A 115,343-nucleotide genomic window follows, 5' to 3' on the forward strand; every position below is an offset into this window, starting at 1 on the left:
GTCGGGGTGGCAGGTGCTCTTCTCTCCGGCGGCCTGGCAGTGGTCCGCCATCACGGTGGGCACGACGACCATCCTTGGAATGGTATTCCTGCCCCGGGTCATTCGCCGGATTCCCGCGGCGATACTCGGACTCGCGTGTGGCGTCGCCACGTACTTCGTCCTCGCGCTTGGCCATGCCGCCTTGCTCCGGACGGTCGGCAATCCGCTCGTGCTGGGTGACGTGGCGCCCGGTGACATCGTGGGCGCACAGGGAGCGGAGGCCATGTTGCGCGCCTTGCGGCAGGTCGGATGGGACGACATTGCCTCCCTCCTCGCCCCCGCGGTGGCGCTCTCGATCCTGCTGTCGGTGGATTCGCTGAAGACCTGCGTGATCGTCGATGCGCTCACCTTCGGCCGGCACGGCTCCAATCGCACGCTCCTGGGCCAGGGTGCGGGGAACTGCATGGCTGCGCTGCTCGGCGGGATGCCGGGCTCGGGCACGATGGGCGCCACGCTGGTCAACATTGAAAGCGGCGGCCGCACGCGCGCCTCGGGTGCGCTGGAGGGGGCGTTTGTCCTGCTCGCCGTGCTCGTGTTCGGCCGCTGGATCGCATGGGTGCCGCTGGCGAGCCTCGCCGGGATCCTGATCGTGGTCGCCTGCCGGATGGTTGACGTGCAGAGCCTGCGACTCGTGCGCCAGCGTTCCACCGTGCTTGATTTCCTGGTAGTCGCGACGGTGATCGCCGTGGCCGTGACCACGAACCTGATGGCTGCAGCCGGCGCCGGCGTGGCGCTCGCCATGCTGCTTTTCATCCGCGATCAGATTCGCGGGAGCGTGCTGCGGCGGAAGACGCATGGCGGGCAGACCTCCTCGAAGCAGCATCGACTGCCAACCGAACAGGCGATCCTCGATCGGTTCGGCACCGAGACCACGATCTGCGAACTGCAGGGCAGCCTGTTTTTCGGCACAACGGATCAGTTGTATCGCGAGCTCGAGACCGACCTGAAGACGAGTCGCTTCCTGATCCTCGACCTGCGGCGGGTGCAGTCGCTCGACTACACGGCGCGACATCTGTTTGCGCAGTTCGACGCGCTCCTGCGCCAGCATGGCGGGAGTCTCCTCTTCAGTCGCGTGCCGGCCCGGCCCGAGTTGCGCGATTACCTGAGCACCACCCCCTCCGCGGAAGACGGGCCGGGGCCGCGCACGTTTGCCACGCTCGACGACGCTTTGCAGTGGGCCGAGGACCGCATCCTGGCGGAGCATCTTCCCGAGCGGATAGACACCGCGGCACCGCTCGCGCTACGCGAGTTTGAACTGTTTCGCGGGGTGACGGACATCGCCGCGCTGTCTGCGTTGGCGGCGAGCGTCACCGAGCGCCACCTGGGCGCCGGCGAAGTGGTGTTCCAGGCCGGTGATTCGTCGGACGCCTTGTACCTGGTCCGGCGTGGCATCGTGCGCGTGATGTTGCCACTCAAGGGCAGTGGCTATCACACCCTCGCGACTTTCGGGCGCGGCACGTTCTTCGGTGAGATGGCCTTCCTGGTCCATGGCACCCGGTCGGCCAACGCCGTGGCCACCACCGAGGCCGACGTCTACCTGGTCACCCGCGCGCGCTTCGACGCGGTCGTGCGGGCTCACCCGACCGTGGGCGAGCAGGTATTCGAGCAACTCGCCTACACGCTCGCCGTGCGGCTGCGGCACGCCGACTCCGAGCTTCGTGCATTTTACGAGACGTGAGGGATCGGCCGACCGCAATGCGCACGATTTCCCCCGTCAAAAAACAGTGAGATGTATATACTCGGAACAAAAGCCGTCGCTTGAGTTTCGTGTTCCGCCCTCAAGAGAATCGTTGAAGTCCTCGATAGTGTCCCGTGTAAGCTCGAATGTCCTTTCCAATATGATGCTCAAACAGCCCCTACCACTCGTGTTCCGGAAAACGACCGCGCTGGCCGCGTTTTGCGCCACCGCGCTCCTTTCCGTCGCGGCGCCTTCGGCGCAAAGCGTGAGCGCGCCGCTCACGATTACGACTTTTGCCGGCGCCGCCGGCCAACCTGAGTCAACCAGCGGGGTCGGCACTGCGGCCCGGTTCTACCATCCCGCGGCGTTGGCGTTGGACTCGGCGGGCAATCTCTACGTTGCCGACGCCTCCAATAACATCGTCCGCAAGATCACGCCCGGCGGCGCGGTGACCGTATTCGCCAGCACGCCCGTTGATCCGCTCAACAATCTTCCCATCAACATCGGCTCCGCTGACGGCACCGGCACGGCCGCCCGGTTCTACATGGGCAGCCCGGAGATCTCCGGCCGTCCGATCACGCTCGGGATCGACAGCGCCGGTTCTCTTTATCTCGCCGACACCCTCAACAGCACGCTCCGCAAGATCACAGCCGGAGCCGTGGTGACCACACCCGCGGGCAGCGCGGGCAACATGGGCACCGATGATGGTACCGGCGCCGCCGCCCGGTTCTACGTGCCGACTGGCGCCGCCGCGGACGCCTCGGGCAATGTTTACGTGGCCGACAGCGCCAAGAACACGATTCGAAAGGTCACTCCCGCGGGCGTGGTCACCACCTTTGCCGGCTCTGCCTCCAGTTTCGGCAAGGTCGACGGCACCGGCACCGACGCACGTTTCAACGGCCCCCGAGGCATTGCCATCGATTCTGCGGGCAACCTCTACGTCACCGACACCGGCAACCACACGATCCGCAAGATCACCGCAGCTGGTGTGGTCACGACGATCGCCGGCTCCGGTGGCGTGAGCGGCACCGCCGACGGTGTCGGCACTGCGGCCCGCTTCAATGCCCCGACGGGGATTGCGGTCGACGGTTCGGGCAACCTCTACGTCGCAGACAAGAACAATCACGCGATTCGCAAGATCACCTCCGATGGCACCGTGAGCACGATCGCCGGGACGAAGGGAACCTCCGGTACAACTGACGGCACCGGCACCAACGCGCTCTTCCTGGAGCCTTCCGGTATCGCCGTCGATGCGGCCGGCTCGGTGGTCTACATCGCTGACACCGGCAATCACACGATCCGCAAGGGCGTCGTCGACAGCTCCGCGGGTTCGCTTGAAGTCACTGCGGTTCCGCCGGCCCTCGTGCAGGTGCGTTCCGGCACCAATGTCACGCTGAAGATTACTGCCACTGGTTCACCCTCGCCAACGTACCAGTGGTATCGTGATACGACCGCGATCGCCGGCGCTACCAATGCCTCTTACACGATCGGCTCCGCGACTCAGGCCGACATGGCCAACTATTCCGTCACGGTCACGAGCAATCTCGTCACGTACACCTCCTCGCCCACCAACGTGCAGGTCTTCGAGTCGCACGTGACGGTCCCGGGCATCACGCTCGTCAGCGTTCCGATTGGCCGCACCGTTGCCGCCGGCCAGGGCGTCACGTTCGCCGTCGAAGCTGCGTCCGCCTCGCCGATGACGTATCAGTGGACCCTCAATGGCACGCCGATCGTCGGTGCCACTGGCGCCTCCTACACCGTCAGCTCCGCCACGCTGGACAGCGCCGGGGCCTACGCCGTCATCATTTCCAACGGGACTGAATCCGTAACGACCACGAGTGTGACGCTCACGGTCACCGGCGTGACGGCTGTCGCCCCGCAAATCACCGCCCAGCCCGAATCCGTTTCGGTGGCCACCGGCGGGACGGCGACCTTCCGGGTCACCGCCACCGGCACGCCCACTCCGGTCTACCGCTGGAGCAAGGACGGCGTCGCCCTCAGCGACAGCGCCACCGTGTCTGGCTCCGCCACCGCCACGCTGACGATCAGCCAGGCGGCGGCCGCCGATGCCGGCGCCTATCGGGTGGCGGTTTCGAACTCCGCCGGCTCCATGACCAGCAATGCGGCCACACTGACGGTCACCACCGCGACGATCCCGCCCGCCCGCATCGTCAATATGTCGGTTCTCACGTCCATCGCCGCCGGCGAGGACTTCTATTTCGGCTACTATGTCGGCGGGAAGAACACCTCCGGCAACTCGCCGATCCTCATGCGCGCGCTCGGACCGACCCTCAGTGATCCGCGTCTCGGCGTTTCGAATCCGCTGCCCGATCCCTACGCCGAGGCCTATGACGGCGGAGACAAGGTGGCGCAGAACGACAACTGGGGCGGTTCCTCCACGATCGTCGACGTCGGCGCCAGCGTCTGGGCCTTCCCGCTGATCGCGACCAACTCCAAGGACGCTGCCATCTATCAGCCAGTCGTCTCTCCCGCGACGGGGCACTCACTTCGGGTCTCGGGTGCGGCGGGCAACACGGGCATGGTCTTGGCCGAACTCTACGAGACGACGCCCGACAGCAGCTACGTCGCCGGCAAGACCAAGCTGGTGAACGTTTCCGTGCGCAAGAGCATCGGCGGTCAGACGACCCTTGGCTTTACGATCGGCGGACCAGCCAGCAAGACCGTGAAAGTGCTGATCCGCGCGGTCGGCCCCCGGTTGGCTGAGCCGCCATTCAGCCTCCAGGGCACCATCGTCGATCCGATGTTGATCGTGTACCGGACGAGTGATCAGGCCGAGATCGCCCGGAACGACAACTGGACCGCCAGCGCGGAGATGACCGCGGCCCTCACCGCCACGTATGCCTTTGGCCTGGACACCGGCTCCAAGGACGCGGCGATCATCCTGACGCTGCCTCCCGGCGGTTACACCGCCACCGTGTCCCCGGTCTCGGGCACCGCGACCGGCCTCGGGCTCATTGAGCTTTACGAGATCGAGCCGTAATCGGGTCTGCCACTTCTGAATACCAAGGGCGCGCTCGGGTTCGAGCGCGCCCTTGTTGTGTCCGGGTTCTTTCGCAGGCTGCGGGTCCGGGCCGAGGCCGCGTTGCCCGGAGTTCGCTTATTCCTCGGATTTCAGCGCCGAGACGACCGAGAAGTCCTCCAGGGTCGACGTGTCGCCCCGCACCTCGCCGCCGGCGGCGATCTCCTTCAGGATGCGGCGCATGATCTTCCCGCTGCGCGTCTTGGGGAGCCCGGCGGCAAATCGGACCATGTCGGGGCGCGCCAGCGATCCGATCTCCTTGGCGACGTGCTCGCGCAACTCCTCCTTCAGCGAATCGGAGGCCTGGATACCGGCCTTGAGCGTGACGAACACCACGAGCGCCTGCCCCTTCAACTCGTCCGGCCGGCCCACCGCCGCCGCCTCGGCGACGCGCGGATGCGACACCAGCGCGCTTTCCACCTCGGCCGTGCCGATCCGGTGTCCGGATACGTTGAGGACGTCATCGATCCGGCCGACGATCCAGAAGTAGCCGTCGGCGTCCTGGCGCGCGCCATCGCCCGTGAAGTAGTACTCCGGGTGCTCGGGGAACTCGCTGAAGTATTGCCGTTTGAAACGGTCGTCGTCGCCCCAGAGCGTGCGCAGCATCGAAGGCCATGGCTTGGTGATCACGAGCTTGCCGCCGCTGTTGCGGGGCACCTCCACGCCGTGATCGTTCACCACCTTCGGCACGACGCCGAAGAACGGGCGCGTGGCGGAGCCGGGCTTCAAGGGCGTAAGGCCGGGCAGTGGCGCGATCATGATGCTGCCAGTCTCGGTCTGCCACCAGGTGTCCACGATCGGACACCGCCGTTTGCCGACCATTGTGTAGTACCACATCCACGCCTCGGGATTGATGGGCTCGCCAACCGAGCCGAGGAGGCGCAGCGAGTCGAGGCGATGGCGCAGGACGTAGTTGTCGCCCCAGCGCATGAAGGCGCGGATCGCGGTTGGCGCGGTGTAGAGGATCGTGAGTCCGTGGCGGTCGATCATCTGCCAGAAGCGGTCGGGCTCGGGATGATTCGGGGCGCCCTCGTACAGGAAGATCGTGGCGCCATTCGAGAGGAGCCCGTATACGACGTAGCTGTGCCCGGTGATCCAGCCGATGTCGGCTGAGCAGAAATAGCGGTCGTTTTCCTTCAGGTCGAAAACGTAGTGCGAGCTGAGCTTGCACCCGAGTAGGTAGCCGGCGCTCGTGTGCAGCACTCCCTTGGGTTTTCCGGTGGAGCCCGAGGTATAAAGGATGAACAGCGGGTGCTCGGCATCGAAGGCTTTTGCCGTGTGATAATTCGGCGCGCCTTCCCAGGCCTCGCGCCACCACGTATCGCGGCCCTCGACCATGTTCACCGGATTGCCGCAGCGTTTGACGACGATCACGCTCTGCACGCTGGGCGTGTGCTCGATCGCGCGGTCGACGTTGGCCTTCAGCTCGATGACCTTGCCGCGGCGCCAGCCCCCGTCGGCCGTGATGACGAGTTTGGCGCGGCAGTCGTTGATGCGATCCTTCAGCGCCTCCGGACTGAACCCGCCGAACACGACGGTGTGGATGGCGCCGACCCGCGCGCACGCGAGCATTGCAATCACCGCCTCGGGGATCATCGGCATGTAGATGGCCACGCGATCGCCCTCGCCCACGCCCATGTTCTCAAAGATGTGCGCCCAACGGCAGACGTGGAAGTGAAGCTGCTTGTAAGTGATTGTGCGCACGTCACCTGGCTCGCCCTCGAAAATCAGCGCCGCCTTGTTCTCGCGCGGCGTGCCGAGGTGACGATCGAGGCAGTTTTCGGAGACATTGAGCTTTCCGCCGACGAACCATTTCGCGCGCGGGGGATTCCACTCGAGCACGCGCTTGTAGGGTTTGCGCCACACAAGATGCTCTTTGGCCTGTGTATCCCAGAACTTGTCTGGGGAGTTGACAGATTCCGCGTAGAGCCTTTTGTAGGCCACATCACTCCCAAGGTTTGCTTGGGCTTTGAACTCGGCCGAAGGCCTGAATTTCCGGTGTTCCCGGGATACTGAGGTAATCGTCTGATCTGGCACGTGGGTGTCGGTTGTGGGGTTAACGACGCGAATCGCGGCACTAATCCCGCTGGAAGTTTTAAGCGTCAAGCGGCGGGACGTGTTTCTGCCCTCATACTGTCATGGAAAAGAAAAGTGAGTCCGCCCCGTCGGCCCCAGCTGCCGCATTGCCTATTGGCAACGCGCCCGTCGCCCCCGCGGACAACGCCAACTCCGCTCCCGCCGCTCCGGTCGATAACACGATCCGCGTCGAGGGCGTTCTCGAGATCGACACCCAGCGCGGCGGCAACGGCCAGCTGATTGATGTCGTCAAGGGCGGCAAGCGCCGCCCCACCGATCCCTTTGTCCCGAAGGAGCTCATTCGTCGTTTCAAGCTGAAGACCGGCATGCGCGTCGGCGGCACGGCGTTTCCGCCCGACGGCCGCTTCCCGAACCCGAAGATGAAGTTCATCGAATCGGTCGACGGGAAATCCATCGAGGAGCGCCGCGCGAAGCCGGAGTTCACGACGCTCACGACCATCTCGCCAAATCAGCATCTGAAGATGGAGATGAAGGATGGCCGCATGACCACGCGCGCCGTCGACCTTTTCTGCCCCATCGGCAAGGGCACCCGTGGCCTCATCGTCGCTCCGCCCCGCACCGGCAAGACCACGCTCCTGCGCGACATGGCGCTCGGCGTCCTCGAGAACAACCCCGAGTGCCAGGTCATGATCCTCCTCGTCGACGAGCGTCCCGAGGAAGTCACCGATTTCAAACGCAGCGTCCCCGGCGCGGAGATCTGGGCCTCGTCCAACGACGAGCAGATCGAGAACCACATCCGCATTGCCGACCTCTGCATCGAGCGCGCCAAGCGCCTCGTCGAGACCGGCGGCGACGTCGTCCTCTTCGTCGACTCGATCACGCGCCTTTCCCGCGCCCACAACACCGCTCGCAACTCGGGCCGTACCGGCTCCGGCGGCCTCGACGTCCGCGCCCTTGAGAAGCCGCGGCAGATGTTCGCCACCGCCCGCAAGACCGAGGAAGGCGGTTCCCTCACCATCATCGCCTCCGTGCTCGTCGAGACCGGCAGCCGCATGGATGACGTGATTTTCCAGGAGTTCAAAGGCACCGGCAACATGGAGCTCGTCCTCGACCGCAAGTGCGCCGAGATGCGCCTGTGGCCCGCGATCAACATCGCTTCCAGCGGCACTCGCAAGGAGGAGCTTCTCATCGACGCGAAGTCGCTTGAGGGGATCCACTTCTTCCGCCGCGCCCTCGTGCAGCAGAAGATCGAGGAGGCCTGCGAGACCATGATCGCCCGCCTGTCGAAAACCAAAACGAATGCCGAGTTCCTAAAACTCATTGCCCGTTAGTCGCCCTCCGGCCGGTCCCCTCGGGGCCGGCTTTTTTACAGCCGTACTTTCCCGCCGAGCTTTCCTCTTGCTCCCCTCTCAAAACTCTTGAGAGTCACCCCTTTCTCAGCGCCCGCCGCACGTCCGCAGTTCAGATACCAGCAAACCAAGCATGCATAGTTTTTCCGAGCAATGTCTCGACATGGCCCGCTCGATGTTGGGCCACAACCTAGAGTCCGTTCAACCTGACGGCACTGTCCTCCCCGCCAAAGGCGAACAATCCCGGCCTGATGAGCCAGGCCACGTCGCCTTCGCCCTCGGCGAATTCTACCGCGCCACCGGAGAAACCACCCTCAAGGGCTACGATCTCGTTGACCTGGCGGCGCGCTGCATCACCGCCCAGATGTTCACCGAGCCGGCCGCCGAAAACGGGCTCGCCTACTCGGCCCTCGGCCTCCTCGCCTACGGCCCCTCCAAGGAGCGCAACCCCGTCTGGGAACGCCTCGTCGAGGAGACCCAGCAGCGCATCGACAAGGCCCTCCTGCACCGCAGCGACTACGATAACCACTGGCAGGCATTCAACATCGCCAAGGCCGTCGCCCGCTTCAGCCTCGGCCTCTCCAAGAAGGACGAAACCTCCCGGCTCATCGAGCGCATGGTCGACCGCATCAACCAGACCAGTTCGGCGGGCTTCTTCGACGACGCCACCGAGGGCCTGGGCGGCAACTTCAATCTCTACGGCGTGATGACGTTCGTCTTCACGCGCTCCGCCCTCCAGCTCCACGCCAACAGCGGCGTCCGCGACCGGAAGCTCCCGACCCTTCGCACCTACGCCGAGAAGTACATCAAGATGATGCCCGACTTGGTCCGCGCGGACGGCCTCGGCTGGGCGTTCGGCCGCGCCGCGGGCGCGTACGGCCAGATGCACTGCATCAGCCTCATCTTGCAGGGGCTCCGCGATGGGTGGATCCCGGACGACCAGAAGCCGAAGTACTTCGATATCCTGCGCCGGCTGTTCATGTTCTTCTACGAAACCTACCTTGACCAGGAGCAGGGTTTCCTCGATCTGCGCGACGATGAGCGCACCGCGTACAACCACCACACCACACGCATGGCGAACTTCGATGCCGCGCGCTACCTGTGCCAGTGGTCCCGCCTCGCCAAGACCGTGCAGATGCCGTCCGGCGTGCCGAAGATTGAGCCCTCCCGCACCACCGGCCGCTTCGTCATCTTCGACAAGTCGAACCGCAAGGAACAGGGCCTCTTCGTCTACCGCGACGGCGAGTCTGGCCTGCACCTGCAGATTCCGCTCATCAGCTCGGGCACCACGCTCACGAGCGACTCCCTCGCCTTCCCGCATTCGCCGGGCATCTTCGACTGGGCCAACAACGTTTACGTCCCGGTCATGCTCCCCGAGCTCACCTTCGGCGAGCACGTCACCCTGCCTTCGTTCTACGGCAAGAACTGCGTCACCGGTCTCGGCCTGCGCAACAGCTTCTACTTCCGTTACGAGCAGCCCGAACTGATCAACCTCAAGGAGGAGATCGTGAAGGGCCTCGGCAGCGTGAAGGTCCAGTGGAACTTCTCGGGCAACAAGATCGGCTGCGAGTTCGCTTACACCGTCAAGCAGCAGGTCACCCTCGACAAGCTCCGGTACTGCCTCGTCATCGCCGCGCCGCACTCAAAGTACCGCGTCACCGGCGGGCTTACCCTCGGGGCCCAGGGCCATCGCTGCACCGTCGCGAAGGATGACTTCCAGGCCACCTGGCTCGAGACCGAAGTCGTCAGCGCCGACCCGACCTACCGCACGAATTACGGCAAGATCCATTACCTGCAGTATCTCGTGCGTGATCACCCGCTGATCATGCGTCCGGGCCACGTGTACCGCCTCGCCGTCAACTTCGAGCCCGAGGTCGCCCCGATCGACGCCTGAGCCTCCTGCTCAGCGCCAGTCACACTCCAGTGAATTGACGGCCGGTACACCCGGCCGTCGTTTGCTTGCGTCCACCCCGCCTCCCCGGCCCTTCTGCTCGCATGCTCTCCCGCCGCATCATTCCGTGCCTGGACGTCAACGCCGGTCGCGTCGTCAAGGGCGTTAAGTTCCAGGAACTCCGCGACGCCGGCGATCCCGTCCAGTGCGCCAAGGCCTACGACGCCCAGGGCGCCGACGAGCTCGTGTTCCTCGACATCACCGCGTCGAGCGACAACCGCGGGATCATGCACCACGTTGTCGCCGCCACCGCGGAGCAGTGCTTCATGCCGCTCACCGTGGGCGGCGGCCTCCGCTCCGTGGGCGACATCGAGGCGATGCTGAAATCGGGCGCCGACAAGGTTTCGCTCAACACCGCCGCGATCAAGGACCCCGCGCTCATCCAGGCGTCCTCCGATCGCTTTGGCGCGCAGTGCATCGTCGTCGCGATCGACGCCAAGCGCGAACCTGACGGCCGCTCCTGGCGCGTTTACACGCACGGCGGTCGCAACCGCACCGAACTCGATGCGATCGCCTGGGCCGAACGCGCCGCCAGCCTCGGCGCCGGCGAGATTCTCCTCACCAGCATGGACGCCGACGGGACCCTCGCCGGCTACGACCTCGGGCTGACCCGTGCGGTCAGCGACGCCGTCGGCATCCCTGTCATTGCCAGTGGCGGCGCCGGCAAACTGGATCACTTCGCCGAGGTGCTCGACGCCGGCCACGCCAGCGCCGTCCTCGCCGCCAGCCTGTTCCACTTTGGCACGTTCACGATTCCTCAGGTAAAGGACTACCTCGCCGACCAAGGCGTGCCGGTTCGCCGCTGATCGCTGGAAGCTCAGGAGTTCGCGGCAAGGAGGACCCGGGCACGAGGGGTGCAATTATAACGCATTATCTCTCGGACGGTTGCGGGATAATGTCCAGATACTCGGCCATTCTGTCCAGATACTCGGCGAATAATGTCCGGATACTCCCGGTGCCTCCCGGGCCATGCGTCCGGGACAAACCGTGCTCTTGCGCCTCTTCGCTGACGCGGCGTTGCGAGTTCGAGTCCTCCAAGGCCCGGCGAGCGACCGGCTCCGCCTGCCTCCTCCGCGGTCTGTGGCGGCATGCAGCAAGCCAACATTTGGGTCGGCACGAGCGGCTGGGTTTACAAGGAGTGGGCCGGCGCCTTCTACCCGCGGGGCTGGCCGAAGCAGCGCGAGTTCGAGTACTACCTGCGCCACTTTCCGACGGTGGAGATCAACGCCACGTTCTACCGCCTGCCGACCCGCAGCATGGTCCGCGGCTGGCATGACCGCGCTCCCGAGGGCTTCGTCTACGCCGTGAAAGGCAGCCGCTACCTGACTCACCTCAAGCGGCTCAAGGACACTTCGCACGGCCTGCAAAAGTACCTCCGCCGCATCGCCCCCCTCGCCGAGCACACCGGCCCGGTCCTTTGGCAACTGCCGCCGACGTTTCCCAAAAGCGACAAAACATTCGCGCGCCTGGAGCGCTTTCTCTCCCGGCTCCCGCGCCGCGGGCTTCGGCACGCCATCGAGTTCCGCCACCCGAGCTGGCTCGACGAGCAGACGTATGCGCTCCTGCGGCGGCGCGGCACGGCCAGCGTCTGGGTGAGTTCGCTGCAGATGCCGGTCGACCACACTGTCACCGCCGATTTCGTGTACCTGCGCTTTCACGGCCTCGAGGGCGGCGCCTACCACGACTACACCGACGCCGAACTCGCACCGTGGTGCCGTGCTCTCACCCGCGTCTCCCGTCGGGGCATCCCCGCGTACGTCTATTTCAACAACGACCTCAACACGCGGGCGCCCCAGAACGCCGAGCGCCTGATGGAGATGCTCGGCGAACGCGCCCTCCCTCCGATCCCGCAATCCCCGTCCGCGCCAGCCATCACTCCTGCGGCCGCCATCGAGCCGTCGCGACCGTCTCGCCGTCGCGCCCCCAGGGCCACCGCCACCCAACGCCGTCCGGCGCGGTCACGGCGCTCCCCCACGCCGTCCCACGCGGCGGTCCTACGCTCCCGCACGCCGCACGGCCGGCCTGTTTTTGCCCAGCCTTCCGTGCGTATCCCCTCTCCGGCGACACGCCGCGCCCGCGTGCCCGCGGCCTCGCCCCGCCTGCACCCCGCCTGAGCTCTGCCGACGCACGCCAACGCTCCGCCAGCTCACCGACTGCGCGGTCATGCCCCCTCCGCGTACTCCACGTGGCACCGCGATCCCGCCATCGCCGGCGTGTGAGCGATTGCCTCGACCGGGCCGCAGTCCCAGCGTGGCGCAGTGTCCGGCTCCAGCGTCACACCTGCCTCCCGTGCCCCATCGCGATCCCGCCTGCTCTGGCCGCTCCTCGGCGGGCTCGGGTTTGTCCTCGTTCTCGCCGTCGTCTACCAGGCGGTGTGGTCCGCCGGTTTCATCTGGGATGACGAGTCCCACCTGACGGAGAACCCGTGCATCATTGGTCCACTCGGGCTGCGCGAGGTCTGGACCAGCGCCTCGGCGAACTACTTCCCGCTGGTCCTGACCCATCTCTGGGTGCAGCACGCGATCTGGGGGCTCCAGCCGCTTCCGTATCACCTCGCCAGTCTCCTGCTTCACGCCCTCAGCGCTTTCCTGCTCGCTCGCGTCCTGCTGCGCCTGCGGGTGCCGGGCGCCTGGCTTGGCGCCGCCTTGTGGGCGTTCCACCCGATCGCCGTCGAATCGGTGGCGTGGATCTCGGAGCTGAAGAACACCCAGTCCGCGGTATTTTACCTGCTGGCAGCCCTCGCCTACCTGCGCTGGCTCGACGCCACCGAGCCCGGCGCCCGCCGTCGCGCCTACGCGCTCACCGTCCTAAGCTTCGCCGCCGCCCTGCTCAGCAAGCCGTCCACGGTCATGTTGCCCGCCGCGCTTCTGCTCTGCGCGTACGCCCGCGACCGCCGCACATCCTGGCGCAACGTCGCCTGGCTCCTGCCGCTCTTCGCCCTGGCGGCACTGGCTTCGGGCTGGACCGTCTGGGAGCAAAAGTACCACTCCTTCGCCGCCGGCCCCGAGTGGGCGCTCACGCCGCTTCAGCGTGCGGCGATTGCGGGCAAGGCCGTCTGGTTCTACCTCGGCAAACTCGCCTGGCCCGAGCCGCTGATGTTCGTCTATCCGCGGTGGCAGCCCGCCGCCGACCCGCTTGCGCTCCTGCCTTTGCTCGGCGCCATCGCACTGCCGCTGGCGCTGGCCGCGCTCCGTCATCCCGTCGCCCGCGCCGCCATCTGGGCCTACGGCTACTTTGTCCTGCTGCTGTTTCCCGTCCTCGGCTTCTTCGACGTTTACTACTTCCGCTATTCCTTCGTCGCGGATCATTTTCAGTACCTCGCCAGCATGGGGCCACTCGCCCTGGCCGGCGCCGGCATCGTCACGGTTGGCCGGCATGTTGCCGGCTTCGGTCGCGCCGCCGTCGTCGTCGCGACGGCACTGGTCCTTATCATGCTCGCCACGCTGACGTGGCGGCATGCGTGGACGTTCTCCACCCCGACGACCCTCTGGCGCGCCACGCAGGAGCGAAACCCAAACTGCTGGATCGCTGAGTCGATCCTCGGCAATGACGCGCGCGATGCCGGGCGGCTCGACGACGCACTGCAGATGCACCGCCACGCGCTGGCCCTCGATCCGTACGCCCATGAGGCGTACTACAATCTCGGGCTCACCTTGGTGAAACTCGGCCGCACCGAGGAGGCGATCGCCCAATACCAACGCGCGCTCGCGATCAAACCCAACTTCCACGAGGCGGAACATAACTTGGGCGTCGCCCTCGCCACTGCCGGTCGCCCAGCCGAGGCAATTCCCCACTATCGTCAGGCGTTGCGCTTCAAGCCACTGGCGGAGTCGCACTACATGCTTGCTCTCTCGCTGACGCTCACCGGTGCCGGCGACGAAGCGATCGCGCACTACCAGCAGGCACTGCAACTGCGCCCAAATTACCGTTCTGTGCATTATGCGCTCGGCCGCACTTATGAGTTGCTGGAGCGCCACCGCGAGGCGGCCGCGGAATTCCGTGCCGAGCTGGGGTTGGATGCCACTTCGTTCCCGGCGCGCGTCCATCTCGCCGCCGCCCAATACCGGCTCGGCGACGCCCGTGCTGCCGGTCGCGAATACGAAACCGCGCTCCGACTGGAGCCGGATCACGCCGACGCCCAGTGCGATTATGCCGCCGTGCTCGCCGCCACCGGCGACATCGCGCGCGCAGTCGAACACTACCAGGCGGCAGTGCGCCTCGAGCCAGATCTCGCCGCCGCGCACCACAATCTTGCGGTGCATCTGCAGGCGCTGGGCCGCTCCGCGGAAAGCGCCGCGCACGCGGCGATCGCTCGCCGGCTACAGCCGAATCTGCCGGCTTTGCCGTCGCGTTAAGGTTCGTCCCTCCGGCGGCGCCAAACCCACGGCGCCCCGGGGTTAGCTCGTCCGCGGCTGCGCCTCTGGCTTCGATTCCGTCTCGGACTTTGGCTCCGTCTCCGGCTTCGGCACTGATTCTGGCTCGGGTTTGCCGGCGTCCTGCGGCTTGTTCGCGGCTTCCGGCTGGACAGCCGCATCCGCCGCGGGTTTGGCGTCCGCTTTCGGCTTCGGCGCGCCCACGAGCACGGTCAACTGCTCCTGCACGGCCACGAAAAACTCCGGCGTCAGCTCGCCGATCGGCACCTCAAACATCTGCTTCGTCTTGGCGTGTTCGTAGCGGTTGCGCAGGCCGTCGCTCGACTTGCCGCGCGGCCGCAGCGTCTTCTTGCGCTCCAGCATCAGCGCCAGGAACTGCAGCAGGCGTGTGTTCTCCGGCGTCGGCTCCGTGGTCGGATCCGCCAGGGTCGCAAACAGATTTTCCGCCGTCAGCTTCAGCGCCCGGTCGTTGTTCTCGCCCGCCTTGCGCGGCTTGTACGCCTGCACCCAGCGGCACGCGATAAACCCCTCCGGCGCAAAGTTCGCGGTATGCTGCTCGAGCACATCGTAGCGCACGATGTCCAGGTTCGCCGCGCGCACCAGAAAGCTCGCGACCCGCCCGCCTTCAACAAACGGCTCGCCCGAGACGAAGCACGTTTTCGCCAGCGGCTGCAGATTCATTTCCATAGGCTTTCTTGTTTACTGGGCGAGATGCCGGACGCTAGCTCTTTCCCGCCGCATGAATGGGAGACTCATCGCCATCGGTGACATCCACGGCTGTCACCTCGAATTTGCCGATCTTCTCTCGCGCCTCGCCCTGAGCCGCGGCGACCGCCTCGTGCTGCTTGGCGACCTCATCAACCGCGGCCCCGACAGCCGCAAGGTCATCGATCTCGCCCGCGAGGCCGGCGCGCTCGCACTGATGGGCAATCACGAACTGCGGCTCCTCAAGTATCGTCGCACCGGTGACAAGCGGTACGTGAAGGACACCGACCTCGAGACGTTCAAGCTGCTGCGCCCGGCCGACTGGGAGTTTCTCGCCGGCATGGCGCTGACGTACCACGAGCCCGATCTCAACACCGTGTTCGTCCACGGCGGTTTCCTGCCCGACCAACCATGGGAGAAGCAGCCGGCTGAGGTGGTGACGCGGGTGCAAGTCATTGACCAGGACGGCCGCCCCGCCAAACGCGCCGAGCGACCCGATGCCCCCATGTGGGCCGACCTGTGGAGCGGCCCGCCGTTCGTCATCTACGGCCACACGCCGCGCGAAGAGGTCTACAAACTCAAGTGGTCGCTTGGCCTGGACACCGGCTGCGTCGTCGGCGGCCACCTCACGGCGTACATCCTCCCAGAAAAACGTTTCGTTCAGGTGAAAGCCCGCCAACGGTACTGGCCATGACGACGCCCTCCTCGGACTCCCCGAATTCCGCCGCCGCAACCACCGATGCCGCGCTCGCCGACACGCTGCTCATGTGCGTGGATATGCAGCCGGTTTTCGTTCGCGCCGTGGCCGAGGGAACCAGCATCCAGAAGCGCTGCGCATTCGCCCTCGCCGCCGCCCGCGGTCTCGGCATGCCGATCATATTCACCGAGCAGGTGCCCGACAAACTCGGCGCCACCGATCCCGCCTTGCGCGCGCTTGCGCCCGACGCGCCGGTGTATCCGAAACGCACCTTCTCCGTCCTCGCCGACGCCGCCACCCGCGACGCCATCCTCGCCGACGGCAAGGTCCAGCATCTACTGCTCTGCGGCATCGAGACCTCGGTGTGCGTCTACCAGACCGCGCTCGCCGCCCGCGAACACGGCCTGGAGGTTACGATTCTCAGCGACGCCGTGAGCGCGCGTCGACCCGACGACGCTCGTGCCTGCCTCGAGGCGCTTGCCCGCGCCGGGGTGCACGTACTGCCGTCGGAAACGATCTTCTACGCTGTGCTCCACGACGTGAAGCACCCCTTCTTCAAGGCGTACACCCAGCTGGTGAAGGCGGCCTCCTGAGCCTCTGGCCGGGATTACGGTTGCCGCCGCCGGGGCGCGTAGGCTTGGCTTCGGCCCGAATCATGGCCGACGACGTCTCCCTCCTGCTCGTCCGCGAGTTGAAGGCATTCGATGCCTCCTCGCACGGGCGCCCGTTCTCCAGTCTCCTCGTCCTCAAGCGGCTCGCCGCGAAGACCGCATCCAACGGCAATCCGTTCTGCAGCCTCGAGCTCGGCGACCGCACCGGCTCATTCACGTGCACCGTGTTCGGCGACAGCCCCGTTTTCGAGATACTGCGCAACGCCGGCGAGGGCGCGGTGGTCCGCGTCGAGGGCAAGGTTGAGTTCTACCAGGGCCGCTTCTCACCGCGGCTGGCGAAGGTCGTCGCCCTCGCCGAGACCGAGCTCGGCGCGCCCGGCCTGCTCGAAAATCTGGTCGAGGTCGCGCCCGAGGACCACGAGGGCATGTGGACTGAGATCCAGGCGTTCATCGACGGCATCAAGCACGACGCCCTGCGGATGACCGTGCGCACCGTGTTCGAAGAGGTCGGCGAGGCATTCCGCTGGACGCCCGCCGCCGTCAGCATGCACCACGCGTACCGGCACGGCCTGCTGGAGCACACCACCCACATGGCGCGTGCCTGCCACGCCTTGCTTCCGCTTTATCCGCAGGTCGACCCCGATCTCGCGATGGCCGGCATCCTCCTGCACGACACCGGCAAGACCATCGAGTACGAGGGCACTCTCGCCACTCGCCGCAGCCGCCGCGGCATCCTGCAGGGCCACGTCGTTCTGGGCTACCAACTCGCCCGCAAGGCCGGCATCAAGGCCCACCTCGACCCCGAGCGTCTCGAGCGGCTCGAGCACATCATTCTCTCGCACCAGGGTGAGCCCGAATGGGGCGCGGCCGTCTACGCCGCCACGCCCGAGGCCGTCTTCGTGTCGATGATCGACAACCTCGACGCCAAGATGGGCATGGTCCAGCGCGCCCTCCGCCAGGCCGGCGAAGCCGACGAGTTCTCCGAACGCCTGCCAGGCCTCAGCACCACCCTCCTCACGCGCAAGATCCCGGCCGCAGCTTCCATTCCCCCACCCGCGCCCGCTTCCGAGCCGCCGTCTGCCTAGGCGGTCCCCGCAGTCCTTTTCCCACTCTGCCGCCGCCATTCTTGAGGGGCCAGGGGCCTGTTCTCGTCGTCGCGTGAGGCACTCGGCGCCAAGCGACGGCGATTGAATTCACACGGGCCAAATTGCCGTTCGCGCCAACGCCAGCATACTACGGGTCCACCCGCGCTTGATCCTATCCCCGTGGCCCCACCGATCTCCACCTTCCCGCCGCCTGCGGATCCTCTCACCAACTCGATTCTTCAGGAACTGGAGCAAGCTCGGCTCGAGGGCCTTCGGGTCTGCCACCGCCTCCGCGAGCAAGCAGCGGTCAATCCCTCGGTCGGCGAGGACGCCCGCCAGGTGGAGGCGTTGCTGACGCGCGTGACGCATATCGCGGCACAGGTTCGCGAAGGAGTCTTCCCAGCCGTTCCACCCAAAGACCAGGACCCGCAGTTCCGCCATATTTTCGACGCCGTGCCCGGCATGATTTGTGTGCTTAACGCCAAGGGGGAGGTGGAGCTGCTCAATGCGCGCGTCCTGGAGTATTTCGGCCGCTCCCTCGAGGAGCTGAAGAACTGGGCGCTGCTTGACGCCGTCCACCCGGACGACGTGAGCGGTGTGATCGAGGCGTGGCGGCACTCCGTCGCCACGGGCGAGCCATTCGATCGCGAGCAGCGGCAGCGCCGCGCAGACGGCGTCTACCGCTGGCAGCATTCTCGCGCCGAGCCGGTCCGGGATGAACTCGGGCGGGTTGCCGCCTGGTACATGCTGATCACCGATATCGACGATCTGCGGCAAACCGCCGATGCCCTGCGTCGGTCGGAGCAGTCGGCCCGCAGCCAGAGCAGCGCCTTGCGGCGCATTCTCGACGCGCTCGCGCACGAATCATCGGTGGACCGGATCGTCGAACACATGCTGGCGACGATCACCGAGCAGCTGCATGCCCACAGCTGCAGCGTATGGTCCCGGGATACCGATACCGGACTGCTCCACTTCGCGTTCTCCTCCGGCACGCAGGGCTTCCGGACGCGGGCCGACGTCAGGTGCACCAAGACATTTTCGTCGGAACGCGGCACGGAACTCTGGCCGGGCGTCGATCTCTTCCAGGCCGGCTCGCCTCAGGTGGTCGAAGACATCCGAAACATGCCGGATTTTCCATGGCGCTCCGACCTCCTCGCCCAGGGTATCGTCACGGTGCTGGTGATTCCGATGGTCATCGCGAGCGAGGTGCGAGGGATCCTGGGCATCCGATTCGACCAGAAGCGGTCGCTCCGGCCCGAGGAAATCCAGCTCGCCCAACTCCTTGCCAATCAGGCGATGCTCGCCATGCAGCTCAGCCGGATTTCCGCCGAGAATCGGCAGACTGCAGTCCTGGCGGAGCGGAATCGGATGGCCCGTGACATGCATGACACGCTCGCGCAGGGATTCACCGGCATCATCGTGCAACTGGAGGCGGCCGCCGATGCCACTTCGCGCGGGTTGTCTGCCGCGGCCGCCGACCATGTCGCCCGCGCCGGCGGTCTTGCTCGCGATAGTCTCAAGGACGCCCGGCGGTCCGTGCAGGCCCTGCGCCCCCAGGCGCTCGAGCAGCAGGATTTCAGCGCGGCCCTGCGCGAAATGGTCCAAAAGCTGACTGCGCGCACCACCCTGCAGCCGCGGATCGAGGTCTCCGGTACTCCGCGGACGCTGGCCGTCACGCACGAAGACAATCTACTCCGAATCAGCCAGGAGGTCCTCACCAACGCTCTTCGCCATGCGCAAGCGACCGATTTCTCCGTCCGCCTGGCATTCACCGACCAGGAGCTGTCTCTTGAGCTACGCGACAATGGCCGCGGTTTCGATCTGGCCCAGCGCAGCGAGGGCCTTGGGCTGCTCGGCATCAGGGAGCGAACGGAGCAAATCGGCGGGACGTTGACCATCACGACCGCTGTCGGCCAAGGCACCATCACGCGAATCGTTCTGCCGCTCGCGCCGTCGCTCGCTCGAGCCACCCCATGAATCGCCCCGCTGCCATGCATCCGGTCGCCACGTCCACCGCGCCATCGATCCGCGTCCTCGTGGCCGACGATCACGTCACCGTCCGGGAGGGGCTGGTCGCGATTATCGGACGCCAGCCCGACATGACGGTGGTCGCCGAGGCTGCGAATGGCCGCGAAGCCGTGACGCTGTGGGCGCGGCACCGCCCCGATCTCACCTTGCTCGACCTCCAGATGCCCCTCCTCGATGGGGTGCGCGCACTCGAGGAAATCCGCCAGCTGGATGCCAACGCCCGAGCGGTCATGCTCACCACGTTCGACACCGACGCTGACATTGCCCGCGCGATCAAAGCCGGGGCCCGCGGTTACCTGCTGAAAGACGCGCCGCGCGAAGAACTGCTCGCCGGAATTCGAAAGGTGCACGCGGGGGAGACGTCAATTGGACCGGCTATCGTCGCGAAGCTCGTCGCGGGCATCAGCCATGAGGCGCTCACCCGACGCGAACAGGAGGTCCTCGCCCTGCTTGCCCGCGGCAAGAGCAACAAGGAGATTGGGACGGACCTCTTCATCAGCGAAACCACGGTGAAGTCGCACCTCCGCGGCATCTTCACCAAGCTGAACGTCCTGAGTCGCACCGAAGCCATCGCCGCCGCCAGCCGGCGGGGCCTCGTGCAAATCTGAATGCGCATCGCTCTCGGGATCCGCGTCGCCGCCACCAGCGGCACCACTGGCCGATAACCCCGGAGCGCCGCGTTCTCCTGCGAAAGGAGGACCCGGGATTCCCTCTTTGGGACCGCCGAGAATTCCTCCGCACGGCCAATGGTGCCGGTTCGGGACCGTCGGTATAGTCGCCGTCCTTCCCCGTCGCGACGCCACTCTCACCCTATGGACGCCATCGAATCCGTTCCCACTACCCCAGAGACCTACGATCTGCTCGTCCTGGGCAGCGGCGAAGCAGGCAAATATCTCGCCTGGACGATGGCCAGAAAGGGACTCAAGACCGCCGTCGTGGAACGCCGCTACATCGGCGGTTCCTGCCCCAACATCGCGTGCCTCCCGACCAAGAATCTGATCCACAGCGCGAAGATCGCCTCGCTGTTCACGCGTCGGCACGAGTTCGGCCTCTCGACCGACCACGCAAAAATCAACATGCCCGCAGTGCGGGAGCGGATCCGGCGCATGGTGTTGGAACTCGTCGAGCTCCACCGCGCCAATTTCGAGGCCAGCGGTACGGAGCTCATCATGGGCACCGGCCGCTTCGTCGGCGAACGGACGCTCGCCGTCGCCTTGTCGGGCGGTGGCGAACGAAGGTTACAGGCCAGCAACGTCGTCATCAGCACCGGCAGTCGCGCCACGATCGCTGCCATTCCCGGGCTTCCGGAGGCTCAGCCATTGACGCACATCGAGGCGCTCGAACTCGATGTCGTGCCGCCGCATCTCGTGATCCTCGGCGGCGGTTATGCGGGACTCGAGTTTGCCCAAGCCATGCGGCGCCTCGGCAGCAAGGTCACGGTCGTCGAGCGGAATGACCGCCTCGCCCACCGGGAGGATGGCGACGTCTCCGATGCGTTCCATGCGCTCTTCCGTGATGACGGGATCGAGGTGCTCACGGGCGCGACGGTCGTTCGCGTCGAGGGAATATCCGGACGAGGTGTGACCCTCCACATCGTCCGGGCGGACGCGGAGATGAGAGTAACCGGCTCCCATCTTTTGGTTGCCGCGGGCCGGACGCCCAACACCAGCGACCTCGGTCTGGCCCGCGCCGGCGTCGAAATCACCCCACACGGTTTTGTGAAGGTCAACGAGCGGCTCGAGACGACCGCGTCGGGCGTGTGGGCCGTCGGAGACTGCGCCGGCAGCCCCCATTTCACCCATGTGGCTTTCGACGATTTCCGGGTCGTGCGCGACAACCTCTCGGGCGGCGCTCGGGTGACGACCGCGCGGCTGGTGCCATCCTGCGTGTTCACGGATCCTCAGTTCGCGCGCATTGGCCTCAACGAAACCGAGGCCCACGCCCGCGGCATCGCTTATCGCGTGGCCAAACTGCCCATGGCGGCGGTCCTTCGTACCCGCACCCTGTCCGCATCGCGGGGCTTTCTCAAAGCCCTACTCGAGCCGGTAACGGATCGCATCCTGGGCTTTGCCGCGTTCGGTGTGGACGCAGGTGAAATGCTGGCCGCCGTGCAGGTGGCCATGATGGCGGACCTTCCATTCACCCGGCTGCGGGACTCCATCTTCGCCCATCCCACGCTCAGCGAAGGCCTCGTCATGTTGTTCGCCGCGGTGCCCGCCGCGACAGAGCCCGCGCCGAGAAAGGACGGTACCGCGTCCTCGGCGGCGCGGTAAACGGCGACGTGAGCGGAGGGTCGTTACCGAAATCCGGCCTCCGGAATTTTCCCCGCGACCCGACGCATCGTCACAACCGGCCGACCTTCATTCCCAATATGCACCAATCCAAAGTCTGGCTCGTAACAGGAAGCGCCAGCGGCCTCGGCCGCTTTATCGCGGAGGCTGTCCTCCAGTCCGGTGATCGCCTGGTGGCGACCGCACGTGAGCCGCTTCGTTTACACGACCTCGCCGAACAGTACGGCCCCCAGATTCGCGTTGCGCCACTCGACGTGGTCGATGGTGCGGCGGCGAACGCCGCCGTGCAGTTGGCCCGTTCGGCCTTTGGCCGGCTTGACGTCGTTGTGAATAACGCGGGCTACGGCGATACCTCGCCGTTTGAACAGATGAGCGCGCCGCGATTTGCGGCCGTGATCGACACCAACCTCTTCGGGGTCGTCAACGTGACGCGCGCCGCATTGCCGATCATGCGACAGCAACGGAGCGGCTGCATCCTGCAGATTTCATCGGTCGGAGGCCGGCTCAGCAGCCCAGGCAACGCCGCCTACCATGCCGCCAAATGGGCCGTGGGCGGATTCACCGAGGCTCTCGCCCAGGAGGTGGCGCCCTTCGGTGTCCGCGTGTGTGCGCTCGAACCTGGCGGCATGCGCACCAGCTGGGGTCTCCGCGCCAACCGCGAAATTCCTTCCCTGTTGCCGGAGTACGAGCCCTCGGTCGGTGCTTTCATCAAGGCCGTCGCACCCGTCTGGGGTAACGAAAACAGCGATCCCGCCAAAGTCGCCCAGGTCATTTTGCGCCTGGCGGACATGGACCGTCTTCCCGCGCACCTCTTGCTCGGCAGCGACGCTGTTCAATTTGCTGCCCAAGCCGAGGCCAGCCGTTCGGCGGACGCCAGCCGCTGGCGCGAACTAAGTGTATCCACCGACGCTGCGGGGGCACCTGCCCTGCCAAACGTCCGATTCTGAACCCGCGACGCGCACGTCGCCTGCCTGACCACGCGTCCGCCCGGCGCCCGTCTCCCCCACGCCTTTACCTCGCCCACACCTGCCATGAAGATCGTCAGCTTCCGCCAGTCGCTTCCCATCACCGATCCCAATAGCTTCCTCGACCTTGCCGGGGACCCGCCTCGGCCGGGCCCTCGTGACCTGCTGGTTGAGGTGCACGCCATTTCCGTCAATCCCGTCGATGCCAAGATCCGGGCAGGCGGCGGCCCAGGACGTCCCGACGGGGAGCTGCAAATTCTCGGTTGGGACGCCGCGGGCGTGGTGAAGGCAGTTGGGGCGGAGGTGACGCTCTTCCGGCCGGGGGACGAAGTGTATTACGCCGGCTCGCTCGATCGCCCGGGTTCCTACGCGGAGTTACAATGCGTTGATGAACGGATCGTCGGGCGTCGACCCAGGAGCTTGGATTTCGCGGCGGCCGCCGCCCTTCCCCTCACGACGATCACCGCGTGGGAGTTGTTGTTTGACCGGCTCCGGATCCTCCCCGCCACCCCGGGCGCGTTACTGATTGTGGGCGGTGCGGGCGGCGTGGGCTCGATGGCGATCCAACTCGCCCGGCAACTCACCGGGTTGACGGTGATCGCCACGGCGTCCCGCCCGGAAACACGGCTTTGGTGCGAGCATATGGGCGCGCACCACGTCATTGACCATGGCCAGCCTCTAGCCGCACAGGTCCGCCGCGTGGCTCCAGACGGGGTGAACTACACCCTCGCGCTCACTCGGACCGAAGATCACTTCGAGCAGATCATCGCCGCGATGGCGCCGCAGGGAGCGATCGGCGTCATTGAAAACCCCTCTCGTCCCCTGGAGCTGACCTGGCTCAAACCCAAGAGCCTCGCGCTGCACTGGGAATTCATGTTCACACGGTCCCGGTATCAAACGCCGGACATGGCCGAGCAGGGCCGGCTCTTGAACGAGGTGGCGGCGTTGGTCGATGCGGGGCGGATCCAGACCACGATGCAGGCTAACTTCGGGCCCATCACCGCCGCCAATCTCCGCCAAGCGCATGCTCTCGTCGAGACAGGCCGAACCATCGGAAAAATCGTGCTCGCCGGCTTCCCTCACGCCACGCCGCCGGAGACGTAAGTGCGTCCCCGAAAGCCCAACCGGCGTCCAGTTCGTCAATACCGAGAACCGCCGCATCCTCGATGGGGCGAGGAAGGCGACGCTTTTCGTCTCGCCCACCGTCACCCTCTGCCCGCTATTTTCGGCGCATGTCTGACGCGAAGCTGACGCCGATGATGCAGCAGTACTTTGAGGTGCGCCGGGGACTCTCCCGGGACACGCTCCTGCTGTTTCGCCTGGGCGATTTCTTCGAGATGTTCTTCGAGGATGCGGTCACCGCCTCGAAGCTGCTGGGGCTCACCCTCACCAAGCGCCAGGACCACCCGATGGCGGGCATCCCGGCGCAGGCGCTCGATACCTACGTCACGAAGCTCCTCGCCGCCGGCAAGAAGGTCGCGGTCTGCGACCAGGCGGAGCCCGCCAAGGCCGGCAAACTCGTCCGCCGCCAGCTCACACGCATCCTTTCGCCCGGTACGACTCTCGCCGCCAACCAGCTGGATGCGGTGCGCAACCATTACCTGGCGGCCCTCGCGGTGGACAAACACGGGCTGCACGCCGCCTGGCTCGATCTCTCCACCGGCGAGTTCAAGGTCGCGACCGATGAGCGCGTCGCGAATCTCCTGCCCGTCCTCACCGCCCTCGACCCCGCCGAGATCCTGATCACCGAGGGCGAGCGCGAGCGTTGGGCCGCCGCCCCGCACGAGCAGACCGAGCTCCACGCCCTCCACGCGTTTTGCAACAACCGGCTCGCATCCGAACTGCCCGGCTACCATTTCGACGCCACCACGGGCGCCAAGACGGTGATGGACACGCTCGGGGTCCTCAACCTCGAGGGCTTCGGCCTCGCGCACACGCACGCCGCCCTCGGCGCCGCCGGCGCGCTCGTGTACTACGCCACGGAAAATCTCTGCGCGAAGCCCGAGAACCTTCGTGGGCTCCAGGAATACCGCAGCACGCGCACCCTCCTCCTCGATCCGGCCACGCTGCGCAATCTCGAGATCTTCAACTCCGTCCGTGGCGGTCGCGATGGCTCGCTGCTCAACGCGATCAACCGCACAGCCACCCCCGCCGGCGCGCGGCTGCTCGAGCGCTGGCTCGCCGCCCCCGTCCTCGACCTCGCCGAAACCAATCGCCGCCAGCAAATCGTGGGCGAGCTTCGGGCGGAGCCGATGCGCCTCGCCGAGTTGCACGAGCTCCTCGGCCAAGTGCGCGACATCCCCCGAATCCTGGGCCGGCTGCAGAATCGCCTGCGCAATCCGCGCGAGCTCGGCGGCGTCCGCGACACGCTCGCCCAAGTGCCCCCGCTGCGCGCCGCCCTCGGCGCGTTTGCCGACGCGCAGCAGTTACCGGCCATCGCGACGCAACTGCAGGAGCTCCCCGCGTTGCGCGACCTGCTCGGCCGCGCCCTCGCCACCGAACTCCCCAACGATCTCACCGACGGCAACTACATTGCCGCCGGCTACGACCCGGAACTCGACCGGCTCAAATCGCTCACGACCGACAACAAGACCTGGCTCTCCGATCTCGAGCGCGCCGAGCAGGAGCGCACCGGCATCCGCAGCCTGAAGGTCAGGTTCACGAACAATTTCGGGTACTACATCGAGGTCACCAAGGCCAACCTCCACCTCGTTCCCGCGGACTACATCCGCCGCCAGACCACGGTCGGCGGCGAACGCTACGTCACCGAGGCGCTCAAGCAGAAGGAAAAGGAGATCTTTCACGCCGAGGAGAACGCTCTCGCCCGCGAGCTGGAGCTGTTCAACCAGCTCGTCACCGCGATCCTTGATGAATCGATCGCCCTCGCGCACACCGCCGACGCCCTCGCCGAGCTCGACGTGCTCGTGGGCTGGGCGCTCCTCGCCCGCGAGTGGGATTACTGCCAGCCCGCCCTCGACGAGGGTAGCGTGCTCGAAATCGTCGATGGCCGTCACCCCGTGGTGGAGCAGATGCTGCGCGCCAACGACATTGCCCCGGCGCGCGGCAGCTCCGCCGGTTTCGTGCCCAACGACACGCTCCTCGCCGCCGACGACGCCCAGATCGCGCTGATCACCGGCCCCAACATGGCCGGCAAATCGACGTATATTCGCCAGGTCGCGCTCATCACCCTCATGGCTCAGATCGGCTGCTGGGTGCCGGCGAAGTCCTGCCGCGTCGGCTTGGTCGACCGCATCTTCTCCCGCGTTGGCGCCAGCGACGACCTCGCGCGCGGCAACTCCACGTTCATGGTCGAGATGAACGAGACCGCGAACATCCTGAACAACGCCACGCCTCGCTCCCTCATCATCCTCGACGAGATTGGACGTGGCACGTCGACGTACGACGGTCTCTCCATCGCGTGGGCGGTCGTCGAACACCTGCATCGTGATCCCGAGCGCGGCCCGCGCACCTTGTTTGCCACGCATTACCAGGAACTGACCCAGCTCGAGAAACACCTCCCGCGTCTGCGCAACCTCTCGGTCGCCGTAAAGGAATGGAACGACGAGATCGTCTTCGTGCGCCGCGTCGTGCCCGGCGCCGCTGACCGCAGCTACGGCATCCAGGTGGCCCGCCTCGCCGGCCTCCCGCTCACCGTCATCGACCGTGCCAAGACCATCCTCGCCAAGCTCGAGAGCGACGACACCACCGTCTCGCTGCCCGCGCCGCAGGCCCGGCCGAAGAAGAAGATCACCGTCTCCGAAGCGGACGACTCGCAGCTCAAGCTGCTGTGATGCATCTTTTCCACCGCGAACTTGGCGGCGCCGGCAACCCGCCGCTCATCCTCCTCCACGGGATGCTCGGCTCGTCCCGCAATTGGCAGACCACGGGCGCGGATCTCGCGCAGCGATATCACGTCTTTGCGCTCGACCTGCGCAACCACGGCAAGTCCCCCCACGGCGACGAGATGACCTACGAGGCCATGGTGGCTGACGTGCTTGCCTGGATGGACGAGCACCTCGTGCCGGCGGCGTCGCTCCTTGGCCACAGCATGGGCGGCAAGGTCGCGATGCTCCTCGCCTGCCGCCACCCGGCTCGCGTCACTCGCCTGCTCGTCGTCGACATCGCCCCCAAGGACTACACGTGGGTCGGCCACCGCGCGGAGTTTGCCGCGATGAACGAGCTGAACCTCGGCGACCTGCGCTCGCGCGCCGAGGCCGAGTTGCGGTTCGAAGCGCGCGTGCCGAGCTGGCCGATGCGGAAGTTTCTCGCGACCAACCTCGACCGTGACGCCGAGGGGCGCTGGCGCTGGCAGATCAACCTGCCTGTTCTCACCACCAGCCTGCCGACGCTCGAGTCCAACGTGCTCACCCCGGCTGACCGCTTCGAGGGCCCCACCCGCTTCCTCCTTGGCGGAGCCTCCCGCTACGTCGAGCCCGCGGACCACGCCGCCATCCGCCAACACTTTCCGGGTGCCGAGATCGTCACTCTCCCCGGCGCTGGCCATAATCCGCATATGGACGCTCGCACCGAGTTCGTCCGGGCCGCGCTCGCCTGATCCGGGTGACAAGCGGCGCCCCGGCCGGCGGCGTTCAGGCGGTCCAATAGCAGTGACGCCAGCCGGCAGCGGCCAGGCCAACTCCGGCGCGAGAAGACTCCCGGGGGGGCGTTGCGGGACCACCTTGGGCCCGGCTTTCACTCTGGAGTGGCGGTCATCGCCAACAAATTGCCGGTCGGGTGCTTACGTAGCGCGGTGCGTATAAGCCGTAGGCCTGGACGCGAGTTCCGCCGCTAACTGCGGGGCACTCGCGGGCCGATGCTCGTGGTAATCGTGCCTGAGCGCCCCACCGCTCCTCCTCGTTTCCGTCTCGCCTGGGCTCTCCTGGTGGGCGGCCTCGCATTGACCGCCTTTGCCGCCGTTCTCACGTCGAACGCGATCGAGCGAAACTTGCGCCGGCAGTTTGACGACATCATCGACGAGATACGCCTTAACGTCAGCGGCCGGCTCCTCGCCAATACCCAAATCCTCAACGGTGCCGCGGCACTGCTGGACGCTTCTGACGAGGTCACCCGGCACGAGTGGCGCATGTTTGCGGACCGACTCGAACTAGATCGGCAGCTGCCCGGTACCCAGGGCGTCGGTTACGCGCTGCTCATTCCCGCCGCCGACCTCGCCTCGCACGTGGCGCGCATCCGGACCGAGGGCTTCACTGACTACAGCGTCTTTCCGATGGGAGCCCGGGAAGCGTATTGCCCCATCATCTTCATCGAGCCGTTCGAAGGTCGAAACCTCCGGGCCTTCGGCTTTGATCCATTTTCCAACCCGGCTCGACGCGCGGCCATGGAACAGGCGCGCGACGAGAACCGCGCGATCCTCACTGCGCCGGTCAAGTTGGTGATCGAGCACGAGGGCGATATCCAGATCGGCACCGTTCTCTACGTCCCAGTGTACCGCAAGGGAGCTCCGATCAAGACGGTGGAACAACGGCGTGCCGCGATCATCGGCTGGGTCTTCAGTCCATTTCGGATGAACGATTTCGTCCGCGGCGCGCTCGGTGCCTGGATCTTGCAGCATCCGTCGATCGATTTTCGCCTCCGTGTCTTTGATGGCTCGCACCCGAGGGCCGAGCAAAACCTGTTCGACAGCGATCCCTCCAGCCCGCCGCGAGCGGAGCCGCGTGGACACTCGCCTCACGTCCAGGTGGCGGCGATCGGTGGGCGCGAGTGGCTGTTTGAGCTTTCGCACCGGCGGGGCCCCAGCGTGACGTTTGGACACCTGCAAGCCTGGGCCGTGGCCGGCTGTGGGAGCGCGATCAGCGTCCTGCTCTTTGCCCTTGCGCGCTCCCTAATCGGCACCCGGGTGAAGGCCGTGGGCATCGCAGACCGACTTACAGCCCGGCTGAAGCATCAGACCAGCCTCCTGAACTCGCTCCTCGATTCGATCCCCGACGTCATTTTCTACAAGGACACAAAAGGCGTGTACCTGGGCTGCAACCCGGCGTTCGCCGAGTTCGTCGGCCAGCCGCGCGAGGCCATCATCGGCCGCACTGACTATGAACTATTTCCCAAGGAGATCGCCGACACGTTCCGTGCTTTCGACCAGGAGATGCTCGCGACGCGCGAGCCGCATCACAACGAGGAGTGGATCACGTACCGCCACAAGCACACGGTGCTCGTGGACACGCTCAAGACTCCGTACTGGGGCGCCGACGGCAGCCTGATTGGCGTGCTCGGTGTGAGTCGCGACATCACGCGGCACCACCAGGCGGAAGAGGTCTTGCGCGAGAGCGAGGCCAATTTCCGCGCGTTCTTCGAGACGATCGACGACATCATCTTCGTGGCCACGCCCGAAGGTAGAATCACCTTCGCCAATCGCACGGCACGCGAGAGACTCGGGTATTCCGCCGAGGAGTTCGCGCAAATGCGCGTCCATGATCTCCATCCTTTGGCGCAACGTCCGGACGCCGAGCCGACGTGGGCATCGATCCTGCGCGAGGAGCATGTCACCAGCACGATCCCGCTGGTGACCCGCGCGGGCGTAGACCTCCCCGTCGAGACGCGCGCGTGGCTCGGCCGCTCCAACGGACGCGACTGCGTGTTCCACCTGAGCAAGGACCTTTCCGCGGAGCAGGAGGCGCAGGTCCGCTTTGAGAAGTTCTTCCGCAATGCCCCGGCCCTGATGAGCCTGAGCCGGCTGCCGGAACGGAAGCTAGTAGACGTCAACGATGCGTTCCTGACGCACCTGGGCTACACGAGTGACGAGGTGATTGGACGCTCGCCGAACGAACTCGGGCTGTACGCGAATCCAGAGTCCGAGCGCGACATGGTGGACGCCCTCATGACCAAAGGGCGCTGCCGCGACCTTGAAATGCAGCTCCGGGGCAAGGACGGAAGCATCCGCGACGGCCTGCTCTCCGGCGAAATCATCACGACCCAGGGCGAACGCTACTTCCTCGCCGTGATGGTCGACATCACGGAGCGAAAGCGTGCACTGGCGGCCCTGCGCGAGGAACGGCTCCGACTGTCCAGCATCATCCAGGGCACCAATGTTGGCACGTGGGAGTGGAATGTGCAGACCGGTCAACTCGTCATCAACGAGCGCTGGGCGCAGATTGTCGGCCACACGCTCGCCGAGCTGGAGCCTGTTTCCATCGAGACCTGGGGCCGCTTCGTGCACCCCGACGACCACAAGGTCAGCGAAGCGCTGCTCCGCCGGCACTTCAACGGCCAGCTCGACTATTATGAGTGCGAGTGTCGCATGCGGCATCGGGACGGCCACTGGGTCTGGGTGCTCGACCGCGGCTGCATTGCCACGCGCACACCTGACGGCGCCCCGCTCCTCATGAGCGGCACGCACCAGGACATCTCCGCGCGAAAGCGCATCGAGCAGGAGTTGCTGGCCCGCAACGAAGACCTGGCCGCCGCAACCGTGCGGGCGGAACAGGCGAACCTCGCGAAGAGTGAGTTCCTGGCGAACATGAGCCATGAAATCCGCACCCCGATGAATGGCGTCATCGGGATGATCGGACTGCTCCTCGACACCCGCCTCGACGACCTGCAGCGACGGTACGCCGAGACCGTGCGCTCCAGTGGCGAGACGCTCCTGCAGCTCATCAACGACATTCTCGACCTCTCGAAGATCGAGGCCGGCAAGATGGAACTCGAAACGCTGGACTTCGACCTGCGCGCGATGCTCGACGATCTCAGCGGCATCATGGCCGTGCGGGCCGGGGAAAAGGGCGTCGAGTTCCTGTGCGGCGCCGCACCCGACCTGCCGCATCTGCTGCGCGGCGACCCTGGCCGCCTGCGCCAGGTGATCACCAATCTCGTCGGCAACGCTCTCAAGTTCACCGAAAAGGGCGAAGTGGCGGTTCGCGTCACCCTGGAGTCTCGCGAGGAACGAACCGTCGCCCTGCGCTTCAGTGTGCGGGACACCGGGATTGGCATTCCGGCGAACAAGCTCAAGCAGCTCTTCGCGAAGTTCAGCCAGGTCGATGCTTCGACGACGCGCAAATACGGCGGCACCGGGCTCGGGCTCGCGATCTCCAAGCAACTGGCCGAGCTCATGGGCGGGCAGATCGGTGTCTTCAGCGAACCGGGCCGCGGCTCGGAGTTCTGGTTCACCGCGCGCTTTGGCGTGCAACCCGCCCCACTGGTTCCGCTGCCCCCCGCGGAACCGCTGGCCGGCACGCGCGTGCTGATCGTCGACGACAATGCCACCAATCGTGAGATTCTGCGCCATCAGCTCACGGCTTGGGGCATGCGCGCCGAGGAGGCCGCGGATGGCCCGATTGCCTTGCGCGAACTCCACACCGCCGTCGCCGACAAGGCCCCCTATCGTGTGGCAATCGTCGACCTGCAGATGCCGGGCATGGACGGCTGCGCGGTGGGCCACGTCATCCGCTCAAGTCCCGACTTGCGTGACACTCTGCTCATACTGATGCCGTCGCTGCTCGCACCCGCCGACGCCTCGCGCATTGCGGAAGTGAAGTTCAATGCGTCCCTGACCAAGCCTGTGCGCGTCACCGAGCTCCACGACGCCTTGGGCGCTTGCCTCGCCGGCCGGGCCATTGTCCGCCCGACCGCGGCATCGCCCCGAGCGCCGGTGTTCCCCCTGTTCAGCCGGCACGCCCGGATCCTGCTGGCAGACGATAACATCACCAACCAGCTCGTCGGTACTGGCATCCTCAAGAAGATGGGGCTCACCGCCGACTCCGTCGCCAATGGCGCCGAGGCCGTCGATATCCTGGCGACCGTACCGTACGACCTGGTGTTGATGGACGTACAGATGCCCGTGATGGACGGGCTCACTGCCACGCGCTGTATCCGAGCGTCGGAGTCGCGCGTTCTCAATCACGCCATCCCGGTCATCGCCATGACCGCGCACGCGATGGGCCGCGACCGCGAGGAGTGCCTCGCCGCCGGGATGAATGATTTCGTCACGAAGCCAGTGACACCCCAGGCCCTCGCCCAGGTGCTGTCGCGCTGGCTGCCGAGCCCGCGAATCGAGGCGGCGCCCCCAATTCACCCCGAGGTCGTCGCGACGGTCCCGGCACCCCGCATGCCGGCGCCGGCGATGCCCGCACCGCGGATCCCGCTCGAAGCGCCGGCGGCCGCCCGCATTCGGCCGCTCCCGGGCGCACCAGGCCGCGGCGCGAGTGCGGCGGCGATCTTCGATCGCGCCGCATTTCTGGCCCGCATGCTCAACGATCGAGCGATGATGGAATCGATCCAGGTGACCTTCCTTGAGGACACGCCATCGGAGGTCGCGCAACTGACGATGGCAGTCGCGGTGGGTGACGCGAAAAAGGTGGCAGCGATGGCGCACCGGATTGCCGGTGCCGCCAGCAACGTAAGCGGTGAGGCCCTGCGCGCCCAGGCGCTCGCTCTGGAAAGGGCGGCAAATCAGGGCGAGAGCAACAAGCTCGCGGCCATGGCGGCGGGGGTCCAGGAACAGTTCAAGTTGCTCAAAGCCGCGATGGAAAGCTGAGCGCCGCTCGCCCGGCGACACCTCTTGCCGCAGCAGACCCACTGGTCGTTGGCGCGTCAGCGACGTTTCCATGCGCGCACCGGCGGGAAGCTCGCGGCGGCTAGGCCAACCGGATTGACCGCTTGGCGTTGCGCGTGGGACCGCTAGGCTGCGGCACCGAGATGGATACCTCTCCAGAGTCATTGGCCACGATTCTCGCGAAGACCGGTGTGCCCCAGGCGCAGCGCCATGCCTTCCTCTGCCTGGGTCCGAATTGCTGTCATCGTGAAGAAAGCCAGCAGGTTTGGGATACGCTGAAACGCCTGATCAAGGAATTGAACGTCCCGGCGCTCCGCACCAAGGCGGAGTGCCTGCGCGTGTGCCGGGGCGGCCCCATTCTCGTCGTTTATCCCGAAGGCACCTGGTACGCCGGCGTGACGCCGAACCGTTGCGAACGGATCGTGCGCGAGCACCTGCTCGGCGGACAGCCGGTCGAGGAATGGCTCATCGCCCGCCACCCGCTCGAGCCCGCGGACAGCGCCTGAAGGCAGTCCTCCCCATCACGCCTCCTCCGCTTTGGCAACCTGAGTTCAGGGGATTACGGCTCGGCGCTGCCAATGTGCGACGCCCACTGGCATTTCTGGGCGGCGGTGGGACCGAATGAGGTGCCCCGATCTTCAGTGGCTAAACGAGTGGAGGCGCCCCCCCCCGCCCTCCTGGCGCGCGTCGGCGTTCGTCGTTCCTGCTGCCGGTTGCCATTCCGGCGTGCGCCATGTCCCCTCAGCGGAAACGAATCTCTGCCAGCAACGGAAGGTGATCCGACGCGACGGGAGCCGCGACAACTTGCGCAGAAACGGCCCCAAGCGTCGGCGCGGTGATCCAGATGGAGTCGATCCGCCGGACCGGCTTCGAGGTTGGGAAGGTGTACCCGGGCCCGGTCCCTACTTGCGGCCAGACGTCGCTGAGAAAGGTGCTTAGCGCCCCGTGAGTACGACTGGCTGGGACGTCATTGAAATCGCCACCCAAGACGACAGGGAGCCCTGGCTCCGCCGTGACGATGCGGCGCAACTCCGCAACCGCTCGGACGCGCTCGGCATCATTGTCTGCCACGTCAAGGTGCGTGGAAAGAAACAGGACTCTCCGACCCTGCACCTCGAGTTCCACCTGCAGAACGCCCCGGGGCTCGCCGGCACTGGCATGCGCAAAACGCGTGTTCCGCTGGGCGCGAATCGGAAAGCGGCTGAGCACCGCGTTGCCGTAGTCGCCCCCCTGGAACGCAAGGTTGGGACCGAAGGCGACCTTCATCCCGGTCAACGCCGCCAGCTCTGCCGACAAGTCGCGACCGGCGGTGCGCCGCACGCCCCGGTCTACCTCCTGAAGCGCGACTACGTCCGCGCCGGTGGTCCGGATGATCTCGGCGATACGGGGCAGATCGACGGCATGGTCGAGTCCTTCACCGTGATGGATGTTGTAGGTGAGCACGCGGATCGTCGCCGGCGCGGCGAAGGCCCGCGCCGAGCCCAGTGCAGCCAGGCAAAGCAGAACAAGGTAGAAGGAACGCATAGAGGGTCAGGGTGTTTTTGGGTGCAGGACGGTGGCCAGTGGCCGCTGCTCGCGGCCCGGCGTGAACATTGCGGCGGACCGCTGGGTGCGCGACAACCGTGTGACAGCCGGCGACGCCCCTTGACCACGCTGGCGGGACGCGAAAGATTCGCCGCCCCGATGGCAACCAAGCGTGAGCTGATGCAACTCATCACCGCCGCGGCGGAGGCGCTGGAGATTCCGCGCAACTACTACCATGGGCGCCGTCGTTGGCCGAGCGAGTTGCCGGACAATGTTCTGGTCTTTCTGCGGAGCGCCGCCGGCAATCTCTCGCCTCACACCGACGCAGACTTCCATCATCGATGGGTTCTGCTGGTCGCGCTCGCGGGCCGCGGGACCGTGCGGATTGACCGCCAGATATGCGAACTCCGCCCCGGCCAAGCCCTGCTGATCCCGCCGCTGCATCTGCACGACTATCCCAAGCTGGCGGCGCCGGCGATTCGCTGGCTCTTCGTGACATTTGAATGGCCGGCGCACACCGCCCAGTCGACTTGCTGGCGCCGCGTGCGAACGCTGGAGCACGACGCTCTGGCTTCGCTCGAGGGCCTCATGGCGCTCTGGCGTCGAGGGCCGAGCCACGGAGGCACCCTCCTCGCCGCGCACCTCATGGACCTCCTGATGAGCATCTATAGCACCGAGTCTGCGGTGCCCGCGGCGGCTCCAGCCCCTCCCGCTGCCGTCCGACTGCTGGATGCCGTGCAACGGCAGTTGCGGCAGTCGGCGCCCGGACCGTTGCGGGTCGTGGAGTTGGCGCGCCGGCTCGGCACCTGCGAGAGTCACCTGCGGGCGCGCTTTCGGGCCGAGGCCGGGATCAGCCTCGGGCGTTATCTGCGGCAGAGCCGCGTGCGCGCCGCCGCCCTGATTCTGCGGGAAGAGCGCATTCCGGTGAAGGCGGTCGCTGAGCGACTTGGCTTTAACGATATTTACGCATTCAGCCGCGCCTTCAAACATGTGATCGGCTTGCCTCCGTCCCAGTTTCGCAAGGCGGACTCCCGGTGATCCCTGGACGTCGGAAAGCGCACGCGCGTGCGCCCCACCCTCGCCGCCCACGAAGTGACGCATGGTCGTCACGCGGCCCCGCTCGAACGGTCCTGCAGGCGCCGAGTGCAAAGTACAACCACGGCGCCCGTCGCGATCGCACCGAGCAGACAGAGGCTGGCGACGACCTGGTGGCCGAAGATCAGTTTTCCCACGCCGAAGAGCATGAGGTAGATCATCGCCGTGCTAGCCATCCACGCCACCAAGCGTGCTCGAAAATCGCTCTCCTTCGGGCCGATTCCCAACTTGTCCGCGATCGGCTTCCACAGCAGGTAACCCGGACGCGTCTTGGCATAGAAGGCGAGCAACGTCTTCTCCTGCGATGGCTTGGTTAGGAACGTCACGGCGATCCACGTCACGGTGGCAATGCCGACGCTCACCACGAGGCTCCGACCGAATCCCCAATCAGTGGTGTACCGGATCACGACCGAGGCGGTGATCGAAGCCAGCATGCAGCTGATCTCGCTCCAGGGGTTTACCCGCCACCAGTACCACTTCGCGATAAACAGCAGCCCGATTCCTCCCTCCAGCGCGATCAGGAATCTCCATACCCCAGAGATTTCCTGCATCAGCAGGCTCGCGAGCGACCCCGTGAGCATGAGGAACACAGTGAATGCCCGCGCCATGCAGACATAATGCGGCATCGGCGCATCCCGCCGAATGAAGCGGCGGTACAGATCGTTGACCAGATATGAAGATCCCCAGTTGAGGTGCGTGGTCAGCGTCGACATGAAGGCAGCCAGGAAACTCGTCACCAGCAGCCCACGGAACCCCGCCGGCAGGGTGTCGAAAATCAGCCGCGGATAGCCGCTCTCCGCATCCGCGAGATGCGGGTAAACCACCATCGAGGCCAGGGCGACCAGGATCCAGGGCCAGCTGCGCAGCGTGTAATGCGCCACGGTGTAAAGAAGCGTCGCGTAGATGGATTCCTTCTCGTTTTTGCAGGACGCCATGCGCTGGGCCAAATACCCCGATCCTACCACGCTGCCGGAGGCCCACCACTGCACGCCGACATGCACGAGGAACAGGGAGAGCGGCATCCACGCGGAATCGGAGTCAGGAATGAAGTCGAGCAGCTGTTTGTCCGCCCCATAGATGCGGTCGAGCTGCACTGTGAGCGCGTCGATTCCACCGACCGCATCCACCGCGTAGATGGCCAGGATGATTGAACCCGCCATTGCCAGGATGAACTGGAAAAAGTCGGTCGCCACCACGCCAAGGTAGCCCGACATCATCGTGTAGATGAGGGTCACGCCGCAGCACACGAAGAGGGAGGTAACGTGCGGCCAACCGAACGTCGCGGCGAAGATCTTGGCCATCGCGAGAATCACCCACCCCATGGTCACGCTGTTGGCAATCACGCCGGAGTACACGGCGCGAAAGCCGCGCAGCACCCGGCCTTCAGGTCCCGAAAAGCGCAGCTCGTTCAGCTCGATATCCGTGAGCACTTCCGCGCGTCGCCACAAGGGGGCGAAGAAATAGGTGGAGAGCGTGCCGGCCGGCACGAGGCACCACCACAACCAGTTGCCCGCAATGCCATGCTTCGCCACGAGGCCGGTGACCGCCAGGGGCGTGTCGGCGGAGAACGTGGTCGCCACCATGGACGTGCCGATCAACCACCACGCCATGCTGCGGCCGCCGACAAAGAACTCGTCGGTGTTGCGGGACGCGCGCCGCGTGTAGTACAGGCCGACGACAAAGCAGGCCGCAAAGTAGACGCCGAGGATGATCCAATCGAGGGTGACGAGGGAGTGACTCATGCGCGCAAAGCGGCCAGCGGCTCAGGTTCGCCACGCCAACTCCAGCTGCCGATTATGCTCGGCGTGGGCCGGGTTGAGGCAATGCAGGTGCAGCCGCAGCCCCTCGTCGCTGAGCTGCGCCGACACCCACCCTGTGGCCGCGGCGGGGTCGAAGACGTACGCCGTAGTCGGAAGGTTGATCAGGTGCAGCCCGCTTTCATCCTGCCCCACGCCCCAGCGGTGAGTATGGCCGAAGATGAAGGCTTTCACGTGCCGTCGCGGTCGCATCACCGCGAAGAATGCCTCGGAGTCGAGCAGCGAACTCTTCAGCGTGCCCAGCGCAGGGTTGTGATGGGCAACGACGATCGCGGGGCGATCGGCGTTCGCGTCGAGCGCCTGGGCGAACCACGCGAGCTGTTCCGGCCCGAACCGTCCCGGCGTCGACATCGTCCGGTCGAGCGTATCGAGCACGAACCAGTTCGCCCGGGGCGCGCGGATCACGGCGACCTGCCGGGTCTCCTGGACGGTCTCGCCGCTCTTGGCCTCCCGCATCGCCGCCCAAAACCGCTCCCGGTGATCGTGGTTGCCGAGCGCGAGGTGCACCGGCAGTCCCGTCGCACGTAGCGGCTCGATCAGGCGCGCAAAGGTGCCGTAGTCCCCCGTTTCTCCGGTATTGAATGCCAGATCACCATTGACGATGACCCCCGCCGCTGCCGTGGAACGCCCGAGCGCCTCACGTACCGCCGTGGCGAGACGCTCGGCCATGTTGATGCCGCGGGCCGTGTGGCCTGGGTCGTGGGCAATATGCGGGTCCGAGAACAAGACCCAGGCGTCCAGATCGGTCGCCAGGCGTTCTCCCAAGCAGCGCCCGGCTCCGAGGAGCACCCCGCCGCCAGCGAGCATCGATCGGACCAAAAATTGGCGGCGAGAAAGACCGCCGAGATGGAGGGGCATGAGCGGATGGGGTTGGGTGCCGTGCGGGCCACGGCCGGCCCGCACGAACAGAAGTTCAGAACTTCCCTTGGATGCCAAACTGGTACGTCACGCCGTATTCACCCTCGGTGGCAAACCGCACGTATTCCGGGTTACCCGGACCATAGGACTCGGTCTGATCACGGTCGTTGAAGATGTTTCGACCGCTGACGTAGAGGGAGAAGTGGCGGGAAACCTGATACTCGAGCGATGCGTCCATCCGGAACCGCTCCAGTTGATAGTTCCAGCCTTCGACGCCGCGGGCGGTCGCCGTGGTGGGGGCGAGGCGCTTCTGGCCCACCAGATACCATTTTGCCACGAATGTGATGGGCCGGCGGTTGAAGGTGAACCCCCAGTTGATGTTCTTCGGCGAGAAGCCCCGCAGGTCCGCCATATCCGGCCCCTTGGTGCGCAACAGGGTCGCATTCGCAAAACCACGAAAATAGCGTGCCGCGTCGAATGGCAGGAACGCGGAGAACGGCTGGTTCACATTGAACTCCCAGCCCGTGACATGCACCGGATCTGTGAGATTCAGGGGCGCCGTCACTTCGTAGCCGATGTAATCGGTGCTCAGGCTGATCGACTCCAGATAGTCTGCCGTCGCCAGGAACTTCTGGTTCGCGAAGAAATTTGTGAGCTGTTTTCGGAAGAAGCCGACCGACACCTGGCCGCCCCCCTTCGTGTAATGTTCCAATTGCAGGTCCAGGCTGTCCGCCGTCCACGGCTTCAGGCCGGGATTTTTCGCCGTGATGGTGCCGAGCGTCGAACCGGTGGATCCACTCTCGGGATCGAAGTCCAGCTGCGTTACGTTCGCGGCGCCCACCAGGTTGGTATAGTCGGGCCGGCCGAGGGTACGAGCGACGCCCAGGCGAGCCACGGTATCAGGAGTAACGTAGTAGGAGGCATTGAGACTTGGATACGCGGCGCCGTAGGTCTTGTGCATACGTGCCGCCAGGCGCTGGTACACGAGCCGGGTCTGCTCGAGGGTGTCGGTCGTGATCAGGATGGGCCGCTTTTGTGCGTCCAACACCAGGTTCCCCGCCGGGTCTCGCTGGTACTTGGCGTTGTTGTCCTGCAACACGCCGCGCCCGTTGTCCGTGGTGCGCTCATAGCGCACACCGCCCACCACGCGCAGCCGGTTCTGGAGCAGCGAGACGTCCCCCATGAGGTAGACGGCGTCGATCCGCTCGGTGACCTCGAACGGGCTGGTCAGCGCGAGCTGAATATCGGACCGCTCGTTTGCGACCGGGTACGCATAGACGCCCGGATGCTGCTCGTACATCTCCCAAGCGCGCCGCGTGCTGGCGAATGGGGTCAGTTGCATCCCGCGTGGCGCATCGAAGCCGATCATGGCTTCGTTCTGCAGGTTGATCGGAGCGCGCGCGACGCCCTCGTCGCCGGAGTTGGCCCGCCCGTCGGGCCCCACGTACTGCAGGTAAAGCTGACTCTGCCGGTAGTCCGCGTACTCTTTTTTCACCGCCGCGCCGAACTTGAGCGAAAGTTTGTAGGTCTCGCCAAAGAACTTCCGTGTGGCGTCGGCCCGCGCGCTCTTCATCGTGGCGCTGGCATCGCGGGTCTGGGCACCGGGGCTGTTCACGAAGAACGTGTAGTTGCTGAAATCGTACGGATCGATCACCGCGCCGGCGGCATTCCGCACGGTGATTCGGCCCGGGAGATACCTGTCGTAGCCGTCGAAATCGACGGTCACGTTCGCAAGCTCGGTCGAGGCCGTCTCCATCTGCCCATGCGATATCGCGCGGAAGATCTTGGTGGAAAATCCGTAGCCGAGGCCGGCACCGAAGTCCCAGGTCGCACCGAGATGGCTGTAGTTCAGGCGGAGCACATTGTTGCGCACCCAGTAGTGGCGCGCGAGGTTGGCGGCCGTCACCCGGCCCGAGCCGGTGCGGCCATGCGTGAAATCGGCGCCCCACCCCACCGGATTCGTGCCGGTCGTCACGGTGTAGGTGAAAGCCTCGATGTCCTGCATGAAGTAGCTGCCTGAATGCACGAGCGAGAGCTTGTCGATGGGCGAGAGACGCCAGTCGAACCGCATGCCGAGGTTGTAACGCCGTTCCGCGATCGGGAACGTGACATAGCTGCCGGTGAGCAGGTATGGATTGGCGGGGCCCGCCTTGAGCGGGTTGCTGGCGGACGTCGTGGTGCTGAACGTGCGCGTGATCCGCTGCGCGACGTTAAACTGCTCGAACTTCACCGCGTTGATCGAGAAACCGAAGTTCTTCGAAAGCGGGAGAGTGTAGGTAAAATCGAAACCCAGCGGCGAATGGTAGACCTTTTTTTGATCGTCGCCCCGTCCGCCGGCCGGCGACTTCCCAAAGGATCCGTAGTGAGAATTCTTGTTCACGAAGACCTTGAAGCGCAGTTCCGGCCGACTGGCTTCAAAGGCGGTCCGACTCACGAGATTCAAGGAGCCGCCCAGACTGGACGCCGGCATGTCCGGGGTGGGCACCTTGGTGATCTCGATGCGGCTCGCATTCACGAGGGAGATCGTCTGCAGCGACGTCGCCCGGTTGGGCCCGGCGCTGCCGGCGACGTTCATCGTTTCGCCATCAATCGATATGCCGCTGTAGGCCTGTGGCATGCCGCGCAGGCTGATGCCAATGGCGTTCATCTGGTCATTCACCACGTCCACGCCTGGCAGAAACTTCACGAACTCGCCGATGTTGTTTTCTCCCACGATCCCGAGGGCATCAGTGGAGATCACCGCCTTCGAGTTCGGGGCGAACCGCTGCTCGTTGATGGCAATGGAGTCGGCGTTGGTGTCGCGGGCGGAGGCGACGATCATCTGCTCGATCTGCACGATCGTCTCCCCCGCGGTCGGCAGCGCATCCAGCCGCGCCAGCGTGAAGTCACACGCGGTGGACGCGCCGGCGGTAACCTGCACGGTCTTCGTCTGCGCCACGTGCCCGGTGTAGAACGCCTGCAGCGTGGCAGTTCCGGCCGGAACCGCGGTGAGCCGATACTCACCGAAGGCATCGGTGAAAACCTCCTGATTTGTCCCCACCACGGTGATGCGGGCCCGTTCCAGCGAAAGCCGGGCGGAGGCCTGCTCGACTCGCCCGGAAACAATGCCGGTAGCAGGAGTCTGGCAGTGGGCGTGGGCGGTGAATATGACGCAGGCGAGCACCGCGAGGGTGACGCAGAGGGATGAGGGCAACAGCTGGATGGTCTTCATGGGCGCGGTCGGATGGATTGTCCGGTGGTAAAGCCTAGGCTGACGAAGAGGCCGAGGTGAGCTAGGCGGGTGGAACTGCGGGTAATGCGCGGGCGACGGCAGACCAGTACGGGGCGACGTCCACTACTGCGCCGGTGTCGAGCGCCGCGTCGACGGCGAGTGCGGCCGCCACGGCGCGGATCCCCTCGGTGAAACCGACGCTCGGGCGGCGTTCACCCCGCATAATTTGGACCAGTTCCAAAGTCATCGGCCGGTCACCGCCGGCATGAGAGTCACCGGGGGCCGGGGAAAAATCTCGCACGGGCTCGTTCCAGCCCAGGCGGCGCAACTCGATCCGCCCGCTGTACGCATCGAGCCGCATCGTGCCCTCTGAACCCTGGAGGTAGAAACGGCGCTCCGGCAGCGCCGAGACGCACTGGGTATGGAAGGTCGCCCGCACGCCGCGTGTGAACTCGAGGATGGCGACCTGGTGGTCGACGATCGTTTTGTCGGAGTTGAAGGGATTGATACCCTGCGCGTCGGGAATGGTTCGGAACGCGGTCTGGCCCGTCGGGGATGGGCCGATCCGGTCGATCTCGCCGGCAAACTCGGGGCGGAAGAAGGAGCAGCCGCCGAAGCTCGCCACGCGGGCGGGGAGATCGTTGGTCAGCCACAGCGCGAGATCGAGGTCGTGACAGCACTTCTCCATGAGGTGCGTCCCGGCGAACCGCCGATGCCGACGCCAGTTTCCGTGGATGTACCCGCCGTGGTTGAAGACTAGCGTCTCATTGAACTCGAACGACAACAGTTTCCCGATGTGACCCTCGGCGAGCAGGGTGTGCGCCTTCTGGTATAGGGGCGAGTGGCGGAGGACCAGGCCGTACACGAACTGGCGGCCACTGGCCTGCCATGTGTCGTACATCGCGAGCGCTTCGTCGATCGAGAGCGCGAGTGGCTTCTCACAAAAGACATGTTTGCCGGCCTTGAACGCGGCGCATGTATGCTCGGCATGCTGGCAGTTCCAGGAACTCACGAACACCCAGTCGACGTCCTCGCGAGCACACAGCTCGTCCACGGTGCCGCAGGTCACCGCAACCGGCGCGACGGCCTGGCGAAATGCGTCCAACGCGTCCGGGAACGGATCGCACAGCGCGGTGATCGTGATCTCCGGCGCCAACTCCCGCAGAATCCGCAAGACGATGGTGGCCCGGCCGCCGGTCCCGATCACGCCCACGCGTGGGGCCAAGACCGGATGCTCGTGAGGTTGAGGGGGCTGCATGGCGCGACCTTAGCGAAATTTCCCCGGCCCAGCCATGGACGGACCGCTGCAACGTTTGCCAAAACCGATGAAGCTATTGCATCGGTTTCCGTAACGCGAATGTCACAATATCGGTGATGGGGATTGGTTACGGCCAGAATGGCGCCCCGGAACCACTCGGTCCGTACGGCTCGAGGGTCGCTCTGGCCTACCACTCCATTCGCATCCGGAGAATTTCGTCGGATTTCGCCTCGGCCGACGATAACGAGGTGAAGAGCCGATGAATTCCGCCGCCACCGACCATGAGCTGCTCCAAGCCTACCTGCGTGTGCATTCCCAGGGCGCGTTTGCCGAACTGGTGCGGCGCCATGTCGACCTCGTGTACTCAGCCGCCCGGCGTCAGGTGGGAGCGGAACACGCGGCGCGGGAGGTTGCCCAACTGGTGTTCCTGGACCTGGCGCGCCACGCCGCACGCATTCGCCCCGGCCAGCCGCTCGCGCCGTGGCTGCACGTCGTTACCCGCCGGCGCGCAATCGACCATATCCGGCAGGAGGCGCGCCGGGTCGTCCGCGAACAGCGGGCGGCCGGTATTCTTGCCATGAACGAGCCGGGGACCGACTGGTCGCACGTGGCACCCCTGCTCGACGCGGCCATCGCGAGCCTCGGGGAAAAGGACCGCACCGCGGTCGTGTTGCGCTATTTTCAGAATCGCGGCCTGCGCGAGGTCGGGAACGCCATGGGACTCTCCGACGATGCCGCGCAGAAGCGGGTCGGCCGGGCCCTCGAAAAGCTCCGCGGCTACTTCCTGGCGCGCGGCGTCACCATCACCGCGGCGGGCATCGCGGCCGAAATGTCCGCCCGGGCCGTGCAGACCGCTCCCGTGGGCCTGGCCGCGGCGATCGGCGCCGCCACTCCGCCCGTTGTCGGGGCTTCGATCTCGGGCTGGCTGGCGGGCGCCCTGGGCCGGAAGCTCGCGGTGGGGGCGCTCAGCGCCGCCATCATCGGCGGAACGGTCGTCGAACTTCACCGTCACGGCCAACACGCCGCCCAGATCGACGCCCTGAGGCGGGAGGAGTGCGCCCTCGGACAACACCTCCAGGAACTCGGCCGCCAGGCCAAGAGCGCGGAGCAGCGAACCGCCGATATCGAGGCCCGGCTGGAACAGCGGCGTCGGGAGGATCCGGCGAACGAACTGGATACCGAGGTCGCTGCCTGGTTTGCGCGGGTCACCCAGCTCAAGCGACTCGCGGCGGAGTCGCCGCAATGGTCGGTCCCGGAATTTCGGCTCCTCACGGAGCGCGACTGGTTCGAACTGGCCCGCGATGCGAAATTCGACACCGACCAGGAACGGCGGACTCTGCTGGGCACGGTGAGAAACACCGCCCGCCAGATTGCCGGGAGGCGATTGCAGGGCGCCCTCGTAGCCTATCTCGATGAGCACGACGGCCTGCTGCCCGCGGCGATTTCCTCCCTTTCGTCCTACCTGCAGCCCACCCTCGACCCGGACATTCTGGCGCGGTACGTGATGGGGGCGCAGGGCAACGTGCACCAATTCGACCCGGACGAGCGGCTGATCCTCGAGCATACCGTCGTCGATGAAGCGTATGGCACCCAGCTCGGGATTGGCCGCCTCGGATTTGAGATGCTGGAGGCGACGGACGTGCCGAAGGCGGATTTCCGTCGGGCCGTGGAAGCGTTCGCCGCGGCACATGCCGACCGGCTGCCCCAGTCGCCGGCGGATTTGCTGCCATTCTTCACCCAACCGCTCTCGCCGCGCGCCCAGGAGGCGTTCTTGAAGAAGCCCGCCAGCGACTTCGCTGCTGAGACTCTCGGCAAGCTGCTCACCAACCACTGATCGCCATGATTCGTCGTCGTTGGATTGGTTTGCTGCTGGCGTCCGCCCTGGTCGGAGCGGTGATCGACTGGCGCGTGACCGCGATGCAGTCACGGGAGATCGCCCGAACGGAGGCGCGGGTGGCGACGTTGCGGCGCGCGGTGGCGGTCGCGACGACGCGCGTCGCCGGGCAGCAGGCGGCGGAACGTGCAGCCGAAGACAGATGGGACGTCGTCGCGGCACAGATGGCCATCGACGAGCGCTATGGCCCCGCGCCAGCGAAGATCTGGCGCGCGCGGATCAAGGGCCTGCAGGACGCAATGGCGCGGACTCCGGGAATGCAGGTGCCGGAGCTCGCGCACCTCCAGCTCAAAGACTGGGTCGAGGCGGCGGTCCGCGCGGCCGAAACCTCGCCTGCCGACATGGGCCGGGTGCTCGCCGCGCTGCGCTACCTCGCGCGGCTGCGCGTTGCCGAGAAGATCCAGGATGCGTTGGCACGCTACGTTGCGACTCCCGGCAATACGTGGCCGACCGACATGCGGGAGCTGATCCCACTGCTGCCTGGCAATGTCACGGCGGAGATGCTGGCTTCGTACCGGCTGACGAACGCCGCCCAGGAGGGCGCCGTGCCGCACCAAGCCATCGAGGGAACCTTCGGCGCCATTTCCATCAGGCTCACGCCGGGTGGCTGGAGTGCGAACGCGAAACTGCGGCCCGACACTTCGGATGATGCCTATGCGCTCTTCGGTGGGCTGGGAACTGACCGGTTGCACGGCCTGCTTGAAGCTCAGCAGCAGCAGGTCCTTGGCTCCGCCCAGCGACTCATGCCGATGCTGGAGGGACTGTTCTCGGAGAAGCAGTTCGAGGAAATTGGCCCGCAGGTCCGAGCCGCAGTTCAGCAATACATCGCAGCCAACGCCGGCCGGGCGCCGCGATCGATGGCCGACATCCGGGCACTCCTCCCGGCCTCAAGCACGATCGCCGATGCCCTCCGGCCCGTGCTGGCGCAACTGGAGTACGCGATGGAGCATGGCGGCGAGGCTCCGGCCGATCCGCGGCGGTTGAAGCGCTACGTTGAGGCACTCGACGACGCCCGCGTCTTGCGTCGGCTGCGGCTGACGCCGGAGCCGGACGGCGGTGTCACGATGAACTTCGATTTCGGTTCCTGACCAGTCCGGTCGCCAGGCTACTTCGGATCGATGACCACGTAAACCTGGGCGCCGATCGTGTAGGTTTCGGCAGAACGGCGGACTCCGGCAGTGTCCCCGGCCAGCGCGAGCATCGTGGGCTGCACGAGTTTGCCGGAGACCGGCGAAACCTGGTCCCGCGTCGCCGTGCCAGAGCTGTAATTGAACGCATAGACGACGTTCGGCACGAATTTGCCGGCATCGAACACGCCCTGTTCAAAGCGATACTGTGTGGGCGAGAGGTCGGTGTAGCGGGCGCAGAGCAGCGGATCGCGCCGGGCGCAGCCGGCGGCGAGGAGGAGTGTGAGGGTAAGAACGAAGGCAGTGAGACGTTTCATGGGGAATAGAAGAGGTTGCGGTCGAGGCTGCGGTACTGGATCGCCTCCAGGAGGTGTGGCGCATCGATGCGCTCGGCGCCGGCGAGGTCGGCGATCGTCCGGGCGACCTTGAGAATCCGGTCGTACGCGCGCGCGGAGAGCCGCAGTTGCTCCATCGCATGCTGCAGCAGATCGCCGAGCCGGGCATCGATCGCGCAGTGTTTGCGGATCTGGGCCTGGGACATGCGCGCGTTCGCCGTGATGCGCGACCCGCCGAAACGTTCGTGCTGGCGGCGGCGCGCGCTGTGCACGCGTTCGCGCATTGCCGCCGAGGGCTCGCCGAGTTCCGTGCTGCGGAGTTCGGTGAGCGAGAGAGCGGGCGCCTCGACGTGGATGTCGATCCGGTCCAGCAGCGGCCCACTGATCCGGTTGCGGTACTTTTGGATCTGCCCCGGCGAACACCGGCACTCGTGCTGCTGGCTCCCGAGGTGGCCGCAGGGGCACGGATTCATCGCCGCCACGAGCATGAAAGCACAGGGCAGCGTCACCTTGCCGGCGCTGCGGGATATCGTCACGTCCCCGTCTTCCAGGGGCTGACGCAGAACCTCCAGGGCCGAGCGCTTGAACTCGGGCAACTCGTCAAGGAAGAGCACGCCGTTGTGCGCGAGCGAGATCTCGCCGGGCCCCGGGATGGTGCCGCCTCCCAGCAGCGCGACATCGGAGACCGTATGGTGCGGCGAACGGAATGGCCTGACGTCCGGGGCTAGTTCTCCCGTCAGCGTGCGGCCGGCAGCCGAGTGGATGCTCAGGATCTCGAGATATTCGTCGAGCGTCGGCGCGGGCATCACCGTCGGAATGCGCTTGGCGATCATCGATTTTCCAGACCCGGGCGGCCCGATCATGAGGATATTGTGCGAACCCGCGACGGCCACCTCGATGGCCCGGCGCACCGCGCGCTGGCCCTTGATCTCGGAGAAGTCGACGCTGCTCCGCGCCACGTCGGCCGCAGAGCGCGCGACGCGGCGGGTCGGCGCGAGGGGCTCGAGCGGCCGCTCGCCGCTAAGAAAACGCACCGCGCCGTCGAGTGACTCGACGCGGTACACGGCGATTCCATCCACCAGCGCGGCCTCCTCGGCGGACAATCCAGGCAGGACCAGGCCGCGTTTGCCCAGAGACCGGGCCAGACGCGCGATCGCCAGGGCGCCGCGCACGGGGCGAACGGCGCCGGAGAGACTGAGTTCGCCCGCGATCAGAAAGTCGCCGACGTGCGGCGCCTGCAGCTGGCCGGTCGCGCACAGGAAAGCCAGCGCGATGGGCAGATCGTAGAACGGCCCTTCTTTCCGCACGTGCGCCGGCGCCAGGTTGATCGTCGTGCGCAGCCCCGGCAGCCGGAAGCCGCTGTTCACCAGCGCCGAAAATACCCGGTCGCCCGATTCCTTCACCGCGGTGTCGGGCAGGCCGACCACGATGGTGCGGGGTTCTCCGGACTCCGCGGCGTTCAGTTCCACGTCGACGGGCTCGGCATCGATGCCCTGCAGGGCGGCCGAGGCGATGGTGGCGAGCATGCGCGGCATCTCGACGCGCGCGCCCGGCGAAGTCAAAGCCAAAGGTAAATCCGAATTGGCGAGGACTAATTATCCGGTCTTAGCGATCGCTGGCGAATCACCGCCAGATTTCGCTCGATGGCGATGAGGTAGCGATTGGGGCCGTCTGGGTAGGGTTGCGCCAAGAAGCGGTACACGGCATCGAACTCGCTCTCGAGTTTGGGGCGCACCACGTCCCGCCAGAACGTCGGCGTTTTCTCCGCGAGATCCGCCGCGGACTGAAAGACGCGCCGCTCCGGGGGCACACGCACGAAGTTATCCGACTCCTCAAACTCGTGAAACAGGATCTCCAATTCGTCGGGATAGTCCGGTGCCGCCATCTGCCCGAGGTAATCGCCGGTGGCGACCGCGCAGCCGATGAATCGTTCGAGCGGATTGGCAAAGCACAAGCGGCTCACCTGCCCCGCGGGGCCGGTGCAGTTGATCGCGTTGAGCACGCCTTCGAGCTCCAGGTCATCCACGCCGAGCGTGGGCAGGTACGAAGCCGCGAACGCCGCGCTGCGGAGCACATGGCAGTAGGTGTATTTTGCTCCGGTGCCGGCCGCGTCCGAACGCTGCTTCACGTAGCCGGCGTCGTGCAGAAGCACCGCCACCACCGCCAGCTCGAATTGCCGCGCGCTGATCGGGGGCTGAACGGCCGCCCTATGGCGGCCGGCCAGGATATCGACTACGCAGAGCGTCGCCTGCAGCGTGTGTTCGAGGTCGTGGTAGCGAAGATCAATGGCGCGGAAATCGGGGTGGCCCCCCGCAAAGAGGCGTTCGACCTCTCGGAACACCGCGGGCACCAGCGTCAAACCCGCCCCGGAGTACATTTTCGCGAAGGCTGCCTCCACGGCGCGGCTCACAGCGGAGGCGTTCTTGGTATCAACCGAAGTGGGCATGGCCGGCGCTGGAGGAATCGCTCCTCGAGCCAGAATCGGCTCGCGGAACTGATGCTGATTAAGAATTTGCGGAATCCACCGGCAAGCCCAAAGCTGCCCTCTTCAACCAATGGCACGATGATCGCGGGTATCACCGGCGGAATGGGATGTGGTAAATCCACTGTAGCTCGGCTGCTCGAGCAGCGCGGGTTTCGACGGCTCGATTCGGACGAGCTGGTTCGCAACCACGTGCTGCGCGATCCGGCTGTGATTGCCGCGTTGCGCGCGCGCTTTGGAGATCAAGTACTTACGCCTAGTGGAGAGGTCGACCGTCTCGCGCTCGCGCGGTGCGTCTTCGAGCGTGAGGCCGAGCTGCGCTGGTTGGAGGAACTTACTCACCCTGCGGTATTTGCGTTGTGGCGTGCCGCTTTTGCCGAGGCCCCCGACGCCCGCTGGATCGTAGAGGTGCCGCTGCTCTTCGAAAAGCGCCTGGAGAATTGGTTTGATTTCACCGTGTGCGTGGCCTGTTCTCCAGCCCAGCAACTTGTCCGACTGGAGCAACGCGGGGTTCCGCGGGCGCTCGCCGGGCAGAGAATTTCCAAGCAACTGCCACTGGCGCAAAAGATCGAGTATTCCGATATCGTCTTGTGGAACGAGGGCTCGACCGAGTTCCTCCAAGCCGAGATCGATCGCTTGGCCCTCGCACTCGCGGCCGCTTGAAACTTCGGCACTGGCTTTCCACTGACGCCTTGGTGCCTGCGTTTCCTCCCCTCCCGACATCCCGACATGGCCCTTCCTCCGAAATCTGAAGATTCAAAATCGTCCCGCTCTGACGCTGAGCCCAAGAAGACGCGCCGTCCGCGCACGGTGCGAGCGCGCAAGCCTCGCGCAGAGAAGACCGAAAAGGTCCGGAAGAGCAGCAGCCGCGCGCCCGAACAGTCGGAACTCCCGATGAGCGAGGCGCAGCCGGCCCTGGCCCCCGAGCCACGTGCCCACGCCGAGCAAGCCCAACGCCCAGAGCCGCGCGAACGCCCCACCGAATCCGCTCCCGCCGCCCCTTCCTCTCCCTCCCCGGCCCCAAGCTTCACGCCCGAACCGCGCGCCGAGGCCCCTGCCCCGTCGGCTGCCCCGGCGCCGGCCTCCTTTGATCGTCCCTCGGAGCCGACAATCGCTGCTCCCAGCGAGCAGCGCCCGGCCCAGCCCGCGGCGCCTTCGCCGGAGAACCGGCCCCAGCCTTCCGGCCACGGCGGTGGACATCACCATCACGATCGAGGCTTTCGCGGCGACCAGCAGGGCCAACAAGGGCAACAGGGCCAACAGGGCGACCGCGGCTTCTGGAAGCACGGCAAGCGCAAGCGTGGCCGGCATGGCGGCCAGTGGCAGCCCGGTGGCGGTGGTGGCGGCAATCGCGAGCAGTTCCCGCCGCAGCTCCCTCCGCCCAGCGCCGCCCCCGTTATCGGCGATCTGCCCAATCCCGCCCGTTTCAACGATCTGGCCGCGCTGGATACCCTCGCCGCCGAGGTTTCCTCCGGCGCCGGCGAGCCACTCTGGCTGAATCAGATCTACGCCAAGAACCTCGCCGACCTCACCGCGTTTGCCCGCGAGACCGGCGTCAAGTTCGAGGGCGTGCCCAATCGCCGCCAACTGCTCAACGACGTCTTTAAGTTCGTCGCCGAGCAGAAACGTCCGCTGCGCGACCTCGGCTACATCGACCAGAACGACCGCGGCTCCTTCCTGGTCCACGACCACGTCAATTACCGGCTGTATCCCGAGGACGCGTACCTGCCCGACAGCCTCGTCCGCCGCTACGGCCTCAAGCGCGGTCATCGCGTCGAGGTCACGCTGCAGGCCCCCGGTGAGGGCGAACGCTGCCCGTCGGTCGTCCGCATCGACAGCGTCATGGGCGGCAAGCCCGACGACATCTCCAAGGTCGCGCCTTTCGAGGAACTGGTCCCCTACTACCCGCTCAAGCGCATCCTCCTCGAGGAGCCGACGGTGCACCCCAAGGACATGTCCATGCGTGCGGTCGACATCCTAACGCCCATCGGCTTCGGCCAGCGCGGGCTCATCGTCGCCCCACCGCGCACGGGCAAGACCATCCTCCTGCAGAACATCGCCAACTCGATCTCGGCCAACAGCCCCGAGGTTAAGCTGATCCTCCTCCTGATCGACGAGCGCCCCGAGGAGGTCACCGATTTCCGGCGCCACACCAAGGGCGAGGTTGTCTCCTCCACCTTCGACGAGACGCCCGAGAGCCACGTGCACTGCGCCGAGATGGTCATCGAGATTGCGCGCCGGCGCATCGAGCAGGGCGAGCACGTCGTCATCCTCCTCGACTCCATCACCCGCCTTGCCCGCGCCTACAACGCCCTCGCCGGCAACCAGGGCAAGACGATGTCCGGCGGCCTCGAGTCCAACGCCCTGCAGAAGCCCAAGCGCTTCTTCGGTTCCGCCCGCAACATCGAGGGCGGCGGCAGCCTCACGATCATCGCCAGCGCGCTGATCGACACCGGCAGCCGCATGGACGAGATCATCTTCGAGGAATTCAAGGGCACGGGTAACAGCGAGCTCCACCTCGACCGCGGCCTCGTCGAGCGCCGGATCTTCCCCGCGATCAACATCGATCGCTCCGGCACCCGCAAAGAGGAGCTCATTTACCACCCCGACGAGCTCCAGCGCATTTACGCTCTGCGCCGCGCCATGCAGGGCCTCGGCCCGATCGAGTCGATGGAAATGCTCATCACGCGGCTTAAGAAAACGAAGTCCAACGCCGAATTCCTTCTCAGCCTCGCGCCGAAGTAATCCGGAAGGAGTCCCGCCCCATGAGCTATGAAATGAATGACCTGCTCGACCTCATGGTCGACCAGGGCGGTTCCGACCTGCACCTCCAGGTCGGCCAGCCGCCAACCCTTCGTATCAGCGGTAGCATGATGCCGATCGACGGTCCGGCGCTCAGCCCGACCGACACCGAGAAGCTGATGTTGTCCATCACCCCTGACGGCCACGTCTCGCAGGTGAAGCTCAACGGTGGCGCCGACTTCGGCTTCGCCTTCGGCGACAAGGCCCGCTTCCGCGTCTCCGTGCTGAAGTCGAAGGGCAACTACGGCATGGTCCTGCGCCAGATTCCGTTCAAGATGTTCGGCCTGCGCGATATCGGCCTGCCGGATAAGATCCGCGAGCTGCTGTACCGTCCGCGCGGCCTCATCCTCGTCACCGGCCCGACCGGTTCCGGCAAATCCACGACGCTCGCGTCGATGGTAAACTACATCAACGAGAACCGCGACGGGCACATCATCACGATCGAGGACCCGATCGAGTACTACCATAACCACAAGCGCTGCGTGGTCACCCAACGCGAGGTCCACGTCGACGTCCCCAGCTTTTCCGAAGCCATCCGCCGCGCGCTTCGTCAGGATCCCGACGTGATCCTCGTCGGTGAAATGCGCGACCTCGAGACGATTGAGGCCGCCATCAGCGCGGCCGAGACCGGTCACCTCGTGTTCGGCACGCTGCACACCAACAGCGCGGCCAAGACCGTCGACCGCATCGTCGATGCGTTCCCGGCGAACATGAAGGACATGATCCGCACGCAGCTGGCGTCCTCGCTCGTCGCCGTCATCTCCCAGGTCCTCTGCAAGAAGGTCGGCGGCGGCCGCATCGCTGGCTACGAGATCATGGTGAACACGACGTCGATCGGTTCACTGATCCGCGAAAACAAGACCTTCCGCATCTCGTCCGACATTCAGACGGGCGCGAACCTCGGCATGATCACGATGGATACGCACCTGATGAGCCTCGTGAACCGCGAACTCGTCACGCCCGACGAGGCGCTCGAGAAGGCGCAGGACCCAAATGTCATGCGCGAGAAGTTTCTCCAGATGGGCGTCAAGCTGCGGGAGCTGTGATCCCGCGCCACGGCCGAGGCAGGTGCCCCCTGCCCCGGCCGACGAACTGACTCCGCGGCGGCCTCAGGCCACCGCCGTGTCGTGCCGCAGCGCCCAGATCTGTCGCGCGCGGGTGATCGTGTCGGCCAGGACCGCCGGAGTGATCGACTGCTTCGGATCATCGCCGATGCCTTCGCTCGGGCTGACGTGCGTCTCGATGCAGAGACCATCCGCGCCATACGCCACCGCCGCCATCGCGCAGGCCGGCACGTACGAGGCCTTGCCCACCGAGTGCGAGGGATCGACAACCACCGGCGCCCAGGTCTTTTCCTTCAACAGCGGCGTGATGCTTTCGTCGGGATGATTGCGGTAGCCGTCGAGCGTTGGCGTCGTGCCGCGCGGGCAGAGCAGAATGTTGGGATTGCCGAAGGACGCGATGTACTCGGCGGCCGAGATGAACTCGTTGAGCGGGCCCATGTGAATGCTGCGCTTCAACAACACCACGACGTCCCGCCGCTCCGCAATTTCACGTCCGATCGCACGCAGCAGCGAATAGTTGAGCGCGTTGCGCGCGCCGACCTGCAGGCAGGTCACCCCCGCATCAAGCGCGACCTTGATCTGCGCCTCTTCCATCACCTCGGTGTCGGCCGGGAGCCCGGTGCGCCGCGAGGCCTCCATCAGGATGTCCATCGAGCGCGCATCACCCTGGAACGCATAGGGGTTCGTGCGCGGCTTCCAGACTCCGCCCCGCAGCATATTAGCTCCCGCCTCTTTCACCGCCGCCGCCGTCTCGTAGAAGAGGTTCGGGTTCTTCGGGTCGATCGTGCACGCGCCGGCGATCACGAACAACTCGTCGCCCAGCGTGGCGCCACCGATCGTGATCCGGTGGGTGGAAAGGTCGGAGCGCCGGTCCATCAGCTTGAACGGCGATTGGATCCGGTCGATCCGCTCCACGTAGGGCAGGCCTTCCAACCGATTGATCATCAACTCGTCACGTTCGTCGCCGAGGATAGCGTAAATGGTCCGCATCGCGCCGACGATCGGGTGGATGCTGCATCCGAACTCCGTCACGATCTTCGTGACTTCGGCCATCTGGTTCGGAGTGAGCTGATGCGACTTGGGAATGATCATGGCGAACCGGTCATTGAACCGAATCAACCGGCGGCGAAAAGCAGGAAAACGGCGATGACAGGGAGCGTGGCCACGCCTGCCCACCTGCGCCGGCGGTTGGCCAGGCGCGTCAGAGCCGCTGCAGGAACTCCGACGGCAACGGCGCGTGGGCCGAAAAGCTGTAGCGGCGTCCCCGCCACTCGTAATCAAACGCCGTTTCGAGTGAGTGCAGAAAAAGCCGCTTCGTGCCCACGAGCTTCGCGAACTCCCGGTTCCGGGCGAAGTCTCCGTAGGTCTGGTCGCCGATGATCGGCAGCCCGCGCTTGGCGCACTGGACGCGCAGCTGATGACTGCGCCCGGTTCGTGGCTCCAGTTTCAGCAACGCCACCCGCGGTTCCCCGCGGCCGATTCGCACCAGCGTCATGCGGCACTCCGCAGGGATGTTTCCCGCGCCCGCCGCCGAACGAATCATCCCTCCGTGTTTCGCGACCGCGAGTCGGTCGCGCCACAACTCCAGCGGCTGTCGGGGGTGGCCGAACACCAGCGCCTGGTAAACCTTGCGCACCTGCTTGCGCTTGAATCCCGCGCGGATCTCCGTCGCCAGCTCGGCGCTTGTCGCTGCCAGGATCACGCCCGAAGTCGCCGAATCGAGCCGGTTGAGCAGCCACAACCGCTGCGGGCCGACCGCGGTTTGCCCGGGCTCGACGCCGGTCGCGGGCGTCCACTCGAAGAACTCGCCGTCCATGGCATACCGCGCGTTCAGCAGCGAGCGCGGCTGGTCCGCGGGCTCGTTGGGATGCGACAGCACCCCGGCGGGTTTCTCGAGCGCCACCAAGCCGTTTTCGTCACGCGTGAGAATCGTCACGCCACGGCCGAATGGCAGTCCGGCCCAGAAGCGTTCGCCCGGGTTCACTGGTAATAGAAGGTGAACACGAGCTCGGACTCCTCGCCCAGCACGGCGATCATGTCCTCGGTCCATTCACCGTATGGCGCGCGATTCGTGATCGCGCTGACACACGCGCGGCTGCCGAGATCGCTCGAGTGATTGTCCACCTCGACAATCCGCGAGATGCCACCCTTCGAGTTCAGGGCAAAACGCACCACCACATACGTGCCAGGGGGCGGATAGGTCTTCCCGGCCGAGAGCAGATCATCCCACGAGATCTGCACCGCCTCGACGAGCCGCTGCAAATATGCGCCATAGTTGGAGAACTTCGCGTTGATCGCCGTGATGCCGACGTTGGCCGTGCCGATCTTGTTTTCGGCGAGAATCGCCGGCCGTACCTGCTGCTGCGTGACGATCGTGGGACGCGGACGCGGGCGCCGGGGGTCGATCGCCGGCCGCATGCCCATGGCGCCATCGACGATCGGCGCGTCCTTCTCGCCCTCGACGCGCTCGGGCACGTCACGCGGGCGGTCAGCATCCGGCGCCTTGGTCGTTCCGTACGCATCCGGGGCATTGCCCAGGAGCTTTTCAAACCCAGGCAACGGGTTCTGTTCCGCGCGCGGCTGCGCTGCGCTGGCGGGCACCGGCGGCACTTCGGGCATCGGCAGTGGCTGCGCCTGCTCGGTCGGCTTCCGGAGTTGGCCGCTCACGATCTGCGTGGAGTCGAAGTCCTTCTTGCCCTCCATGGCCGGCCGCTCGCTCTTGCCGTTCGGCGTCGGCTTCTCCTGGGCCACCTGCTGGTTCTGTGCGCCGAAATTGTTGGTCTGGTCCGGAATGTTCTCCGGCGCATCCGGGTTCGTTTCGACGAACTGCTGCGGGAGGCTCTTCTGCTGGGCCTTCGGCGCCTCGAAGGTTTCGGGCTCCATCTCGATGTTGAATTGCCGCTCCACGGGCCGGTGATGCAGCACCCCACCGACATGTTCGAACCGCAGGAGGCGCGGCCCCACCCAGAACAGGAACAGGTGCACGAGGATCGCTCCGACCACGCCGATAGTCGTCGAACGCGCCTCCGGATCCCAAACGCGCGCGCAGAACCGCCGCAGGTAATTCGGGAGGAACGTGTTGGCGGTGGCTTCGCTCATGCGCGACGGGACGTAACCGGCTGAGTCATGCCGAGCAGACCGCACTGCGTCAAAATTTGTTTCGTTGTTTCCAGCGGCAGGCCGACGATGTTCGTCCAAGATCCTGAGTGACTTGCGACAATCAGCTCGCCGTATTCTTGGATCGCGTATGCGCCCGCCTTGTCCAGCACGTGCACCCGCGCCAGATACGCCTCAATCGCGGCGTCATCGAGCACCTTGAACGTCACTTCGCTCGCCACACCCTCGTCGATGCGCAGTCCAGTTGCCGAATGACGGATGGCCAGGCCGGTGAACACCGTATGCGTCCGGCCGCTCAGCCGCCGCAGCATCGTTCGCGCCTCGTCCAAGTCGCGGGGTTTGTTCAGCGCCGCCCCGTCGATGTAAACCGTCGTGTCGGCCCCGAGCACGATCGCGTCAGGCCGGCGCATCGCCACCCAGTCCGCCTTGAGCGCGGCGTTGTGCGCCACCATCACACGCGGATCGGTCGAGGACTCCTCGTGTTCGGTCACCTGCGCCACGACGACCTCAAAGGGCACGCCCAGCTCGCCGAGCAGCTCACGCCGTCGCGGCGATGCCGACGCCAGGATCAGCGGCGGACGCGCTTCCGGACGTTGGGCCCCGGCGGGCGACGAATGATTTTGGCTACGTGTATTCAAGTTGCAGGAGGCGGCGCGTCACAGAACCTCCCTTACCCGGACGCGCAAAACGGCGGAAAGGTACATGATTCGGGCGGCGCCCAGTGAGCGCAAGCCCCACGTCCATTCCGCCACTCCGGGCCGCCGGGCTTGCGAGTTGTCAGATTCCGCAAACGTGTCCACCTTCGCACCTCCCATGCGTCTCGGCCTCGCCCAGATCAACACCATCGTTGGTGACCTTCCCGGCAATCGCCGCCGGATTCTCGACGCCTACACGGCACTCGTGAACCAGGGCGCCGAACTCGTGGTATTTCCGGAACTTGTGGTTTGCGGTTACCCGCCGCGCGACCTGCTGTTCAAACGCCGCTTCGTGGCCGATGTGGCAGAGTCGTTGAGCCAGATCGCCGCCCAGGTCGGGGCCGTCCCGGCGCTCCTCGGCACGGTTGAGCCCAACCCCACCGGCAAGGGCCGCCCTTTTCTCAACTCCGCTGCTTTCTGCCACCTTGGCCGCGTCGTCGCGGTCACGCACAAGTGCCTCCTCCCCACGTACGACGTGTTCGACGAGGACCGCTACTTCGAACCCGCCCCGGAGCCCCAGGTCATCGAGTTCCAGGGCAAGCGCCTCGGCATCACCATCTGCGAGGATATCTGGACCCATCCAACCATCAGCACGCGCCGGCTCTACAACGGCATGATGCCGCTCGAGCACCTCGCGGCAAAGCGCTGCGATCTCATGATCAACCTTTCGGCCTCCCCTTGGTACGCCACCAAGGAGGACGTCCGGCACACGCTCGTGGCCGATGCCGCCCGCGTGCTGGGGTGCCCTGTCGCTTATGTGAATGCCATTGGCGGCAACGATGAGCTCGTCTTCGACGGCCGCAGCCTCGCCTGCGACGCCGAGGGCCGCCTCCTCGCCGGCCTCCACGCGTTCCGGGAGGACCTGCGCGTTGTCGACGTCGGCGGTGCTGCCGCCGCTGCTCCGGCCGTGACGTCGGCGAGCTACGCCCAGGATGAGCAGGCCGACATCTTCGACGCCTTGGTGCTCGGCGTGCGTGACTATGCCCACAAGAGCGGCTTCAAACGCGCCTTGATCGCCCTCTCTGGGGGCATCGATTCCGCCCTGGTCGCCGCCATCGCCACCGAGGCGCTGGGCAAGGAGAACGTGATTGGCGTGTCGCTCCCGTCCTCGATTTCATCCCAGCACTCGCGCGACGATGCCCGCATCCTCGCCGCCAATCTCGGCATCCGCTTCGAAACGATGCACATCGCCGGCCCGGTCGCCGAATGCGAGAAGTCGCTTTTTTCGCTCTTCAAGACGCTCCCGCGCGACGTCACTGAGGAGAACATCCAGGCCCGCATCCGTGGCGTCCTGATGATGGCCCTTTCCAACAAGTTCGGCGCCCTGCTTCTCACCACGGGCAACAAGAGCGAGATGGCCGTGGGTTACTGCACGCTGTACGGTGACATGGCCGGTGGTCTCGCCGTGATCAGTGATGTCTTCAAGACCCAGGTGTATGCCCTCTCCCGGTGGCTGAATCGCGAGCGCGAAATCATCCCGCAGAACACCATCGCCAAGCCGCCCAGTGCCGAGCTGCGGCCGGGCCAGATCGACCAGGATTCCCTTCCGCCGTACGACGTCCTTGACGCCATTCTCAAAGGTTACGTTGAACAGGGGCTCTCCCGCCGCGACCTGGTCGAACAGGGTTTTGCCGAAGCCGTCGTCAACGACGTCGTCCGCAAGGTCGACCTCAACGAGTACAAGCGGAAGCAGGCCGCCCCCGGCCTGAAGATCACCCCGCTCGCGTTCGGTGTCGGCCGCCGGATCCCGATCGTGCAGAAGTACGTCAGCTGAGGCCGCGGCGTCCGCCGGTTCAGCCGGAAATGTCCTGCACCGGGTCTCCTGCGAGCATTGGCGGCGGTCCGCGACGACTCCGCCACCAAGTCCAGGTGTAGGCCAGCAGCAGTCCCAGCATGGCGCCGCCGGTGTCGATCATCACGTCGTAGGGGGACGCCCCGCGCGAGCCCACGAAATACTGGTGTAGCTCGTCGGTCATCGCATAGCCCGCGGCGCCGGCTAGCGCCCAGCCCGCCATGGGCCACGACCAGCGCTCCCGCGGGACCGCCCAGGTAATGCGCAGGGCGCGAATCAAGAGCAGCGCCATCACCGCATACTCGAACGTGTGCGCCGTTTTGCGCACCAGCAGGTGGGCCAGCTCAATCCCGCCGGCCGAGATCGAAGGATGCAGCCACCGCAGCACGGGCGTGAGAATCCGGCTCGTGTGCGTCGCCGATCCGAGGTCGGTCGACAGGGTGAAAACGACGCCCATCCAGAGGGCCACAGGCCAGAGCGCGCGGACGAGGCGGTGCATAGGAAAGCGCGCAGTCTGACGTCGTCCTCCGGCACGTCAAATCCCCCGCCGCATTTTGCCCCGCGGGGGGAAATGCGGTTCCTGCCCACCGGAAACTCCGACCGTCCGCCCGTTGACTGTTCCCGGAACCCCGCACCCGGCACCCGGATACGCGAATCTACTGGCGAAAATGCGCCAGGATTTTGTTCCGCCCCGGCCTCCACTGCGGGTTTTCCTTTCTCCGCGGCATGCCTATGCTCCGGGCGTCATGCCGCACCGTACCCTCTCCATCGAGGAACTGACGGACTACCTTCACCTGAGTCCGGGTGACGTGGAACGTCTCATGCGCGAAGCGGACCTGCCGCACGCGAACCGCGGTGGCCGCACCGTTTTTCTCCGCAGCGACGTCGACGCCTGGGCCTCCAAGCGGATCCTCGGTTTCTCCGACAAACGCCTCGATATCTACCACGCCAAGTCGGTCCGCGGTACGCGCAGCATCTTTCCGCACCTGTCACTCATCCCCGATCTCCTCCAGGCCACCCACATCGACCTGGCGCTGTCCGCCAAGACCCGCGCGTCCATCCTCCGCGACATGGTCGCCCTCGCCGACAAGACCGGCCTCGTGTACGACGCACGCGAGCTGCTCGCGAGCGTCGAGGAACGCGAGGGGCTCTGCTCGACCGCGTTGCCCGGCGGACTCGCCCTCCTGCACTCCCGACACCACGCGCCGTATCGTTTCGAGGCTTCGTTCATCGTGCTCGGTCGCACGATCCAGCCGATCCCGTTCGGCGCCCCGGATGGTCGGCCGACCCAGCTCTTCTTCCTGATCGGCTGCGAGGATGACCGCATTCACCTGCACACGCTCGCCCGGCTCTGTCTGATGGTGCAGAAGACCAATATCATTTCGCAGCTGCTTGAGGCGCCCGACGCCACGGCGGCCTACGATGCCCTGGTTGCCGCGGAAGTCATCGTCCTGCCTTCGCCCGACGAGGCCACCAGCGGCCGTATCTCCGTCTGATCCCTGGCGGCGCGTGGACGCCGTCCCCGGGCGCCTATCCTAGTACGCGCTCTGCGGTGGCCGCAGAATTTGGAGCAGGGTCCGGACCGTGATCTGCAGGTCGAGCCACACCGACCAGTGGTTGATGTAGTGCAGGTCCCAGTACACGCGGCGGACCAGCATCTCCCGCTCCAGCACTTCACCGCGGTAACCGAGGCTCTGCGCCAGGCCCGTGATGCCCGGCTTCACAAAGTAGCGGGTGCGATAGCCGCGCGTGTGCTGCCGGAACTCTTCATCAAGTCGCGGCATGTACGGACGCGGTCCGACGATGCTCATGTCGCCGCGCAACACGTTCCAGAACTGCGGAAACTCATCCAGGCTCCGTCGCCGGAGGAATCGGCCGAAGGGGAAAATCCGGTCGTCCTCCCGCGTGGCCTGCCGCGCTTCCGCCACGGCGTCGTCCGGTGCCACGCGCATGGACCGGAATTTCAGCATGCGAAACGACTCACCCTGCCAGCCGCGCCGCTCCCGGACATGAAAGAGCGGCCCCGGCGCCTGACGCCGCTGCATCCACCACACCCAGGCGCACAGCGGCGGGAGCACGAGGCAGACCATCGGCAGCGCAATGGCCAGGTCGAAGGCCCGCTTGGTGAGCCGGTTCAACGGATCCTCCAGCGGCTCCTCCTGCAGGGTGTAAAAGTGATGGCCATCCTCGAGGATCGGCACCAGCGGATGCGTGTACCGCTCGCCCAAGTTGTCGCGAATCAGCAACCGGCAGCCGTGCTCGCGACAGATCTCGATCAGCGTGCGTGCTTCCGCGTCCGTGGGCGGCAGCTCCAGGAGCATGACCTGTCCGACCGGCCGCTCCGTGAGGATGCGCGCCAGATCGGCGACTCCCCCCAACCGCGGCACGGGCATCGTTCCCTCCGGCGGCGGCAGGTCGTCGGACAGGATTCCGATCGGCACAAAGCCCAGTGCTTCCTTGCTCGCGAGCCAGGCATTGAGCGTGCCTAGGGCGGCCACGCGGCCGACCAGAACGGTCGGCAACCGATGCCCGCGCTGGAAAACCAGCCGCGAGAGCGCCCCCGGGAGCCAGACGTTGAGCAGGGCAACGATCAGCCACGTCCACACCAGGAACGTGCCAAGAAACAACCGGCTGATGCTCCGGTCCTGCGTTGCGAACATCATCGTGAAGGTGAGTGCCGCCATCAGCCCGACCGTCTTCGCCGCCACGCGTGTTGCCTCGCCCAGCAGCGTCCAATGCGATCGACCGACGAGCCGCGCCACGTCGCGCGCCGCCAGCACCATGCCGCCTATGACACACAAGAAATACGGCAGCAGGTTCACCTCCCGGCTGAGCCGGACCACCGGCACGTAGCGCATGATCAGCTCCGCATAGACCCAGAAAAACACCCCGACCACGAGGGTGGTCGTGACGGCGTGGAGATTGGCAAGTCCGCGCGCCCGGGTGGTGATCATCGCCTCGTTTATGGAGATTCAGTCCGACCGTCGCAAGTGCGCGTCCGGCAGCCACTCACACTTCGCCGGAACCCGTCGAGATCGGGTCAGTCAATCCCCTCGACTCACCTCATTCCCAGCCTACCCTGCCGCTCTGTGTTCATGATCTCCCGCCACCCTCTCATCCCGTGCGTTCTCCTCCTGACCAGCGTCGCTGTCGCCAGCGAGGAAACAGCCACACCCAGCGCGCACGAGATGCTCAAGGCGCGGCTCGCGGAGGAGGCCCGCAAGCCTGCGACTCCGGCACGCACATCCGCGACCGTCCCGCCGCCGGCTCCAGCCACCGCTCAGGCTGCTCCTGCTCCCGTGCCGGCGACGCCTGCTGCCGCACCGACTCCCACCACTGCCACCGCCAACGGTAATCCGATCGTGGCCACCGGCCCGGGCGAGATTCCGGAACCGGCCTCCAAGTCCGACGCCAAGGACGCCACGCTGCTGCCCAAGATGGAGGTCAAGAAGGAGCGCATCACCGTTCTCGATCAGCAGCTCGCTCTCCAAAACCAGCAGATCGCGCGCGAGCAGAAGCTCACCAAGCCCACCGAGCTCGACAAGGCACTGAACGACTCCCGTATCACCAAGCCGCTCGCCATCTTCGGCGGCGAATCCGCCGACGTGCGCAAGAACGTGGCCAGCGAACGCGTCAGCCTGATGGAGGACGAGAAGGATCTCATCGAGGCGATCGCCCATGCGAAGACCAAGGCCGAGAAGGCGGAGCTCCAGCGCCAGCTCGACCTCCTTCGCCTCCAACGGCGCGAGCTCGAGAAGGCGATGCGTTAACCGCCGGCGGAACTCCGCCCTCCGGCCGCCTGCCCAAGTGACTGCGCGAGGTTTGGCCTCAAGCAGCTACGGCGGGGATTCTCCGGACCGCAGGCGCGGCCATGCCTCCGGTCGCGCCGCCGGCTCAGGCACGCGACCGCGTGAAGAACGTCACCAACTGCGGCACCACGTCCTCGCGCGCGTCCTCGAGCACATAATGGCCTGCGTCCGCGAGCCGCGTGATGTCCGCCGCGGGGAAAATTTGCCGCCACTGCGCCAGGAACAGGTCGTTGAAACAGAAGTCGCGCCCGCCCCACACAATCGTGATCGGCCGGTCTCGAAACTGCTCCAGGCCCCGCTGCGTTTCGACCAGCGTCGCCCAGCTCGGATGCTGCGGGTGCATCGGGATGTCGCGCACGAACGCGCTTACCGCCACGCGATGCTCCCACGTGTCGTAGGGGAACAGGTACGCCCGTTTCTCCTGTCGCGTCAGTCGCCGGCGGTGCATGGCCATCCACGTCGCCGGCCCGGCAAACCCATTCAACCCGCGGACCAGCAGCGGACCCACGCCGGGCGCCTTGCAGACCGCGATGCGCGCCGGAATCCGGTCCAGCGGGAACGCCGCCGTATTCAGGATGCCAATGCGGCCGACGCGCGCGGGCATGCGCCCCGCGAGGCCGAAGCCGATCGCGCCACCCCAGTCGTGCACGAGCAGGTCGACCTGCTGGATCCCCAGCGATTCGAGCAGCGCCTCCACGTCCGCGATCCGGGTCGCCAACGTGTACGCATAGTCCTGCGGCTTCTCCGAAAGGCCCATGCCGATGTGGTCGGGCACGACGCAACGGCACTGCCCCGCCAGCGCCTGCACCAGGTGCCGGTAGTAGAAGGACCAGGTGGGGTTGCCGTGCAGCATGACCACCGCGCGCTCCACGCGGGGGCCTTCATCGAGGTAGCTCATCCGCGCGCCCCGCGGCGTGACAAACGTCCGCGGCGTGAAGGGATATTCCCGGGTCAGCCAGGTGGGCAGGTTGGTCGGCAGGGAGGTCATGGTCACCACTCCAGCGCCAGCATCAGGCAGTTCAGGCCGCTGCCGATGCCCAACAGGCCGACGCGATCGCCGTCGCGCACCGCCCCCTGCTCCACCGCGCGCGCCAGCGTGACGGGCAGCGCCACCGAGCCGGTGTTGCCGAGCGTTTCGAAACTCGAGAAGTCCTTCGCCTCGTCCAACCCCAGTGCCTCGTAAAGCTTCCGCCGGTGCGTACTGCCGACCTGGTGGCAGATGTAGCGGGTGTAGGTCTCTCCCTGCTCCGCCGCGAACCGCCGCCACGTCTCCCGCGCGAGCTGCACGCCGGCGATCAACAACTGCTCCGCATCCGTCTGCATCGCCAGGGACTCGGCCCCGTAGGTGTCACCCTGACACAGGGCGCTATGCTGCGTCGCCGCCCGCGCCACGCCGCCGAGCAGGCGGTGCTTTCGGCCGCGCACCAGCGACTCGTGGCATACCACCGCCGCCACCGCGCCGGAGCCAATCGTCAGGTTGGCAAAGAAGGGCTTGATCGCGTTCCGCGACAGGGGCTGCTCCACCAGGGTGCGCAGCGTCTGCTCGACCAGCGGCCGGCCGTTCTCGCCCGACGCCACCAGCGCGCAGCGGATCTGGCCTGACTCGATCATCGCCGCGGCCAACGTGAGCGAGTTCAGGAAACCGAGGCACGCGTTCGAAACGTCGAAAATCTGCGCCGAGGCCGGCAACCCGATCTTCTGGTGCGCAAACGATGCCGTCGCCGGCTCCAGCATGTCGCGGCTCACGGCCGCATGGATGAACAGCTCCACCGCCTCCGGCGGCAGCGCCGAGCGCGCCAAGGCCGCCTTCCCCGCCGCCGCACTGGCGTCCGAGGGACGCGTGCCCTCCGGCCACATGCGCCGCTCCCGGATGCCGGTCATCAGCTCCAGCCGTCCGGCCGGCAGCTTCAGCCGGTCGTACAACGGACGCAGCCGCTCCTCGATCGCCGCGGAGGTCCAGATCTCCTCCGGCAAGGCGGTCCCGAGAGCTTCGATGCAAACGTGGTCAAAACGCATGACGGAAGAAGGTTCCGGTCAACAGGGCCCCAGTGCCAAGAACGAAGTCAGCGCCCGCCCTGCTCCCCGGCCACACCGGGCGCCGCCGGCCGCCGCACGTTCCGCGCGCCTGACGCCTTTTCGGTTCAATGGCCCGTCGCCTCGGGCGCCGTCGGGCGCATCGCGAGCCGGATGATCTCCTGGTCGAAGTAGTTCGAGCCGAGGCCCGCATCCACCACCAACGTGGCGCCATTGATGCCGCTGCTGCGTTCACTCAGCAGGAAGACCGCGGTGTCCGCGACTTCCTGCGTCTCGAGGTTCTTCTTCCGGAACGTGAGCTTCTCCGCGTACAGGTAGCTCTCGATGTACCCGGGAATCCCTGCCGAGGCGCTGGTCTTGAGCGGTCCCGCGCCGACGACGTTGAAGCGCACCCCCGTCTCGGTACTGCACGATTTTGCCAGGAAGCGCACCGTCGACTCCAGCGCCGCCTTGATCGGCCCCATGTAGCCATAGTTGTCCGGCGTTACCAGCAACGAGGAGATGCCGATGGTCACGACCGACGCCTTCGGCACCAGGTACGGCTTGAAGGCCCGGGCGATCTCCACGAGCGAGAAAGCCGACACCGCCGTGGCCTGCAGGAAATCGGCACGCTTCGTCTCGTGGAACGCCTTGAATCCGTCCGCGTAGTTCGCGAACGCGATCGAGTGCACGATCCCGTGCAACGGTGCCAGACCTTGGGCGGACACCTCCGCCGCCAGTCGCTCGACTGCGCCTTCCTGTTCCACATCACACACCAGCAGCGTGCGTCCCGTCATGAGGGGCTCGAGCGACTTGCGCCGCGCTTCGGAGCGCACGCTGTAGACCACACGCGCCCCCTGCTCTTCCAGCGTCCGGGCGATCGCCCAGGCCACGCTCTTCCGGTTGGCCACGCCGAACACCAGGAACGTCTTGCCGGTGAGTTGGAGAAAGTCAGCCATGCCCTGAACGGTGCCGACGCCAAGCCGCCCCTAGCGAGTCGAAAAACGCCTGAAGTCGGAAGCCAGAGGCCCGAAGCCGGAAGCCCGTCAGATGTCAAAGGTCAGAGGTCGGACGTCAGAAGCCAGAGGTCGGACGTCAGAAGCCAGAGGCCAGAAGACGGAGGTCGGATGGCACCCATACCACGGCCCCCGGCATTCTCCATGCTCCATTCTCCCTTCTGCATTAGCGGTGACGAGCCCGCCGCGGCAACTGCGACTGGGTCGTCACCGCGCTTCCGGCGTCTTCCATGCCACCGAAAACTCCAGCGACATCACGCGCGTGCCGTCCGCCTTCTTCATCGCGCCGGCCATCATCGTGAAGCCGCCCAGCGCGTCCTTCTGCTTCACCTCGATGGTCACGATGTCACCGGGATACACCGGGGTCCGAAAACGCACGTCTCCGATCTTCGCGATCAGCGGCACGCCCTCGCCTGGGGCCGCCCCGGCCGCGCGCGCCTTCAGCGCCATGAAGCAGGCCGCCGCCTGCAGCACCGACTCGCACAGCAGCACCCCCGGCGTGATCGGCGCGCCCGGATAATGCCCGCGATAGAAGTCCTCCTCCGCCCGCCAGGTCCGCCGCGCCACGAGGCCCTCGGCCGTGTGGCTCACAATCTCGTCCACAAACAGGAAGGGCGGCCGGTGCGGGATCAGGTCGGTGACGGTAATCATGGCGCCTACGTACCGGGGCGGCGCCGCCCCAAGCGAGGAGAAAAACTTCAGGCGGGAGCGCCCGCCGTCGCCCCGCCTTCCGCCGCTGCCCGCTTGGCCTCGAACAGCGCCTTGTCGATCTGGTTGGCGACGATCACGCCGTAGTTAATCGTGCCCAGCCAGCCCGACATGATGATTCCAACCGACCCGGCGTGATACAGGCCCGGCAGCTGGTTGGGCAGGTCCATCGACACCTTCAGCCCCTCGAACTTCGTGCCGAACGACGTGCCATTCATGTGCCGCGTGTAGCGCTCGATGGTCCGCGGCGTCGCCGCCTCGGTCCAATCGATTTTCGCCCGCACGCCGGGAATGAACTTCTCCAGCGCCTCAACCGACTCGTCGATCAGCCGCTGCTTCTCCTGCTCGTACTGCGCGTCGGACATCGCCGCCCAGTCGGCATACTGACCGTTCAGTGACACCACCACCGTGTACCGTTCGAGTCCCGGCCGCGTATCGGGGTAATAAACCGAGAAGGTCCGGCTGGTCGTGTGCAGGTCGGTCAGCTCCGCGCTGCGGAAGTGCGGATTCGCCGAGGTGAACACGAGGTCGCCGATGTGCGGGATCGTCTCACCCTTCCGGATGCCGAGGTACACCTGGCACGAACTCGAGTTGACGCGCACCGCGCGCGCCGCCGCCACGTACTCCGGCGCAAAGTTTTCCTCCCCCGCCAGGCGGAAGATCGTGTTCTTCACGTTGGCGTTGGACACCACCGCCTTGGCCCGGATCACCCGGCCGCCCTTCGCGACAATGCCGCACGCGACCTTCCGGCCGTCGCGTTCCTCCACCAGGATCTTCTCGACGAGCACCTTCTTGCGCAGCTCCACGCCGTTGCGCCGGAGCTCCGCCGTCATCTTTTCGATCAGCAGGTCGGAGCCGCCGCGGAACGTGTACACGCCGGCGCCCATGAAATTGGAGAACACGATGCCGTACGTGATCGCCGGGTCGTCGAGGGTCGAGCCGTTGGCGTAGGCGATCGGCTCCATCAGCAGTCGCTTCACGTCGTCCCGCCCGGGGAAGAACCGCTCGAACATCTGGCCGGTCGTCTCCTGGTTGTCGTCGTAGAAATTCATCGCCCGGAGGTGGTCGTAGAAGCGCTCCACCTGCGCGCGCTCGAGCTTGAACTGCTCTACCAGGACCCGCGTGTAGTCCTCCCGCGTGAACGTCGTCCAGACGTCCATCTGCGGGTTCACAAAGCGGATGTGCTTCAGCGGGACGATCGCGTCGGCGATCTCCTTGGTCCAGTACTTGCGGCACGACTTGATCATGCCGCTCGGGAAGCCGTGCAGCGAAATGTCGAAGATGTGGCCACCCTTGCGGGTGAACCACGTGGCCAGCCCGCCAAACTGGTAATGGTGCTCGAGCAGGAGCACGCGATGGCCCGCCTTGCCCAGCACGTTCGCGGTGGTCAAACCGCCCAAACCGCTCCCGATGACGATCACGTCATACTCGTCGGCAACACCTTTGAGCCAGTCGTAAGCCATGCAAAGCCGCAGATGTGAGCGGCTGCCCGGGCGGCGTGCAAGGGGTTTTCCGCCCCGCCCTGCCGGCGTCCACATTGCCGCGGCCGGTAACAAAAAGCCGCCCCAGACTGGCTGGGACGGCTCGGAAAGAGATGCGTTGGGGCGCGACGATCAGCCCTCGTCCGACACGAACTTTATCGGAATCGAGACCTTCTGGGCGATCGGGTTGCCGTCCTGCTTGGCCGGCTTGAATTTCCAGCGCTTCACGGCGTCCAGCGCCGCGCGGTCAAAGCCGGCGTTGCTCGACTTCTCGACCTCGGGCTCGGTGACGTTGCCCTGCTGGTCGATGACGCACTTGATGACGACAACGCCCATGACGCCCTCACGACGCAGGTCGTTGGGATACGTGGGCTGTACCGTGCGAACGGGAACCGGCGGCTCAACCTTCGACTGCGCAAAGGCCGGCGCGGCGAAGACGAACAGAAGAGCGAGGATGCGAGTGCAGAATTTCTTCATGAAGGCGTTAGACGTGGCCTACTTCGGCCGCCCATTCGCGGAATTGAGCGAAATCTACGTACGTCGCCCTAGGGAGTACTCCTCAGAAAAGCGCGTACGTTGCTTACAAATAGCACGTTATGCCATTATGCCTTTCGATAGATTTTTCCCGAGCGCCCTTGCTCGTGCGCAGGGACGACGCGGGAGGCCCGCCGCGCACGGCGGCCGTTCCCCGCGTGTTGTCACGAACCCGGCGACCGCAGCGCGCTCTGAAAGCTCGCGACCTCCGCTCAACCGAGCGTGGCCGCCAGCTCCGCAAAACGACTCTTGCGCCAGGCGGCATCCCGCTTGCGGTCGGTCCGGAGTTCCAGCACGCGCAAGCCTCGCGCAGGTAGCGTCTGAATCAGCGACACAAAGTGATCCCAGTCCCGGACCTCCTCGTGCGGCACGTTGTACACGGCGCACAACCGACCGAGATCCGCCTCCTGCGGCGTGGCGAAGAACGGCTCGAAGGGCGGGTCGAACTGCGCCACGGGCAGATGCTCAAAGATGCCCCCCCCGTTGTTGTTGATGACAACGACGGTCAGCGAGCCGCGGAACTGCGGTCGCAGGAGAAAACCGTTCGTGTCGTGCAGCAGCGCGAGGTCGCCCGTCAGCAGCACCGTCGGCCGTCCGGCGCCTTCCGCCACGCCCAACGCCGTCGAGAGCGTGCCATCGATCCCATTCGCGCCGCGGTTGCACAGCGGCCGCAACTTTCGCCGGGTCGCCAGCCATACGTACTCCACGTCGCGGATCGGCATCGAATTCGAGATGAACACGGGCGTCTCCTCCGGCAGGTGCTGCGCCAGGAGCCACGCCGCCTTTGGCTCGAGCAGCTCGGTGGTCTGCGCCAGCGATTGGTCGAGTTGCCGGCGCACCTGCCCCTCCGCCCAGTGCCACTGCACTTCGTACTCACCCGGCTGCGCATCAGGCCGCGCCGGCAGCGCCGCCGCGAGCGTCGCGGGCGTTGTCGGCAGCAGCCGCGTCCGGCCATGCAACGCATCACGATTGTCCCAGCGCGTGGTCAGGAGCCAGGTCGGCACATCGCGGCTCTGCAGCCAGGTCCGCAGGACCTTGCTGGTCGGCCAGCCGCCGATCGCCAGCACCTGCTCGGGTGCCAACTGCTCCGCCATCGCCGTGCTGCGCAAAATCGTGTCGTACGTCGTGACGATTTCGCCCTCAGCCGTGCTGCGTATCGGCGAGAGCCCGTCCGCCAGCACCGGCCAGCCCAGCCGCCGCGCCAGTTCCATGACGGCGTGCGTAAACGTCTCCGCCTCCCGCGGCTGGTTCGGCCCAACCACGATCATCCCGCGGCCGCCGACCTTGAGCTCCGGCAACTCCGCCTCGGGTTCTACCCGCATGCCGACCGTCACCTGCGCGAAGAAGTCCGGCCAGTTGACCGTGGCTGCGAATGTCGCCGCCCGGCCACCATCCGGCAACGGCGGCAGCGGGTCGCGAAACGGCACATTGAGGTGCACCGGGCCTGCCTGCGGCTGCAGCGTTCGCTCCGCCGCATGCGCCACCGTCTGCCGCAGGTAGCGCAACTGCCCGAGATCCAGTTCTGGCACCGCGAGCTCGTGATAGAACCCCACGTAACCGCCATACAGCTTCTGCTGGTCAATCGTCTGGCCCGACGCGCACGCGCGCATCTCCGGCGGCCGGTCCGCCGTGAACACGATCAGCGGCACCGCACTCTCAAACGCCTCGATCACCGCCGGGAAGTAGTTCGCCGCCGCCGTACCGCTCGTGCACACGAGCACCACCGGCCGCAGGTCGGCTTTCGCCAGTCCAAGCGCAAAGAACGCCGCTGAGCGTTCGTCGAGCACTGGCACTGCCCGCATCGCCGGATGCCGCGCCAGTGCGATCGTCAGCGGCGTCGAACGCGAGCCCGGCGACACCACCGCGCGCCGCACGCCCCTGCGCACCAGCGTTTCCACGAGCACGCTGGCCCAGAGGGCGTTGGTGGAGCGGAAGTCGAGGACGGGTTCTGTGTTCATGTGGCCGGATGCCCCGGCCCACTCGGCCAGGGACGCCCGCAAGCGTCCCGCCGCCGCGCCTCCCGGCAACGCCAAAACGCGCCGGCTTGGCGCCTGCGGCAACGCTCAGGCCTTCGCGCCGACCCGCATGAACGCATCAACCTTGCTCGCAATCTCCTTCTCCGAACCAGGCACGCTCAGCACGTCGCACTCGCTGCCCAGGATGAAGGGGTGCTTCGCCGCCCGCATCTTCGCGAGGAGCTCGAGCGCCAGCCGCTCGACTTCCGCCACGGTGAGCTGGGGCGCGTAGAACTGCTTCGTCGGCAGGTTGCCGTACAGGACCACGTCCTTCGGCAGCCGCGCCGCGTCCTCCCACAGCTGACGCGAACTGCCCAGGCTGATCATCACCGCACCGAGCGTGCCGAACCGCTCGATCATGCCGTCGGTCAACTCGCCGCAGTCGTGGAACACCAGCCCCACTCCCGCCGCGGTCAGCCGCGCCGTCAGCCGCCGCATCGGCTCCATGACGTACCGGTCAAAGGTGGCGTAGTTTTCCGCCAGCTGGTTCGGCGAGAAGTACACTTTGTTCGCCGCCGGCTCGCAGATGATGATCGCCTTCGCCCCGGCCGCGATCTGCGCGTCGAGGTAGGTCGTGATCACCTTCTCCGCCGCGGCCAGCGCGGTCTCGACGAGCGCGACTTCAGGATCCTCCTGCGCGGTGATGCCCGTGCCCGCCAGGAACACCGGCGTGATCGGGTCAGCCAGCAGCTTCGTCATCAGCGAGAACGGCCCGATCGCCATGCCCATCGGCACGAGATCGCTCGTCTGCTTCACGCGTCCGATTGCCGCGCAGCCGGTCTTCATCGCCGCGCTCAGCGGGATCACCGCCGGGATCTCCGGCGCGCCCTGAAAATGAAACGTCGGCACCTCCGCCTCGGGCACCCCGCACGCCTGCAGCAGCGCCGCCTTCTCGATCGTGAGGTCCATCAGCGGCACCGCCAGCGGTGTCCGATAGCGTCGCGCCGTCTCGATCAGCACGTCACCCAAGCGCGCCCCATCGCACAGGATGGCCGCGTGATCCGCGTGTTCGTGCAGCACGAGGTGCGTGCCGATTGGCATCCGCAGTCCGCTGGCGGCGAGTTTCAGAAGGAGTTGGCGATCCATGGCGAAAGAGAACGAGGGTTGAAAGCACGAGGCAGGACAAACAGCACCCTATCGCCGGGGCAGGCCGGACCGGCCTGCATCCACGGCGACAGGAGAAGTCAGGAGAAACCCAACGCGATCAGGCGGCGACCACGCGCAGCGCGACGTCCACCGCGGAGGCGGCGTCGGCGGCATAGCCGTCGGCCTTGATCTCGTCGGCGTACTGCTGCGTCACGGGCGCACCGCCGATCACCACCTTGACGCGCGGGCAATCCGGCGCGTGCAGCGCGGCCACTGTCTGGGCCATCGCGGGCATCGTGGTGGTGAGGAGGGCCGACACGCCGACGACGTGCGGCGAGTGTTCGCGCACGGCGGCGACAAACTTCGCCGGGGGCACGTTAGTGCCAAGGTCGACAACCTTGAAGCCCGCGCCCTTCCACATGATCGCCACGAGATTCTTGCCGATGTCGTGCAGGTCACCCATGACCGTGCCGATCACGGCCGTGTACTTTGGGGTGACGCCGGCCGCGGCCAGGCGCGGCTCGAGGATCAGCATCGATTCCTTCATCGCGCGCGCCGCGATCAGCATCTCGGGCACGAACACCTCACCGCGCTTGAACCGCTCGCCGATGGTCGCCATCGCCGGCACGAGCACGTTGTCGACGAGCTGGGCTGGGCCCGTGCCTTCGTCGAGCGCCTTTTGGGTGAACGCCTTCGCGTCCTTGCTTTTGCCGCCGATGACGGCCTGTCCGAGTTGTTCCAGTGTTGTCATGATAGAAGCTGATGGGGGTTTGCCGGTCATGGCATGGCCGGCGGAGTTACGGGCACGGCGCGGAGGATGCCGGCATCCACCGCGTGTTCAATCCTCTGTCCTGGGTTCACAATGAGAAAACGGGCATCGTCGCAGGTCCCCTGGAGGAGCGCTCGCAGGAGCCCCGGATCCCCGGGATGCGAATCGAATCGCCAACCGAGCGAGTGCGCACACTGCCGGGCGTACTCTCGTTGCTGCTCGTCTCCCGGCAGCCCCATGTCGGTGTACCCGGCGTTTGAATGCTGGGCGAAGGCCTCCCGGTCCATCTCCAGCAGGGCCTCGATTTGGTCGGGTTCGAATCGCTCGGCGTAATCCTTGCGCAGTTGCGCCTCGCGATCCGGCCCCGGCACCCGGCGCTCGCGGTTCCAGCCTGGGGAGTACCAGTAGGTCCCGGGGTCCTGCTCCATGATCCGCGCGTACCGCTCCTTGCTGCCGAGAAAGAGCGTCAGGCAGTCGTGCGCCCGGGGCACGACCAGGGTGCAGCGCCGCGGCGTGAGCCCGACCAGCGCCAGCCCGCAAAGACCATAGGCCAACGCCACCACTTCCACCCGTGGGTCGGACTCCGCCCGCTCGATCGCCGCCGCGAGATTCTCCCGCAGTCGTGTCGGCGTGTCGTGCAACCCCACCTCAAACCACTCCTCCCGCACAAAATGCCCCGGATCCGGCACCAGCGCGCGGATCTCCGCCTCCAGCACTCGGCAGGCGATCAGCGCGGTCGGGCGCGCAGGGGGCTCGACAAGAGGGGTCATGCAGAAGGGAAGCGTTTAGTAATAGGCCGACACGCGGTCGAGCAGGCGCTCCGCATCAGTTTCTCCCGTAAAGGTGGTCATTAGATACACACCTTTCGTCCCGATCGCGTCGAGCAGCGGAATCACGTCGTCATGCTCCACGCCGACAACCTGCACGCACTTCCCCGCCCGCAGGATCCGGCGGTACAGGTCGTACCAGCGGGGGTGCCCGCCGCGCTCGATCCCCGCCTGGGGGGTCCACTCGATCGCATCCAGCGCCTCGATCTCCAGCAGCGCATCGAGGTGCACCATGGCCTGGGTGCCGTCGAGGTGGTACAGCGAGTGGTCGAGCCACTCGCACTGGGCGCTCAACGCCGGCTGGACAAACCGCCGGTACATGTCGGGCGAGAACGCCGCCGAGGCGTCGCACTGCACCTTGGCCGTCTTGCCGGGGCCCCAGAGATAGAACGCGCCGAACGCCGAGCTGCCATCCTCCAGCCGGATGATGTCATAGATCCGCTGGTACGTTTCGAACCAGAGCGTGTTGATCTCCCAGATCTTCCGCTCCACCCACTCCGGGCGGTCCATCATGTCGTAAAGCAGGGTCTGGCCGCCGCGCAGCGAGGCGAGGACATCCATGTTCTCGATCAGGTCCGGGCAGCCCACCATGTACTTCCCGCGCGCCGCCGCTGCGCACGCGCGCATGATCGCCGCCGTCGTCTGCCACCAGGGGTGCTGCTCGTCGAATCGCAGCGGCGGCAGCGCCTCCGGCTCCGCCACGTCCTCGAACACGGGGTGAAACCACACTGTCTCCTCGGCAAACTCGGGCCGCGAGCCGACCATCAGCGCCAGCGACCCGGGCCCCAGGTCCGTCGTGGCCATCGGCAGCACCTCGGCCGGAAACACCGAGCGCGCCAGTCGGTGGTGGTTCTGCGCCGCCCGAAACGCCGGGTCGCAATAGCGCGCGTCGATGGAGGCTGGCACCACCGGGGGCGTCACTTGTTCGTGGCGGCACGTCGTGGTTTCCGGCGCACCCCACATGCCGACGATCAGTCCCTTGCGGTCCCACCAATCGAGAAACCGCTGCCGGGTGTCCGGCCAGTTAGCCTTCCAGGTCAGGTTTGTGTGCATCCGAGTATCCATCGTTGAAGCGGGAAATTCCGGGCGGCTCAGCGTGCGCCGTCCGCGGCATCGATCCGAGCCAGCATTTCCTGGGCGGGGGCAAAGTGCCCGTCGAGCGCCAGCGCGCGCAAGAACTGCAGGCGGGCCTCGGCCACGCGCCCAAGCCGCAGCAGCGTGTTGCCGTAATTGTAGTGCGCGGCAACATACGCGGGCCGCAACCGCAGCGCCGTCTCGTACTGAGGCACCGCGTCGGCCAGCCGGCCGAGTTCCGCCAGCACGATGCCGTAGTTCAGCCGCGCCTCGGGCGCTTCGGGCCGGAGCCGCACCGCCGCCTCCAGCTCCGGTTGCGCCAGCGTGAGTTCCCCGGCGCGCGCCAACGCGATGCCGTAGTTGAGCCGCGCCTCGCCGTCCTCGGGGTCCAATCGCACGCTCTCGGCGTACGCCGCACGCGCGGCTCCGTGATCACCGGCCGCGTCGTATGCCACGCCCAGATTGAAATGCGCCAGCGCCAGCTTCGGGTCCCTTTTTAACGCCCGGCGCAGGAGGTCGATTGCCTCGTTGGTCCGATCGAGCCGCAGCAGCGCCATGCCGGCATGCACGCCGGCGAGGGTGTATTCCGGCTGCTCCGCGAGCGCGCGCCGGAAATGCTCGAGGGCCTCCGCCGGCCGGCCGTCATCCAGCAGCAACTGCCCGAGGTTGTCGTGCGCCTCCACGTAGTTCGGCCACTCCGCGATCGCGCGCCCCAGCGCTGCCATCGCCTCGGCATGCCGGCCCAGCTCGTTCAGCGCCACCGCATGCTTGAGATGCGCCGTCGCCAGCCGGGGTTTGAGCCGCGCCGCTTCCGCAAATGCCGGCGCCGCCTCCGCCGGCCGTTTCAGCGCCATCAGCGTGAGTCCGAGGTTGAAGTGGCATTCCGGGTTCGTCGCATCCATCCGCAACGCCTCCCGCAGCCGCGTCTCGGCCCGCGCGAATTGCCCATCCGAGTAGAGCGCACTCCCCAGGTTCGCGACGGCGCGGGCGTTCCCCGGGCGCTTCGCCACCGTGTCCTCCCAGAGTCCCACGTTGGTCTGGTACACCGCGTTTCGCGTGTAGGTCGCCAACCCCAGCGCCATCGCCAGCGCGCCGGCGATCCACGGCGCCACGCGCGCCGGCAGCCAGGCCACCAACGCCACCATGAGTCCCGCGCCGGCCGCCAGCGGCAGGTACATCCGGTGCTCCACGACCATCTGGATCGTGCCGGGCAGGACGCTCGAGGGCGCCAGCGCCACGAAGAACCAGGCGCCCAGGAAGCCGAGCCATGGACGCCGCACGAGGGCATAACCCGTCGCCACCAGCGCCAGGAGCAGCGCCAGCGCGTGCGGTACCACCGCTCCGGCGCTGACCCAGAACTTGCCGTAGTCGAAAACCTGCGGATGCGGCCACACCACCAGGCGCACATACCGCACCAACGCCACCAGCTGCGTCAGTCCGTACCGCCACCATGCGTGCGGGTCAGCCAGATTGAAGGTGCCGCCGCGGCTGCCTGAGCGCAGCACGAGCGCGAGCAGCAGCAGCCACGTCGCCGCCAGCGCCAGGTGTGCCCCCTTGCGCTGGGTCCATGCACCGCGCAGCGAGCCGGCGAGAAAGGTCCGATCGTACAGGAACGCCAGCACCGGGATGATCACGGCGACTTCCTTTGTCGCCATGCCCGCCAGGGCCGCCACCACCGAGAGTCCCAGCCAGCCGCGGTGCGTCCGGGGCGTCTCCGCTGCCCGCACAAAGGCATAGAGGCACAGGAGCACCCACAGGCCGCTCAGCGACTCCGCGCGCTGCACCACATACGTCACGGATTCGGTCTGCAGCGGGTGCAGCGTCCAGAACACCGTGCCCACGAGCGCGAGCACTGGGGCCCGTTCGCCCCAGCGTTTCCGCAGGGTCGGGGTCAGGAGCGTCCGGCGGATCAGCCCGAACAGCGCCAGCCCCGCCAGCGCGTGGATCAGGAGGTTCGTGATGTGAAACCCGCGGATATCCAGGCCGCTGATCGCGTAGTTCACCGCAAAGGAGAGATTCAGCAGCGGCCGGCCTTCCACCGTCAGACCGTATCCTGAAGGCGGAGACAATGGGACTGACAGCGGCCAGAGCTGCCGGATCGTCGGGTTATCCATCAGCGACGCCCCGTCATCGAACTGCATCGGCGAGCGCAGCGTGTTCGCGTACGCGAGAAGGGTCGCGGCGATCAGAAGCGGCGCCAGGAGCAGGGGCCAGAGCGCGCGATCACTCATGCGAGTCGCCTCGCCCGCGTTGCCCATGGGCGCACCGTTCATGTGCCCGCCCCCTTCCCCGCTCCCACCGCGGCCGGGAGGTCCAGCCGGGCCCGCAGGTAGGCGCCCATCGGTTCCAGCACCGCGGCCGCCAGCGGCACCTTGTGGCCGCGCGGCTCCGTCTCCTCGACGAAGGTCGCCCCGCTGCCGAGCGCGGCCAGGCGGCTCCGCAGCACGTCCATCTGGTGCAGCGCGTCAGCCGACTCCGTATGATTGATCGAGAGAAACAGCGGCACCGTCGGATGTTCGAGGTAATCGAGCGCGCCGTGGCGCCGCCATACAGCGAGGTGCGTCTCGCGTTCGCCCCAGGTCCGCGCATACCGCGGCAGCATGTGGTCGTCCGCGAGCAGATCGAGATAGGTGAACCGTCCCGACAGGATCACCGCGCCCTGCACCGCGCTGCTGACGTCGGGATGGGCGGGCGCGGCGTCGAATTCCGTCATGCCTTCGGTCGTCACCAACAGCAGCGCCATCCCGCTGCCGCGCGAGAACCCTACGGGCACGATCCGGCCGTTGCCGCCGAGGCCCGCCACTTCGGCGCGCAGAGTGCGCACCGCCGCCTTGATCCGCACGGCGCACGCCGGCATCGGATCAAGCCCCTGGTATGGAGCCGGCACGGGATGATCGGCCATCGCGACGATAAAGCCCTCGGTCGCGGCCGCATCGAGCAGCGTATCGCTGCACGCGGTCAGCGAGCCGTTGCCCATGCGCGCGACATTGTCGCAGGAGAACTCCAGCACCGCGCCGACCGGCCGCCGCGGTTTCGAGGGATACGCGATGTCCATGGCGAGGAGGCGTTCGCCGTCGCGGGCAAACACCACGTCGCGCCGCAGCCGATACCCCGCAGGCAGGAGGTGCACATGGCGCTGATCCACGCGGTGTCCGGACAACAACTTGCCCTGCAGGACCGCCTTGCGCAGCGCGTACAGTTCACGGTTCAACGCCGGCCAGCGTGCGTCGGGCGCGCCGGCGTAATCGAGCGCCACGACCAGGTAGCCCGCAGTCTGCAGTTCGCGGAGGATGGGTGCATCGGGCTCCGTGCCCACTCGCGGCGCCGCCAATCCCTGCAGGTAGATCACCAGTGGCCAGCCCGCGGCCGGTGCCGCACCTTGCGTCGGCAGGACGGTCAGCGACATGTCGCGGCCGGTCACCGTGCTCGGCCAAGTGGCAGCGGGCAGTGATCCCGTCAGGCCCAGGCCGACCGCCAGCAGCACGGCCAGCCGCAGGGCCGCCTGTGGACACAACCGCAATCCTTGCCCAGGTCGCCGCATGGCTTGGTCCGCGTCAGGAGGCGGGAACGACCGTTTCGAAAGCGTAGCTCCCGCCGGCCGCCAGGCAGGTCAGGGTGTCGCCGTCGCGGCGGACATCGGAGATGCCCGGCGAGGTCTCCAGCGGCGCGTTGTTCTCGGTCACGCCGGCGCCGGGCGGGCTCGGGAACACCACGCGAGCCAGCGTGTTGGCCGGGATGCGCACGTTCCAGGTGAGTCGCCAGCCGTCGAGCTTCCACTCGCTCACGATCTCGCCATGCATCGTGCGGTACGAGGCGCGCGCGTGGGCTAGCACCGGGTTCACGTACGGGCGCAGGACGAAGCGCTCGTACCCGGGCACCTCCGGATCGAGCTCGATGCCGGCCACGTGGCGGAAGAGCCACTCGCCGATCGAGCCGAGGGAGTAGTGGTTGAACGAGTTCATCTGCGGGTTGAAGAACCCGTCCTCGCGCGTCCAGCCGTTCCACCGTTCCCAGATGGTCGTCGCCCCGTGCTTAACCGGGTACAGCCACGAGGGGAACGTGTCCTGCAGAAGGAGCCGGTACGCCACATCGGCGTGGCCGGCGAGGGTCAGCGTGGGATTCAGGTGGCTCACGCCGATGAACCCGGTGCTGAGATGCCAACCGAGGTCGCGGATGTTCGCGACGAGACGCTCGGCCGCGCGGCGCCGCATCTCCGGCGGCAGCAGATCAAACGTGAGCGCCAGGACGTAGGCCGTCTGGGTCTCCACCGTGAGTTGGCCGTCGGCGCGCACGTACTCCGCCTGGAAGGCCTGGCGCACCCGCGCGGCCATCGCATCGAAGCGCCGGGCATCTTCCTCGCGCCCGATCACCCGTGCCATGCGCGCCAGCTTCACCGCGTCATCAGCCCAGTAGGCCGTGGCGAGAAAGGTCTTCATCGGCGACTGCGTGCGAAAACTCGTGTCGGTTGGAATGCACAGCCAGTCCCCATAGTTGTTGCCGAGTTCGTGCTCGCGGATGCCGCGCGGATTCTTCCGCTCGACCCAGTCGAGCCACGCCACCATCGCGCGCCAGTGCCGCTGGATGATGCGGTGGTCGCCGTACACGCGCCACATGGTCCACGGCACGATCACGCCGGCGTCCGCCCACCCTGCCCCGCCGCCGAGGCCGTCGAGACCGACAAACCGCACGTCCTCGCGGGGACGCGGCGCCACGTCCGGGAAGATGCCGTCGGTCGTCTGCGCGTCCTCCACGTCGGTCATCCACTTGGTGAAGAAGGCGGCGACGTCCTGGTTGCAGGTCGCGGTGCGCAGAAACACCTGCGCGTCGCCCATCCAGCCGAGGCGCTCGTCGCGCTGCGGACAGTCGGTCGGCACGGAGATGAAGTTGTCGCGCTGCGACCACACGCCGTTGAGCCAGAGGCGGTTCACCTCGGGGTTCGAGCATTCGAACTGCCCCACCGGCGCCGTCGCCGAGCTGATTGCGCAGCCAGTAAGGTTGTTCACGCCGATCGCCGCGAGACCGGTCACCTCGACGTACTGGAAGCCGTGGAACGTGAAATGCGGCGTCCAGACCTCTTCCAACCCGCCGCGGGTCACGTACACGTCGGTCGACTTCGCACGCCGGAGGTTCTCGGTGTAGAGCGAGCCGTCCGGATTCAGCCGCTCGCCATGCCGCAGGGTCACGCGGGTGCCCGCGGTGACGTTGGCCAGGCGAAGTTGCACGAAGCCCGCGATGTTCTGGCCGAGATCGAAGATGAAGACGCCCGGCGTCTGCTCGTGCATCGCCACCGGCACGAAGCTTTCGATTACGCGCACCGGTTCCGAACGCTGCGCCACCAGCACCGCGGCCGGCGGCGCCACGACCTTGGCCGGCAGCCACGGCCAGGGTGACTCGCTCATCGCGGCCGCCAGCGGGCCGGCGAAGGTCCAGCCGACGCGCTCGCGGCGCGCGTCGTACGTCTCGCCCATTTGAAAGTCCGAACTGAGGATCGGGCCGGTGTCGCACCGCCACGACGCATCCGTGCCGACCACCACGCGGCCGCCGTCCTGCAACTCCAGCTCGAGCTGCACGCAGATACTGTTCTCGAGGTTGTCATACCGCGCGCGCGTTTCCTGCCAGCCGACATAGCCTGTCCACCAACCGTCCCCGAGCGTGGCCGCGAGCACGTTGGGACCGGCACGCACGAGCTCCGTTACGTCGTAGGTACGGTAGTGGATCCGCTTGTCGTAGTCGGTCCACTCGGGCGCAAAGAGGTCATCGCCGATCCGGCGGCCGCCGAGACGCAGTTCAAACACGCCGCGCGCCGTCGCGTACACCGTCGCCCGGCGGACGGGCGTCGTGATCTCGAACTCCTTGCGAAACAGCACTGGCGTCCCCGGCTCGGTCAGCGTCGGGATGGTCGCCTGCGGATCGCGCCGGAAGATCTCCGGATCCGCCGCCACCCAGCTCGCCGTCCATTCCCGCGGGTCCAGCAGGCCCATCGTCCAGCGCGCCGTGGCCGACGTGCTGGTTGCGCCCGTCTCGTCCCAGACCTCGACCGACCAATGGCAGGTGTCACGCGAGCCCAGCGGCTTGCCGGCGTACTCGACGTGCGTGGTCTGACCGGTCTCCACGCGGCCGCTGTCCCAGCGATCCGGCTGACCCGCCGCGAGCTTCTCGGGCGTCGAGGCCACCCGCACCCGGTAGGCGACCTGCCGCGCACCGCGCCGGTCGCTTTCCAGTTCCCAGCTCAGGCGGGGCGTCCGCTCATCGATCCCAAGGGGATCGACGAGGTATTCACAACGGAGATGGGTGACGAGGAGGCCGCGTGCGGTCTTCATTAGGCCCGCTCAGTTTCGATCTGCTCGAGCGATTTGCCAGACGTATCTGGCATGAAGAAGAAGCCCACGCCGCCGCTGATCATGAGGAACAGCGTCAGGAGCAGCGCGAGGAGCCCGACGCCATCATGCGAGAGCTGCGGTACGAAGTAGCTCCAGACGCCGACCGCGACGCGCGCGATGCCGAAAGTGAGGCCCTGCGCGGTGCCGCGGAGCATCGTCGGGAATAGTTCCTGGCTGAAAACCTTGTAGAACGCCTCGCCCGCCAGCGCACCGCCGCCGGCGAAGAGCACGATGTTGGCCACGATCGCGGGGATGCTGAACGGCACCACGATCAGGAGCCCGTAGGCGAAGATCTGCGTGATGGCGCCGATGCCCCAGAGCAGGCGGCGGGTGCGGTAACTGTGGTCGGAGTACCGCATGAACACGGTGACAGTCACGATCATCATCGTGACAAAGGCCGCGCTCGGCAGACCGACGCCGAGCGCCTGGCTGCCTGCGTTGTGGGTCGTGATGAGGAACGAGTTGAACGCGCCCGCCGTGCCGGCGGCCAGGTTCCAGAAGGTGTAGATGGTCGCGGTCCAAACCAGCGCGCGGAGATTCGAACCGGTGAACAGGCTGCGCATGCTGCGCGAGACGGCGGAGGCGGTGCGCGCCGCTTCCTGCCAGCGGGCCGATTCCGCGAGCCCCTGGCGGAGCGCCCAAGTCACAATCGCGACCACGAAGAGGTGGAGGAAGACGATGCGGATGCCGAGGAGGCCGAGGGAGGACAATGCGAGGGCGAGCCAGAGGACGATCGCCGGCCCGAGGCACCACGCGACCTGCGTGAAGCCGAGGAGTTTGCCGCGCGCCTTGGCCGGGGCGAACTCACCCACGAGTGCGAGCGAGGTCGGGACGTCGGCGCCGACGGCGAGGCCGATGATCGCAGTGCCGAGGAACAACATCTCGCGGTTCATCGCGAGGGCGATGAACAGGATGCCCACGGCGTACACCATCAGGTCGTATTGGTAGATCCGCTTGCGGCCGAGTTTGTCGCCCAGCCAGCCGCCAAGCATGGCGCCAAGCGCGCAACCGATGGCATTCGGGCCGATCGCCGCGAGCAGGCCGATGGCGCCGTCGCCGAGGTTGAACTCCTTTTGGAAGAGCGCCATGCCCGCGCCGAGGGCGACGATCGAGCCGGCGTCGAGGTACGACGCCATGCCGGCAAGCGCCGACCATTTCCATTGCTGACGCGTGATGGCGGGGCTGCTGCCGGCGACGTCGGAGTGAGACGGGGCTGAACTCATGGGGTCCTCAGGCTGAAGCGGTAATCTAGAAAGGGGAAATTCCGAGTATGCCTTGGTCAATCCGAGAACTCTTCCGCGATTGGCGAGTTTTGTCCCCGCATCCTAAGGTCCCTCGGCTCCGCTTAACTCACGCGCTCGTTCGTGCGCTCGCCATCGCTCTCGTGCTCACCCCGCCCAACTACTCCCCCGCTGGCTTCAGCGCGTCGGTGCGCAACGCATCCTGCCGTTCGAGCTTCTGGAACACGGCATCGAAGGTAAAGCCGGCGATGAAACCGAAGGCCACGGCCATCGCCAGCACGGGAAAGCTGCTCGGACTGGCATCCGTGAACAGGTGACTGAGGATATACATCACGCCGGAAATCGCCCCGGCGGCCGCCCCGAGCGCGATCGTCTTTGCCTGCGGTACGCCGTCGGTCGGTCGCAATAGCCGCATCGTCGCCCCGGAAGCGCCGGCCAGCGCCGGGGCGACGAACAGTAGATAGATGAACCAGCCCGCCCCCTTCTCGTCGCGCAACAACTGGTACCCCAACGGCAGCGCCAGGATCCAGCCCAGGAGCAGCAGGATCGCCGCCATGCTCCAACGTCTGCCGGCCGTCTCAGTCGCGCAGGCGTGCCGGCGTCTCGCCTGTGTCGCCAATGAATCCACCCAATGTTCGATTCGTTTCGGGTCGGCATCCCGGCCCATGTCCTGGACTTCAGCCTTGGCCGCGAGGCCGCGCCCGTTGGCGAGCAGGCTCCAGATCTTTTCCGCACTGCCGCCGAACGCCCGGAGCGCAAGGACGGGCACGCGATTCGCGAGGGCGACGACGCCGGCAATGTACGTCGCGTTGCCTCCGCCGATGAGCACGACGCCATCCGCCTCGGCCAGCGAACTGTAGAAAGACATCTCCCAATCGGGCGAGTTGTCCACCTGGGGATCGAAGACCTCCGGGTGCGGCGCACACTCGGGGAACCCCATCGCGCCGGCTTGCGTGCCGGAATACTGGACGCGGACCGAGCCAGGCTTCGCGCCAGCCGCGACGTAGCCGCGCACCGCGTCCCGTTCGATGAAGTTTCCCGCGTACACGATCAATCCATAGCCACGTTTGGCCAGCATCGCGCCAAGCTCGGCCGCGGTCTGGCGCGCGCGCGACGCGTCGCGGAGCGGAGGATCGTAGGCCCGATCCTGCTCGGCGCTGCCGATGACCGAGATGAATTTCACGTGTTGCTTTTGGCGCAGAGTCAGGGCGATGGGACGACTAGACGGTCGGGCCGTTCAGAAAGTAGACGGCGACCGCAAACTCGAAGCAGTTGGTGACCTCGCGATTCTCCTCGAAGCCGAACCGCAGCCCGAGCGCTTCCTGTACCTTGATGGCGCTGGCCTCGCTGCCGCCCAGAACGGCGGGCGCAATGTGCTCATAGAATCCCTCCACGCACTGGATCACCTTCTGCGCCGCGATATCGCGATCGGTGTAGTGCCGTTTGGCCATCAACCGCTCCGTCTTGACCTGAATCCAGTCCGCCATCGGCCCATCGGCCCTGATCTTCCCGGTCGCGGGGTCAATATAGCGCTCATGGAGATAGGCACTCACGGGCTCAAAGCTCAATCGGGCCGCCTTGTGACTGTGGTCGTTGATCAATCTCCACAGGACACCTTCAGCAGCCTGATAGTCGGAGACCGCCTGCTCCGTCCCCCAGCCACGCCCTTTGCCCTCCCAGATCAGGTACGCCCCGAGTTCGACGACGCGCGACAGCCACATGCGTCCGTCCTTGCCTTCAATTCGCCAATAGGAGTCGGCGCGCAGATCGTGGACCAGATCGATCTCGCGGTGGATGACGTCCCACGCCAGTCGCGTTTCCGCGCGCGCCCAGTCCTCGTCTTGCCGCCGGTGGGCTTCTTCGCCGCCCACGTGCCGCAGGTAAATCGCCGCCAGTTCACTGGCGGATCGCGAATCGTGCCAGCGCTTGATCCGCTCGCGACCAAGTTCGTCCGCCCGTCGGCGCACCCGCTCGTCCAAATCGAGGTCGGCGTAGCCGGATTCCGATTCGCTGGCAAAGGTCGGAGGCGGCGGCAGCGCAATATCCACGACCTCCCCCAAGGCAGGGCGGGCGGTCCGCCATTGTTCGAGGGCCCCTCGACACCAGAGATAGTCTTCGGGCTGGTGCGTCTCGCCGGCGGCAACGCTCAACGTCGCGAGCAACTGATTCAACTTGGTGGTGAACCCCCTCCGGTCTGCGACGTAAGCATCCTGGCAGAAGGCCTGGAACAGCTCTCGGTGCTGCTTTTGGACAAATTGTAGGTTGGTCATGGTCAGTCGGCCTATCGGCCATTGCAGGCAGCAAAAGCGCTACAGATGCGTTCTTCCGTCGTACGCACCATTTCGCGGGTGGTGTAGATGAGGTCCTCCGTTGCGATCCTCAGCGGATCGGCGGTGCCAAGGAGTTCCCGGCGGGGATGGTCGCCGGCCAGGACCCTGCCCATGCCCAGCTCGGTCTCGCCGTATGTCTGCCGGAGCCGCGCGATGCACGCCCGGAAGGTGTCAAACTCTCGTCGGCAGGCTTCGGCCGTCGAGTGCCCTGCATCCAAGGCGGCGGTCAGATCCTGCAGCATCGCTTCGATCCGCCGCAGTCTATCTTCGGCCAACGCGGGGACGATCCGCTGGGCGAAGAGTTGCCGGCAATAGCCCCAGTGCTGCAACGCGTCCTTGAACGACGCCGTGGTGCCGGACAGGAGCGCCTGGGCGCTGTCGCTCAACCGGATCAGATGGCTCGCCGCCGTATCCATCTCGCGGCACAGGTGGTCGGCGTAGGTCAGGATCTCCTGGGTATAGGACCAGAACGGCGGCATGAGCACAGCCCCTTGGTTCGCGGTCAGGGCATGTATCGCCGGGGCATCGTCGAGGATGACCCGCGCCTTGCGGCTGCGCTGCTGCAGTTCCCGAATCTTGATGGCGAGGCGATCCGCGAGGGCCTGCTTGCCGCGCTGATGCTTCAGTTCACCGCTGCTGTATTCAAGGACGCCATGGCTCCGGAGGTCCGCCGGGAGATTCTCCGCGTTGTTGATCAGGATGAGCGTCGGTTTGCCCAAGGCATCGGCCAGGCCGAGTTCGTACGTGACGTTGGGGTTGACGGGGTGGCGCGCGTCGGGGGTGCAGATGGCAACCACCATCGCCGACTGCGAGATCTCCTGCCGGATCGTGGCGATGAAATCCTTGCCCGTGGTCTTTCGCTCAATCCAGTAGGGCGCCAGATGGGCCTGGTCTACCGCATCGTTGATGACCGACGTGATCGGTTCACACCGCCCGTCGTGGATGGCGAAAGGATAGGCGACGAAACACTGGTCGGTGATCCTGGGAACATCGACCGCAATGACGAAGTGGGGCTCGGGCATGGCGTTGGCTCCTGTGGGTATGTGAGCACGCGCGCTAGCCTGGGGTGTGAGACAGCGACCCTAGTTGCGTGCGAGCAATCCCGGCAACGACAAACTCGCCCCGCCCACGACCTCCCCGGCATCGGCGGCCGCCGTTTGCCGCAGCGCGGGCGCCGCATCCCCTCCAAATTCGACAAATTCAGAAATGCCCATCGCGTGGTGGGCTGCGCGGTTCGCGATCGAGCCGTTGCTGCCCCACTTCCTGATCACGTGCGACTCATGAAAACCCAATACTTCACCGCCAGCAGCCTCGACGGATACATCGCCACCGAGGACGATTCGATCGACTGGCTGTTCCCGCTGGGCGATATCAACGCCACCAGCTATCCGGCCTTCTTCGCGCAGGTGGGCGCGCTGGCCATGGGCTCCTCGACCTACGAGTGGATGCTCCGCCACACCCAGGCGGTCGCCGACCAGACCGGTTCCGCGTGGCCCTACCCCCAGCCGACCTGGGTGTTCTCCCGGCGCCCCCTGCCCGCGATCCCCGACGCCACGCTGCACTTCGTCCAAGGCGACGTCCGGCCCGTGCACGCGGCCATGCGCGCCGCCGCCGGCGACAAGAACCTCTGGATCGTCGGCGGTGGCGACCTCGCCGGCCAGTTCCACGACGCCGGACTGCTCGACGAAATCATCGTGCAAGTCGCGTCCGTCACCCTCGGCCGCGGCAAACCCCTCTTCCCCCGCCGCCTCACAACGCCTCCGCTCATCCTCACCTCCGCCCGCCAAGTCGGCCCCGGCCTCGCCGAGCTGCACTACCAAGTGCCCGCCGTGCCACCGCGTTCTACGCCGCGGTCTTGAGCGTCGCGCCGTTCACAACCCAGGAGCCTGCTTCGCAAGAGAGCGTGATCTCCCAGACCTCGAGCCCGTCACTCGCTGCAAAGACCTCCACGGACAACTCCGCGGTATTTCTCATTAGTCTCAGCGCACGCACGGACACTATGCTCGCCCGTCTACCATCAAGCGTTAGCACCAAGGAGCGGCTCGTCGCATCGCGTGCGGTTATCGGAAGGCAGATCGACTTTGCGAACTTCGAAATCTCCGCGCGGGTCTGTTCGCTCTCGTCGATCAAGTACACCTCGGGAGCCGGTGCCCATTTCGAGGCAATGTCACGAATCGCGTAGACATATCCCGCCAGCACTGGATCGCTCACGGCACGGCCGGGGCTCCGACACGACATCACTCCGAACGCGGCAACCGTGACGACCGTCCACACCCCGAGACACTTCGCCTGATAGAGGGCACCTCTCATGCCGGGCAGCACAGAGGCTTTCAATGCAGGCGTCGAGCGCTGCCTAGCTTCCCGCTTTGGTGTCGGCGACCGCGACGTATCCATGCGCGACAGCGATGATGCTCTCGATCCCGCCGACGAGCGGGATGGCGGGGTCGGTCAGGATACCGTGGGCGGCACCCCAGAAGCTGTTGAGCGCGAAACCGGCCATGTTCACCGCCACCGCCGCCGCGATGATCGCCCGGACTCGTGAGCGCGGCAGCCGACACGCGAGAAAGAGCACTCATCGTCGCGTCAGCGCCGCGCGTGATTAGCCAGAACGGATGACGTCGTGCAACCCCGCACACGTGCCCCGTGCGACAGCCTACCTGCATTCGGGGCCGGGCGCTCTCCTGCTCGATCTCTGCGCTCTCCGCGCGCTCCTGGCCAACCCCGCCACAAACTCTGCCACTGTATCCAGCCAATTACGTGGTCATTTCACGCGCCCGCCTCATCGATTCGCCGGATTCGGAGGGCCCGTTTTCGTGCCTCATTGTGCCTTTTGGTGGCCAACACTGCCTTTGCGATAGGCTGTTGGCGATAAGCGGTGGGCCTTGGGCTTCCGAACGGCCGACACGAATAGCCGATAACCAATACCTCACCATTTTGCGCCTTCTGCGCCTCTTTGCGGCCCCACCCAATCCGCCGCTCCCCGTTCTCCGTTCTCCGTCCTCCGTGGCCCGCGCCCCGTGGCGAAAAAGGCGCGCGGTTGGCGGAATTGGCGACTCGTAGTCTCGAAACTGCCACGTACTAAGGAGGCATCCTTCGCTTTCCATGCCGTCCCTCCCCGACTCCTCCGCCCACCTGCCCGCTTCCCCGTCCGGCCTGACCGCCTCGCGCCGCCAGTTCGTCCAGTTCGGTCTCGCCGCCGCCGGCGTGCTCGCCTTCCTGCCGCGCCGCGGGCTCGCCGCCGAGTTGCTCCAGTCCGGCGAACTGCCCGACCTCGGCCGGCTCCGGCCGCGTCACGCGCGCGACATCACGGCTTCCCCGCTCTCCATCGGTTTCGAGACGCTCGACCGCTACCAGTTCGATCCGACGCGCACGTACGCGCATCTCGGCAAGCTCGGTGTGAAGTGGGCCCGCGCCCAAACCGGCTGGGCCCGCTGCGAGTCCGAAAAGGGCAAATACGACTTCCGCTGGCTCGACGAGATCGTCGACGGCCTCCGCGCCGAAGGCATCGAGGCGTGGTTCAATCTCGGTTACGGCAACCAGCTCTACACCAAGGACGCCCCCGATGTCTCCGCCGTGGGCTTCGCTCCGATCTTCACACCCGAGGCGCGCGCCGGCTGGATCGCCTTCGTCGACGCCCTCGCCGCTCACTTCGCCACCCGCGTCAAGAAGTGGGAGATCTGGAATGAGCCCAACGGGAAGAAATTCTGGCGGCCGCAACAGCCAGACGCGGCCGGCTACGTCGAGTTGGTCAAGCTCACCGCGCCGGTCATCCGCAAACGCATCCCGGACGCGACGCTCATCGGGCTCGCCCAGTTCGGCTGCAAGATGGAGTACACGCAGAAGGCCCTCGCGGCCGGCCTCGCCGACCACGTCGACCGGATTTCCTTCCACCCGTACGGCGCGCTGCCGGAACGCTGCGAGTCCTACGTTGCCCAGGTGCGCCAGCTCCTCGGCCCGAAGTACGGCCAGGTGAAACTCTGGCAGGGCGAGTGCGGCGCCGCGTCCGATCCCGCGACCGAGAGCGGCACGAACAAGCAGGGCCAGAAGTGGAACGAGGAACTGCAGGCCAAGTGGCTTCTGCGCCGCATCCTCACCGACCTCCGGCTCGAGATCGAGGTCACCTCCTACTTCACGACGGTCGACCTCACGAAGTACAACTGGGGCGACGGCAAATCCAACCACGCCCAGTCGTTCGGCGTGCTGCGCGGCAAGGACTACAGCCCAAAACCGTCGTACTTCGCGTATCAGACGCTGTGCACGCTCATCGACGCCGACTCGCACTTGAACTCGAGCCTGGAAGTGCGGCCCGCCGCGATGGACGAACATTTCCGTTCGGTCGGCTTCACACGCCAGGGCAAGGCCCTCTTCGCGTATTGGTCCGCCACCGAAATTCTCGACCAGGTGGCGCCGAAACAAACGTCGCTGCGGCTGCAGACGCCCGCGGGTTCGACAATCGAGAATCCTGTCATGGTCGATCCGCTCACGCAGCGCGTGTACGCGCTGAAAGGCCGTGCGGCCGATGGCGCTCTCACACTCGCCGACATGCCGTTGCGCGATTACCCGCTGATCATCGCCGATCGCAGCATCGTGCCTGTATGATTTCGCGCGGTGCGCGAAATCATCACCGCCCGCGCAACGCGGGCGGGATTGAAGGGCGGAATTCTTGTGCGCGAAACCGTGCAGGGATTTGCGGAGATTCGCAGAAATCCGAACGGAGTTTCGAAGACGATTCCGGAGGCTCTGATTCAAAAACGCGGCGAGTTTGAGCGGAGCCGCGAAGAAGCCGGTTCGATCTTGATGAACCCAGCCGCGATTTGCCGTGGATTCCTTCCGCATTCCAACAAGGAGGCAGTAGAAATGCCGCGCCTTCCTTCCGCGAGTATCCGGACATTATCGCGCGAGTATCCGGACATTATGGCGGAGTATCTGGACATTATTCCGCAATTAATTGCACCATAGGCGGTAATAATTGCAGCCATCGTACCCTATGGGTCCTCGGTCTGCGTCACGCGAGCGTGGAGGCGCAACCAACTCAGTCGAAACGAGGGCGCGCAAGGGGCGCCTCAGGGGCTCTCGCGCGCGCCCCATGGGGCGGAAAGGGGCAACCCATGCGCCTCGGTCCCGCGCCCAAACTGCAGCAGATGGGCGGGCTTGCCTGCAAATCCAGCGCCGCTTTTACGCCGGCGCGCCCACCGCCGAAATCCCTCCCCCACCTTCTCTCGTTTTTGCGCCGCGCAAAAACGAGAGCCTCAAAACGAAAGTGGCGAATCGGGTTCGAATGTGCACGTTCGCCCGGTTCGTCGCCATGCGTTCCCAAAGACTCACTCCTCGCGTCAGAGAAGCCCTGCGCCAACTCGCTGCCGGGCCGCAGGACATGCGCGACGACGCGCTGCACGCCTTGATCAACGACGAGATGCGCAAGCTCCCCATCGACGAGATCGAGTTTGTCCGCGATCGCGTGCGCTACACCTGCCCGCCCGGTCCAATGGTGCAGTCCGTCGTCCTCATGTTGAACGGCCTCATCGATCTGAAGCGGCTCGGGCTCTGAGCCGGCCGTTCAGATCCGTCCGCCACCTTCTTCACCTCGTGTGCGTGTGCTTCGGAGTCTGTGGCTCGAATCCAAAGACCCAGACTCCCGATCCATTCTACAGGAGGCAACAGAGGCAAGGGAGGGCTTCAGGCCGCGGAGGATCAAACTCGAATCGGCCGCTCTGTTACCTCCCTTACCTCCTGTGGAGCGCCTTGGAGAAAGCTGAGGTACAAGCGTGACTCAGTTTTCGACCGCATGAAGGCAGAATGCGGTGGACGTTGCAGGTCCACAGCCCAGCGGAGCGCGGTCTCAGCCCACTCTCACTCTCACTTTCACTCCACCGGCCATTTAGTGCCGTGTTTCCTGCAGCGCCTTGAGCACCACGGCCATCGAGGTGCGCCAGTTCTCGGGATACTGTTCGGAAACTTCGAAGGCCAGTCGGCGGCCATCGGGCGCGGCTTCCGCGGCGCGTTTCAGCACAAGCTCACGCAGTTGCGCCTCCGGCAGCTCGTAGCAGCCGACGTTGATGTTCGACCAGAACAGCTTGTTCGGCCACGCGGCTCGCGCTTCGGCCAGAGTCAGATCGCCTTCCGGCGGCGGCGTCAGCGACTCGATCAGGTCAATCGGCGCCTGCGCGATCAGATCACGACAGACCGCCAGTTGGCCGTCGTAGTGGCAGCCGATGAGTTTTCCGGCGGCATGCAGAATGGGGAAACACTCCTCGTAAACCGGCACATGAAACTCGGCGTAGCGCTTCGGCCCGAGCGTGTTCGCCATGAAATTCTCGAGGTTTGAGAGGTAGCGCCCCGGCCCTTTCGCCACCACCTCGCTGATCTGCCGGAACTGCTTCAACAGCGCCGCGTACAGCAGCCGCACCTCCTCCTCGAGTTCGATCAGGTGGAAGCTGAAGTTCTCCAGCCCGGCGAGGTCGACCTGGATCTGCTGCAGCGGCGTCCGCCACAGCTCCGGGATCGCGATGCCGTACGGCGGCAGCGCGTCCGCCTGCGCCTGGTACGCTGCATATGCGGGCAGGATGTCCGTGTGCTCCACGATGTACGCCATCACCCGGTAATCCTCCGGCGTTTCCAGGAAGTACTTCTGGCGCCAGCCGTTTTCAAAGGTCGTGTACACCTCGCCGATCGGCGTCTTCCGGGTGAGCCGCCGAAGCGTCTTCCCGCCTTCCTCCCAGGTGCGGTCGTCCGTCTCGACGCCGCGCATCCGCATCTCGAACGAGCGCAGGTACCAGGTGACGCCCAGTCCGAGGTCGTAGAGCGGCTGCCAACCGGGGTCTTTGCAGGTGTGCCGCCACTCGTTCCAGTAGATCGTGTACGGGATCTGATCCGGGCGTTCACCGCTCCAAAAGGCATCAATGCGCTCGCGAATGTTCATGGGGAAGAAACTGCCCCAGCTTCTCCCGCCCTTCCCCGCCCCGTGCAAACCCGCCGCCGACTGACGGTACGGCAGCCCTCGCGGGTGAGCCTCAAGAAACGTCCGGCGCTGGTTGCGCTCTCGTCAGCGCTCATAGTTTTCCCCTGCCTCAAACCTCCCTTGCCTCTGTTGCCTCCTGTAGAACGGATTGGTGCTTTGGCTATCCGGGGCCCGGAACTCCAAGGCATTTTACAGGAGGCAAGGGAGGCAACAGAGGGCCCGATCCGAGGCGCGACCCTGCCTCAAACCTCCCTTGGCTCTGTTACCTCCTGTAGAACGGATCGAGTACGCGTGGTTTTTACGCTTATACTTCGTACATTCTTGATAACTTCTTTGGATGACGGATGCTCTCAGGCCATGCATCCTCTATACCCCAAGGCCGCCTCCTTGACTCATGGTATTATTGCCGCGGCGATCGAAGTTCATCGGGACAAGGGACCTGGGCTCATCGAATCAATCTACGAGTGGGCGTTGGGCCACGAACTCAACCTGCAGGGGCTTGCCTTTGATGAGCAGCGGGAGGTTCAGGTCAGATACAAGCAGTTCGTTCGCCGCGATCCGCTGCGCTTTGATGTGCTCGTAGAGAAGTGTGTTTTGGTCGAGGCGAAGTCAGTCGAACGTGTTCTGCCGGTGCACCGCGCGCAGCTCTTGAGCTATATGAAACTTCTCGATGTACCCCTCGGGCTGCTGATCAACTTCAACGTGACTCGGCTGACTGAGGGCGTGAGCCGCCTCATGCTCCCCGGTGCCAACCTGGACGCCGCAGGGCTGGAACGTTTGCAGGCAGAGAAGCGGCAAAACACCTGGCGAGGGAGATAGATGAGAACACAGGAACCGCAGCGTTCCGAGGTTTGGGCTCCAATCCGGACCTCCCTTGCCTCCGTTCCCTCCTGTAAAATGGATCGGTGGTTTGGGTATCCGAGCCCCGGATTTCCAAGGCATTTCTACAGGAGCTAAGGGAGGCAACAGAGGGGCCGATCCGAGGCGCGATCCCTGCCTAAACCTCCCTTGCCTCTGTTACCTCCTGTAGAACGGATCGGGTTCGCGGCTCTACTTGCGCGGGGTGTCGACGGTGCGGGGCTCGGGGTCGGCGGGGACCAAGTCCTTGAAGGCCGCCTGCACTCCCGCGCGGCGCTTGATCTCCGGGGAGACCTGCGGGCCGTTGTTCTCCCAGACGTTCCCCGGGCCGTTGGCGTTCTGCAGGAACTTGTCCTCCGGGCACCAGTTGTCGCGCACGGTCACGTTTGAAGAACCCTCATCCGTGTAGAGGTAGAACCAGTGGTTGGGGCGGTCGACGTAACGGCTGATCACGATCTCATCCACGACGTTCTCCGTCACCCGCGTGCCTGCCTGCGCCGACAGCGTGTACACGCCGCCGATATCGCAGAGCCGCGTCGCCACGCGTCGGATACGATTCGCGTGCACGCGGTTGTCCCGCGAGGCGTTCACCGTCTTCGTCCAGCCCCAGCCCACGCTGATCCCCGTGTAGGAGCTGTCCGCAATGTCGTTGTGCTCGATGGCGATCTCCCGGGCGTATCCGGAGCCGATGGCCACGCAGCCCCAGTCGACGTTCGCGGTGTCGCGCAGCACGTTGTTCGCGATCCGCACGCGCGCGACCACCACGCGGTCGTCCTGCGGCGCGTACGGCACATGCGTCTCCACCCCACCCTCCTGGAACGAGCCGAGTTGGATGCCGTTGCCGCCGACGTCGGTGAACCGGCACCCCTCGACCAGCGCGTCCTGCACGCCGTCCACAAGGTCCAAGGCCGAAGCCGCGGTGTGCCTGAACTCGCAGCGCAGGAAGCCGACGTGCCGCGCGCCGCTGACCGCGACCGCGGCGGGAATCCGCTCGATCCACGCCTGGTTCTCGAGGCTCTTCTTGTCGGGCGTGCCCGGCGGATTGATGCCGTACGCCTCGACGATCGGCATGCCGGCCTGCAGCGGGACATGCCCGGAGCGGTTCGGCTCGAGCCAGCTCGAATGCGCAAACCCGACGTTGCGGAAGTACACGTGCTCGACGGGACGATCGAGGGTGCCGAGCACGCGCACCAGTTGCTCCAGCACCGGCACCGTCACCTCATCGCGCGCCGGGTCCTGGCCGCGCTCGGGCCAGTAATAGATCCGGCCATTCGCCGGGTCCTGAAACCACTCGCCCGGCGCATCCAGGAACTCGATCGCGTTGGCGAGATGGAAGGCGCCGCCGCCCTCCGGCGGCAGGATCGGCTGCGGCCAGGGATGCTGAAACTCGCGCGCACTCTCCGGCGCCATGAAGGTCACCTTCGCCGTCTCGCCGGTCACGGTGAGCGCCTTCACCCGCAGGAATGCCACCTCCCACTGCTGGGCCACGACCATCTCCAGCGCCCCAGGGCCGCGCAGGCCGGACACCAGTGTTGCCGGGATGGTGGCGAACTGCTCCTTGCGATCCCAGCCCACGAGCTGGCTCATCTCGCCACCGTTCGGCGTGCGTGCGCGCGTGGCGCGGCTGCCCTTTACCCAAAGATCGCGCAGCGCGAGCGGTCGGCCGCCGAGCTTCGGCGCCTCCGCCACCCACACCTGGCCGCGCGCCGCCGTCGGGAGACCTTCCACGGCTTCCGCCTTGGTCCAGCCGCCCACTGGCACCCCGCCGCTCAACCAGGCCTGTTCACCTACTGCCGACTCGAAGATCGTCGGAGCCACCGCGGTCGCGGTGTCCTCCACCCGCACAAATAGTGGCTCCGCCAATTGGTACACCCCGCCGCGCAGGATGATCCGCCCGCCTTCCGCGACCTTCGCGTCGTTGAGTCGACGCAGCTCCCGCACCTTGCGCAGGGCCATGCCGGGCGAGGCCAGCGGCTGCTCGCGCGTGCCGTCGGCCCGATCGTTGCCGTCCGGCGCCACCCAGAACTCCGCCGGCGCCGCGAACCCCGTGGCCGTCACGAGCGCCAGGCCGAGGCCCGCCAACCACCCCCGCCAGATTTGGGGCGGCCGCACGCCGGGCCGCCGGGAGCAGGAGTCAGGTCGAGAATGCGTCGTCATGTGAGTCTGGTCTCCGGTTTCCGGTTACTTGTTGGCAGGCGTGGCCCGCAGGTCCTTCGATGTGGCGAGCGCAATCACGCGACCTTGGTCGCCTACGGCGCAGTAGTAGTGATACACGACGCCGTCGTGTTTCAGCAGCCACGGTTTGTGGGCGAAGGTTTTGTCCCACGGTTCGCTCGGCTCCACGAGGTGCGGGCCTTCCCACTTGGTCCAGTGCACAAGGTCGCGGGACACCGCGAACGTGTCGAAGGCGCCGGGCTTCCAGCGGAAGCCAAAGTAGAACATCACCCAAAGGTCGCCCATCCGGACGATCTGCGGGTCGCCGCTGATGGCGGGTTTTCCGGGCGCGTTGTCGACCACCGGTTTCGGCCCGCCAAAACGGCGCCAGGTCACCATGTCGTCCGACACCGCCATGCCGATGGCCTCGTGGTTCCCGCGTTTCGTCTTGCCGTTGTAGAACATCACAAAGGGATGCCCGAGCTGCCGCGTGCGGTCGTGGATGATCGAGCTCTTGTACAACGTGACGTTCTCCCAGGGACGCACATCCGGCTGCGCCGGCGTCAGGATCGGATTCTTCTTCCACCGCGTCCACTCCTGCGGCTCGTCGGGCGTACGCGTCCAGGCGAGGCCGATCGACAGCGGGTCCGGCTCATAGCCCTGCTTGGCGCCGCCAATATAGCTGGCCCAGTAGCGGCCATCGAACGCCTCGGGCGCCAGCGAGCCACCCCAGGTTGGGTCGATCAACGCCATGCCGCCGTCGACCTGCCAGGCATCCCAGCCCTCCTGCGGATGACTCAGGATCCGCCCGAGTTTGCGCCAGTGCAGGAGGTCGTCGCTTTCGGCGAGGTAGGTTTGGTATCCGACCTGGTCCTTGATCGCCACGTACATCATCAGCCAGCGGTTGCCGAAGCGGAAGACGTTGGGGCAGTCCACCATCTCCTTCTCCTCTCCCTTGATCACGACGCCGTACTTGTAGGGCGTCTTCACTTCCTCGTACACGCGCTGGAGCTCCGCCGTCGGCACGGCGGCCGCCTTGGCGGTCTGATCCTCCGGCACGGTGAACGTCGCACGCACGCCGGTCTGGAGCCGCACCGGCCCGAGCAGGCCCGACTCCACCAACGGTTCGCCCGCCGAGTAGAACTTCCAGGTCGCAAAGGTCGTGCGACCACCCGGCGGCTTGGGCGCGCCCTGCGCGTACCAGTCAGGCACGCGCTTGATGCCGCGCTCCTGTCCTTGCCGGTACTCGTTCTCCGCCGGCAGCGCCTCGTCGCCGATCAGCCGGTTCACCCAAAGCGTGCTCACCGCAACCTCGAGCGTGTTGGCGCCGGCGTGGACGAGGTCCGTGACGTCGACCCGGTACGGCTCCTTCCATACGAGGCCGGCGCTGCGGCCGTTGACCTTCACCTCCGCCGCGACTTCCACGCGGCCAAGGTCCAGCATGAGTCGGTGGCCGGGCGCCAGCAGTGTCACGGGAACGTCCAGCATGCGCGAATACGTCGCGGTGCCCGCGTAGTGGCGCACGCCGGGATCGGCATGCCGGTGCAGCGAGGCAAGCTCCGGCAGCGTGATGCTCGCTGGCGCACCCCGGCCGGGCATAAACGCAACCTGCCAGGGGCCGTTCACCGGCTGCGGCGCCGGCACGTCGACGCGCACGGGAGTGGCTTCGCCGAGGGTGTAGGTTCCTGACTGCCACAGCATCGCCTCGGTCGTGCGGTCGTCCTGCCGCGCCAGTTCGGGCGCCGCCGTGAGTTCCGGCGCCGGCAGGCCGCGCGCCGCCTCGGCCGCAATCTCGTCCGGCGTCAGCGCGCGCGCCGCCAGTTGGGGCGTGCCCAGGTTGCCCTCAAAATAGTAGGCCAACCCCTGCGACGGCGGGGGTGGCAGGCCCGAGGCGCGCATCACGCTGTCCAACCCCGCAAAATAGAAACGCGAGTCGGGTCGGGGCGCCGGCGACTCCGTACCCGGATGCACGACGGCCCCCGATACGAGACCCTCGCGGACGAACCGGCCGTTCACGTAGAGGCTGGGTTTACCGGCGCGATAGACGACGGCGAAGTGCGTCCAGCCCGCGACCGGGAACTCCGCCACCAACACCGCCGGCGCGCTCTTGGTGGAGCGCTCGACGACGTACGCGCCGTTGCGGCCCACCGCCAGGCCGGCGAAGACGTGTCCCTCGCCGAAGACGACGTCGCCGTCCGCCGCCGGGATCGCGTAAAACTTGGCCGTCTCGTCGTGCCGTCCGGTGATCGACTCGCGCGGCAGCAGCCGCAGGTCGATGTCGGGCTTGGCCCAAATCGACATCGTGAAGTCACCGCGCGTCTGGCCGGGGGCCGGTGCCGCGGGGGGGCGGGCATCGAGCACGGGCGCGCCGTCCTTGAGCAGCGTCTCCGCTGGCTCCGCGGCGGCCTCGTGCCGGAACACCACGAACACCGACTCCGCCGGCTCAAGGTGCAGCGGCATCCGGATCCGGTCACCGTCGACCGCATACACCGCGGCGGCGGTCCGCTGGCCCGTCTCGGGATGCCAGAGCTCGGGCGCCTTCTCGCGCACGCGGAAGGTCACGGTGACGTCTTCAGCGCGGCGTTGGCGGTTGCCGATGAAGTAGATCTCCGCGCCAGGCAGCGAGCGGTGCGTCCAGGACAGCGCCGCATCGGCGCGCCGCCCCACGTACTCCAGATCCGGCGGCGTGAGCTCGCGCAGGACGTCTGCGACGGGGCGGTCCGCGAACACCCGCTTGCCGTCGCGCCAGAGCTCGTCCGCGATCCGGCGCACCTCGGCGTCGCTCTCGGGATAGCCGCGCAGCGTAAGGGAAACGACGGGCTTAGGGCCGATGATCGTGACGCCCTGGTGCGCGAACTCGCGCAGCTTGCGCATGACCTCCGGCGTGACGCCCTTCAGGTCAGCCGGAAGCATCAGCACGCGGTAACTGCCGCCGTCTGGCAGCACGATGCGGCCCTTGCGAACGCTGGCCCTGGCGAGCAGCGCCTCGGCGTTGATGAGGTCGAAGTTGTAGCCGGCCGGCAGCACGGGCATCGCGTACTGCGCGACGTTGGGTGGCCGCTCGCCGAGGAAGTAGAGCACATCGGCGACATACGTGCCCTGCCGCAGCAGCCACTGGCTGCGCGCGAGATACGCGAGCCAGCCGCGGCTCTGCTCAAACCAGGTGTTGGTCCGGTCGAAATCGAAGCCCCACGGTCCCATCGTCATGCCCGGAACCGCATCGGGGTGCGGCTGGTGCGCGAACCGGTGGAACACCATCTGGTTCAGGCCGAGACCAAACATCGTATCGCCGAGTGCCTTCTGCGCGTAGGGATACTCCTGCCAGCGGGACGTCTGTTCCTCGCCGGTGAACGCCTCGGCGGCCACGATGGGCTTGCCGTACACATGCGCCGCCGATGACACCATCTTCACGGTGCGGTTGGGTGACCAGGGGTTGCGCTGCCAGAACTCGGTCATGGGCACGTCGGGCAGCCCGCTGATCTGCAACTCGTCCAGGACGCCCTGACCGTAGCCTTCGACATAGTATTTCAGCCCGTGCTCGCGGCACAGCTCGCCAAGGCGGCCGTAATAAAGCTCCGCCATCATGTCGGCCTGCGCGCGGCGGAAATCGAAGAGGAAGCGCTCCGCGATCGCGGCATCGCCCACCTGGCGTCCTCCCGCCAGCACCGGAAGGTACGGCACGAGATCGTAGCCGGTGCGCCGCTGGAATTCGGCCGGCATCGCGGCGGTCCAGTTCTGCATGCCCGCCTCGTAGCTGTCGACGGTCACGGTCCCGAACGCGCGCGCCCTTTCTGGTCCGAGTTCCTTCAAGATCTGCCCGATCACGTGGTCGAAGTGGAACTCGATCGCGGCGGCGCTCAACTTGTCGCACTCGAGGCCCGTGCCGGCGGCCGACGCCGATACGTTGAGCTGCCCGGTCGGCGTGAACCCGATGCGCAGGAGGGTCCACGCGCCCGCCGGCGCGTCCCACGCGAGCCGACCGTCAGCGCCCACCTGCGCCGTGAGGTCGCGCACCGTCGCTGGATCGATCGTCGCTTCGCCGTCGGGCTCCGGGATCGTCATCTGCCGGCCCACGCGAAACGCAAAGTTCGCCTTGAAGTTCCAGTCGGTCACCCGGCTCGTGCGATGCAGGACCACCTCGCCGAGCTCGCCCGCGCTGGTCGGGACGACACGCACGAAGCGCGCGCGTACCGGCTTGAAGCTGCTTACCGCCGGCGGCTGGATGCCGTGCCGGCCGGGGTTGCGGAGGGACGCAATCCGCTCGTACGTCACGCCGTCCGCCGATGCCTCGACGTTCACCGTCGGGAACCGGCCGGTCGCCCCGGCGAACACGGTCACGGCGCGCAACTCGGTCGGCGCGACAAACTCGACCTGCAGGTAATCCTGCGGCGTCACGGCGACCTTGGTCGCGTAATCACCATCGCTCAGCGCTGTGCGCGGCACCTCGCGGCCGGAGGCCAGCCGCACTGATTTCAGGGTTTCCTCATACGGCGTGACCTCGGCAGGCAGCGCAGGAAACGCGATGACGAAGGCATCGCGGTACGTGCCAAGGTTCGTGTAGGGCTGCGGCAACGACAGCTCGACGCGCCGGCCCCCGGTGAAAGTAACCTCGCTCCAGACGAGTTGCTGCATCGCCCGGTCCGGGGTGATCCACGGGCCGCCGCTGCTCGACCAGCCCGGAGCGTTGTGCATGCCAAACCCGAGCCCGAGCCGCGCCGCCTCCGACACCGCGTGCCCGAGGAGTGAGCGCCAGTTGGCGTCGAGATAGCCGGCCGGGCCGGCCGGAAGGTACGACCCGCCGTCGAACATGATCGCCTCCCCCGCCCCCACGCGCGCCATCGCCTCGAGATCGCGCGTGATGCCCTCCCGGCTCACGTGGCCGTTCATCCAGAACCAGAGCACCTTCGGCTTCGCCGCGGCGGGTGGTTGCTGGAAGCCGGCTTCGATCTCTGCCCAGTCGGGCGTTGGCGCGGCGACGGCAGGAAGGCTCAGGAGCAGGCCGAGGCTGGCCAGCAGGCGGACGGACCGGAGGGCGACGAGAACGAACGACATGGGCGATGCAGGTGGAGGATGGGAGGAACTTGGCTCGGAGCCGCGCGAAGTGGCGCGCAGCGGCGCCGGTTACGGTTCGAAGCGGAACGTCACCCGACCGTGGCGCTCGCCCTCGACGCGCTGCGCCTGCGAGGACGGACCGACAAGGTCGGTGGCGTTGACCTTGTTGCGCACCGCAGGAATCACGTCGAGCACCGCGATCCCGGTCGCCGGCAGCGTATAGAGCAGCGCATCGCGGCCGTCGCGCGGCGTGAACACGCCGAGATAGCAGCCCGGCGTGCCGTTTTGAACCAGGATGCGGCCCTCGCTCGTGGTGAAGTCAGCCCAGCGCCAGTCGGCGTGGTAGCCCTTGAACTCCGGATACACGAAGGATTCGCCCGGGATTGGGTCGTTGTAGCGCTTGCTCCAGACGTCGAGGATGCCGCCCTGCGTGCGGTTCTGCCACGCGCGATACGGGCCGCGGCCGAGCCAGCGCAGCGCCTGCACGTTCCCCTCGGGGTACTCGAAGGTCACGCCCATCAACTCCACCACGCCGTCGTAGGCGTAGGTGTAGTCGAGCGTGACGTCGCCCGCCGGCGTGATCCGCCAGCGCGTCTCCTGCAGCGCACCAAAATAGCGGGCCGCGACGACGACATCTGCCCCATCGCTCTTCACTTCGATGCCCGTGAGGGTCGAAACCGTGGGCACGGCCTTGTACACGCGATCCGCCGGCGGTTGTCCCTCGCGGGTGACCGAGCCATCGAGCGTCCGATCGCCGCGGCGCGCCGCGACAAACCGCGGTCCGCCGCCGAGCGACACCGGCTTGCCGGCAACGCGCACCGCCGCGAGCTCGCCCGTACCCTTGTTGAACCGGAGCTCAAGCGCGCCGGCAAAGACGACGATCTCCGCGTAGTCGTGGCGGTATTCCGCCTTCGCCCCGGCGGTGGGTTTGGCGGACGACGCGAACGCCTCGGCCGGTTTCCAGCTCCACGACCACGTCCAGAGTTCCGCGCCGCTGGGATCCTTCACCGTGACGTGCAGCGCATCGGCCTCGCGCCAGTTGCCCGGCAGCGGCAGCGTGAGATCGCCCGCGCCGTGCGGCGCGACGACCGGACCGGCCAGTTCGCCGCCCGTGACAACTACGTGGCCGACGTCGCGGGCGTGCGAGGCCGGGAAGCGCACGAGTTTCCACGCAAAGGTGCAGGCGTTGAGCGGGGTGAAGTCGTAGCGATTCTCCACGCGCAGAACGCCGCGGAAGTCCGGCGCATCCACCGCCGCACTGAGCTGCACCGGCGACCAGATTTCGCGGATCGCCGGCACGCTGCCTTCGGGCTCGTGGTGCGGTCCGACGATCCCATCGGGCGCATACGCGCCGACATTGTCGATCCGGCCGCCCTGGTCGGAGCGCGCGACACCTTCGTCCGCCAACGCCCAGAGATAACCGCCCCCGCTGCGCGGATGCCGGCGCATCATCTCCCAGTAATCTGCGAGCCCCGCCGCGCCGCCCCCGTCGTAAAGCGCGTGCAGGAATTCGGTCGGCAGGAACAGCTCGGGCGCGCGGAGGTACTCCTGCGTCTCGCCGTAGGAGCGGTAGTGCATCGTGTCCACGCCACCGAACTTGCCCTGCGGGTGAAGGACGGGACGCCGCTGCGGGTCCCAGACGGCGAACTCGCCGTCGACCGCAGGGTTCCAGCCGCCCTCGTTGCCGTTGCTCCAAATGACAATGCTCGGGTGGTTCACGTCGCGCGTGACCATCTCGCCGATCAGGCGGCGGCCTGTCGGCTCGTCGTACTTCCCGTGCCAGCCTCCAAGTTCGTCCATGACGTACAACCCGAGTTCGTCGCACGCCTCCAGGAACGTCTCGTCCGGCGGATAGTGCGCGGTGCGCACGGCGTTCATGTTCATGCTCTTTATCAGGCGCACATCGGCGTAGTCGCGCTCACGCGTGAGGGTACGGCCGGTTTCGGGCCAGAAGGCATGGCGGTTGACGCCTTTGATCAGGATGCGCTGGCCGTTGAGGAAGAGCCCCTGCCCAGCGCGAATCTCAAAGGTGCGGAAGCCAAAACGCGCGGTCGTCGCGTGCACCGGCGCGCCCCCCTGCTTCAGGGTGAGCTGCACACGGTAAAGATGGGGCGTTTCCGCGCTCCAGAGTTTCGGCGCCGGGACAGTCGTCCTCACCACGGCGCGGTCCGATCCGGGAGCCGGAGCGGTTTCGATAACGCTGCCGACCGGGTTGCCGGCGGGATCGAGAATCTGGGCCGCAACGGAGACGCCCTCGGGCGCGGCATTGCCGAGAAACACGTGCGCCTCGAAGGCGCCGTCGGCGCGCGCGTCGATCGCCGCCCGGTCGATGTACTGCGCGGGCAGAACTTCGAGGTAAACGGGCCGGAAGATGCCGCCAAAGTTCCAGTAGTCGGCGCGCCGCTCCGCGAGGTTCACGCTCTCGTTGGCCGATTCCTTGTCGACTGTGACCTCGAGCTGGTTGCTCGCGCCGAATTTCAGGAGCCCGGTGATGTCCTGCTTGAAGCGGTAGAAGCCGCCCTGGTGAGCCGGGCCCGTCGAGATGCCATTCACGCGCACCTGCGTGTCGGTCATCACGCCCTCGAACACGAGCCGCACCCGGCGCCCGTTCCACTCTGCGGGAACATCGAAGCTATGACGGTATTTCCCCTGCTCCCGCGCGAGGCCCGGCGGATTCGGTTTTCCATAGAACGGCATGCCGAACTGGTACGTGCCAAAGCCCTCCTGCTCCCAGCACGACGGCACCTTGATCGTTGTCCATGTGCCGCTGCGGCGTCCCTCGGAGCAGAAGAACTCCCAGTTCACCGCGTCCGCTGAGCCGGTGCCGGACAGGTACTTCACCTCGGTCTGAGGTGCGGCCACGGCCGGCGCGGCGGCAGCCGACAACCGACCGGTGACGCCGAGAATGAGGGCGGTGGCCACGAACGTGGCAGGGAGCAAGGCAGGGCGGCGGCTCATGGGGAGGGACATCAATGAAAAGACGGTTGGGACGGACGTTTCCGCGAGGGCTACCAGGTGGAGGCGAACTCGTAGGTGCCGGATTCCACGGCAAACACGGCGCGGTCACCCTCCCAGCGGAGGAAAGTTACCCCGCGTGCCGCGGCGGCCGGCTGGCCGCTCTCGGTCACGGCGGTGTCGGGTTTCGCCGGCACATGGATCGTGGCGGTCGTGTTCGCCGGCACCGATACCTTGAGGGCGAAGCGTCCGTCGGCACGCGTCCAGCGAACCCCGATCGGTCCGTGGATGGACTTGTAGGTGGCCTCGACGGACGTCAGGTCGCCGACCGGCTGCGGCCGGACGATCACACGCTTGAAGCCCGGCGCCGACGGGTCGGGCTGAATGCCCGCGAGGTCGGCGTAGTACCACTCGATGACCTGCCCGAGGAAGAAGTGATTCCAAGAGGCGCCGCGGCTCGCGTTCCACGACTCCGCCAGCGTCGTGAGCCCCAGCTTGAGTTGATAGCCATAGCCGGGCTTCTCGTCCTGGTTGACGAACCCGTACACGACATCGGAGCGGCCGTTCTCGGCCAGCGCCTGGAAGACATAGCGGATGCCCGCCGCGCCGGCGGAGGTGTAACCGCGTTGCTGCAGGTCGCGCACCAGCGCGTCGAGCACCCGGGCCCGATGCTCCGGCGGCACTAACCCGAGCGCGAGTGGCAGCGCGAGCGAGGTCTGAGAGCCGCTGCCGTACACCTCGGGGGTGTCGGGGCGCAGGAACTCGCGATTGAAGCGCTCGCGAATGGTCGCCGCCTTCGTGGTGTAGCTGGCCGCGTCGTCGGCGCGCCCAAGGACCGTTGCGATCTTCGCCATAACGATGGCGTCCTGGTAGTAGAAGGCCGTGGCGGTGAGCGGTGGCGGCGTGAGGTAGGCCCGGCCCTCTTTCCCCAGTTGGTAATCGTACCAGTCGCCGAGACCGTCGCGTAGCAACCCGTCCGGCGCGCGGCTCTCGAGAAAGGCGAAATACCGGCGCATGGCGTCGTACCGCGCCCGGAGCAAATCGGAGTCCCCGGTAAACTGATACTGTTGCCAGGGCACCATGATGAAGGCGGCGCCCCACTCCGCGGCATTGCGGAATGCGCCTTTGAACACCGTGTACTCCGGCGCGATGTTCGGGACGAGCCCGGTGTCCAATTGGGCGCGGGCCATGTCGGCGGACACTTTGGCGTAGAGCCGGGTGAGGTCCCACTCGTACCGCAGCGCCGGGCCGTTGAGGTGCGTCTGCTCCAGCCAGCCGAGTTTCTCCCGGTGGGGGCAGTCCATGATGATCGAGACGAGGTTCGACCGCTGCGCCCAGCGCACCAGGTCGCGAATCCGGTTCAGCAGCGGGTTCGAGGTGGCGAAGGTTCCCACCGGCTCGGCCGTGGAATGCACGACCACCTGTTCGAGCGCTTCAATCTTCGGCAAGGCCCCGGATGTGCCCGTCCCCGAAGCGGGAGTCTCGCCGGTCGGCGCCGCGATCAGACCGGCTGGAAGCGCCGCCACGGTCGCGCCCGGGGGCACCGCGCCGGCGGGAAAGAGTTCCACGTACAGATAGCGCGAGCCCACGAAGTAGAACTGCGGGAACCACGACTCTTCGGCATCCGTCGCCTTCGTGTACTGCCACCACGCGCTGCCGCGATGCCCTCCCCCCATGGTGCCGCGATCGATCGTGCCGTCCTCATTCAACGCCTCCCCCGGCGTCATGCGGATGATCGACCCCGCGGGTCCGCTCACGCGGACCCGTGGCATGAACAGCGCGTTCTGGCCAAAGTCGTACAGCACCACGCCGGGCTTCAGCTGACGCACGTTCGCCGCGGGCCGCGTCTCGATCGCCCGCGTCGGCTCCGCCGCGAAGGTGTAGCCGCGCAGGGTGTCCGCCGGCCGGTTTACGCGCACCGCCGGGAGCCAGCTCCGTTCGTCGAAGCCGACGCGATCCCAGCCCGTGGGATAAAGCCGGGCGTCGAAGTCCTCGCCGCCGTACATGCTGGAGAATGTGATCGCCCCCGCGCGCGTGCGCCACCGCTCATCGGTGCCGACGAAATCGACGCTGCCGTCGGCATACTCGAGCTGGAGGTGCAGGACCGCGCGGAGCGGACCGAACGAGCCGGTGAACTTGGCGAACCGGCTGCGGCGCTGCACGTGGTACATGCCGTTGCCCAGGACCATGCCCGCGGCATTGCCGCCTTCGCGCAGGAGGGCCGTCACGTCATGCGTGTCGTACAGCGTGACCTCGTCGTAGTTGGTCCAGCCCGGCGAAAGCAGGTCCTCGCCCACCCGGCGGCCGTTCAGAAAGAGCTCGTACTGCCCCAGCCCGCTCACGTGCACGATCGCGCGGCGCAGGCCCGGCCGCACCGCGAACTCCCGCCGAAGCATCAGCGTTTCGGTGGTCGCCGGCGCTGCAATCCAGACGCCCTTCCAGTCCGTCGGCTGCAGCAACCCCATCGTCCACCGCTGCGGCCCGGTCCATGCCGTCGGCCTCCCGTCACGATCCCACACCCGCACCTTCCACCACACCGTCTGCGAGGACGCCAGCGGCGCGCCGGCGTACCGAATGGAGGTCGTGTCGTCGGACGCGATCTTCCCGCTGTCCCAGATCACACCGCGGTCCGCCGCCAACGCGGCGGAGGTGGACGCGGCCAGCACCTGATAGGCGGTTTGACACTGGCCACGCACGTCGCTCGCGACGCGCCACGAAAGGCGCGGAGCCGCCACGTCGATACCGGCGGGATTGGTGCCGAGCTCACATTTGGGCTCGGTGACGCGCAGCGCGAGCGTCACCGGAGCCGAGACGCCACGGGCCAGTGTGGGCGCCAGGAGCGCAAGCAGCAGGCCCGTCAGCAGCGCGGCGGGGGCGCGGCCGCCGTGACTGAGATTCCAGACGAAGTTCATGTTCATCGCGGGGCGGTCGAAACGCATTCGGCAGGTCGGGCCGGTCGGATTTCCCCCGCGCAGCGTGGCCGGGCCCCGCCGCGCGGATCGGAAGGCGGTGGACTAGTCGGTCGGCAGTTCGGTCTTGGCCGGGCCATCGGCGCCGACCCGCTGGAGGCGGATGGCGATGCCAGGCTTGCCGGGGAGCGGGATGACGCGGCCCTGCGCGTCGACGAAATCGTAGTTGCCCTGCCTCTTGGTGACGAACTCGCCTTCGATCGGAGTGACGGTCATCGCCCAGGTATCGATGACATCGGCCTTGAAACGCATCCCGTCGGTCACGCCGTTCTTGTAGAGGCGGAACGCCCATTCCTTCGGCGTCTCGTGGCCGAAGTAGGTCAGGTAATAGCTGCCCGGGATGCCCGCGGTCCGCGGATCCTGCCACTTGTCGATGGGATCGATGCCCTCGGCCGGGCCCTCCTCCAGGATCTTGCGCAGGAACGCGAGGCGCGGGGCGCTCACGCCGGTGAGCTTGCCGCCAAAGGAGGTCCAGGTGTCCTCGACCACGGTGGCAAAGTAGTCGCCGTGGCCGACATAGGTGCCGGCGACGGTGCCGCACCAGAAGCGGTGCACCATTTCCTGGCCCGAGAGGTTGCCCCAGCGGTAGTGGCTGTTGCCCTCGTATTTGACTTCATCGTACACGATCGGCTTCCGGTACACGCCGCGGTACATCTCGGCGCGGCCGGGCTCCTCGACGGCCGAGCCGTTCTGCATGCTGACGTGCGTCACCCAGGGCTTGTTGTGGTCGTAGATCAGGCTGCCGTTGTGGATCGAGCGGAGGTGGTTGAACGGATCGGCCTGCTGCACGACCTGGAACAGCCGGTCCCAGTCCGCCTCGGTCTTGGTGCGCAGGAAGTCGTACTCGTTCGCCATCGACCACCAGATGTTTCGGAAGGCGGCGAAACGAGCCACAACGTAGCGGACGTAGCGCTCGTCGTCGGCGGCGTCCATCGTCTCGAAGCCCCACTTGCCGTACGGGTTCAGCAGGATCACGTCGGCCTCGACGCCGAGATCGCGCAACTGCAGGAGGCGCTTCTCATAGTGACGGAAATACTCGGGGTTGAAGCGGGTGTAGTCCCAGTCGTGCGGCGGCTTGCCGACGAACGGCCAGCGCGGCGGGGCAAACCTCTGCTGGTAGGGCGTCGGCTGCGGCGTGATCAGCATGCGGGCCTTGTTGAACGGCGCCTGCGCGAGCGTCTGCAACGTCTGCTCCTGCACCTCCTCCGGGGTGTCGAGCCAGTTGTAGATCGTGGTGCCGATCTGCTTGAAGGGCGTGCCGTCGGCGTAGGCGAAATGAAACGTGTTGAAGACCCGGACCGGGCCGTGGTTGCCCTTGCCGGCCGGGGTCACGGTGAAGCTGCCGGTCGTGCCGGTCAGCGGCCAGCGGTTGCTCTTCGTCTCGTAATGCCAGGTGCCAACCTGCTCCGGCATGAATCGCACGCGGTACACGCCGTCGCCGTCGTAGAATCCCGGCACCTCAATGGTGCGCGCGCCGTTCGTGAACACAGCGGACACCCGGACCTCCACGAAGGGATTGCCGTCGCTGGGACCTTTCAGCGTCAGTTCAAAGACATCCCAACGGGCGACGGACGTCGGGGCGGCGGCCGGGCCGGACGTATCGGCGGCAACGGAGCGCAGCGGCAGGGCGAACAGCCCGAGGACGGCTACGGCGAGGGTGGAGATGAGGCGGTTCATGGGGAGAGGAAGTAGAGACACGCGGACGCAGAAGGAACGGTCGGGGAAGGTGGAACTACTATTTTGCGTCCTCGGCGGCTACGACACCGAGGACGAGATAGCTGCCCTGCCCGCTCGGCTCGAGCCGGTGGGTGCCGGCGCCGAAGCGAAGCTCATACACGTTCACCTTGGGCAGGCCCTTGACCTGGACGGCGTCGAGGATGAGCGGCTCGGTGCCGCCGCGCTCTGCCGCCATGGCGTCGGTTTCGGAACTCGGTGCCTTGCGCCACTCCGGGGAGTCCGCCTGCACGTAGCCCACCAGCACGCGCACCGGGACGGTCGTGGAGAACTCGATTGGTTCGAGCCGACCGCTCTTGGCCGCGTCGTGTGAGAAGCGAATGCCTTTGAGGCCATCCAGCTCGGAGGCGGCCGCGACGATCGTCGCGTCGCGGCGGTCCGTGAACACGGGATTCTCCGCCTTGATGGTGTAGCTTTCGGCGTGCGCGCTCAACACGCGGAACGGCACGGCCTTCATCGTGGCGAGGAACTGGGCCTTGACGGCCGCGGCGCCGCCGACCTTCACGGCCGCGAGCTTGGCGTCGTAGTCGGCGAGCTCCTTCTCGTACACCGGCAGCAGCTGCGACCAGTGATAGTTGGCCGGCTTGCCGTCCGCGCCGCCGACGATCGGAATCCGCCGCTGCGAGGTCTGCATCGAGTTGGCGAAGAGATACGTGTCGCGGGTGAGGCGCTCCAGCGTGCGGAAATGCTCGAGGCTGCGCGCGAGGTGCAGCCGGGCGTGCTCCATGTCCTTGAGGTCGTGCGTGCGATCGAACCTCAGCGCGAACCGCGCCGCCGTGGCTTTCTCCGCGTAGTTCTGCGACAACGCCAGGATGCAGGCCGCGTCGTTCTGCAGCCGCGCGAACTCCTCACGATTCCGTTGCACGTGGGGCACGGCCGCGGCGAGCGCATCCACCGCCTGCTGGGCGAAGGTCACGATGTCGCGGGCGATCTGGGGCGGCGTCTCGCCGACGTGCGGCTGGCCGGCGAGTTCCTTCTCCACGTAATCGGGCAGCCGCTCGCCTTCCGGCGACTGCGACAGCCACAGGTCGGAGATCACGCCGTACTTCTCCGGGCGGACAAGTTGATCGAGCGTCATCCCGAGCGACATCGTTTGCCGGTTGCCCTCGGTGATGCCGAAACGCCGGATGATGCGCGGCGCGCATTCGCCGGCGGCGTTGTAGGCGTCGAGAATTTTCGCGCCCGCGACCTCGCTGCCGTACATCGCACCGATTCGGCGCACCCAGTAGGCGCGATCCGCCGCGGCGGGAACGTCGGGGTTCCACGCATAACGGCCCCACGCCTCAAACCAGATCCAGTCGCGCTGCCACTGCTTCAGCGGCTCAGCGGTCTTGTCCGGCGCATCCGGCCAGTTCCAGTAAAACAGCGGGTACAAGTGGAGGCCGGTCGCGCCGAGGCGGTCGCGGGATGCCTGCATGCTCTTTTGGATGAATTGCTGGGCGCCGTAGCGGAATGGCTCCAGGTTCGCGAGAATGTGGATGTTCACCAGGTGCGGCCCAAGCCGCGCCATCGCGAGGTGGGTGGCCTGGCTCTTGCCGCGGGGCTCCCACGTCGTCAGCGACTCGCCGTTGTACTTCGTCTCGGTGAAGAGGTTCGAATACACCTTGAACGCCTCCGGCATGACCGCCTCGGGCTCCATCGCGTGGGTGCGGAACACCACCGGCGGCTCCTCTTTCAGGCCTGCCGCTGCCATGCCATCCTTCACGCCGGGAAGGATGACCCTGGTCGCCCACTCGATCTGGTTCGGCGTGCCCTGCAGCGCCTCGCCGAGACACGGCATCAGGCCAACATGCGGGTACTGCTTCACAAACTCGGCGATCGCCTTGCGCGTGTAGTCGGCCGCCACCGGCACCGAGCGGCTCAGCTGGGTGGCGATGCCGTTCCGCTCCGCGAACGGCTGCGGGAGAATGATGTTGTAGAACATCTGGACAAGCCAGATGCCGCGGCGGTCGCACTCGGCCGCGATATAGCGGTACATCGCGACGTTCTGCTGGAACTGCGCTTCGCTCACCTCGGTGGCGTACGGATAGTCCGGCAACCGCACGAGCGAGCCAAACGGACTGCCGCTCCACAGGTAGAGCGTGTTCATCCGGTTGTCGGCCAGGAAGTCGAGGTACTCCTGCCAGTACGCGCGATCGTAGAAAAACGGGAAGAGCTCCTTCGTGTAGGGGTACTCGTACACGTGCCGGCCGGGCAGAATATAGGTCTTCTGCAGGCCCACACACGGCCCGCGCAGCGTGAAGACCGGCTGATCAACCGCCTGCAGGTGGTCCGGCAGCCGCCCGCTCTCGCGCACGCGCTGCGCCAACTCCAAGCAGCCATAGAGCACGCCGGAGTCGTCGGCACCCGCGACCACGATCCGGTCCGCGCGCCGACTCAGGACGAAGCCTTCGCGCCCGGGCGACTTGGCCGCCAGCTTCACGCCCGCCGCCGCGAGTTCCTGCTGCAAGTCCGGCTGCGCCACGAGCCCCAGTCGCACCGTCACGCCGGCGGCCGGCATCGTGGCCGACCGCTCCGTCGTGTAGCCCGCCTCGCGCAGCGCGGTGGCCAGCCGCTCGGCAGCATACTCCACCCGCGGCGTGGCCGACGCCGGCAGGACGATCTGCACGGTCTCACCCCGCAGGCAGCTGAACAGGCCGAGACAGAGGACAAACAGGAGGCGTGAGGTGGTCATGGGGAGAACGGACGCTAGACGGGTGGTCGGGGCTTTGGTCGCGCGACAAAATCGGGTTCGCGCACTTAGCTCACCAGCACTTGCTGCAACGCGCGCTGCCAGCCGGCATGCAGCCCGGCCATGGCGTCGCGCGAGACGCGCGGCTGGTACGAGGTGTCGTCGCGCGGCAGCTCCGCCAGGGCGCCAAGCGTGCGGTGCACGCCCGAGCCGAGCAGGCCCATCATTGCCGCGCCGAGCGGCGAGTAATGCGGGCTGCGCGCCACGCGCAGTTCGACGCCGGTGAGGTCCGCGGCGAACTGCATCAGGAAGGCGTTGGTCGTCGCCCCGCCGTCGCCGTGCAGCCGCCGCACGGTCACGCCGGCATCGGCCTGCATCATGTCGAGCACGTCGCGCAGCTGGTACGCGATCGACTCCAGGCCGGCGCGCACGATGTGGCGGCGATCGCTGTGGGCCGAGAGCCCCACGATCGCGCCGCGCGCCGTCTCGCGCCAGTGCGGAGCCCCCAGCCCCGAGAACGCCGGGACAAGATACACGCCGCCGTTGTCCGGAATCTCGCGGGCCATCGTCTCGGTCTCCCCCGAGTTGGCGAACAGCCCGAGTTGGTCCCGCAGCCAGGTCAGCGTCGCACCCGAAAAGGTGACGATGCCTTCGAGCACGTAGGTGGGCTGGCCTGCGTGCACCCAGCCGACGGTGCACACGCTGCCGCGTTCGACCGCGGGGCGCTTGGCACCGACATTCAGCAGGACCGAGGAGCCGGAGCCGAAGGTCGCCTTTGCGGCGCCCGGCTCGAAGCAGCGCTGCGCAAACAACGACGCCTGCGAGTCGCCCATCACGCCGCGAATCGGCACCGGCTGCGGCAGCAGTCCGCCCAGCGTCGTCTCGCCAAAACTGTCCGCGCTCGATCGGATCTGCGGCAGCACCTTGCGCGGCACCTGCCACCAGGAGCAGAGCTCGTCGTCCCAATCCATCCGGCTGATGTCGAAGAGCAGGGTCCGGCTCGCGTTGGTTTGGTCGGTCGCGAAGACCGTGCCGCTGGTCATCCGGTAGATGAGGTACGCGTCCATCGTCCCGATCAGCGCCCAGCGGACAGACATCTTGGTCGCCAGGTCAGGTCGATTCCGGATCAGCCACTGCAGCTTCGAGGCGGAGAAGTACGAGTCCACGCGCAGCCCGGTCTTGGCTCGGATCGCCGCCTCATGTCCGGCCGCAATCTGCTCGGCGCAAAGCGCATCGCCGCGCCGGTCCTGCCAGACCAGCGCACGGTGAAGAGGCAGGCCGGTGGCCTGGTCAAAGACGACGACGGTCTCGCGCTGGTTGGAAATGCTGATGCACGTGAGCTCCTGCGCCACGACCGGATTGCGGCCGATCACCTCGCCAGCGGCCTCGAGGGTGTTGCGCCAGATTTCCTCGGCGTCGTGCTCCACCCAGCCCGGCTGCGGATAATACTGCCGGTGCTCGCGCGCCGCGCTGTCTTTGACCACGCCCCGCTTGTCAAACAGGAGGACTTTGGTGGCTGAGGTGCTCTGATCGATCGCTAGGACGTAACTCATGAACGAAGCCGGAAGTGCTGGAGGGGTTTCCCAGGGACGGACCACGGCCAGACCTGCCACTGGGTGCCGGTGTCAGGACCAGGACGGTGCCTCACATCGGCTGGGGTTGATCGGAACGGCGGAACTCTAGGGGCGCCGCAACGCCGCGCAATCGCGGCGGCGCGCCCCGCCCATCGGCGACAAACTAAGAAGCGGGCTTCTTTCGCTTCAGCAGCCCAAGTGCAGCCTCCGCGAGGCCCTCCATGGTCATCCCATAGTGGCGGAAGATGTCGGCTTGGCTGCCCGTCACCGTGTACTCGTCCGGAATGCCCACGCGGCGGAACGCGCAACGCGCCCCCGCCTCCAGCATCAGCGAGGCACAGGCCTCGCCCAGGCCACCGTTGATCATGTGTTCCTCGACGGTGATCACCGCGCGGCAGGTTTTCGCGGCGCCGAGCACGGCGGCGGCGTCCAGCGGCTTGATCGTCGGCATGCTCAGCACGCGGGCCTTGATGGCATGCCGCGCCTCGAGATCAGCGGCCGCGAGCAGCGCATGCGCCACGGTCTCGCCGGTGGCGATGAACGCGACTTCGTCGCCGTCCCGCAGTTGGCGCGCCCGGCCGATCGCAAACGCCGGCTCGGTCACGGGCAGGTCGTAGAGCGGCGCCTTGCCGAAGCGGAGATACACGGGATGGGGCGTGGCCGCAGCCGCCTTCACGGCGGCTGATGCCTCGGCGTTGTCCGCCGGGACCACGATGATGAGATTATTGATCGCGCGGAGCGCCGCCAGGTCGTGCAGCGAGTGATGCGTCGAGCCGAGCGCACCGTAACTGACGCCGGCGCTGATGCCGACCAGCTTCACCGGGTTGTCCGAGTACGCGACGTCGGTCTTGATCTGTTCCAGCGAACGCGCGGTGAGGAAACACGCGGGCGAGACGGCAAAGACGGTCTTGCCGCAGGACGCCAGACCGGCGGCCACGCCGACGAGGTTTTGCTCTGCAATCCCGATCTCCACGATCTGGTCCGGCAGCGCCTGGCCAAAGGGCCCGAGCTTGCCGGAGCCGCGGGAGTCGCTCGTCACGGCGAGGACGTTGCGATCGGCCCGGGCGAGCCCGGTGATCGTTTCAGCAAAGGCGTCCAGATTCGCGCGGCCGAGTTTCAGGCCCAGTTCGGCGGCGCGGCGGACCGCGGCCGGCGAGTACATTGAGGGAGCCGGGGCGCTCATGCGGCGCCTCCTTCCAGTTCGCGGATGCGCGCGTCGATTTCCTTCAGCGCCTGCGCGTACTCGGCATCGTTCGGCACGCCATGGTGCCACTTGCCGACATTTTCCATGAAGCTCACGCCGCGGCCCTTCACCGTGTTGGCGATCACGACCGTGGGCTTGCCGGTCTCCGGGGTCGTCATCGCCGTGGTCAGCTCCGCGAAATTGTGTCCGTCGACCATCCGCACCGACCAGCCAAACGCGGCGAACTTGGCGTCGAGCGGCTCGTTGCTGCAGACGTTGCGCGTCGGACCCGTGATCTGCAGCCGGTTGTGATCCACGATGGCGACGAGGTTATCGAGCCGGTAGTGCGCCGCCAGCATCGCCGCCTCCCAGTTGCTGCCTTCGGCGAGCTCGCCGTCGCCCATCAGCGTGAAGACGCGCGCGCCGTTCTGATCCTTCTTTGCAGCAATGGCGCAGCCGACTGACATCGGGAGGCCGTGGCCGAGGGCGCCGGTGTTCTGCTCGACGCCCGGCACCTTGCGCGTCGGATGGCCGACGAAGTGCGACTGGTAATGGCACAGGGTGTCGAGCTCGGCCAAAGGGAAGAAGCCGCGGTCGGCGAGCACGACGAAGAGTGCCTCGACGCAGTGGCCCTTGCTCTGGATATAGCGGTCGCGCGCCGGGTCGGTGAACGTCTGGGGCGACACGCGCAGCACGCGCTGGTACAGCACGGTGAGGATATCCGTGCTCGAGAGATCACCTCCCGTGTGGCCGGCGCCAGCCTGCTTGATGAGTCGGATGATTTCCCGCCGGTAGCGGGCGGCCTTCAACGCGAGTTGTTGGTCGGTCAGCATGAGTCAGCTCCACCAAGGACGGGCGCCGTCGGGCAAAGACGCGCGTGGATGGCGCCGGCAGGTGGATTCGAGGTAATCACAGGTTGGGCTTAAGGGCGGGTGGCTTGTTCCTAATGAGGTGGTCCGGGGCGACCGGAGGTCACTCCTCCGCCCGCTCGTGATGGTACACGCTCCAGCCGAGGTAGCGTTCGCAGGCCTCGGCGAGGACGTCGGCCGTGCGGGAGGCGTTCATCACGACGTGATGCTCGAAGCCCTCGCGGCAGATGTAGCGCATCAGCTTTTGCAGCTTCGGCACGTGCGCGACCGCGCGGTTGCCGAAGGTCTTCAGCTCGTCATTCGTCAGCGCGCCTTCGCCCACGTACACCCGAATCTTGCCGGCGGTGTCGTCGGTCGAGATGCGACCGTAGGTCAGCGGCGAGGCCGGGGTGCGGCCATCGAGCGCGCCATAGGTGTTCTCAATCCCCAGCGTGCTGCCAAGGATCGGGGCGTTCAGCACCTTGATGTCGGGCAGGAAGGACTTGGCCCAGTTGCCGCAGTGGAAGAGGACGCACTTGTCGTCGTCGGCACCGTAGTTGTTGTTCCAGTCGACGAGCGCCGAGGGGCTGCCGGACGCGAGCTGCATCGCGTACATCGTGAGGACGCCGGTCACGTCGACCTCGCACGCGCTGGGCAGCATTGCCTGGCTCATCATGCTCATGCTCGTGCAGACGTTGCAGCCGTGGTTCTGCTGGAGGGAATTCCAGCACTGGATCGCGGTCGCATCGAGCTGGTTGGCGGCGACGTAGTCGTCGAGCGCCACCCCGAGCCGCGCCATCTGCACGAGCTTTGCCGGCGGCACGGCCGTGGCGTTGGCGTAGGCGCGGATCTCATCGACCTTCGCGGTGACGCGGGCGTGCGTCTCGCCGAGTTTCGCCGCCTGGCCGAGAATCTCGGAAAGATCGATCGTCGTGACGCTGATGCCGCTGCGCTCGAGGATCTTCTCACTGTAGCGGACGGTATTGAAGGCGCCAGGACGCGCGCCCACCGCGCCGAGCCGCGCATGGCGCAGGCCGGCGACGACGCGGCAGACCGCGAGGAAGCGGCTCAGGTCGGCCCGGAACGAGGCGTCAAATGGATGCACGACGTGCTTCGTCGTGAGCGTGTACGGGATGCCGGCCTGGCGCAGGTTGTTGCACGCGGAAATCTTGCCGCAGAACGAATCGCGCCGACGGACGACATCGAGTTTATCGAGCTCGTCGGGATAGCCCTGCACGAGGACCGGCACGCGCAGTTCGGAGAGCTTCAGCGTGTCGGCCACGCCCTTTTCGTCCCCAAAGTTGGGCAGACAGACCAGCACGCCGTTGATGCGATCGCGATGGCGCCGGAAGAGCTCCGCGCACTTGCGGGCATCCGCGTGGGTTTCCACGCCGCCGAGCTTGGTCTCCTCGGGCGACAGCATCACCGCATCGATGCCGAGCTCCTTGAAGAGCTTGGTGAGGTCGGCGCGCGCCTCGCCGACGAGCTTGTCAGGAAAGAAATCGCGGTTGCCGATGATGACACCGAGGCAGGGCGTAAAACGTTGCATTGAAGGAAGGGAAACGGGGCTGGAACGCGGCGGGATAACGGCGCCGCGAGTCGCGGCGGGCAGAACTCGCCGTTGACTGAGGGGGCATGATAGGCACGATTCGACGGCAATTCTCCCGCAATTCTGCCCTTTTCTAACCAGATCCTAAGCCCCGCCGGTGGCCCGTTTTGACGCATGGATTTCGCCAGTGGCACCCCTGAAGCCTCTCCCGTGGTTACCTTCGACCCCAATCGTCCCGACTTCGCCCCATACGGCTTCACCTGCGTGCGCTGGAATCCGTCGCCCATGCGGCGGCCGGACCGGCACAACGAGGTGGAGATCAATTTCCTGGAATCGGGCTGGCTGACGTACCTGCTGGGGGGCCGCAAGGTCCGGGTGGAAGCCAACCGCCTGACCGCGTTCTGGGCGGCGATTCCGCACCAGATCATCGATTTCGGCGAGGAGACGGAGTACTTCGTCGCAACCCTTCCCCTGCCCTGGTTCCTGCAGTGCCGGCTCCCCGAGCATCTCGTCCAGCCCCTCCTCCAGGGCCAGATGGTGACCGAACCAACTGCCGACCACGCGGTGCACGACAGCCAGCACTTCTCCCAGTGGGAGCACGACCTGAAGCTCGACAACGCCCAACTCAGGAAGGCGGCGCTGCTCGAGATGGAAGCACGGCTGCTGCGGCTGGCACTGGCCGTCCCCACCGGACGCGCGGCGGCGGTTTCTCCCCGCAAACGACCCGTCGGGCTGAGCGAAGGCGGGCTGAACAAGGTCGAGCAGATGGCCTGCCTCATTGCGCAGCACTACACCGACCGTCTGACGGTCGAGGAGATCGGCAAGTCGGTGAAGCTGCATCCGAATTACGCGATGAGCCTTTTCCAGAAGACCTTTGGCACGACCCTCATCGAGTACCTGACGCAGCACCGGGTGTCACACGCCCAGCGACTTCTCGCGACGAGCGACATGAAGATCGTCGATGTGGCGTTCAGCTCGGGCTTCACCTCGATCAGCCGGTTCAACGACGCGTTTCGGCGCGCGTGCGGCTGCTCACCGCGCCAATACCGGCAGCACCACCAGCAGTTCGCCGATTAGGACGGGCTCATACCGACGGGCAGACGCGGGCGGGATTTGCGGCGGCGCCGGGGCTCACCGAACCGCGACACCAATCGTGCGCTCCATTCCGTCGCCGTCGGCATCGGTCACCCCGAACACGACCTCGGCCAGCCCGCGATAGCCCGGCTCCGGCACGAACCGCAGCGTGTGGCCGTCATCGAGGACGCTCGCCGTGCCGTGCCGCACGCGAACGACGCGGTGCACGGGTTGGGCGGTAAACCCCGCCGTGAGCGACGCGAGATCGACCGTGACGCTCCCGTCCGACGCGCACTCGAGATGCGGCGCAGCCATCCAGTTCAAGTAGTCCTCGAGATTTGTGTAGCCGTCGCGATCGGGATCGGCGTTGGCATCATCGCTTGCTCCCGCGGGCGATAGCGGATTCGTGCCGTGCGCCACTTCCCACCAATCGGGCAACCCATCGTGGTCGTGGTCGAAATCGGCCGGGCGGCGCACCTCGGGGTATTCCTCCCAGCCGCCGACGTCGTCCTGGGAGTCCGGCAGCCCCGGCAGCTTCGTCTTGCTGCCGCGATACGTGAACGTCCCCGTCTGCACTTCGCGGACAATGCGCGCATCGTGTGCGTCGAACGCCGGCTGCGTGCAGCCGACGTCGGACAACACCTGCTTGTACGCGGCGCGCGCCGACTGTGTGGTCACCAAGGGCTCGAAGAACGGTTGCCGTCGCACGAAAGACGCGAGCGGCTCCGGCTCGGACGGGAGCGCATCATCGTGATCGGCCACGTTGTCGCCACTGCGCCGGGCCCGTGCCGGATCCGGTGCCACAATTCCGCCCCAGGCGTCGTCCGGGCCGACGCGTCCTTCCATCACATTCCCGGCGACGAAGTAGTCCTGCGGGCCGAACCCGCGAATATTGTTCCGCTCCGGCTTGAGGAGGTGAAACACATGCGAGGCCGGGCCGGGCTTGTAATAGTTGTTTACGTACTGCACGCGCGCGGCCCCACCGTCGGTCGTGCGATTATCCCAGTTGTAAACGACGTTGTTGCGCAGATCCAACCAGCCGGTGTGGTGGCCGGC

General features: G+C 66.5%; 82 protein-coding genes (2 of these 82 running past the window's edge). 34 read left to right on the plus strand and 48 right to left on the minus strand.

Features of this window, described 5'->3' with window-relative positions:
- Together DB354_RS11195 and DB354_RS11200 are read left to right on the plus strand one after the other, a co-directional pair.
- Positions 1-1,717, plus strand: partial view of a SulP family inorganic anion transporter gene (locus tag DB354_RS11195; RefSeq protein ID WP_158277490.1) — the 3' portion only. 488 nt of this gene lie to the left of the window's left edge; the window shows 1,717 of its 2,205 coding nt (coding positions 489-2,205); the start codon falls outside the window, past its left edge; the stop codon is at positions 1,715-1,717.
- Positions 1,718-1,877: 160 nt separating this feature from the next.
- A complete protein-coding gene (locus DB354_RS11200; protein WP_107835717.1) occupies positions 1,878-4,718 on the plus strand; it encodes an immunoglobulin domain-containing protein in 2,841 nt (946 codons plus the stop codon).
- 117 nt (positions 4,719-4,835) lie between these two features.
- Here DB354_RS11200 and acs read toward each other — a convergent pair whose 3' ends face one another.
- Positions 4,836-6,794, minus strand: coding sequence for an acetate--CoA ligase (gene acs / locus DB354_RS11205; protein WP_199226835.1), 1,959 nt, complete (start codon positions 6,792-6,794; stop codon positions 4,836-4,838).
- Positions 6,795-6,895: 101 nt separating this feature from the next.
- Between acs and rho (DB354_RS11210) the strand changes: the two genes are divergently transcribed.
- The 5 genes from rho (DB354_RS11210) to DB354_RS11230 all read left to right on the plus strand — a co-directional run bounded on the left by rho (DB354_RS11210) (position 6,896) and on the right by DB354_RS11230 (position 14,449).
- Positions 6,896-8,125 (plus strand): transcription termination factor Rho, encoded by a 1,230-nt coding sequence (gene rho / locus DB354_RS11210; RefSeq protein WP_107835719.1) that lies wholly within the window; start codon positions 6,896-6,898, stop codon positions 8,123-8,125.
- Between the two features lie 151 nt (positions 8,126-8,276).
- Positions 8,277-10,037, plus strand: a complete 1,761-nt coding sequence (locus tag DB354_RS11215) for a hypothetical protein (RefSeq protein WP_233256615.1) — start codon at positions 8,277-8,279, stop codon at positions 10,035-10,037.
- Between the two features lie 101 nt (positions 10,038-10,138).
- Complete coding sequence (hisF, locus tag DB354_RS11220) at positions 10,139-10,900, plus strand: imidazole glycerol phosphate synthase subunit HisF (protein ID WP_107835721.1); 762 nt, start codon at positions 10,139-10,141, stop codon at positions 10,898-10,900.
- Positions 10,901-11,182: 282 nt separating this feature from the next.
- Positions 11,183-12,208 carry a DUF72 domain-containing protein gene (locus DB354_RS11225; RefSeq protein WP_107835722.1) on the plus strand — a complete coding sequence of 342 codons (1,026 nt, stop codon included), beginning with the start codon at positions 11,183-11,185 and terminating at the stop codon, positions 12,206-12,208.
- 144 nt (positions 12,209-12,352) lie between these two features.
- Positions 12,353-14,449, plus strand: a complete 2,097-nt coding sequence (locus tag DB354_RS11230) for a tetratricopeptide repeat protein (RefSeq protein WP_107835723.1) — start codon at positions 12,353-12,355, stop codon at positions 14,447-14,449.
- A 42-nt stretch (positions 14,450-14,491) separates the two neighbouring features.
- Here the strand turns inward: DB354_RS11230 and DB354_RS11235 are convergent, their stop codons facing one another.
- Positions 14,492-15,148: a hypothetical protein gene (locus DB354_RS11235; protein WP_199226836.1), complete on the minus strand. Its 657-nt coding sequence runs from the start codon at positions 15,146-15,148 to the stop codon at positions 14,492-14,494.
- A 58-nt stretch (positions 15,149-15,206) separates the two neighbouring features.
- On the opposite strand from DB354_RS11235, the gene DB354_RS11240 reads away from it, so the two are divergent.
- The 12 genes from DB354_RS11240 to DB354_RS11300 all read left to right on the plus strand — a co-directional run bounded on the left by DB354_RS11240 (position 15,207) and on the right by DB354_RS11300 (position 32,860).
- On the plus strand, positions 15,207-15,866 hold the full coding sequence (locus DB354_RS11240) for a metallophosphoesterase (protein ID WP_107835724.1): 660 nt from the start codon (positions 15,207-15,209) through the stop codon (positions 15,864-15,866).
- Positions 15,863-16,462 (plus strand): isochorismatase family protein, encoded by a 600-nt coding sequence (locus DB354_RS11245; RefSeq protein WP_107835725.1) that lies wholly within the window; start codon positions 15,863-15,865, stop codon positions 16,460-16,462. The genes DB354_RS11240 and DB354_RS11245 overlap by 4 nt, the downstream gene beginning before the upstream one ends.
- Before the next feature lie 62 nt (positions 16,463-16,524).
- Positions 16,525-17,565, plus strand: coding sequence for an HD domain-containing protein (locus tag DB354_RS11250; RefSeq protein WP_107835726.1), 1,041 nt, complete (start codon positions 16,525-16,527; stop codon positions 17,563-17,565).
- 339 nt (positions 17,566-17,904) lie between these two features.
- Positions 17,905-19,542: a PAS domain-containing protein gene (locus DB354_RS11260; RefSeq protein WP_146180197.1), complete on the plus strand. Its 1,638-nt coding sequence runs from the start codon at positions 17,905-17,907 to the stop codon at positions 19,540-19,542.
- Positions 19,539-20,201, plus strand: a complete 663-nt coding sequence (locus DB354_RS11265; RefSeq protein WP_233256616.1) for a response regulator transcription factor — start codon at positions 19,539-19,541, stop codon at positions 20,199-20,201. Before DB354_RS11260 ends, DB354_RS11265 begins: the two co-directional genes overlap by 4 nt.
- Positions 20,202-20,405: 204 nt before the next feature.
- A complete protein-coding gene (locus DB354_RS11270) occupies positions 20,406-21,866 on the plus strand; it encodes an FAD-dependent oxidoreductase (RefSeq protein WP_107835729.1) in 1,461 nt (486 codons plus the stop codon).
- A 98-nt stretch (positions 21,867-21,964) separates the two neighbouring features.
- Entirely contained in the window at positions 21,965-22,831 is an 867-nt protein-coding gene (locus tag DB354_RS11275; RefSeq protein WP_107835730.1) for an SDR family NAD(P)-dependent oxidoreductase, read from the plus strand.
- A gap of 84 nt (positions 22,832-22,915) precedes the next feature.
- On the plus strand, positions 22,916-23,953 hold the full coding sequence (locus DB354_RS11280) for a zinc-binding alcohol dehydrogenase family protein (protein WP_107835731.1): 1,038 nt from the start codon (positions 22,916-22,918) through the stop codon (positions 23,951-23,953).
- Between the two features lie 128 nt (positions 23,954-24,081).
- Positions 24,082-26,640 (plus strand): DNA mismatch repair protein MutS, encoded by a 2,559-nt coding sequence (gene mutS / locus DB354_RS11285; RefSeq protein WP_107835732.1) that lies wholly within the window; start codon positions 24,082-24,084, stop codon positions 26,638-26,640.
- Positions 26,640-27,404, plus strand: a complete 765-nt coding sequence (locus tag DB354_RS11290; RefSeq protein ID WP_233256617.1) for an alpha/beta fold hydrolase — start codon at positions 26,640-26,642, stop codon at positions 27,402-27,404. The genes mutS and DB354_RS11290 overlap by 1 nt, the downstream gene beginning before the upstream one ends.
- 273 nt (positions 27,405-27,677) lie before the next feature.
- Positions 27,678-32,336 carry a PAS domain S-box protein gene (locus tag DB354_RS11295; RefSeq protein ID WP_158277491.1) on the plus strand — a complete coding sequence of 1,553 codons (4,659 nt, stop codon included), beginning with the start codon at positions 27,678-27,680 and terminating at the stop codon, positions 32,334-32,336.
- Between the two features lie 161 nt (positions 32,337-32,497).
- Entirely contained in the window at positions 32,498-32,860 is a 363-nt protein-coding gene (locus DB354_RS11300; RefSeq protein ID WP_107835735.1) for a ferredoxin, read from the plus strand.
- Positions 32,861-33,095: 235 nt separating this feature from the next.
- Here DB354_RS11300 and DB354_RS11305 read toward each other — a convergent pair whose 3' ends face one another.
- Positions 33,096-33,878, minus strand: a complete 783-nt coding sequence (locus tag DB354_RS11305) for an endonuclease/exonuclease/phosphatase family protein (RefSeq protein WP_107836046.1) — start codon at positions 33,876-33,878, stop codon at positions 33,096-33,098.
- Positions 33,879-34,037: 159 nt separating this feature from the next.
- Here DB354_RS11305 and DB354_RS11310 point away from each other — a divergent pair, with 159 nt between their 5' ends.
- Positions 34,038-34,916: an AraC family transcriptional regulator gene (locus tag DB354_RS11310; RefSeq protein WP_158277492.1), complete on the plus strand. Its 879-nt coding sequence runs from the start codon at positions 34,038-34,040 to the stop codon at positions 34,914-34,916.
- Positions 34,917-34,984: 68 nt separating this feature from the next.
- Here DB354_RS11310 and DB354_RS11315 read toward each other — a convergent pair whose 3' ends face one another.
- The 4 genes from DB354_RS11315 to DB354_RS11330 form a co-directional block, all read right to left on the minus strand.
- The gene (locus DB354_RS11315) at positions 34,985-36,715 is read right to left on the minus strand and encodes a sodium:solute symporter family protein (protein WP_107835737.1); all 1,731 of its coding nucleotides are present in this window, start codon (positions 36,713-36,715) and stop codon (positions 34,985-34,987) included.
- 21 nt (positions 36,716-36,736) lie between these two features.
- Positions 36,737-37,648 (minus strand): metallophosphoesterase, encoded by a 912-nt coding sequence (locus DB354_RS11320; protein WP_107835738.1) that lies wholly within the window; start codon positions 37,646-37,648, stop codon positions 36,737-36,739.
- A 55-nt stretch (positions 37,649-37,703) separates the two neighbouring features.
- The gene (locus tag DB354_RS11325) at positions 37,704-40,859 is read right to left on the minus strand and encodes a TonB-dependent receptor (RefSeq protein WP_107835739.1); all 3,156 of its coding nucleotides are present in this window, start codon (positions 40,857-40,859) and stop codon (positions 37,704-37,706) included.
- A 61-nt stretch (positions 40,860-40,920) separates the two neighbouring features.
- Positions 40,921-42,117, minus strand: a complete 1,197-nt coding sequence (locus DB354_RS11330) for a Gfo/Idh/MocA family oxidoreductase (protein WP_107835740.1) — start codon at positions 42,115-42,117, stop codon at positions 40,921-40,923.
- A gap of 259 nt (positions 42,118-42,376) precedes the next feature.
- Here DB354_RS11330 and DB354_RS11335 point away from each other — a divergent pair, with 259 nt between their 5' ends.
- The gene (locus DB354_RS11335; protein ID WP_107835741.1) at positions 42,377-43,951 is read left to right on the plus strand and encodes a sigma-70 family RNA polymerase sigma factor; all 1,575 of its coding nucleotides are present in this window, start codon (positions 42,377-42,379) and stop codon (positions 43,949-43,951) included.
- A gap of 5 nt (positions 43,952-43,956) precedes the next feature.
- Positions 43,957-45,099: a hypothetical protein gene (locus tag DB354_RS11340; protein ID WP_146180199.1), complete on the plus strand. Its 1,143-nt coding sequence runs from the start codon at positions 43,957-43,959 to the stop codon at positions 45,097-45,099.
- A gap of 17 nt (positions 45,100-45,116) precedes the next feature.
- Here DB354_RS11340 and DB354_RS11345 read toward each other — a convergent pair whose 3' ends face one another.
- The 3 genes from DB354_RS11345 to DB354_RS11355 all read right to left on the minus strand — a co-directional run bounded on the left by DB354_RS11345 (position 45,117) and on the right by DB354_RS11355 (position 47,919).
- Positions 45,117-45,455 carry a hypothetical protein gene (locus DB354_RS11345; protein WP_107835743.1) on the minus strand — a complete coding sequence of 113 codons (339 nt, stop codon included), beginning with the start codon at positions 45,453-45,455 and terminating at the stop codon, positions 45,117-45,119.
- The gene (locus tag DB354_RS11350; RefSeq protein ID WP_107836047.1) at positions 45,452-46,999 is read right to left on the minus strand and encodes a YifB family Mg chelatase-like AAA ATPase; all 1,548 of its coding nucleotides are present in this window, start codon (positions 46,997-46,999) and stop codon (positions 45,452-45,454) included. Before DB354_RS11350 ends, DB354_RS11345 begins: the two co-directional genes overlap by 4 nt.
- Before the next feature lie 65 nt (positions 47,000-47,064).
- Positions 47,065-47,919, minus strand: a complete 855-nt coding sequence (locus DB354_RS11355) for a hypothetical protein (protein WP_107835744.1) — start codon at positions 47,917-47,919, stop codon at positions 47,065-47,067.
- 51 nt (positions 47,920-47,970) lie between these two features.
- Here DB354_RS11355 and coaE point away from each other — a divergent pair, with 51 nt between their 5' ends.
- From coaE to DB354_RS11370, 3 genes are all read left to right on the plus strand, one after another.
- Positions 47,971-48,618, plus strand: coding sequence for a dephospho-CoA kinase (gene coaE, locus DB354_RS11360; protein WP_233256618.1), 648 nt, complete (start codon positions 47,971-47,973; stop codon positions 48,616-48,618).
- Positions 48,619-48,849: 231 nt separating this feature from the next.
- Complete coding sequence (gene rho / locus DB354_RS11365; protein ID WP_233256619.1) at positions 48,850-50,700, plus strand: transcription termination factor Rho; 1,851 nt, start codon at positions 48,850-48,852, stop codon at positions 50,698-50,700.
- Positions 50,701-50,720: 20 nt separating this feature from the next.
- Entirely contained in the window at positions 50,721-51,803 is a 1,083-nt protein-coding gene (locus tag DB354_RS11370) for a type IV pilus twitching motility protein PilT (RefSeq protein ID WP_107835746.1), read from the plus strand.
- A 63-nt stretch (positions 51,804-51,866) separates the two neighbouring features.
- Here the strand turns inward: DB354_RS11370 and DB354_RS11375 are convergent, their stop codons facing one another.
- The 4 genes from DB354_RS11375 to DB354_RS11390 form a co-directional block, all read right to left on the minus strand.
- The gene (locus DB354_RS11375) at positions 51,867-52,913 is read right to left on the minus strand and encodes a 3-deoxy-D-arabino-heptulosonate 7-phosphate synthase (protein ID WP_107836049.1); all 1,047 of its coding nucleotides are present in this window, start codon (positions 52,911-52,913) and stop codon (positions 51,867-51,869) included.
- 109 nt (positions 52,914-53,022) lie between these two features.
- Complete coding sequence (locus tag DB354_RS11380) at positions 53,023-53,805, minus strand: pseudouridine synthase (protein ID WP_233256620.1); 783 nt, start codon at positions 53,803-53,805, stop codon at positions 53,023-53,025.
- The gene (locus DB354_RS11385) at positions 53,802-54,920 is read right to left on the minus strand and encodes a hypothetical protein (RefSeq protein WP_107835748.1); all 1,119 of its coding nucleotides are present in this window, start codon (positions 54,918-54,920) and stop codon (positions 53,802-53,804) included. The genes DB354_RS11380 and DB354_RS11385 overlap by 4 nt, the downstream gene beginning before the upstream one ends.
- Positions 54,917-55,576 carry a Maf family protein gene (locus tag DB354_RS11390; RefSeq protein WP_107835749.1) on the minus strand — a complete coding sequence of 220 codons (660 nt, stop codon included), beginning with the start codon at positions 55,574-55,576 and terminating at the stop codon, positions 54,917-54,919. Before DB354_RS11390 ends, DB354_RS11385 begins: the two co-directional genes overlap by 4 nt.
- Before the next feature lie 175 nt (positions 55,577-55,751).
- Between DB354_RS11390 and DB354_RS11395 the strand changes: the two genes are divergently transcribed.
- Complete coding sequence (locus tag DB354_RS11395) at positions 55,752-57,407, plus strand: NAD+ synthase (protein ID WP_107835750.1); 1,656 nt, start codon at positions 55,752-55,754, stop codon at positions 57,405-57,407.
- Positions 57,408-57,426: 19 nt separating this feature from the next.
- Here DB354_RS11395 and DB354_RS11400 read toward each other — a convergent pair whose 3' ends face one another.
- Positions 57,427-57,924 carry a VanZ family protein gene (locus DB354_RS11400; protein ID WP_107835751.1) on the minus strand — a complete coding sequence of 166 codons (498 nt, stop codon included), beginning with the start codon at positions 57,922-57,924 and terminating at the stop codon, positions 57,427-57,429.
- A 247-nt stretch (positions 57,925-58,171) separates the two neighbouring features.
- On the opposite strand from DB354_RS11400, the gene DB354_RS11405 reads away from it, so the two are divergent.
- The gene (locus DB354_RS11405; RefSeq protein WP_158277493.1) at positions 58,172-58,921 is read left to right on the plus strand and encodes a PTS sugar transporter subunit IIA; all 750 of its coding nucleotides are present in this window, start codon (positions 58,172-58,174) and stop codon (positions 58,919-58,921) included.
- Positions 58,922-58,960: 39 nt separating this feature from the next.
- Here the strand turns inward: DB354_RS11405 and DB354_RS11410 are convergent, their stop codons facing one another.
- Positions 58,961-60,379, minus strand: a complete 1,419-nt coding sequence (locus DB354_RS11410; RefSeq protein WP_107835753.1) for an exopolysaccharide biosynthesis polyprenyl glycosylphosphotransferase — start codon at positions 60,377-60,379, stop codon at positions 58,961-58,963.
- A gap of 141 nt (positions 60,380-60,520) precedes the next feature.
- Between DB354_RS11410 and DB354_RS11415 the strand changes: the two genes are divergently transcribed.
- Positions 60,521-61,195: a hypothetical protein gene (locus tag DB354_RS11415; protein ID WP_107835754.1), complete on the plus strand. Its 675-nt coding sequence runs from the start codon at positions 60,521-60,523 to the stop codon at positions 61,193-61,195.
- Positions 61,196-61,319: 124 nt separating this feature from the next.
- On the opposite strand, the gene DB354_RS11420 is transcribed toward DB354_RS11415, so the two are convergent.
- The 18 genes from DB354_RS11420 to DB354_RS11505 form a co-directional block, all read right to left on the minus strand.
- The gene (locus DB354_RS11420) at positions 61,320-62,222 is read right to left on the minus strand and encodes an alpha/beta fold hydrolase (protein ID WP_233256621.1); all 903 of its coding nucleotides are present in this window, start codon (positions 62,220-62,222) and stop codon (positions 61,320-61,322) included.
- Positions 62,223-62,224: 2 nt separating this feature from the next.
- On the minus strand, positions 62,225-63,250 hold the full coding sequence (locus DB354_RS11425; RefSeq protein WP_107835755.1) for a 3-oxoacyl-ACP synthase III: 1,026 nt from the start codon (positions 63,248-63,250) through the stop codon (positions 62,225-62,227).
- Between the two features lie 125 nt (positions 63,251-63,375).
- On the minus strand, positions 63,376-64,206 hold the full coding sequence (locus tag DB354_RS11430) for an SDR family oxidoreductase (protein WP_107835756.1): 831 nt from the start codon (positions 64,204-64,206) through the stop codon (positions 63,376-63,378).
- Between the two features lie 264 nt (positions 64,207-64,470).
- Entirely contained in the window at positions 64,471-64,914 is a 444-nt protein-coding gene (locus tag DB354_RS11435; protein WP_107835757.1) for a beta-hydroxyacyl-ACP dehydratase, read from the minus strand.
- A 47-nt stretch (positions 64,915-64,961) separates the two neighbouring features.
- On the minus strand, positions 64,962-66,434 hold the full coding sequence (locus DB354_RS11440; protein ID WP_107835758.1) for an FAD-dependent oxidoreductase: 1,473 nt from the start codon (positions 66,432-66,434) through the stop codon (positions 64,962-64,964).
- A gap of 150 nt (positions 66,435-66,584) precedes the next feature.
- Positions 66,585-66,929: an energy transducer TonB gene (locus tag DB354_RS11445; RefSeq protein WP_107835759.1), complete on the minus strand. Its 345-nt coding sequence runs from the start codon at positions 66,927-66,929 to the stop codon at positions 66,585-66,587.
- A gap of 269 nt (positions 66,930-67,198) precedes the next feature.
- On the minus strand, positions 67,199-68,944 hold the full coding sequence (gene menD / locus DB354_RS11450) for a 2-succinyl-5-enolpyruvyl-6-hydroxy-3-cyclohexene-1-carboxylic-acid synthase (RefSeq protein ID WP_107835760.1): 1,746 nt from the start codon (positions 68,942-68,944) through the stop codon (positions 67,199-67,201).
- A gap of 105 nt (positions 68,945-69,049) precedes the next feature.
- Positions 69,050-70,087 carry a uroporphyrinogen decarboxylase family protein gene (locus DB354_RS11455; RefSeq protein ID WP_107835761.1) on the minus strand — a complete coding sequence of 346 codons (1,038 nt, stop codon included), beginning with the start codon at positions 70,085-70,087 and terminating at the stop codon, positions 69,050-69,052.
- Between the two features lie 118 nt (positions 70,088-70,205).
- Complete coding sequence (locus DB354_RS11460) at positions 70,206-70,838, minus strand: corrinoid protein (protein ID WP_107835762.1); 633 nt, start codon at positions 70,836-70,838, stop codon at positions 70,206-70,208.
- 26 nt (positions 70,839-70,864) lie between these two features.
- Positions 70,865-71,626, minus strand: a complete 762-nt coding sequence (locus DB354_RS11465) for a DUF1638 domain-containing protein (RefSeq protein ID WP_107835763.1) — start codon at positions 71,624-71,626, stop codon at positions 70,865-70,867.
- 15 nt (positions 71,627-71,641) lie between these two features.
- Positions 71,642-72,748 carry a hypothetical protein gene (locus DB354_RS11470; protein WP_146180200.1) on the minus strand — a complete coding sequence of 369 codons (1,107 nt, stop codon included), beginning with the start codon at positions 72,746-72,748 and terminating at the stop codon, positions 71,642-71,644.
- Positions 72,749-72,774: 26 nt separating this feature from the next.
- Positions 72,775-75,030 carry a tetratricopeptide repeat protein gene (locus tag DB354_RS11475; protein ID WP_107835765.1) on the minus strand — a complete coding sequence of 752 codons (2,256 nt, stop codon included), beginning with the start codon at positions 75,028-75,030 and terminating at the stop codon, positions 72,775-72,777.
- Positions 75,027-76,298, minus strand: coding sequence for a hypothetical protein (locus DB354_RS11480; RefSeq protein WP_146180201.1), 1,272 nt, complete (start codon positions 76,296-76,298; stop codon positions 75,027-75,029). The genes DB354_RS11475 and DB354_RS11480 overlap by 4 nt, the downstream gene beginning before the upstream one ends.
- 13 nt (positions 76,299-76,311) lie before the next feature.
- The gene (locus tag DB354_RS11485) at positions 76,312-79,077 is read right to left on the minus strand and encodes an alpha-L-rhamnosidase (protein WP_107835767.1); all 2,766 of its coding nucleotides are present in this window, start codon (positions 79,075-79,077) and stop codon (positions 76,312-76,314) included.
- The gene (locus DB354_RS11490) at positions 79,077-80,360 is read right to left on the minus strand and encodes an MFS transporter (RefSeq protein ID WP_199226837.1); all 1,284 of its coding nucleotides are present in this window, start codon (positions 80,358-80,360) and stop codon (positions 79,077-79,079) included. The genes DB354_RS11485 and DB354_RS11490 overlap by 1 nt, the downstream gene beginning before the upstream one ends.
- Positions 80,361-80,538: 178 nt before the next feature.
- On the minus strand, positions 80,539-81,561 hold the full coding sequence (locus DB354_RS11495) for a hypothetical protein (RefSeq protein WP_107835768.1): 1,023 nt from the start codon (positions 81,559-81,561) through the stop codon (positions 80,539-80,541).
- Between the two features lie 37 nt (positions 81,562-81,598).
- The gene (locus tag DB354_RS11500) at positions 81,599-82,648 is read right to left on the minus strand and encodes a hypothetical protein (RefSeq protein WP_107835769.1); all 1,050 of its coding nucleotides are present in this window, start codon (positions 82,646-82,648) and stop codon (positions 81,599-81,601) included.
- 11 nt (positions 82,649-82,659) lie between these two features.
- On the minus strand, positions 82,660-83,730 hold the full coding sequence (locus tag DB354_RS11505) for a hypothetical protein (RefSeq protein WP_107835770.1): 1,071 nt from the start codon (positions 83,728-83,730) through the stop codon (positions 82,660-82,662).
- Positions 83,731-83,988: 258 nt separating this feature from the next.
- Here DB354_RS11505 and DB354_RS11515 point away from each other — a divergent pair, with 258 nt between their 5' ends.
- Positions 83,989-84,567, plus strand: coding sequence for a dihydrofolate reductase family protein (locus DB354_RS11515; protein WP_107835772.1), 579 nt, complete (start codon positions 83,989-83,991; stop codon positions 84,565-84,567).
- Here the strand turns inward: DB354_RS11515 and DB354_RS11520 are convergent.
- Both DB354_RS11520 and DB354_RS11525 read right to left on the minus strand, forming a co-directional pair.
- A complete protein-coding gene (locus DB354_RS11520; protein WP_107835773.1) occupies positions 84,551-85,018 on the minus strand; it encodes a hypothetical protein in 468 nt (155 codons plus the stop codon). The genes DB354_RS11515 and DB354_RS11520 overlap by 17 nt on opposite strands.
- Before the next feature lie 43 nt (positions 85,019-85,061).
- Positions 85,062-85,280, minus strand: a complete 219-nt coding sequence (locus DB354_RS11525; protein ID WP_107835774.1) for a hypothetical protein — start codon at positions 85,278-85,280, stop codon at positions 85,062-85,064.
- A 530-nt stretch (positions 85,281-85,810) separates the two neighbouring features.
- Here DB354_RS11525 and DB354_RS11530 point away from each other — a divergent pair.
- The 3 genes from DB354_RS11530 to DB354_RS11535 all read left to right on the plus strand — a co-directional run bounded on the left by DB354_RS11530 (position 85,811) and on the right by DB354_RS11535 (position 88,256).
- Positions 85,811-87,307 (plus strand): beta-galactosidase, encoded by a 1,497-nt coding sequence (locus tag DB354_RS11530; protein WP_107835775.1) that lies wholly within the window; start codon positions 85,811-85,813, stop codon positions 87,305-87,307.
- A 9-nt stretch (positions 87,308-87,316) separates the two neighbouring features.
- Positions 87,317-87,667, plus strand: coding sequence for a hypothetical protein (locus DB354_RS21980; RefSeq protein WP_146180202.1), 351 nt, complete (start codon positions 87,317-87,319; stop codon positions 87,665-87,667).
- A 346-nt stretch (positions 87,668-88,013) separates the two neighbouring features.
- Positions 88,014-88,256 (plus strand): hypothetical protein, encoded by a 243-nt coding sequence (locus DB354_RS11535; protein ID WP_146180203.1) that lies wholly within the window; start codon positions 88,014-88,016, stop codon positions 88,254-88,256.
- A 330-nt stretch (positions 88,257-88,586) separates the two neighbouring features.
- On the opposite strand, the gene DB354_RS11540 is transcribed toward DB354_RS11535, so the two are convergent.
- Positions 88,587-89,627, minus strand: a complete 1,041-nt coding sequence (locus DB354_RS11540) for a hypothetical protein (protein ID WP_107835777.1) — start codon at positions 89,625-89,627, stop codon at positions 88,587-88,589.
- Positions 89,628-90,023: 396 nt separating this feature from the next.
- Here DB354_RS11540 and DB354_RS11545 point away from each other — a divergent pair, with 396 nt between their 5' ends.
- Entirely contained in the window at positions 90,024-90,485 is a 462-nt protein-coding gene (locus DB354_RS11545; RefSeq protein WP_107835778.1) for a GxxExxY protein, read from the plus strand.
- Between the two features lie 231 nt (positions 90,486-90,716).
- Here the strand turns inward: DB354_RS11545 and DB354_RS11550 are convergent, their stop codons facing one another.
- The 10 genes from DB354_RS11550 to DB354_RS11595 form a co-directional block, all read right to left on the minus strand.
- Positions 90,717-92,681, minus strand: coding sequence for a right-handed parallel beta-helix repeat-containing protein (locus DB354_RS11550; RefSeq protein ID WP_107835779.1), 1,965 nt, complete (start codon positions 92,679-92,681; stop codon positions 90,717-90,719).
- A 24-nt stretch (positions 92,682-92,705) separates the two neighbouring features.
- Positions 92,706-97,730, minus strand: a complete 5,025-nt coding sequence (locus DB354_RS11555) for a glycosyl hydrolase (protein ID WP_107835780.1) — start codon at positions 97,728-97,730, stop codon at positions 92,706-92,708.
- A 69-nt stretch (positions 97,731-97,799) separates the two neighbouring features.
- A complete protein-coding gene (locus DB354_RS11560; RefSeq protein WP_107835781.1) occupies positions 97,800-100,688 on the minus strand; it encodes a glycoside hydrolase family 2 TIM barrel-domain containing protein in 2,889 nt (962 codons plus the stop codon).
- Positions 100,689-100,738: 50 nt separating this feature from the next.
- Entirely contained in the window at positions 100,739-103,624 is a 2,886-nt protein-coding gene (locus tag DB354_RS11565; protein WP_107835782.1) for a family 78 glycoside hydrolase catalytic domain, read from the minus strand.
- A gap of 75 nt (positions 103,625-103,699) precedes the next feature.
- On the minus strand, positions 103,700-105,331 hold the full coding sequence (locus tag DB354_RS11570; RefSeq protein WP_107835783.1) for a DUF5060 domain-containing protein: 1,632 nt from the start codon (positions 105,329-105,331) through the stop codon (positions 103,700-103,702).
- 58 nt (positions 105,332-105,389) lie between these two features.
- Positions 105,390-108,062 carry a glycoside hydrolase family 20 zincin-like fold domain-containing protein gene (locus tag DB354_RS11575; RefSeq protein WP_107835784.1) on the minus strand — a complete coding sequence of 891 codons (2,673 nt, stop codon included), beginning with the start codon at positions 108,060-108,062 and terminating at the stop codon, positions 105,390-105,392.
- 65 nt (positions 108,063-108,127) lie between these two features.
- Complete coding sequence (gene glpK / locus DB354_RS11580) at positions 108,128-109,612, minus strand: glycerol kinase GlpK (RefSeq protein WP_107835785.1); 1,485 nt, start codon at positions 109,610-109,612, stop codon at positions 108,128-108,130.
- Positions 109,613-109,796: 184 nt separating this feature from the next.
- Positions 109,797-110,795: a transketolase C-terminal domain-containing protein gene (locus DB354_RS11585; RefSeq protein ID WP_107835786.1), complete on the minus strand. Its 999-nt coding sequence runs from the start codon at positions 110,793-110,795 to the stop codon at positions 109,797-109,799.
- 17 nt (positions 110,796-110,812) lie between these two features.
- Positions 110,813-111,646 carry a transketolase gene (locus tag DB354_RS11590; RefSeq protein ID WP_107836052.1) on the minus strand — a complete coding sequence of 278 codons (834 nt, stop codon included), beginning with the start codon at positions 111,644-111,646 and terminating at the stop codon, positions 110,813-110,815.
- A gap of 142 nt (positions 111,647-111,788) precedes the next feature.
- Entirely contained in the window at positions 111,789-113,213 is a 1,425-nt protein-coding gene (locus tag DB354_RS11595) for an L-fucose/L-arabinose isomerase family protein (RefSeq protein WP_107835787.1), read from the minus strand.
- Positions 113,214-113,423: 210 nt separating this feature from the next.
- Here DB354_RS11595 and DB354_RS11600 point away from each other — a divergent pair, with 210 nt between their 5' ends.
- Positions 113,424-114,290, plus strand: coding sequence for a helix-turn-helix domain-containing protein (locus DB354_RS11600; RefSeq protein WP_107836053.1), 867 nt, complete (start codon positions 113,424-113,426; stop codon positions 114,288-114,290).
- A 54-nt stretch (positions 114,291-114,344) separates the two neighbouring features.
- Here the strand turns inward: DB354_RS11600 and DB354_RS11605 are convergent, their stop codons facing one another.
- On the minus strand, positions 114,345-115,343 hold the final stretch of the coding sequence (locus DB354_RS11605) for a thrombospondin type 3 repeat-containing protein (RefSeq protein ID WP_107835788.1). 1,518 nt of this gene lie beyond the right edge of the window; only the last 999 of its 2,517 coding nucleotides appear in the window; the start codon falls outside the window, past its right edge; it ends in the stop codon at positions 114,345-114,347.

The sequence above is a fragment of the Opitutus sp. ER46 genome (assembly GCF_003054705.1).
Lineage (GTDB): Bacteria > Verrucomicrobiota > Verrucomicrobiia > Opitutales > Opitutaceae > ER46.

What these genes read in the sequence shown, in the direction of transcription:
- DB354_RS11200 (WP_107835717.1), top strand. Translation starts at nt 1,878, where the DNA reads ATGATGCTCAAACAGCCCCTACCACTCGTGTTCCGGAAAACGACCGCG.
- rho (WP_107835719.1), top strand. Translation starts at nt 6,896, where the DNA reads ATGGAAAAGAAAAGTGAGTCCGCCCCGTCGGCCCCAGCTGCCGCATTG.
- DB354_RS11215 (WP_233256615.1), top strand. Translation starts at nt 8,277, where the DNA reads ATGCATAGTTTTTCCGAGCAATGTCTCGACATGGCCCGCTCGATGTTG.
- hisF (WP_107835721.1), top strand. Translation starts at nt 10,139, where the DNA reads ATGCTCTCCCGCCGCATCATTCCGTGCCTGGACGTCAACGCCGGTCGC.
- DB354_RS11225 (WP_107835722.1), top strand. Translation starts at nt 11,183, where the DNA reads ATGCAGCAAGCCAACATTTGGGTCGGCACGAGCGGCTGGGTTTACAAG.
- DB354_RS11235 (WP_199226836.1), bottom strand. Translation starts at nt 15,148, where the DNA reads ATGAATCTGCAGCCGCTGGCGAAAACGTGCTTCGTCTCGGGCGAGCCG.
- DB354_RS11240 (WP_107835724.1), top strand. Translation starts at nt 15,207, where the DNA reads ATGAATGGGAGACTCATCGCCATCGGTGACATCCACGGCTGTCACCTC.
- DB354_RS11245 (WP_107835725.1), top strand. Translation starts at nt 15,863, where the DNA reads ATGACGACGCCCTCCTCGGACTCCCCGAATTCCGCCGCCGCAACCACC.
- DB354_RS11250 (WP_107835726.1), top strand. Translation starts at nt 16,525, where the DNA reads ATGGCCGACGACGTCTCCCTCCTGCTCGTCCGCGAGTTGAAGGCATTC.
- DB354_RS11265 (WP_233256616.1), top strand. Translation starts at nt 19,539, where the DNA reads ATGAATCGCCCCGCTGCCATGCATCCGGTCGCCACGTCCACCGCGCCA.
- DB354_RS11270 (WP_107835729.1), top strand. Translation starts at nt 20,406, where the DNA reads ATGGACGCCATCGAATCCGTTCCCACTACCCCAGAGACCTACGATCTG.
- DB354_RS11275 (WP_107835730.1), top strand. Translation starts at nt 21,965, where the DNA reads ATGCACCAATCCAAAGTCTGGCTCGTAACAGGAAGCGCCAGCGGCCTC.
- DB354_RS11280 (WP_107835731.1), top strand. Translation starts at nt 22,916, where the DNA reads ATGAAGATCGTCAGCTTCCGCCAGTCGCTTCCCATCACCGATCCCAAT.
- mutS (WP_107835732.1), top strand. Translation starts at nt 24,082, where the DNA reads ATGTCTGACGCGAAGCTGACGCCGATGATGCAGCAGTACTTTGAGGTG.
- DB354_RS11290 (WP_233256617.1), top strand. Translation starts at nt 26,640, where the DNA reads ATGCATCTTTTCCACCGCGAACTTGGCGGCGCCGGCAACCCGCCGCTC.
- DB354_RS11300 (WP_107835735.1), top strand. Translation starts at nt 32,498, where the DNA reads ATGGATACCTCTCCAGAGTCATTGGCCACGATTCTCGCGAAGACCGGT.
- DB354_RS11305 (WP_107836046.1), bottom strand. Translation starts at nt 33,878, where the DNA reads ATGCGTTCCTTCTACCTTGTTCTGCTTTGCCTGGCTGCACTGGGCTCG.
- DB354_RS11310 (WP_158277492.1), top strand. Translation starts at nt 34,038, where the DNA reads ATGGCAACCAAGCGTGAGCTGATGCAACTCATCACCGCCGCGGCGGAG.
- DB354_RS11315 (WP_107835737.1), bottom strand. Translation starts at nt 36,715, where the DNA reads ATGAGTCACTCCCTCGTCACCCTCGATTGGATCATCCTCGGCGTCTAC.
- DB354_RS11320 (WP_107835738.1), bottom strand. Translation starts at nt 37,648, where the DNA reads ATGCCCCTCCATCTCGGCGGTCTTTCTCGCCGCCAATTTTTGGTCCGA.
- DB354_RS11325 (WP_107835739.1), bottom strand. Translation starts at nt 40,859, where the DNA reads ATGAAGACCATCCAGCTGTTGCCCTCATCCCTCTGCGTCACCCTCGCG.
- DB354_RS11330 (WP_107835740.1), bottom strand. Translation starts at nt 42,117, where the DNA reads ATGCAGCCCCCTCAACCTCACGAGCATCCGGTCTTGGCCCCACGCGTG.
- DB354_RS11335 (WP_107835741.1), top strand. Translation starts at nt 42,377, where the DNA reads ATGAATTCCGCCGCCACCGACCATGAGCTGCTCCAAGCCTACCTGCGT.
- DB354_RS11340 (WP_146180199.1), top strand. Translation starts at nt 43,957, where the DNA reads ATGATTCGTCGTCGTTGGATTGGTTTGCTGCTGGCGTCCGCCCTGGTC.
- DB354_RS11345 (WP_107835743.1), bottom strand. Translation starts at nt 45,455, where the DNA reads ATGAAACGTCTCACTGCCTTCGTTCTTACCCTCACACTCCTCCTCGCC.
- DB354_RS11350 (WP_107836047.1), bottom strand. Translation starts at nt 46,999, where the DNA reads ATGCTCGCCACCATCGCCTCGGCCGCCCTGCAGGGCATCGATGCCGAG.
- DB354_RS11355 (WP_107835744.1), bottom strand. Translation starts at nt 47,919, where the DNA reads ATGCCCACTTCGGTTGATACCAAGAACGCCTCCGCTGTGAGCCGCGCC.
- coaE (WP_233256618.1), top strand. Translation starts at nt 47,971, where the DNA reads ATGCTGATTAAGAATTTGCGGAATCCACCGGCAAGCCCAAAGCTGCCC.
- rho (WP_233256619.1), top strand. Translation starts at nt 48,850, where the DNA reads ATGAGCGAGGCGCAGCCGGCCCTGGCCCCCGAGCCACGTGCCCACGCC.
- DB354_RS11370 (WP_107835746.1), top strand. Translation starts at nt 50,721, where the DNA reads ATGAGCTATGAAATGAATGACCTGCTCGACCTCATGGTCGACCAGGGC.
- DB354_RS11375 (WP_107836049.1), bottom strand. Translation starts at nt 52,913, where the DNA reads ATGATCATTCCCAAGTCGCATCAGCTCACTCCGAACCAGATGGCCGAA.
- DB354_RS11385 (WP_107835748.1), bottom strand. Translation starts at nt 54,920, where the DNA reads ATGAGCGAAGCCACCGCCAACACGTTCCTCCCGAATTACCTGCGGCGG.
- DB354_RS11395 (WP_107835750.1), top strand. Translation starts at nt 55,752, where the DNA reads ATGCGTCTCGGCCTCGCCCAGATCAACACCATCGTTGGTGACCTTCCC.
- DB354_RS11400 (WP_107835751.1), bottom strand. Translation starts at nt 57,924, where the DNA reads ATGCACCGCCTCGTCCGCGCGCTCTGGCCTGTGGCCCTCTGGATGGGC.
- DB354_RS11405 (WP_158277493.1), top strand. Translation starts at nt 58,172, where the DNA reads ATGCCGCACCGTACCCTCTCCATCGAGGAACTGACGGACTACCTTCAC.
- DB354_RS11410 (WP_107835753.1), bottom strand. Translation starts at nt 60,379, where the DNA reads ATGATCACCACCCGGGCGCGCGGACTTGCCAATCTCCACGCCGTCACG.
- DB354_RS11415 (WP_107835754.1), top strand. Translation starts at nt 60,521, where the DNA reads ATGATCTCCCGCCACCCTCTCATCCCGTGCGTTCTCCTCCTGACCAGC.
- DB354_RS11420 (WP_233256621.1), bottom strand. Translation starts at nt 62,222, where the DNA reads ATGACCTCCCTGCCGACCAACCTGCCCACCTGGCTGACCCGGGAATAT.
- DB354_RS11425 (WP_107835755.1), bottom strand. Translation starts at nt 63,250, where the DNA reads ATGCGTTTTGACCACGTTTGCATCGAAGCTCTCGGGACCGCCTTGCCG.
- DB354_RS11430 (WP_107835756.1), bottom strand. Translation starts at nt 64,206, where the DNA reads ATGGCTGACTTTCTCCAACTCACCGGCAAGACGTTCCTGGTGTTCGGC.
- DB354_RS11435 (WP_107835757.1), bottom strand. Translation starts at nt 64,914, where the DNA reads ATGATTACCGTCACCGACCTGATCCCGCACCGGCCGCCCTTCCTGTTT.
- DB354_RS11440 (WP_107835758.1), bottom strand. Translation starts at nt 66,434, where the DNA reads ATGGCTTACGACTGGCTCAAAGGTGTTGCCGACGAGTATGACGTGATC.
- DB354_RS11445 (WP_107835759.1), bottom strand. Translation starts at nt 66,929, where the DNA reads ATGAAGAAATTCTGCACTCGCATCCTCGCTCTTCTGTTCGTCTTCGCC.
- menD (WP_107835760.1), bottom strand. Translation starts at nt 68,944, where the DNA reads ATGAACACAGAACCCGTCCTCGACTTCCGCTCCACCAACGCCCTCTGG.
- DB354_RS11455 (WP_107835761.1), bottom strand. Translation starts at nt 70,087, where the DNA reads ATGGATCGCCAACTCCTTCTGAAACTCGCCGCCAGCGGACTGCGGATG.
- DB354_RS11460 (WP_107835762.1), bottom strand. Translation starts at nt 70,838, where the DNA reads ATGACAACACTGGAACAACTCGGACAGGCCGTCATCGGCGGCAAAAGC.
- DB354_RS11465 (WP_107835763.1), bottom strand. Translation starts at nt 71,626, where the DNA reads ATGACCCCTCTTGTCGAGCCCCCTGCGCGCCCGACCGCGCTGATCGCC.
- DB354_RS11470 (WP_146180200.1), bottom strand. Translation starts at nt 72,748, where the DNA reads ATGGATACTCGGATGCACACAAACCTGACCTGGAAGGCTAACTGGCCG.
- DB354_RS11475 (WP_107835765.1), bottom strand. Translation starts at nt 75,030, where the DNA reads ATGAACGGTGCGCCCATGGGCAACGCGGGCGAGGCGACTCGCATGAGT.
- DB354_RS11480 (WP_146180201.1), bottom strand. Translation starts at nt 76,298, where the DNA reads ATGCGGCGACCTGGGCAAGGATTGCGGTTGTGTCCACAGGCGGCCCTG.
- DB354_RS11485 (WP_107835767.1), bottom strand. Translation starts at nt 79,077, where the DNA reads ATGAAGACCGCACGCGGCCTCCTCGTCACCCATCTCCGTTGTGAATAC.
- DB354_RS11490 (WP_199226837.1), bottom strand. Translation starts at nt 80,360, where the DNA reads ATGAGTTCAGCCCCGTCTCACTCCGACGTCGCCGGCAGCAGCCCCGCC.
- DB354_RS11500 (WP_107835769.1), bottom strand. Translation starts at nt 82,648, where the DNA reads ATGACCAACCTACAATTTGTCCAAAAGCAGCACCGAGAGCTGTTCCAG.
- DB354_RS11505 (WP_107835770.1), bottom strand. Translation starts at nt 83,730, where the DNA reads ATGCCCGAGCCCCACTTCGTCATTGCGGTCGATGTTCCCAGGATCACC.
- DB354_RS11515 (WP_107835772.1), top strand. Translation starts at nt 83,989, where the DNA reads ATGAAAACCCAATACTTCACCGCCAGCAGCCTCGACGGATACATCGCC.
- DB354_RS11520 (WP_107835773.1), bottom strand. Translation starts at nt 85,018, where the DNA reads ATGAGAGGTGCCCTCTATCAGGCGAAGTGTCTCGGGGTGTGGACGGTC.
- DB354_RS11530 (WP_107835775.1), top strand. Translation starts at nt 85,811, where the DNA reads ATGCCGTCCCTCCCCGACTCCTCCGCCCACCTGCCCGCTTCCCCGTCC.
- DB354_RS11535 (WP_146180203.1), top strand. Translation starts at nt 88,014, where the DNA reads ATGCGTTCCCAAAGACTCACTCCTCGCGTCAGAGAAGCCCTGCGCCAA.
- DB354_RS11540 (WP_107835777.1), bottom strand. Translation starts at nt 89,627, where the DNA reads ATGAACATTCGCGAGCGCATTGATGCCTTTTGGAGCGGTGAACGCCCG.
- DB354_RS11545 (WP_107835778.1), top strand. Translation starts at nt 90,024, where the DNA reads ATGCATCCTCTATACCCCAAGGCCGCCTCCTTGACTCATGGTATTATT.
- DB354_RS11550 (WP_107835779.1), bottom strand. Translation starts at nt 92,681, where the DNA reads ATGACGACGCATTCTCGACCTGACTCCTGCTCCCGGCGGCCCGGCGTG.
- DB354_RS11555 (WP_107835780.1), bottom strand. Translation starts at nt 97,730, where the DNA reads ATGTCGTTCGTTCTCGTCGCCCTCCGGTCCGTCCGCCTGCTGGCCAGC.
- DB354_RS11560 (WP_107835781.1), bottom strand. Translation starts at nt 100,688, where the DNA reads ATGAGCCGCCGCCCTGCCTTGCTCCCTGCCACGTTCGTGGCCACCGCC.
- DB354_RS11565 (WP_107835782.1), bottom strand. Translation starts at nt 103,624, where the DNA reads ATGCGTTTCGACCGCCCCGCGATGAACATGAACTTCGTCTGGAATCTC.
- DB354_RS11570 (WP_107835783.1), bottom strand. Translation starts at nt 105,331, where the DNA reads ATGAACCGCCTCATCTCCACCCTCGCCGTAGCCGTCCTCGGGCTGTTC.
- DB354_RS11575 (WP_107835784.1), bottom strand. Translation starts at nt 108,062, where the DNA reads ATGACCACCTCACGCCTCCTGTTTGTCCTCTGTCTCGGCCTGTTCAGC.
- glpK (WP_107835785.1), bottom strand. Translation starts at nt 109,612, where the DNA reads ATGAGTTACGTCCTAGCGATCGATCAGAGCACCTCAGCCACCAAAGTC.
- DB354_RS11585 (WP_107835786.1), bottom strand. Translation starts at nt 110,795, where the DNA reads ATGTACTCGCCGGCCGCGGTCCGCCGCGCCGCCGAACTGGGCCTGAAA.
- DB354_RS11595 (WP_107835787.1), bottom strand. Translation starts at nt 113,213, where the DNA reads ATGCAACGTTTTACGCCCTGCCTCGGTGTCATCATCGGCAACCGCGAT.